103 protein-coding genes, 1 pseudogene and 1 riboswitch (2 of these 105 cut by a window edge) are annotated in these 115,343 nt (G+C 61.5%); of the genes and pseudogenes, 54 read left to right on the forward strand and 50 right to left on the reverse strand.

Annotated elements, in window-relative coordinates; all coding sequences use genetic code 11:
• The 5 genes from BLV41_RS10525 to BLV41_RS10545 all read right to left on the reverse strand — a co-directional run.
• A protein-coding gene (locus tag BLV41_RS10525; RefSeq protein ID WP_074711599.1) for an ABC transporter permease crosses the window boundary here: on the reverse strand, window positions 1–123 show its start. It extends 1,128 nt beyond the left edge of the window; 123 of the gene's 1,251 nt are visible here — the first part of the coding sequence; its start codon is at window positions 121–123; its stop codon lies beyond the left edge, outside the window.
• Window positions 120–1,685 (reverse strand): ABC transporter ATP-binding protein, encoded by a 1,566-nt coding sequence (locus BLV41_RS10530; protein WP_074711600.1) that lies wholly within the window; start codon window positions 1,683–1,685, stop codon window positions 120–122. The genes BLV41_RS10525 and BLV41_RS10530 overlap by 4 nt, the downstream gene beginning before the upstream one ends.
• Window positions 1,686–1,859: 174 nt before the next feature.
• Window positions 1,860–2,975 carry a BMP family lipoprotein gene (locus tag BLV41_RS10535; protein ID WP_074711601.1) on the reverse strand — a complete coding sequence of 372 codons (1,116 nt, stop codon included), beginning with the start codon at window positions 2,973–2,975 and terminating at the stop codon, window positions 1,860–1,862.
• A 294-nt stretch (window positions 2,976–3,269) separates the two neighbouring features.
• Window positions 3,270–4,475, reverse strand: a complete 1,206-nt coding sequence (locus tag BLV41_RS10540; protein ID WP_074711602.1) for an amidohydrolase — start codon at window positions 4,473–4,475, stop codon at window positions 3,270–3,272.
• A gap of 294 nt (window positions 4,476–4,769) precedes the next feature.
• Window positions 4,770–5,915: a mannose-1-phosphate guanylyltransferase gene (locus tag BLV41_RS10545; RefSeq protein ID WP_074713257.1), complete on the reverse strand. Its 1,146-nt coding sequence runs from the start codon at window positions 5,913–5,915 to the stop codon at window positions 4,770–4,772.
• Between the two features lie 301 nt (window positions 5,916–6,216).
• On the opposite strand from BLV41_RS10545, the gene sdhC reads away from it, so the two are divergent.
• The 5 genes from sdhC (at window position 6,217) to BLV41_RS10570 (ending at window position 10,939) form a co-directional block, all read left to right on the forward strand.
• Window positions 6,217–6,609 carry a succinate dehydrogenase, cytochrome b556 subunit gene (gene sdhC, locus BLV41_RS10550; protein ID WP_074711603.1) on the forward strand — a complete coding sequence of 131 codons (393 nt, stop codon included), beginning with the start codon at window positions 6,217–6,219 and terminating at the stop codon, window positions 6,607–6,609.
• A complete protein-coding gene (locus BLV41_RS10555) occupies window positions 6,610–7,077 on the forward strand; it encodes a succinate dehydrogenase hydrophobic membrane anchor subunit (RefSeq protein ID WP_044570604.1) in 468 nt (155 codons plus the stop codon).
• Between the two features lie 90 nt (window positions 7,078–7,167).
• Entirely contained in the window at window positions 7,168–8,967 is a 1,800-nt protein-coding gene (gene sdhA / locus BLV41_RS10560) for a succinate dehydrogenase flavoprotein subunit (protein ID WP_074711604.1), read from the forward strand.
• Window positions 8,967–9,758: a succinate dehydrogenase iron-sulfur subunit gene (locus BLV41_RS10565; protein ID WP_044570600.1), complete on the forward strand. Its 792-nt coding sequence runs from the start codon at window positions 8,967–8,969 to the stop codon at window positions 9,756–9,758. The genes sdhA and BLV41_RS10565 overlap by 1 nt, the downstream gene beginning before the upstream one ends.
• 566 nt (window positions 9,759–10,324) lie before the next feature.
• Entirely contained in the window at window positions 10,325–10,939 is a 615-nt protein-coding gene (locus BLV41_RS10570; RefSeq protein ID WP_244516847.1) for a hypothetical protein, read from the forward strand.
• A gap of 96 nt (window positions 10,940–11,035) precedes the next feature.
• On the opposite strand, the gene BLV41_RS10575 is transcribed toward BLV41_RS10570, so the two are convergent.
• The 6 genes from BLV41_RS10575 to BLV41_RS10600 form a co-directional block, all read right to left on the reverse strand.
• A complete protein-coding gene (locus tag BLV41_RS10575; RefSeq protein WP_139244293.1) occupies window positions 11,036–12,118 on the reverse strand; it encodes a YihY/virulence factor BrkB family protein in 1,083 nt (360 codons plus the stop codon).
• Complete coding sequence (locus BLV41_RS10580) at window positions 12,096–12,596, reverse strand: 2'-5' RNA ligase family protein (RefSeq protein WP_157884010.1); 501 nt, start codon at window positions 12,594–12,596, stop codon at window positions 12,096–12,098. Before BLV41_RS10580 ends, BLV41_RS10575 begins: the two co-directional genes overlap by 23 nt.
• Window positions 12,597–12,655: 59 nt before the next feature.
• Window positions 12,656–13,684 carry a tryptophan--tRNA ligase gene (trpS, locus tag BLV41_RS10585; protein ID WP_074711606.1) on the reverse strand — a complete coding sequence of 343 codons (1,029 nt, stop codon included), beginning with the start codon at window positions 13,682–13,684 and terminating at the stop codon, window positions 12,656–12,658.
• A 15-nt stretch (window positions 13,685–13,699) separates the two neighbouring features.
• Window positions 13,700–14,542: an exodeoxyribonuclease III gene (locus tag BLV41_RS10590; RefSeq protein ID WP_074711607.1), complete on the reverse strand. Its 843-nt coding sequence runs from the start codon at window positions 14,540–14,542 to the stop codon at window positions 13,700–13,702.
• An 89-nt stretch (window positions 14,543–14,631) separates the two neighbouring features.
• Window positions 14,632–15,267 carry a hypothetical protein gene (locus BLV41_RS10595; protein ID WP_211481619.1) on the reverse strand — a complete coding sequence of 212 codons (636 nt, stop codon included), beginning with the start codon at window positions 15,265–15,267 and terminating at the stop codon, window positions 14,632–14,634.
• 157 nt (window positions 15,268–15,424) lie between these two features.
• Entirely contained in the window at window positions 15,425–16,219 is a 795-nt protein-coding gene (locus tag BLV41_RS10600; RefSeq protein WP_170835457.1) for a GAP family protein, read from the reverse strand.
• Between the two features lie 125 nt (window positions 16,220–16,344).
• Between BLV41_RS10600 and BLV41_RS10605 the strand changes: the two genes are divergently transcribed.
• Both BLV41_RS10605 and BLV41_RS10610 read left to right on the forward strand, forming a co-directional pair.
• Window positions 16,345–17,685 carry a sensor histidine kinase gene (locus BLV41_RS10605; RefSeq protein ID WP_074711610.1) on the forward strand — a complete coding sequence of 447 codons (1,341 nt, stop codon included), beginning with the start codon at window positions 16,345–16,347 and terminating at the stop codon, window positions 17,683–17,685.
• On the forward strand, window positions 17,682–18,350 hold the full coding sequence (locus BLV41_RS10610; RefSeq protein WP_239437279.1) for a response regulator: 669 nt from the start codon (window positions 17,682–17,684) through the stop codon (window positions 18,348–18,350). The genes BLV41_RS10605 and BLV41_RS10610 overlap by 4 nt, the downstream gene beginning before the upstream one ends.
• On the opposite strand, the gene BLV41_RS10615 is transcribed toward BLV41_RS10610, so the two are convergent.
• On the reverse strand, window positions 18,347–19,009 hold the full coding sequence (locus BLV41_RS10615) for a TetR/AcrR family transcriptional regulator (RefSeq protein WP_074711611.1): 663 nt from the start codon (window positions 19,007–19,009) through the stop codon (window positions 18,347–18,349). The two genes, BLV41_RS10610 and BLV41_RS10615, sit on opposite strands and share 4 nt — an antisense overlap.
• Window positions 19,010–19,117: 108 nt before the next feature.
• Here BLV41_RS10615 and BLV41_RS10620 point away from each other — a divergent pair, with 108 nt between their 5' ends.
• From BLV41_RS10620 to BLV41_RS10630, 3 genes are all read left to right on the forward strand, one after another.
• Window positions 19,118–21,385: an ABC transporter permease gene (locus BLV41_RS10620; RefSeq protein WP_211481620.1), complete on the forward strand. Its 2,268-nt coding sequence runs from the start codon at window positions 19,118–19,120 to the stop codon at window positions 21,383–21,385.
• Between the two features lie 143 nt (window positions 21,386–21,528).
• Window positions 21,529–22,608: a M4 family metallopeptidase gene (locus BLV41_RS10625; RefSeq protein WP_074711612.1), complete on the forward strand. Its 1,080-nt coding sequence runs from the start codon at window positions 21,529–21,531 to the stop codon at window positions 22,606–22,608.
• On the forward strand, window positions 22,605–22,916 hold the full coding sequence (locus tag BLV41_RS10630) for a protealysin inhibitor emfourin (RefSeq protein ID WP_074711613.1): 312 nt from the start codon (window positions 22,605–22,607) through the stop codon (window positions 22,914–22,916). Before BLV41_RS10625 ends, BLV41_RS10630 begins: the two co-directional genes overlap by 4 nt.
• An 83-nt stretch (window positions 22,917–22,999) precedes the next feature.
• On the opposite strand, the gene BLV41_RS10635 is transcribed toward BLV41_RS10630, so the two are convergent.
• Complete coding sequence (locus tag BLV41_RS10635) at window positions 23,000–23,872, reverse strand: bifunctional methylenetetrahydrofolate dehydrogenase/methenyltetrahydrofolate cyclohydrolase (protein WP_074713261.1); 873 nt, start codon at window positions 23,870–23,872, stop codon at window positions 23,000–23,002.
• A gap of 5 nt (window positions 23,873–23,877) precedes the next feature.
• Window positions 23,878–25,164 (reverse strand): serine hydroxymethyltransferase, encoded by a 1,287-nt coding sequence (gene glyA, locus BLV41_RS10640; protein WP_044570583.1) that lies wholly within the window; start codon window positions 25,162–25,164, stop codon window positions 23,878–23,880.
• A 183-nt stretch (window positions 25,165–25,347) separates the two neighbouring features.
• A riboswitch (ZMP/ZTP riboswitch) is annotated at window positions 25,348–25,436 on the reverse strand.
• Between the two features lie 64 nt (window positions 25,437–25,500).
• On the opposite strand from glyA, the gene purU reads away from it, so the two are divergent.
• From purU to BLV41_RS10665, 5 genes are all read left to right on the forward strand, one after another.
• Window positions 25,501–26,361 (forward strand): formyltetrahydrofolate deformylase, encoded by an 861-nt coding sequence (gene purU / locus BLV41_RS10645; protein WP_074711614.1) that lies wholly within the window; start codon window positions 25,501–25,503, stop codon window positions 26,359–26,361.
• 126 nt (window positions 26,362–26,487) lie between these two features.
• Window positions 26,488–27,246 (forward strand): LamB/YcsF family protein, encoded by a 759-nt coding sequence (locus tag BLV41_RS10650; RefSeq protein WP_074711615.1) that lies wholly within the window; start codon window positions 26,488–26,490, stop codon window positions 27,244–27,246.
• Window positions 27,243–28,940 carry a 5-oxoprolinase subunit B/C family protein gene (locus BLV41_RS10655; RefSeq protein ID WP_074711616.1) on the forward strand — a complete coding sequence of 566 codons (1,698 nt, stop codon included), beginning with the start codon at window positions 27,243–27,245 and terminating at the stop codon, window positions 28,938–28,940. The genes BLV41_RS10650 and BLV41_RS10655 overlap by 4 nt, the downstream gene beginning before the upstream one ends.
• Window positions 28,940–30,697 carry an ATP-binding protein gene (locus BLV41_RS10660; RefSeq protein WP_074711617.1) on the forward strand — a complete coding sequence of 586 codons (1,758 nt, stop codon included), beginning with the start codon at window positions 28,940–28,942 and terminating at the stop codon, window positions 30,695–30,697. The genes BLV41_RS10655 and BLV41_RS10660 overlap by 1 nt, the downstream gene beginning before the upstream one ends.
• A 60-nt stretch (window positions 30,698–30,757) precedes the next feature.
• The gene (locus tag BLV41_RS10665; RefSeq protein WP_074711618.1) at window positions 30,758–31,438 is read left to right on the forward strand and encodes a GntR family transcriptional regulator; all 681 of its coding nucleotides are present in this window, start codon (window positions 30,758–30,760) and stop codon (window positions 31,436–31,438) included.
• 14 nt (window positions 31,439–31,452) lie between these two features.
• On the opposite strand, the gene BLV41_RS10670 is transcribed toward BLV41_RS10665, so the two are convergent.
• Entirely contained in the window at window positions 31,453–32,265 is an 813-nt protein-coding gene (locus tag BLV41_RS10670) for a putative hydro-lyase (RefSeq protein WP_074711619.1), read from the reverse strand.
• Window positions 32,266–32,279: 14 nt separating this feature from the next.
• Window positions 32,280–33,500 (reverse strand): NRAMP family divalent metal transporter, encoded by a 1,221-nt coding sequence (locus BLV41_RS10675; RefSeq protein ID WP_074711620.1) that lies wholly within the window; start codon window positions 33,498–33,500, stop codon window positions 32,280–32,282.
• A 202-nt stretch (window positions 33,501–33,702) separates the two neighbouring features.
• Here BLV41_RS10675 and BLV41_RS10680 point away from each other — a divergent pair, with 202 nt between their 5' ends.
• Complete coding sequence (locus BLV41_RS10680; RefSeq protein WP_074711621.1) at window positions 33,703–34,689, forward strand: aldo/keto reductase; 987 nt, start codon at window positions 33,703–33,705, stop codon at window positions 34,687–34,689.
• Window positions 34,690–34,719: 30 nt separating this feature from the next.
• Here the strand turns inward: BLV41_RS10680 and BLV41_RS10685 are convergent, their stop codons facing one another.
• Together BLV41_RS10685 and BLV41_RS10690 are read right to left on the reverse strand one after the other, a co-directional pair.
• Window positions 34,720–36,369: a flavin monoamine oxidase family protein gene (locus tag BLV41_RS10685; RefSeq protein ID WP_244516853.1), complete on the reverse strand. Its 1,650-nt coding sequence runs from the start codon at window positions 36,367–36,369 to the stop codon at window positions 34,720–34,722.
• 2 nt (window positions 36,370–36,371) lie between these two features.
• Window positions 36,372–37,943 carry an amino acid permease gene (locus tag BLV41_RS10690; protein WP_074711622.1) on the reverse strand — a complete coding sequence of 524 codons (1,572 nt, stop codon included), beginning with the start codon at window positions 37,941–37,943 and terminating at the stop codon, window positions 36,372–36,374.
• A 117-nt stretch (window positions 37,944–38,060) separates the two neighbouring features.
• Here BLV41_RS10690 and alr point away from each other — a divergent pair, with 117 nt between their 5' ends.
• Together alr and BLV41_RS10700 are read left to right on the forward strand one after the other, a co-directional pair.
• Entirely contained in the window at window positions 38,061–39,236 is a 1,176-nt protein-coding gene (gene alr, locus BLV41_RS10695) for an alanine racemase (RefSeq protein ID WP_074711623.1), read from the forward strand.
• Window positions 39,226–40,839, forward strand: coding sequence for a PucR family transcriptional regulator (locus BLV41_RS10700; RefSeq protein WP_139244295.1), 1,614 nt, complete (start codon window positions 39,226–39,228; stop codon window positions 40,837–40,839). The genes alr and BLV41_RS10700 overlap by 11 nt, the downstream gene beginning before the upstream one ends.
• Before the next feature lie 113 nt (window positions 40,840–40,952).
• On the opposite strand, the gene BLV41_RS10705 is transcribed toward BLV41_RS10700, so the two are convergent.
• Window positions 40,953–41,783: a nitrilase-related carbon-nitrogen hydrolase gene (locus BLV41_RS10705; RefSeq protein WP_244516855.1), complete on the reverse strand. Its 831-nt coding sequence runs from the start codon at window positions 41,781–41,783 to the stop codon at window positions 40,953–40,955.
• Window positions 41,784–41,969: 186 nt separating this feature from the next.
• Here BLV41_RS10705 and BLV41_RS10710 point away from each other — a divergent pair, with 186 nt between their 5' ends.
• The 5 genes from BLV41_RS10710 to BLV41_RS10730 all read left to right on the forward strand — a co-directional run bounded on the left by BLV41_RS10710 (window position 41,970) and on the right by BLV41_RS10730 (window position 47,986).
• On the forward strand, window positions 41,970–42,488 hold the full coding sequence (locus BLV41_RS10710; protein WP_074711625.1) for a gamma carbonic anhydrase family protein: 519 nt from the start codon (window positions 41,970–41,972) through the stop codon (window positions 42,486–42,488).
• Between the two features lie 121 nt (window positions 42,489–42,609).
• Window positions 42,610–43,815: an ROK family transcriptional regulator gene (locus BLV41_RS10715; RefSeq protein ID WP_074711626.1), complete on the forward strand. Its 1,206-nt coding sequence runs from the start codon at window positions 42,610–42,612 to the stop codon at window positions 43,813–43,815.
• A gap of 185 nt (window positions 43,816–44,000) precedes the next feature.
• Complete coding sequence (gene mmsA / locus BLV41_RS10720; RefSeq protein ID WP_074713264.1) at window positions 44,001–45,545, forward strand: multiple monosaccharide ABC transporter ATP-binding protein; 1,545 nt, start codon at window positions 44,001–44,003, stop codon at window positions 45,543–45,545.
• 26 nt (window positions 45,546–45,571) lie between these two features.
• A complete protein-coding gene (gene mmsB / locus BLV41_RS10725) occupies window positions 45,572–46,840 on the forward strand; it encodes a multiple monosaccharide ABC transporter permease (protein WP_074711627.1) in 1,269 nt (422 codons plus the stop codon).
• Window positions 46,841–46,888: 48 nt separating this feature from the next.
• A complete protein-coding gene (locus tag BLV41_RS10730; protein ID WP_074711628.1) occupies window positions 46,889–47,986 on the forward strand; it encodes a substrate-binding domain-containing protein in 1,098 nt (365 codons plus the stop codon).
• Window positions 47,987–48,092: 106 nt separating this feature from the next.
• On the opposite strand, the gene BLV41_RS10735 is transcribed toward BLV41_RS10730, so the two are convergent.
• Entirely contained in the window at window positions 48,093–48,779 is a 687-nt protein-coding gene (locus tag BLV41_RS10735) for a DNA alkylation repair protein (RefSeq protein ID WP_074711629.1), read from the reverse strand.
• A 139-nt stretch (window positions 48,780–48,918) separates the two neighbouring features.
• Here BLV41_RS10735 and BLV41_RS10740 point away from each other — a divergent pair, with 139 nt between their 5' ends.
• Window positions 48,919–50,016 (forward strand): Gfo/Idh/MocA family protein, encoded by a 1,098-nt coding sequence (locus BLV41_RS10740; RefSeq protein WP_074711630.1) that lies wholly within the window; start codon window positions 48,919–48,921, stop codon window positions 50,014–50,016.
• 123 nt (window positions 50,017–50,139) lie between these two features.
• Here BLV41_RS10740 and BLV41_RS10745 read toward each other — a convergent pair whose 3' ends face one another.
• The 8 genes from BLV41_RS10745 to BLV41_RS10780 all read right to left on the reverse strand — a co-directional run bounded on the left by BLV41_RS10745 (window position 50,140) and on the right by BLV41_RS10780 (window position 60,139).
• Window positions 50,140–50,685 carry a hypothetical protein gene (locus BLV41_RS10745; RefSeq protein ID WP_074711631.1) on the reverse strand — a complete coding sequence of 182 codons (546 nt, stop codon included), beginning with the start codon at window positions 50,683–50,685 and terminating at the stop codon, window positions 50,140–50,142.
• Window positions 50,686–50,923: 238 nt separating this feature from the next.
• Window positions 50,924–51,637, reverse strand: a complete 714-nt coding sequence (locus BLV41_RS10750) for an ABC transporter ATP-binding protein (protein ID WP_044572971.1) — start codon at window positions 51,635–51,637, stop codon at window positions 50,924–50,926.
• Window positions 51,624–52,481, reverse strand: a complete 858-nt coding sequence (locus BLV41_RS10755; RefSeq protein WP_044573077.1) for an ABC transporter ATP-binding protein — start codon at window positions 52,479–52,481, stop codon at window positions 51,624–51,626. Before BLV41_RS10755 ends, BLV41_RS10750 begins: the two co-directional genes overlap by 14 nt.
• Window positions 52,482–52,558: 77 nt before the next feature.
• Window positions 52,559–53,764: a branched-chain amino acid ABC transporter permease gene (locus BLV41_RS10760; protein ID WP_074711632.1), complete on the reverse strand. Its 1,206-nt coding sequence runs from the start codon at window positions 53,762–53,764 to the stop codon at window positions 52,559–52,561.
• Window positions 53,761–54,768, reverse strand: a complete 1,008-nt coding sequence (locus BLV41_RS10765) for a branched-chain amino acid ABC transporter permease (protein ID WP_044572977.1) — start codon at window positions 54,766–54,768, stop codon at window positions 53,761–53,763. The genes BLV41_RS10760 and BLV41_RS10765 overlap by 4 nt, the downstream gene beginning before the upstream one ends.
• A gap of 129 nt (window positions 54,769–54,897) precedes the next feature.
• Window positions 54,898–56,136: a branched-chain amino acid ABC transporter substrate-binding protein gene (locus BLV41_RS10770; protein ID WP_044572982.1), complete on the reverse strand. Its 1,239-nt coding sequence runs from the start codon at window positions 56,134–56,136 to the stop codon at window positions 54,898–54,900.
• 216 nt (window positions 56,137–56,352) lie between these two features.
• Window positions 56,353–57,759 carry an MFS transporter gene (locus BLV41_RS10775; RefSeq protein ID WP_074711633.1) on the reverse strand — a complete coding sequence of 469 codons (1,407 nt, stop codon included), beginning with the start codon at window positions 57,757–57,759 and terminating at the stop codon, window positions 56,353–56,355.
• 157 nt (window positions 57,760–57,916) lie between these two features.
• Window positions 57,917–60,139 carry an NADP-dependent isocitrate dehydrogenase gene (locus BLV41_RS10780; protein ID WP_074711634.1) on the reverse strand — a complete coding sequence of 741 codons (2,223 nt, stop codon included), beginning with the start codon at window positions 60,137–60,139 and terminating at the stop codon, window positions 57,917–57,919.
• A gap of 193 nt (window positions 60,140–60,332) precedes the next feature.
• On the opposite strand from BLV41_RS10780, the gene BLV41_RS10785 reads away from it, so the two are divergent.
• Window positions 60,333–60,836 (forward strand): ferritin, encoded by a 504-nt coding sequence (locus BLV41_RS10785; protein WP_074711635.1) that lies wholly within the window; start codon window positions 60,333–60,335, stop codon window positions 60,834–60,836.
• A 115-nt stretch (window positions 60,837–60,951) separates the two neighbouring features.
• Here the strand turns inward: BLV41_RS10785 and BLV41_RS22070 are convergent, their stop codons facing one another.
• Together BLV41_RS22070 and purH are read right to left on the reverse strand one after the other, a co-directional pair.
• Complete coding sequence (locus tag BLV41_RS22070; RefSeq protein ID WP_170835458.1) at window positions 60,952–61,128, reverse strand: hypothetical protein; 177 nt, start codon at window positions 61,126–61,128, stop codon at window positions 60,952–60,954.
• Window positions 61,129–61,188: 60 nt separating this feature from the next.
• Window positions 61,189–62,856, reverse strand: a complete 1,668-nt coding sequence (gene purH / locus BLV41_RS10790) for a bifunctional phosphoribosylaminoimidazolecarboxamide formyltransferase/IMP cyclohydrolase (protein ID WP_074711636.1) — start codon at window positions 62,854–62,856, stop codon at window positions 61,189–61,191.
• A 77-nt stretch (window positions 62,857–62,933) separates the two neighbouring features.
• Between purH and BLV41_RS10795 the strand changes: the two genes are divergently transcribed.
• On the forward strand, window positions 62,934–64,463 hold the full coding sequence (locus BLV41_RS10795; protein ID WP_083360724.1) for a glycoside hydrolase family 3 protein: 1,530 nt from the start codon (window positions 62,934–62,936) through the stop codon (window positions 64,461–64,463).
• 38 nt (window positions 64,464–64,501) lie between these two features.
• Here the strand turns inward: BLV41_RS10795 and BLV41_RS10800 are convergent, their stop codons facing one another.
• Window positions 64,502–65,377 (reverse strand): MurR/RpiR family transcriptional regulator, encoded by an 876-nt coding sequence (locus BLV41_RS10800; protein WP_074711637.1) that lies wholly within the window; start codon window positions 65,375–65,377, stop codon window positions 64,502–64,504.
• Window positions 65,378–65,589: 212 nt separating this feature from the next.
• Between BLV41_RS10800 and murQ the strand changes: the two genes are divergently transcribed.
• On the forward strand, window positions 65,590–66,522 hold the full coding sequence (gene murQ / locus BLV41_RS10805; protein ID WP_139244296.1) for an N-acetylmuramic acid 6-phosphate etherase: 933 nt from the start codon (window positions 65,590–65,592) through the stop codon (window positions 66,520–66,522).
• Here the strand turns inward: murQ and BLV41_RS10810 are convergent.
• Window positions 66,506–68,038: a serine hydrolase domain-containing protein gene (locus BLV41_RS10810; protein WP_170835459.1), complete on the reverse strand. Its 1,533-nt coding sequence runs from the start codon at window positions 68,036–68,038 to the stop codon at window positions 66,506–66,508. The two genes, murQ and BLV41_RS10810, sit on opposite strands and share 17 nt — an antisense overlap.
• A 56-nt stretch (window positions 68,039–68,094) precedes the next feature.
• Entirely contained in the window at window positions 68,095–69,501 is a 1,407-nt protein-coding gene (locus BLV41_RS10815; protein WP_083360727.1) for a M20/M25/M40 family metallo-hydrolase, read from the reverse strand.
• Between the two features lie 78 nt (window positions 69,502–69,579).
• Between BLV41_RS10815 and BLV41_RS10820 the strand changes: the two genes are divergently transcribed.
• From BLV41_RS10820 to BLV41_RS10850, 7 genes are read left to right on the forward strand one after another with little or no spacing between them, the layout of a single operon-like run.
• Entirely contained in the window at window positions 69,580–71,439 is a 1,860-nt protein-coding gene (locus tag BLV41_RS10820) for an ABC transporter substrate-binding protein (protein WP_083360728.1), read from the forward strand.
• Between the two features lie 3 nt (window positions 71,440–71,442).
• Entirely contained in the window at window positions 71,443–72,477 is a 1,035-nt protein-coding gene (locus tag BLV41_RS10825; protein ID WP_074711642.1) for an ABC transporter permease, read from the forward strand.
• Entirely contained in the window at window positions 72,474–73,397 is a 924-nt protein-coding gene (locus tag BLV41_RS10830; protein ID WP_074711643.1) for an ABC transporter permease, read from the forward strand. Before BLV41_RS10825 ends, BLV41_RS10830 begins: the two co-directional genes overlap by 4 nt.
• Window positions 73,397–75,115: a dipeptide ABC transporter ATP-binding protein gene (locus BLV41_RS10835; RefSeq protein ID WP_074711644.1), complete on the forward strand. Its 1,719-nt coding sequence runs from the start codon at window positions 73,397–73,399 to the stop codon at window positions 75,113–75,115. The genes BLV41_RS10830 and BLV41_RS10835 overlap by 1 nt, the downstream gene beginning before the upstream one ends.
• Complete coding sequence (locus BLV41_RS10840; RefSeq protein WP_074711645.1) at window positions 75,112–76,029, forward strand: S66 peptidase family protein; 918 nt, start codon at window positions 75,112–75,114, stop codon at window positions 76,027–76,029. The genes BLV41_RS10835 and BLV41_RS10840 overlap by 4 nt, the downstream gene beginning before the upstream one ends.
• Window positions 76,026–77,129, forward strand: a complete 1,104-nt coding sequence (locus BLV41_RS10845) for a serine hydrolase domain-containing protein (protein WP_074711646.1) — start codon at window positions 76,026–76,028, stop codon at window positions 77,127–77,129. The genes BLV41_RS10840 and BLV41_RS10845 overlap by 4 nt, the downstream gene beginning before the upstream one ends.
• 41 nt (window positions 77,130–77,170) lie before the next feature.
• Window positions 77,171–78,010 carry a serine hydrolase gene (locus BLV41_RS10850; RefSeq protein ID WP_074711647.1) on the forward strand — a complete coding sequence of 280 codons (840 nt, stop codon included), beginning with the start codon at window positions 77,171–77,173 and terminating at the stop codon, window positions 78,008–78,010.
• Here the strand turns inward: BLV41_RS10850 and BLV41_RS10855 are convergent.
• Window positions 77,991–79,097, reverse strand: a complete 1,107-nt coding sequence (locus BLV41_RS10855) for a mandelate racemase/muconate lactonizing enzyme family protein (RefSeq protein WP_074711648.1) — start codon at window positions 79,095–79,097, stop codon at window positions 77,991–77,993. The genes BLV41_RS10850 and BLV41_RS10855 overlap by 20 nt on opposite strands.
• A 136-nt stretch (window positions 79,098–79,233) precedes the next feature.
• On the opposite strand from BLV41_RS10855, the gene BLV41_RS10860 reads away from it, so the two are divergent.
• Window positions 79,234–80,586: an MFS transporter gene (locus BLV41_RS10860; protein WP_074711649.1), complete on the forward strand. Its 1,353-nt coding sequence runs from the start codon at window positions 79,234–79,236 to the stop codon at window positions 80,584–80,586.
• A 91-nt stretch (window positions 80,587–80,677) separates the two neighbouring features.
• Window positions 80,678–82,219 carry a WXG100 family type VII secretion target gene (locus BLV41_RS10865; RefSeq protein ID WP_074711650.1) on the forward strand — a complete coding sequence of 514 codons (1,542 nt, stop codon included), beginning with the start codon at window positions 80,678–80,680 and terminating at the stop codon, window positions 82,217–82,219.
• Here BLV41_RS10865 and BLV41_RS22775 read toward each other — a convergent pair.
• Entirely contained in the window at window positions 82,187–82,318 is a 132-nt protein-coding gene (locus BLV41_RS22775; RefSeq protein ID WP_280138606.1) for a hypothetical protein, read from the reverse strand. The two genes, BLV41_RS10865 and BLV41_RS22775, sit on opposite strands and share 33 nt — an antisense overlap.
• Here BLV41_RS22775 and BLV41_RS10870 point away from each other — a divergent pair.
• The 3 genes from BLV41_RS10870 to BLV41_RS10880 all read left to right on the forward strand — a co-directional run bounded on the left by BLV41_RS10870 (window position 82,317) and on the right by BLV41_RS10880 (window position 84,068).
• Window positions 82,317–82,907 carry a hypothetical protein gene (locus tag BLV41_RS10870; protein ID WP_139244297.1) on the forward strand — a complete coding sequence of 197 codons (591 nt, stop codon included), beginning with the start codon at window positions 82,317–82,319 and terminating at the stop codon, window positions 82,905–82,907. The genes BLV41_RS22775 and BLV41_RS10870 overlap by 2 nt on opposite strands.
• 100 nt (window positions 82,908–83,007) lie before the next feature.
• Window positions 83,008–83,310: a hypothetical protein gene (locus BLV41_RS10875; RefSeq protein WP_074711652.1), complete on the forward strand. Its 303-nt coding sequence runs from the start codon at window positions 83,008–83,010 to the stop codon at window positions 83,308–83,310.
• Between the two features lie 134 nt (window positions 83,311–83,444).
• Window positions 83,445–84,068, forward strand: a complete 624-nt coding sequence (locus BLV41_RS10880; RefSeq protein WP_044573030.1) for a DedA family protein — start codon at window positions 83,445–83,447, stop codon at window positions 84,066–84,068.
• On the opposite strand, the gene purN is transcribed toward BLV41_RS10880, so the two are convergent.
• From purN to BLV41_RS10895, 3 genes are all read right to left on the reverse strand, one after another.
• Complete coding sequence (gene purN, locus BLV41_RS10885) at window positions 84,065–84,628, reverse strand: phosphoribosylglycinamide formyltransferase (protein WP_044573094.1); 564 nt, start codon at window positions 84,626–84,628, stop codon at window positions 84,065–84,067. The genes BLV41_RS10880 and purN overlap by 4 nt on opposite strands.
• A gap of 33 nt (window positions 84,629–84,661) precedes the next feature.
• Window positions 84,662–86,002, reverse strand: coding sequence for a cell division protein PerM (locus tag BLV41_RS10890; protein ID WP_425284272.1), 1,341 nt, complete (start codon window positions 86,000–86,002; stop codon window positions 84,662–84,664).
• 151 nt (window positions 86,003–86,153) lie between these two features.
• Complete coding sequence (locus tag BLV41_RS10895; RefSeq protein ID WP_038467205.1) at window positions 86,154–86,357, reverse strand: cold-shock protein; 204 nt, start codon at window positions 86,355–86,357, stop codon at window positions 86,154–86,156.
• A gap of 496 nt (window positions 86,358–86,853) precedes the next feature.
• Here BLV41_RS10895 and BLV41_RS10900 point away from each other — a divergent pair, with 496 nt between their 5' ends.
• The 3 genes from BLV41_RS10900 (at window position 86,854) to BLV41_RS10910 (ending at window position 88,968) form a co-directional block, all read left to right on the forward strand.
• Window positions 86,854–87,237: a hypothetical protein gene (locus BLV41_RS10900; protein ID WP_074711654.1), complete on the forward strand. Its 384-nt coding sequence runs from the start codon at window positions 86,854–86,856 to the stop codon at window positions 87,235–87,237.
• Between the two features lie 154 nt (window positions 87,238–87,391).
• Window positions 87,392–88,105: a DsbA family protein gene (locus BLV41_RS10905; RefSeq protein ID WP_139244298.1), complete on the forward strand. Its 714-nt coding sequence runs from the start codon at window positions 87,392–87,394 to the stop codon at window positions 88,103–88,105.
• Window positions 88,106–88,107: 2 nt separating this feature from the next.
• Window positions 88,108–88,968, forward strand: a complete 861-nt coding sequence (locus BLV41_RS10910; RefSeq protein ID WP_074711655.1) for a cytochrome c biogenesis CcdA family protein — start codon at window positions 88,108–88,110, stop codon at window positions 88,966–88,968.
• Window positions 88,969–89,089: 121 nt separating this feature from the next.
• Here BLV41_RS10910 and BLV41_RS10915 read toward each other — a convergent pair whose 3' ends face one another.
• From BLV41_RS10915 to BLV41_RS10935, 5 genes are read right to left on the reverse strand one after another with little or no spacing between them, the layout of a single operon-like run.
• On the reverse strand, window positions 89,090–89,983 hold the full coding sequence (locus BLV41_RS10915) for an alpha/beta hydrolase family protein (RefSeq protein ID WP_074711656.1): 894 nt from the start codon (window positions 89,981–89,983) through the stop codon (window positions 89,090–89,092).
• Between the two features lie 48 nt (window positions 89,984–90,031).
• Window positions 90,032–91,678: an acyl-CoA dehydrogenase family protein gene (locus BLV41_RS10920; protein WP_074711657.1), complete on the reverse strand. Its 1,647-nt coding sequence runs from the start codon at window positions 91,676–91,678 to the stop codon at window positions 90,032–90,034.
• A gap of 9 nt (window positions 91,679–91,687) precedes the next feature.
• Window positions 91,688–92,131 carry a DUF1810 domain-containing protein gene (locus BLV41_RS21685; protein WP_074711658.1) on the reverse strand — a complete coding sequence of 148 codons (444 nt, stop codon included), beginning with the start codon at window positions 92,129–92,131 and terminating at the stop codon, window positions 91,688–91,690.
• Window positions 92,128–92,835, reverse strand: coding sequence for an alpha/beta fold hydrolase (locus BLV41_RS10930; RefSeq protein ID WP_074711659.1), 708 nt, complete (start codon window positions 92,833–92,835; stop codon window positions 92,128–92,130). The genes BLV41_RS21685 and BLV41_RS10930 overlap by 4 nt, the downstream gene beginning before the upstream one ends.
• Window positions 92,836–92,892: 57 nt before the next feature.
• On the reverse strand, window positions 92,893–93,474 hold the full coding sequence (locus BLV41_RS10935) for a helix-turn-helix domain-containing protein (protein ID WP_083360730.1): 582 nt from the start codon (window positions 93,472–93,474) through the stop codon (window positions 92,893–92,895).
• Window positions 93,475–93,570: 96 nt separating this feature from the next.
• On the opposite strand from BLV41_RS10935, the gene BLV41_RS10940 reads away from it, so the two are divergent.
• Window positions 93,571–94,491 carry an NAD(P)/FAD-dependent oxidoreductase gene (locus tag BLV41_RS10940; protein WP_074711661.1) on the forward strand — a complete coding sequence of 307 codons (921 nt, stop codon included), beginning with the start codon at window positions 93,571–93,573 and terminating at the stop codon, window positions 94,489–94,491.
• Between the two features lie 404 nt (window positions 94,492–94,895).
• Here BLV41_RS10940 and BLV41_RS10945 read toward each other — a convergent pair whose 3' ends face one another.
• Window positions 94,896–95,798, reverse strand: coding sequence for a hypothetical protein (locus BLV41_RS10945; protein ID WP_244516856.1), 903 nt, complete (start codon window positions 95,796–95,798; stop codon window positions 94,896–94,898).
• Between the two features lie 411 nt (window positions 95,799–96,209).
• Window positions 96,210–97,721 (reverse strand): succinyl-CoA:acetate CoA-transferase ScpC, encoded by a 1,512-nt coding sequence (locus BLV41_RS10950; RefSeq protein ID WP_211481621.1) that lies wholly within the window; start codon window positions 97,719–97,721, stop codon window positions 96,210–96,212.
• Between the two features lie 181 nt (window positions 97,722–97,902).
• On the opposite strand from BLV41_RS10950, the gene BLV41_RS10955 reads away from it, so the two are divergent.
• On the forward strand, window positions 97,903–98,268 hold the full coding sequence (locus BLV41_RS10955; protein WP_074711664.1) for a hypothetical protein: 366 nt from the start codon (window positions 97,903–97,905) through the stop codon (window positions 98,266–98,268).
• A 38-nt stretch (window positions 98,269–98,306) separates the two neighbouring features.
• The gene (locus tag BLV41_RS10960; RefSeq protein ID WP_074711665.1) at window positions 98,307–98,699 is read left to right on the forward strand and encodes a hypothetical protein; all 393 of its coding nucleotides are present in this window, start codon (window positions 98,307–98,309) and stop codon (window positions 98,697–98,699) included.
• 42 nt (window positions 98,700–98,741) lie between these two features.
• Here the strand turns inward: BLV41_RS10960 and BLV41_RS10965 are convergent, their stop codons facing one another.
• The 3 genes from BLV41_RS10965 to BLV41_RS10975 form a co-directional block, all read right to left on the reverse strand.
• Complete coding sequence (locus BLV41_RS10965) at window positions 98,742–99,650, reverse strand: DNA-methyltransferase (RefSeq protein WP_074711666.1); 909 nt, start codon at window positions 99,648–99,650, stop codon at window positions 98,742–98,744.
• Between the two features lie 65 nt (window positions 99,651–99,715).
• A complete protein-coding gene (locus BLV41_RS10970) occupies window positions 99,716–100,510 on the reverse strand; it encodes a pullulanase X25 domain-containing protein (RefSeq protein ID WP_244516858.1) in 795 nt (264 codons plus the stop codon).
• Window positions 100,511–100,639: 129 nt separating this feature from the next.
• Entirely contained in the window at window positions 100,640–101,743 is a 1,104-nt protein-coding gene (locus BLV41_RS10975; RefSeq protein WP_083360731.1) for an HNH endonuclease, read from the reverse strand.
• Window positions 101,744–102,703: 960 nt separating this feature from the next.
• Between BLV41_RS10975 and BLV41_RS10980 the strand changes: the two are divergent.
• The 4 genes and pseudogenes from BLV41_RS10980 to BLV41_RS10990 all read left to right on the forward strand — a co-directional run.
• Window positions 102,704–104,746 (forward strand): annotated as a pseudogene (locus BLV41_RS10980) (glycoside hydrolase N-terminal domain-containing protein); the annotation flags it as partial.
• A 95-nt stretch (window positions 104,747–104,841) separates the two neighbouring features.
• Complete coding sequence (locus BLV41_RS22295) at window positions 104,842–105,936, forward strand: glycosyl hydrolase family 95 catalytic domain-containing protein (protein ID WP_425284273.1); 1,095 nt, start codon at window positions 104,842–104,844, stop codon at window positions 105,934–105,936.
• Window positions 105,937–106,138: 202 nt separating this feature from the next.
• Window positions 106,139–108,211: an HNH endonuclease signature motif containing protein gene (locus BLV41_RS10985; RefSeq protein ID WP_083360732.1), complete on the forward strand. Its 2,073-nt coding sequence runs from the start codon at window positions 106,139–106,141 to the stop codon at window positions 108,209–108,211.
• A 127-nt stretch (window positions 108,212–108,338) separates the two neighbouring features.
• On the forward strand, window positions 108,339–108,815 hold the full coding sequence (locus BLV41_RS10990; protein WP_044577147.1) for a DUF6941 family protein: 477 nt from the start codon (window positions 108,339–108,341) through the stop codon (window positions 108,813–108,815).
• Window positions 108,816–108,873: 58 nt separating this feature from the next.
• On the opposite strand, the gene BLV41_RS10995 is transcribed toward BLV41_RS10990, so the two are convergent.
• The gene (locus BLV41_RS10995) at window positions 108,874–109,578 is read right to left on the reverse strand and encodes a FadR/GntR family transcriptional regulator (protein ID WP_044577144.1); all 705 of its coding nucleotides are present in this window, start codon (window positions 109,576–109,578) and stop codon (window positions 108,874–108,876) included.
• Between the two features lie 160 nt (window positions 109,579–109,738).
• Between BLV41_RS10995 and BLV41_RS11000 the strand changes: the two genes are divergently transcribed.
• The 5 genes from BLV41_RS11000 (at window position 109,739) to BLV41_RS11020 (ending at window position 115,210) form a co-directional block, all read left to right on the forward strand.
• Entirely contained in the window at window positions 109,739–111,208 is a 1,470-nt protein-coding gene (locus tag BLV41_RS11000) for a four-carbon acid sugar kinase family protein (RefSeq protein ID WP_074711668.1), read from the forward strand.
• Window positions 111,209–111,233: 25 nt separating this feature from the next.
• On the forward strand, window positions 111,234–112,136 hold the full coding sequence (locus BLV41_RS11005; RefSeq protein ID WP_074711669.1) for an NAD(P)-dependent oxidoreductase: 903 nt from the start codon (window positions 111,234–111,236) through the stop codon (window positions 112,134–112,136).
• A gap of 51 nt (window positions 112,137–112,187) precedes the next feature.
• Complete coding sequence (locus BLV41_RS11010) at window positions 112,188–113,642, forward strand: GntP family transporter (protein ID WP_074711670.1); 1,455 nt, start codon at window positions 112,188–112,190, stop codon at window positions 113,640–113,642.
• Window positions 113,642–114,484, forward strand: coding sequence for a class II fructose-bisphosphate aldolase (locus tag BLV41_RS11015; protein ID WP_074711671.1), 843 nt, complete (start codon window positions 113,642–113,644; stop codon window positions 114,482–114,484). Before BLV41_RS11010 ends, BLV41_RS11015 begins: the two co-directional genes overlap by 1 nt.
• Window positions 114,485–114,715: 231 nt before the next feature.
• On the forward strand, window positions 114,716–115,210 hold the full coding sequence (locus tag BLV41_RS11020) for an RNA polymerase sigma factor (RefSeq protein ID WP_244516859.1): 495 nt from the start codon (window positions 114,716–114,718) through the stop codon (window positions 115,208–115,210).
• Here the strand turns inward: BLV41_RS11020 and BLV41_RS11025 are convergent.
• On the reverse strand, window positions 115,182–115,343 hold the 3' portion of the coding sequence (locus BLV41_RS11025) for a monooxygenase (protein WP_074711673.1). The gene runs 150 nt beyond the window's last position; the window shows 162 of its 312 coding nt (coding positions 151–312); the start codon falls outside the window, past its right edge — the gene reads right to left on this strand; the stop codon is at window positions 115,182–115,184. The two genes, BLV41_RS11020 and BLV41_RS11025, sit on opposite strands and share 29 nt — an antisense overlap.

Raw genomic sequence — 115,343 nt, forward strand, 5'->3', positions numbered from 1 at the left:
CTCGCGCACTAGCTGCGTGCCGTTGCTTTCCTTCGCCGGCACAGGCGGTTTGGCCGGTGTTGCGGTCGCGTTGGGGTTGCCGCCAGATTCCTGGGCCGGCTTGTTTCCCTCTGCCCCGGTCATGGCTGCTCCCCCTCAACCTTGGAGTTCTCTGCATCCTGTGTATTCATCTGTTCCTGTGCTTCTTCTGCGTTCAGCCCGGCCATCATCAAACCGAGCAATGCGCGGCTGGATTTTCCGGGGACAATGCCCATGAGCCGTCCTGCAAAAAGGACGGCAATGCGATCGGCCAATTCAAGTACTTCGTCCAGTTCGGTCGAGACGATGACCACCGGCGTGCCGGCATCGCGCTCGGCAACAATCCGCTTGTGCAGGAACTCGATGGAACCAACATCCACACCACGGGTGGGCTGTGAGGCGATGAAGAGTTTAAGTGGGCGGGCCAGTTCACGGGCCAAAACCACTTTCTGCTGGTTTCCTCCAGAGAGTGTGTCTGCTGCATCCTGGGGCGACTGTGCCCGGACATCAAATTCGGCCACCTTGTCCACGCTGTTCTTGGCGATCACGGCACGGTTCATGGTGCCGCGCCGGGAGTACGGCGCCTTCTTGTACAGGTCAAGGATCAGGTTTTCGGCGATCGACATTTCGCCAACCAAGCCATCGTCCTGACGGTCTTCGGGGACAAAGCCAACGCCGGAGTCAAGAATCTGGCGGACACTGCTGCCCAACAATTCCTTGCCGTGCAGGCTGATGGAACCAACGGCATGCTTACGCAAGCCCAAGATGGCTTCCGTGAGTTCGGTCTGGCCGTTGCCCTGCACACCAGCGATCGCCAGGATTTCACCTTGAGCAACGCTCATGGAGACGTTGTCGAGGAGCCGCACACCGGCGTCGCTCATAACGGTGAGGTTGGAGACCTTGAAGGTGACTTCCCCCGGTTCGGCGTCGGCCTTGTTCAGGTTCAGGTTCACGGCACGGCCAACCATCAACGCTGCCAGCTCGGTGGTGGAGGCGTTGGGATCGGCGGAGCCAACCACCTTGCCACGACGAATCACCGTGATGGTGTCCGAGATGGCCTTGACCTCACGCAGCTTGTGGGAGATGAAGACAATGGAGGTGCCGCCGTCACGCAGCTGGCCCATAATGTCCATCAGCTCGTCGGTTTCCTGAGGTGTGAGCACGGCGGTGGGCTCATCCAGGATCAAAATTTTGGAGTTTCGCACCAGCGCTTTGATGATTTCAACTCGCTGCTGCACGCCTACGGGAAGATCTTCAACGAGCGCGTCCGGGTCCACATCGAATCCGAACTTGTCAGAGATCTCGCGAATCTTCTTGCGTGTCGCCTCAAGGTTGAGAACCCCGCCAAAGGACGTCGATTCGGCGCCGAGGGCAACATTTTCCGCCACGGTAAAGACAGGTACCAGCATGAAGTGCTGGTGCACCATGCCGATTCCTGCTGCCATGGCGTCCGACGGCCCGGAGAATTTCACGGGTTTGTCGTCGACAAGGATCTCGCCGGAGGTGGGTTCATACAACCCGTAGAGGACATTCATGAGGGTGGACTTGCCCGCACCATTTTCGCCAAGGAGGCTATGGATCTGGCCGGATTCCACCACCAGGTCGATGTGGTCGTTCGCCACCAGGGCACCAAAGCTCTTGGTGATGCCCCGAAGTTCTAGTTTCAACGTGTTAACCCGTCCGCGGATTGTTGGATTGTGAGTGTTGCTTGCTGATCTTTGCACGGTCTGTGGCTATGCCGCCCACCGAATTTGAATCGGTGGGCGGCACGGCACGGCCTGCGTCAAACGGGAAATGGGAGCATTGCGATCAGACCGCAATGCTCCCTTCCGGGGTCTTTACTACTTGGGGCTGGACTTCGACTCCACCTTGATGGAACCGTCGATGATGCCCTTCTTGATGTCCTCAAGCTGAGTCTTGGTATCGGCGCTCACCGAGGCATCCAGATCATGGAACGGGGCCAGAGCCACGCCACCATTTTCCAGGGTGCCAATGTACGGAGCGGGATCAAACTTACCGTCCAAGTCATCAGATACGATCGACTCCACGGCCTCGCCCATGGTCTTGATGACCGAGGTCAGCAGGACGGACTTGTAGGCAGGTGCAGTCAGGAAGCCATCGGAGTCAACCCAAACCAGCTTGACGTCCTTGCCACCCTTGTTGGCAGCCAAGACAGCATCTCCGGCACCCTTGCCCAGAGGGCCGGCAACGGGCATAACCACGTCGGCGCCTTCAGAGATCAGGTTGTTGGTGATCTTGGTGCCTTCCTGGACAATCTCGAAGGTGTTGGCGAAGGAACCCTGCTGCGTTGCAGCGTCCCAACCAAGAAGCTTCACGTCCTTGCCCTGCTTCTCGTTGAAGTAGTCAACACCGGCGGCGAAGCCATCCATGAAGATGGTGACGGTGGGGATGTTGATTCCACCGAAGGTGCCAACCTTGCCGGTCTTTGAGGTTGCTGCGGCAGCGTAGCCGGCCATGAAGGCAGCCTGAGACGTGTCGTAGACGATCGGCTTGACGTTGTCAGCCTTGATCGAGTTGTCGTCGACGATCGCGTAGTGCAGATCCGGGTTGTCCTTGGCGGCGGTAGCGGTGGCCTCGGCCAACAGGAAGCCAACAGTGATCGTGAGGTTGCAGCCGGCGCTGGCCATCTGGCTCAAGTTCGGTGCAAAGTCGGCGGTGCTGGCGGACTGTGCTTCCTTCTTCTTGATGCCAAGATCGGCAACAGCCTTCGTCAGGCCTTCGTAGGAGGACTGGTTGAAGGACTGATCGTCGAATCCACCGGAGTCGGAGACGATGCAGCCCAGGTAGTCGGCGGCTGCGGCATTCTTGGTGCCATCACCGGACCCACCGGACGGCGGGGCTTCCCCACAGCCGGTGAGCAGCATCGCCACGGCACTGACCGTAACGGTACCCACAACGGCGCCGCGCTTCACTTTGTTTAAAAGCAGGTTCTTCAAGGTTCCTCCATAAGGTGTGTGGCCGCCATAAAGGAATTGCGCCAACACAAATCCGGGCCAACCCGAACTACCGAAACAGTGAATTTCAATGGCCCAAGACAACCCGCTTGTTGTGACGCACCTCCTGCATGTCGGTGCTACCCATCACACTAGTGCGCTGAAGCTACCGGCTGGTAGTGGAGAAGCGGTTGCACAGACCATTGTTGAAGAACCGTTATAGAACAGTGATTTACCAAAGACGGTACTTTTGAGAAGCCTTATGCCCCATGGCGTTAAGGGCTTGACGTAGATCCTCTATTGCGCTGCTGGCCGAAGGGTCCGCAAGGCCGCGGCGCACAATACCTTGATGCCAACCGAGAGCGCCCGTTCATCCACGATGTAGTCGCCGCGGTGGAGGTCGTACTCTTCGCCACCGGGGACGTGAGTGCCCAGCCGCATGAGCGATCCCGGGATGCCCTGCAAAAACCAGGCGAAATCTTCTCCGCCCATGGATTGGGGAGCCAGCACCACAGATTCCTCCCCCAATTCTGCGCGTGCGGCGGCTTCGATGACGGCGGTTTCATGTTCGGAGTTAACTACGGGCGGCACTCCGCGGGTGTGCTCCAGGTGCACATCCACACCAAAGGGGGCGGCAACCTGCTGCACCACGTCGTCGAGCAGTTCTCCGGCCGCATGCCACGCTTCACGGTCCAAACAACGCATGGTGCCGCTCATGACGCCGTGTCCCGGAATGGCGTTGGGCGCGGACCCTGCATTGATTTGGCCCCACACAACAGAGACACCGCTGCGCACATCTACCCGGCGCGAAAGCACGGACGGGACGTTGATGGCAATTTGCGCCAAGGCAAACACCAGATCTTCCGTCAAATGCGGCCGGGAGGTGTGTCCGCCGCGGCCGGAGAGTTCAATCTTGATGGTGTCTGATGCACTCGTGATGGGTCCGATGCGGGTACCGATCTTGCCTACGTCAATCCGCGGGTCACAGTGCAGGGCCATGATGCGTGGCACGCCATCGAGGGCACCCTGATCGATGCACGCCAGAGCGCCGCCCGGCAGGGTTTCCTCAGCGGGTTGGAAAATGATTCGCACCCGGCCACCCAGGGGTTTGTGCTCGTGCATTTTCGCCAGGACCAACGCGATCCCGAGCATCGAGGCCGTGTGAAAATCATGGCCACACCCGTGGGTCACGCCATGATTGCGTGAAGCAAAAGGCAGGCCGGTTTCTTCGATGATTGGCAGGGCGTCGATGTCGCCGCGCAGGGCCGTAGCGATTGGGCCCTCGCCCACGTCAACAATGACGCCGGTGCCTTCCAAGCGACGGGGTGAGAGGCCAGCCGCAGTCAAGCGGTCGAAGATCTTGCCGGACGTGCGGAACTCCTGAAAGGACAGCTCGGGGTGAGCGTGCAGGTCACGACGGAATTCAATGACTTCATCCAACAATGGTTCAAGCCAGGGGCCTACAGGCTCGGTCGGTTCTGTTTCCAGCGAGTAATTGCGCACAGGTCAAACTCTAACCATCTCGTTGCGAAGGCGCGGCATTGACCTGCGCGCATTACTCCATATGCGAGCAATGACGGGCCGCGTTTGCTCATCACCGCCCAGCCGTATAGGGCGGGGCGGGCGTGGGCCCCCAACTCCGAGGGGCCCCGTTTCAGACGCGCCAGCGGCTGGACCGGGGCGTTGCTGGGCCCACGCGCCAGCGGCTTCACTTCGGGAGGGCGTGGGTGGGCCCCCAACTCCGAGGGGCCCCAGTTTCAGACGCGCCAGCGGCTGGAACTGGGGAGGAGTTGGGGCCTAGAGGACGTCGGTGTTGCCTTGGGCTTTGAGTCCGTCGACGGCTTTCTTGACCAGCTGTGAATGTGCGAGGGTCGTGATAAGAAGGGCGTCGGGGGTATCAACCACCACCACGTCTTGGATCCCAACTAGGGCGATCACGCGTTTGGTGTCCGAGACCACGATCCCGGTGCTGTCCTCGGTGAAGACACGGGCACCGTCCCCTATGACCTTCACATTCTTACTTTCCTTGGCACTGCTGAGCCGGGCGATCGCCGCGAAATCTCCCACATCATCCCAGCTAAAGTCCGCAGGAATCACGGCGACATCCCCCGCATCCGCAGCCGGCTCAGCCACCGCATAATCAATGGCGATCTTGGGCAGGGTGGGCCAGACACGATTCTTCACCTCAACCCGCTCCGGGGTGTCCCAGGCCAAGGCGATTTCCATCAACCCCTCATACAGGGCAGGCTCGTTGGCCTTGAGGTGATGAAGCATCAAATCCACCGGCGCCACGAACATTCCAGCATTCCAACTGTATTCACCACTGGCCAGGTACTCCTCGGCGATTTCCTGACTGGGCTTCTCGACGAACTTCGCCACAGCATGAGCCCGCGGCGCACCCGCCACCGAAAGCGGTGCACCGATGCGGACATACCCGAACCCGGTCGAGGCATGGGTTGGCTTGATACCGATCGTGACGATCTTGCCCGTGGCCGCGGTGTAGATGGCCTCACGCACAGCATCCTGGAACTTCTCCACGGGACTGATGACCTGATCGGCCGCGAACGAGCCCATGATCGCGGAAGGATCACGAACAAACAAGATCGCCGCAGCCAAACCAATGGCCGCACCGGAATCCTTCGGCTCAGTTTCCAACACCAGATTCGCATCAGCGATCTCCGGCAACTGCCGGCACACCGCCTCACGATGCGCATCCCCGGTCACCAACAAAACCCGCTCACCACTAAGGGGTTCCAAACGGTCATAGGTAGCCCGAATCAAGGTACTACCGCTCCCGGTGAGGTCATGGAGAAACTTCGGAGCAGCAGCACGGGACAACGGCCACAACCGAGTACCAACCCCACCAGCCGGGATCACAGCATAAAACCTATTCAAGGGATCCGCAGCTACAAGCCCGGGTTCAACCATTTTTTGCGTATTCATCATCACCACCATAGGCGATGGATATGTGCCAACCCCTTCAAACTCGGGTGATTTACGCCAAAGTTCCACCCAGAGTCGTAGGCCGGGAACCCGGCGTCGTGCCTTATCAAGGCAGTGCCGACGCCACATACACCATGCAATTGGGACACGCCTGTGATTTGTCGCATAGAGCAAGGAGTGCCTAAGTTGAATATGCTGTTAGCGAAGCCTAAATTTAGGCTCAAGTATGAGTGCTCACGCCGTGTGCGTTTCCCCGCGTGGAACCACGCCAGCGCAACGGTGACGCAGGAAGGTTTATTCAGTGCCGACAAAACCAGCTGGCACTCTGTATCGCGGCCGAGAAGGCATGTGGTCCTGGGTGGGACACCGAATTACCGGTGTAGTTATCTTTATTTTCTTGTTGGTGCACGTTCTGGACACCTCTTTGGTGCGAGTTTCCCCAGAGGCGTACACAGCAGTTATTGGGGCGTACAAGAACCCCATTATGGGCTTGGGTGAGGCCGGCCTCGTCGCCGCAATCGTGTTCCACGCCTTCAACGGCCTGCGCATCATTGCCATCGACTTCTGGAAGAAGGGCCCCAAATACCAGCGCCAGCTGCTCTGGGGTGTTCTGGCCCTGTGGGCCGTGACGATGATCCCGTTCCTGATTCGCCACCTCACCATTGTCTTCTCTAATTTCTTCGGGGGGCACTAAATGAGCACCGATTCAATTGCCGCACCGCGCTCCAACAGCGCACAGTCACCCAAGTACAAGCGCAGCAAGGGCTCCAACTCCAGCTTTGAGATGGTTGCCTGGCTGTTCATGCGCCTTTCCGGCGTAGTTCTGATTGTGCTGATCTTCGGCCACCTCTTCGTGAACCTCATGGTTGGCGACGGAATCCACGCCATCGACTTCGGCTTTGTTGCCGGCAAGTGGGCAGATCCGTTCTGGCAGATCTGGGACCTGGCCATGCTCTGGTTGGCCATCCTGCACGGCACCAACGGTGTCCGCACCATCATCAACGACTACGCCGAGCGCGCAGGCACCCGCATGACCCTTAAGACGGTCCTCTACGTTGCCTCCGCCGTGATCATCGTGCTGGGCACCCTGGTCATCTTCACCTTTGACCCGTGCCCTCCCGGCGCAGTCATCGATCTCCCGTCCTTCTGCACCGTTCCTTAATTAGGGAACAGGCCCGGGATTACTTGCCCGGGTGATGTACGAAGTGAACAACAGTATTTTGCGCAGTAAATGAGAGAAAGAGCATCCAGTATGCAGGTCCACAAATACGACGTCGTAATCGTCGGGGCCGGTGGCGCAGGAATGCGTGCCGCCATTGAATCCGGCCAGCGTGCCCACACCGCTGTCCTGACCAAGCTCTACCCCACCCGCTCGCACACAGGTGCAGCGCAGGGCGGCATGTGCGCCGCACTGGCCAACGTGGAAGAAGACAACTGGGAGTGGCACACCTTTGACACCGTCAAGGGTGGCGATTACCTGGTTGACCAGGACGCTGCGGAGGTCATGGCCAAGGAAGCCATTGACGCCGTCATCGACCTGGAAAAGATGGGCCTGCCGTTCAACCGCACGCCCGAGGGCCGCATTGACCAGCGCCGTTTCGGTGGCCACACCCGTGACCACGGCAAGGCTCCGGTTCGCCGTGCATGCTACGCCGCCGACCGTACCGGCCACATGATTCTGCAGACCCTGTACCAAAACTGCGTCAAGCACAACGTTGAGTTCTACAACGAGTACTACGTGTTGGATTTGCTGACGGTTGAAGAGGAAGCCACCCGCGAGGATGGCTCCATCTACCTGCAGAAGAAGACCGCCGGCGTCGTTTCCTACGACCTCGCCACGGGCGAACTGCACATCTTCCAGGCCAAGAGCGTTGTTTTGGCTACCGGTGGTGCAGGCAAGGTCTTCAAGACCACCTCCAACGCACACACCCTGACCGGTGACGGCATGGGCATTGCGTTCCGCAAGGGCATCCCGCTGGAAGACATGGAGTTCTTCCAGTTCCATCCGACAGGTCTTGCCGGTTTGGGCATTCTGCTCTCCGAGGCTGCACGTGGCGAAGGCGCCATCCTGCGAAACTCTGAGGGTGAGCGCTTTATGGAGCGTTACGCTCCCACCATCAAGGACTTGGCTCCTCGCGACATCGTGGCCCGATCCATGGCCAACGAGGTTCGTGAAGGCCGCGGTTGCGGCCCGAACAAGGACTACGTTCTTCTTGACTTGACCCACCTGGAGCCGGCCCACATTGACGCCAAGCTCCCGGATATCACCGAGTTCGCCCGCACCTACCTGGGTGTGGAGCCGTACACGGAGCCGGTCCCGGTTTTCCCCACGGCTCACTACGCCATGGGCGGTGTGCCCACGAACATCACCACCGAGGTTCTGCAGGACAACAACACCATCATCCCGGGCCTCTACGCCGCCGGTGAGGTTGCTTGCGTTTCCGTCCACGGTTCAAACCGCTTGGGCACCAACTCACTGTTGGACATCAACGTCTTCGGTAAGCGCGCCGGTGTGGCCGCTGCTGAATACGCCAAGACTGCCGACTTTGTTGACCTGCCGGAGAACCCGGAAGCCGACACAGTCGCCATGCTGGAGCATGTCCGCACGTCCGACGGCGGCGAGAAGGTTGCGCTGATCCGCAAGGATCTGCAGGACACCATGGATGCCAACATGCAGGTGTTCCGTACTGCCGAGTCCATCGACAAGGTCCTTGCCGATATCGCTTCTTTCGAGGAGCGCTACTCACGCATCACCGTCCAGGACAAGGGCAAGCGTTTCAACCTTGATCTGCTTGAGGCTGTGGAGCTTGGCTTCCTGCTTGAACTGGCCAAGGTCATGACGGTTGCTGCCCTGCACCGTCAGGAATCCCGTGGCGGTCACTACCGCGAAGATTTCCCGGACCGCGATGATGAGAACTTCATGAAGCACTCCATGGCTTACCTGGATGCAGATGTCACGGTGGAAAGCTCCGCCGAGTCAATTGCTGGAATCCGTCTGGAAACCAAGCCTGTTGTTGTTACGCGTTACCAGCCGATGGTGAGGAAGTACTAATGAGCGCCGTAGAAACTGAATTGCCGGAGCCGGCATCAAAGATTGAACTTCCCGCACACCTGGGCGGCGGCGGGGAAATCCCCACGTTCGATGTCACCCTGCGCGTGCGCCGCTACGACCCCGAAACCTCGGAAGAGTCGAAGTGGGAAGACTTCACCATGACCATGTACGGCACCGACCGCGTGCTGGATGCCCTGCACAAGGTCAAGTGGGAGCAGGACGGCTCGCTGACCTTCCGCCGCTCCTGCGCCCACGGTGTTTGCGGTTCCGATGCCATGCGCATCAACGGCCGCAACCGCCTGGCCTGCAAGACCCTGCTGAAGGACCTGGACACGTCCAAGCCCATCACGGTTGAGCCCATCAAGGGCCTGCCCGTGGAGAAGGACCTCATCGTGGACATGGAGCCGTTCTTCCAGTCCTTCCGCGAGGTCATGCCCTTCCTGGTCAACCGTGGCCACGAGCCCGCCAAGGAGCGCCTGCAGTCCGCCGAGGACCGCGAGCGTTTTGACGACACCACCAAGTGCATCCTGTGCGCCGCGTGCACGTCTTCTTGCCCCGTGTTCTGGACCGACGGCCAGTACTTCGGCCCGGCAGCCATTGTGAATGCTCACCGCTTCATCTTTGACTCCCGCGACGATGCCGGCGACATGCGTCTGGAAATCCTCAACGACAAAGAGGGCGTGTGGCGTTGCCGCACCACCTTCAACTGCACCGAGGCATGCCCCCGCGGCATCCAGGTGACGCAGGCAATCGCCGAGGTCAAGCAGGCCATCCTGGCCCGCCAGATCTAGTAGTTCCTGCTCTGCACTAGCGCCGTTCCCTTTATGGGGAGCGGCGCTTTTGCGTTCCCCGCCTTCTCCCCGTCGAGTCAGACGCTCCCCCGTTGAGGAAGACGTTGCGCTGCGGCTACCTCGGCAGGTATCCGTCTGACTCACCTCAGGAGCAGTTATCCAGCTTCCACAGGTACGACGCCGGGCCTTCCGCAGGCACTCATCCTCCTTGGCTAGTGCCCACCGGGAACACGGAAGGAGGCCACAATCCACTCACGGCAAGGTTCCTCGCATCCTTCCCAGCTAGAAGGATTGCTTGGCGGAGAAGCCAGTTACGCGACGCCGGATTCGACGACCGTGCCGTGCAGCGCCTCGTCGCGGGAACCGTACTGATACGCGTCCGTCAAGGCGCCTACATTCGAGGCTCCTATTGGTCACAGCCATCCAATGACGCGCGTGATCGGACAACCATCTTCATGCACGCCTTTGGCACGCCAACCTCATCCCTTGGTGGATTCGTCTACAGCCATACATCCGCAGCCCGGCTCCACAGGCTCAATCTGTGGAAAGCCCATACTTTGGTGCACGTGACGCAGACCAGGACACCTTCCAGCACAGGGTCAGATTCCGGCAAGCTCATCCATATGGCCGTTCTGCCCAGCAGTGACATCACCCAGGTCGACAATATGCGGGCAACATCGCTGGAACGCACTGTCGTGGACTGTTGCCTCACCATGCCCCACAAGCAGGCCTTGATCCTCACTGACCATGTGCTCCAGCTCGGAACCTCCATGGACAAGCTGCTGGAGGCTGCCAGTAAGCTGGGCCGCCATAGAGGTGTTAAGACGCTGAGGAAGGTGCTGGCCTACGCGGATGGACGCTCAGAATCGCCGGGTGAAACTCTGACGCGCGACTTGCTGCGCGAGCTTCTTATCGAGGCGCCAACGCTCCAATATTGGATCACCACACGGCAGGGGCGCCACCGTGTTGACTTCGCTTGGGTCAATAAACGCGCAGTCCTCGAATTCGATGGGAAGGGAAACTACTTCGACAATCGGCCCACAGACAAGGCAGTCTTCCTGGAACCCAAACGTGAGGCTGCAATGCTCGAGGAAGGTTGGACGGTGCTCCGTATTGAGCGGAAGGATCTGTTCAACGAGGTTTCCCTGAAGGCCAGAATTCTGGCCGCCCTCAACCACTGAACTCGAGTCAGACGGAGCACTGCACACGAAGACACTGCCGAACGTCTCAGCAGACAGGGCTCCGTCTGACTCGGCAACGGGTGCACGTGGAAACGGTCAGCGCGGCCCGTGCGGACGCAGCTCGGCGGCTCTGACCGCCGCCACGGCCGCCGAGATGAGATAGACCTGGCTGAGCAGGTAGAACCAGACGAACAGGCCCAGGATCACGGCAAAGGGCGCCAGGAGCGTGTTGTTCGTGATGCCGGCCAGGAGCATGGCGCTGAAGAACCGCAGCACGGTTGCCCCTGCGCCTGAAAATGCCGCGGCCAGCAACAGAACCCGTCGGGGCATGCGGACACGCGAGGCCATGCTGAACATGATCATGGCTACGGCAACATCCAGGATGAACATCAGCGCCACCGAGCCAAGCTTGGTCATGGTGCCGGTCAGGAAACCGTTCCAACCCAAGAAGTCGCTGATAGACCCCATGGCGGCAGTGCTGATGACACCTAAGACGCTGGTCAACACCAAGGCCACGGCAAGCACTAGAAGCGTGCCTCCGTCGCGCACCTTGGAGAGTACTGGATTGGTGCGGTCCCGGGCCAGACCCAACACGGAGCGGATGCCCTCCCGAAGTCCATTGATCCACCCCATCGCGGTGACCAACAACGCGGCCAGCGAGATGAACAGGGTCAACCCGAAGCGCCCGGTGCCAAGGAGATCATCGGGCGTGGCCAGGCCGCCGTCGCCGGTATCGATCAAACCAGGCGTGCTGCTGGCGACGAGATCAACCACGGCATCGCGAAGCACTTGATTGTCGGCGGCGACAATGCCGAAGATGGCGAACCCTGCCACGAGCATGGCACCCACGGAGAAGAACATGAGGTAGGCGTTGCCTGCGGCCAACAGGGGCCCGCGGCGACGCGTATAGAGGTGCCACACCCGAAGGATAAACAGCTGTCCGGTACGCGCGTTGAGCCATTGCATGAGCGTAGTGGCCTGCGCCAAAAAGTTGCCGTCCGCCCTGGCCGTGGTGAATGCAGCATGTTTCTCGGCGGTCCAGTTCGCCAGGGCAACGCGGTCCAGTGGATTCGGCGGAGGCACGGCTGGCCCCGCAAGCGGCTTCTTCGCGCTTACGCCCGGCGCGGCGGGTCCGTGTAGATGGACCGCCGCCGCCTTAAGGTTTTCCGTCTCCCCCAAGATCCAGCTCCTCACGAAGTGCCCAATCGCCAGCTAGATAGTCATAGAGACCAATGCTGGTGACGACAAAATCTGCGGCAAAATCAGCCATCTCCACCTTCGCCTGCGCCATGGCCTCGGCATCGAGATCGTGCGCCACGGTCAGGTGCGGGTGAAAATCATATTCAAGCAGGTGTTCCACGGGTCCGTCCAACAAGGCTTCGTGCAACTCGGCACAATGCTGCGCCCCAGATTCAACGTTAAGGTACACCACCGGCGACACCGGTTCAAAGGTACCTGTCCCCCGCAATGACAAGGTAAACGGCTCCCCCGCGGCGGCCACTTTGCGAACGTGCGTGGCGGCGTCCTCCCATGAGTCCGCAGCCCGTCCGGACACCAGTGTGATGTGCGGAGGTACGACGGCGGCTCCCGGGCCTGCGTAGCGGGCGCGCCTAGCGTCGAGCTTGTCAGCGAGATCGGCTGGCAGGGAGATAATCACGCCCAGACTGTCTGAATGTGGTGCGGGTGAGCTTCCGCTCTGGCCAATGCCGGGCATCGTTATCCGACCATCCGCAGCGGAGGAAGGAAACCCACCTTGGCGTAGACATCTGCCAAGGTCTCGGACGCGATGGCCCTGGCCTTTTCCGCGCCGCGAGCCAAGAGGCTGTCCAGCTCGGCGGGGTCGTCCAGCAACTCCAGCGTGCGCTTGCGGATGGGGTCCAGGCGTTCAACCACTGCCTCGGCAACATCCACCTTGAGGTGTCCGTACATTTTGCCTTCGTACTCGGAAACAAGGGTGTCGACGGACTTTTCGGTCAGCGTGGACAGAATTTCAAGCAGGTTGGTGACGCCTGGCTTGTTTTCCCGGTCGTGGGCAACCACGGTCCCCGCGTCGGTGACGGCCGACCTAATGCGTTTGGCGGTGACCTTTGGCTCGTCCAGGATGTTGATCAGGCCGTTGGGGCCGGAAGCGGACTTGGACATCTTCGCCGTCGGATTTTGCAGGTCATAAATGCGGGCGCCTTCTTTTTGAATGAAGGCCTCCGGCACCACGAAGGTGTCGCCAAAACGATGGTTGAAGCGCTTGGCCAAGTCTCGGGCCAATTCAACGTGTTGGCGCTGATCATCGCCAACCGGAACGCCCTCGGGGCGGTACAACAGGATATCGGCCGCCATCAGCACGGGGTAGGTGAACAAGCCAACGCTGGCCATGTCCGCGCCACCCTTGGCTGACTTGTCCTTGAACTGGGTCATGCGGGAGGCTTCGCCAAATCCCGTGATGCAGTTCAGCACCCAGGCCAGCTGTGCGTGCTCGGGCACGTGGGACTGCACAAACAACGTTGACTTTTCAATGTCAATGCCACCGGCGATGTACTGGGCAGCGGTCTTTCTGGTGCGGTCGCGCAGCTCCTGCGGATCCTGGGTGACAGTGATGGCGTGCATGTCCGGGATGAAGAACAGTGTCTGGTAATCGTCTTGGCTCTTGACCCAGTTGACCAACGCGCCCAGGTAATTGCCTAGATGCAGGGAGTCGCCGGAAGGCTGCATGCCTGAGAGCACGCGCGGGCGGGCAGAGATTTCACTCATTGGTTCAAGGGTCCTTTAGAACTTGTAATCGACGACCAGCGGGGCATGGTCCGAGAAGCGGGATTCGTATGATTCGGCTCGGTCCACCACGCAGCTCAGCGCCTTGGACGCCAATGCCGGGGTGGCCATGTGGTAATCAATACGCCAACCCGTGTCGTTGGTGAAGGCCTGGCCACGGTTGGACCACCAGGTGTACGGGCCGTCCACTTCGCCGGCCAGTTCCCGCGCCACGTCCTTCCAGCCGATTTCCTCGCCAAAGAACCTGTCAAAGTAAGCGCGTTCCTCGGGCAGGAAGCCGGCGCGCTTCACGTTGCCCTTCCAATTCTTGATATCCAGGGTCTTGTGACCCACGTTGAGGTCACCCACCACCAGTGCGTGATCGCTTGCGCCAGCCAAGGCGGGCAGGCGCCCGATCATGGTGTCAAGGAAGCGGAACTTGTCATCCTGCTTGGGAGTACCAACCTCACCCGAGTGCACGTAAGCGCTGACCACGGTAAGGGTGGTGGGGGTTCCGTCCGAGCCGGTGAGGGCGTAATCCGCCTCAACCCAGCGTCCTGTGGTGGCAAAGTAGTCCTCGCCGATGCCCACGCGGGTGGCCACGGGCTCAATTCGATCCTTGCGTGAGGCGATCAGCACGCCGGCTCGGCCCTTGGCCTCGGCCTCGGCGTGGAGCAGGTGCCATTCCTCGCCCAAGAAAGCCTCAACAATGGCGTCAGGTGCGCGCACCTCTTGGAGGCAGAGAATGTCTACATCGCGGTTGGCCAGCCACGGCGCCATTCCGTTCTTGTAGGCGGCACGGATGCCGTTGACGTTGACGCTTGCGATCCTCAATTGACCGTTTTGAATACCGTTGCTCACTTGCTCCACCTTACCTGCATCGGGCCCCCGAAACCTTGTCCCGTGACGCGTGTGCGTGTCATGTCCTTTAGCCGCCGAGATGGGGCAGATTAGTCCAGAATCACGCCGCTTACGGCTTCGTCGCCCCCACCGTCAGCCTTGCCGGAGCCTGGCTTCGGCGTCGCCGAACCTTCTTGTGCGGCGGCTCGCTCGGCGTTCTTCCTGGCCATGGCAGCGTCCATCTTGGCTTCCTGGGCTTCCCAGTCCGGGTTGATCATGCCACGGCCGTTGGCGGCGGTGATGTTGATGGTTTCCAACGCACGCGCAACCATCTGAGGGTCCTTGCCGAGGTATTCGTTGACCACGCCAATCTGGACGTTGATGATCTTGAAGGAGTGATCGAGCTTCAGATCGCGTGCTTTCTCGGCCGAGCGTGAACCGGAGTCCTGCGAGACCAGGCGGGTGCCGCCGTCGGCCGGGGCATTTGCACTGTTCTGCTGAGCCATCTGGGCTTGCGCCAAGGCCACCTGGCGGGCGCCGAACGCCGCAGCCTTGTGGACCCCGATGTACACCACGGTGGAGAGCGCCAGCCAGCCAAACGCGATGATCGCGATGACCCAACCGAGCACTGTGCTGTTGTTGGCGGCGAACACCAGCGCCACCAGGAATACGATCGCCAGCACAATGGTGCCCAGACCAGAGAATTTGCCAGGTTTGGACATTTTGCCGGTTCCAAGAGAAGTCATGGAACCATTCTCTCAAATGCGCACGTGCCCATTGACCGACTTCCACCAGCGGCGAACGTTCACCCTCAGTTTCCGCGCCCGTCCCCCACAAATGCGCCTCTACGACGGGGCGCATTTGTGGGGGACGGTAGCGGAAATACGCGGAGCCCGCTCGGCGCTATTTGAAGGGGTTCCAGCTTGCCATGGGCGCCAGCTCGGACAATCCGGCGCGCAGCATCACGAACCCGACGATACCGACCACCCACAGCAGGCTCTCGCTGGCAAACCTTCCCAGTTTTGTTCCGACGCGTCTAAGCGCCGAATCGAGGCGGGACCCCATGATCATCCGCAGGCTCCACAGGGCCAGCGCCGGAATGAGCATGACGAGGCAATAGACAGCAAGGACCCCGATCTCGGCAGGAATCGCCAAGGTGGAATTGGACAGGAGCCCGATGGCCACCAAATACGGCAGCATGGTGGGCAGCTCCAACATTCCTGCAATCAAAGCTAGCGTCACCAGGCCACCAGGGCTGCGCAGGGCCTTGGCTATCCGGGCCTGCCACCGTTGTTCGGACACCGGCGTCTCGGTGCGGTGGTCAGGATTTTCTTCCGCACCTATGCCCGCCGGCCCTCCGCTGGGCGCACTGGCCTTCTTCCGTTTCTTACGAGAATCCGAAAAGACGGCATAGCTCAGCATGGCGCCTCCACCTATGGTCGCGGCCCACGCAATGGCAGGGACCTGCATGAGTGAATCTGCCCCCAACCCCTTGACGACCCACCCGGCGCCGCTGAGCACCACAATGCCGACCACAAGATAGAAACCCGCCAGGACGCCAAGATAAAGCAGGATTCGGAGAGCGATCCGCCGGGCATCGTGACGCAGCAGCAGCCAGAGAGGAATCAGCAAGGTGCCGATGCTGGTGCTGTCGATGAGAGCAAGAAAAGCCAACTGGGCATAAATTGCGATTGTCATGTTCCCAGCGTGCCAACCCGTCTTGCAACGTGCATCAGCCATCTGGCCCATTGGCGGGTCATACCTTCGTCGGACCCGGGCGCGTCCGCCTTGCCCGGAAAGCGCCTGACAGACAGGATTGACGCATGAGTCATCAGCCGCCCCAACCCACACCAACCGTGACGTTCAGCGCCCGGGTTCCGTCACGGGCGTGGGGCATTCGGCGGGAGGACTTCTGGCTTGCGGCCGGCTATTTCGCGGTTTTTTGGATCTTGGATGCTGTGCAGTTCGGCGCGGGGACAGAGTTCGATCTTCCCCTGCTGGCCAAGAATTGGCCGTTTTTCGCGGCCTTGGGCTGCATCGGCGTGCTGTTACGCCGGACCGCAACGCCCGTCATGGCCGTTTTCTGCGGATCAGCTGCCGTGATGTTGCTGCTGGGGAACCATCCGGCCGCCTTGGTGCTGGTGTTTGAACTGTTCTTCTCACTGGTGTTGTTTGGCTCGATCAGGGTTTCCACGGTTGCCGCAAGCAGTGCGGTGGGCCTCTCCGTGCTCCTGACACTGGTGGTGTTGGCCATGACCGGGCGGGCGGAACCCACCGTTGTGGCAGCCGCCATGGCCGCCTTGACGCTCCTCATGCCCGTCGAGTGGGCCGGAAATCTGCGCAAGGCTCATCGTCTGGCTGAAAGCGAATCCGCGCGGGCCGAAGCTGTCCGGCAATCCGCCGAACACCGACTCCTGGCGGACCGAAGTGCCCATGAATTGGCTCTGGAGCGAGAGCGCCAGCATATGGCGCGGGAGCTCCATGATGTCCTGTCTGCAAGGCTGTCCGCCATTGCCTTGCAGTCCGGCGCGGCCTTGCACACACCATCGCCCCACGGCCGGGTTCTGGCTCAGATTCGGACCGAGAGTGTGGCAGGCCTGGACGAGCTCAATACGATGATCCGACTCCTGCAGACTGGCGCCCTGGACGAGGTTGCTGGCAACTCGGCGGATCTACCTTCCCTCTTGGAGCAGTATCGTCTGGCCGGCTCCGTAATTTCCTTTGACAGTTCCCTGAACGACGTCGGAGACCTCCTGCCGCCGCAGCTTCAGACCACCGTTTATCGGGTTGCCGCCGAATCCTTGCGCAACGCATACCGGCACTCGCCCGGCACACCGGTCACGATTTCCTTGAACATAGCCAGAGAGTTCGGCCCTTCCCCGGAGATTGTCCTGGTGGTCTCCAACCCGCTGCCCCAACGGACACCGGAGGCCCGGCCTCCTGCTTCGACTGAGGGCGAGGCGCCAGCATTACTCCCTCACCCGAACGAGAGCATCGATGGAACCGGGACGGGCATCCCCAGCATGCACTTCCGGGCAGCTCACGCCTCCGGCACCCTCACGGTTGGTGCGCGCTCGGGCTGGTGGGTTGTAGAGCTTCGACTTCCAGCCACTGCGGAACCGCGCCCATCATCAGAGGTTTCTCGGAAAGGCGCCGCAGCGTGACAACTCAAGATGAGATCCGCGCTCACGCCATCACTGTTCTGTTGGCCGATGACCATGCCGCCATTCGGCTGGGCATGCGCATGGTGGTGGAGACCGGGGCGGACATGGAAGTGGTGGGCGAAGCCGGCGACGGCGCACTCGCGGTAAGCATGGCACGCACCCTGCGCCCCGACGTCGTACTCATGGACTTGCGCATGCCGGTGGTGGACGGCATCGCTGCAACCCGGGAAATTTGCGCGGACTCCCTGGCCAAGGTGCTCGTGCTAACCACCTTTGACCACGACACTTACCTGTTCGGTGCCCTGCAGGCCGGTGCCTCAGGATTCCTGCTCAAGACGGCCGAACCTGTAGCGATTACGGAGGCAATCCGTCACGTCCACAATGGAGACCATGTCATTGCCCCGGAGGTGACGGCTCGGATAGTTTCGGCTGCGCTCTCACCCGGCAGCGGCCACACTACTGCGGCAAGTCAACCACCTGAGCTGGACCTGCTCACGGGACGCGAACGCGAAGTCTTTGAGTGCTTGGGCGGTGGATTGACAAACTATTCGATTGGCCGCCAACTGGGCATCTCGGAAGCCACAGTTAAAACGCACGTATCGCGAGTACTTGCGAAACTTGGCTTACAGTCCCGGGTGCAGGCCGCCTTGTTCCGACGGCGCTAGAGCAGGTAGGGCGTGGCAGGGAACGACAGGTAGTCCTGGGGATGCGTCACTGGCGCGGACAACATTCCCGAACACGAATCGATGAAGAAATAACCCACTGCCGTCCAATTGGGATCTTCCTCCCCGCTCTGAACCCGAGCCTCATAGCCGGCACAGATACCCAGCACCATGGGGCTCAAAACCTGAGATCTGCCGCGGACAACCTCCGGAGGAACATGCTCCAGCTCTGACTGCATTCGGTGAATCAGGGCCTCAATCTCAGGACTCGCAGTCAGGGAGCCTCCCAGAATCTCCGCGACGGACGGCACGCTGCGCACCTGGAACAGAAAGCGCGCGTGCCAGCTGGGCATGGGGCGGCTGGCCAGGTATTCGATCCAGGGCAGGATCATGCAGGCAATGAGGTCGCGCACCCCGGCGGCATCGGGCAGCGCATCGATCAGCTCCCTGCGGCGCTGGCTCACTTCCTCGCGGTGTCGATTCAACAAGATCCGCAAAAGCTCATCGCGATCACCAAAGTGGTACGCGATCGCCGAGTGATTTGCCGTTCCTGCATGCTCGGTGATTCGGCGGTTGGACACCGCGTCGATGCCGTGGACGGCAAAGAGCTCCTCTGCCGCGTCCAACAGTGTCTCGCGCGCCTTGTCACTGTGTTGTCCCATGGAATGCTTCCCCTTCTTCAGCCTCCCACGGTACCGTGACAGCGCGGATTTTGCGGTGCCAGCCCAATCAATTCCTATTTTTACGCCACGTGGCGTAAAATCTCATTGTTGGCTCTTCCAACCACCACACCAGGCGTCATTTCATCCACCTCACCAGATGCGAACACCGCCTCATGTTCAAGCTACCCACAGGAGCAAGACGTTGAGCAGAAAATCCTCCACCCACAAAGCAAGTCCCCCGCCGGGGATTCAGCGGAGATCGAAAAGGCCGGGCCCACCGAGGCAGAAATCGCGGCCGCAGCCGCTAAGCGCGCGAAGGCCGAAACCATCGGTCGGTACGTGGCCATGTTTGCCATGCCGCTGATCATGGTCGGCATGATGATCACTGGCTACCTAGGCACCATGCACGCGCCTGCACCGCACAACATGCCCATCGCCGTCGTCGGGGGTTCGGCTCCGGCCAGCCAGTTCGCCGCAGCCCTGGAATCCAGCAACCCGGAGGCCGTTGCCGTCCGCATGGTTGACTCCGCCGAAGAGGCCCGCCAGCTTGTCATAGACCGGAAAGTCTCCGGAGCTGTCTACATCGCCGACGGCGGCGCCACCGTATTCACTGCGAGCGCCGCTGGCTCATCCCAGGCCTCAGTTGTGAAAGGCATGCTGGCCCCACAGGTGCTGGCCGAGGGATTGACGCTGCAGACGGAGGATTTGGTACCACTGCCTTCCACTGACGCTGCCGGACTGGGTGCGATGTTCTTGGCGACGGCGTTGGTCATGGCCGGATACCTGCCTTTCAGCATGGTCCTGTCCAACTCCCCCGAGCTCTTGCGATTCCGCCGAGCCATACCTTTGCTGGCTGGTTGGGCAGCATTGGTTGCAGCCCTGGTCTGGACTGTCACCGGTCCCATCCTCGGGGTGGTGGAAGGACACTCGATGGCGGTCCTGGGCATTGCCTGGCTGGGAGTCTTTGCGATCGGCTCCGTGCAGTTGTTGCTGACGCGCTTCCTTGGTCCAATGGCGACGGTTGCCGCCATGCTGCTGCTGACTGTTCTGGGCATGCCCGCCTCCAACATGAGCATGTCCGTTTACACCATGCCCGGATTCTTCACCTTCCTGCATTCCTTCCTGCCAACGCCGGCCATCGGCGAGGCCATGCGCTCGGTGTTGTACTTCGATGGTGCCGGCGTTTGGCCGCATCTGCTGGTGCTGATTATCGGCGGGCTCCTTGCACTGCTGTTGACGCTGGCGGTTGATGCCCGCAGGAAACGCCGCGATCCGCACGCCACCGGCCCCAAGGCCACCATCCCCTCCTTGCACGGCGGGCCGCGCCCCAAGAGCCGCTTCTGGCGCTATGGCGCGCTGCTGCTGTTCCCGCTGAGCATGGTGACCATGATGATCTCGGTCATGCTCGGTGCCATGTCGGCGCCCATGCCGCAGAACATGCCTATCGCGATCGTGGGATCCACCGTGGCCCAAGCTCAGCAGGCCGCGGACGGGCTTGATCAAAAAATGCCGGGCCTCTTTGATCTGCGTGCAGTTGATTCCATGGACGATGCCCGAGCTCAGGTACAGGACCGCACCGTCACTGCGGCCTTTGTACTTCCTTCGGCGGAAAGTCCTGTCGCCACCTTGGTGACCAATCAGGCCGGCGGATCGAGCGCCCAACAGGTTGTCACCGGAGTGTTCGGACAGGTCACTGCCGCGCAAAAGGTTGAGATGGTGACCGATGAAATAGCCCCGCTGCACTCCAACGACACCATGGGATCCGTGAGCATGTACCTGGCAATGGGGTGGATCCTTGCTGGATTCATGATCATCATCGTCGGGGCGAATGCTGCACCGAAGACCCGGCCCCTGCCAAAACTCATCCCCATCGTTGCGGCGTGGTCGGTCTTCATTTCGGCTGTTCTCTTGCTCATTGCCGGCCCCATCACCGGCAGCATTGACGGCCACTTCTGGCCTCTCTTTGGTGCAGGCGCCATCGCTGTCTTCTGTGTGGCCATGTTCTCGGCCATGGTAGAGCGGCTTATCGGCATGTTTTCCATCATCCCCGTGATCGGGCTCATGATGCTGATCGGTGTTCCCGCATCCGGTGGCGGGCTTTCGATTTACATGGAGCCGGAGATCTTCCGGGTTCTGCACGAGATCCTGCCCATGCCTGCGGCCGTGGAATCAGTGCGTTCCATCCTGTACTTCGGTGGCGACACCGTGGGGCAGCACCTGCTGACCTTCGGCACCTGGGGGGCTGCATCGCTGGTTCTCTTGCTGATCATCGACAAGTTCAAGCCACCGCGCACCGAGATGCACCCCATTGAGGACGACGTCGTCGAACCTGAGATCACCGGCCCGGAGCCCGCCAAGGCGCTCGCGTCGGTCTAACTCCCGCCGGCGGGTGGAAACGGAATCGCTGCGTATGTCCGGACGTGCACGGAAAGCGGGGAACTACGCCGCCACTTTGCATGGTTGCCTGACGCATCGATCAAGGGCATCATGAAGGAACGGCTCCAAGGGGAGGAATTGGCATGGACATTCGTCACGACCGGGTGCATTGCAGCATCGCGCCACCAGATCTGCTGGCCAGGTTGGCCGTTGAAGGAACACCCAAGCAGCGCGAGGCCGCGGTCAGGGCCCTGGCCACGTCCGCGGCCATCCGTTCCCAACGCGCCGTCATCGGCCAGCTGGTCCGGCGGCTCAACGTTGATACGGGTGCGCTATTGGATGCTGCCCGTGTTACCGGCGAGCGGCTGAGCGTCTACGACAACCAGAAACAAGGCCGCCCCTTCCTTCCCGGCGTCTTGGTCCGGGGCTGGGGGAAGCCGCCCGTGGAGGATAAAGCTGTCAACGAGGCCTACGACGGCAGCAACGCCACGTATGAGTTTTATCGGGACCTCTTCGGCCGGAACTCGCTCGACGGCGCGGGGCTGGAACTGGTCTCCACCGTCCACTACGGCGTGGCCTTCGACAACGCCTTCTGGGACGGCTCCCAAATGGTCTATGGGGATGGCAGCGGGCGGATCTTCCGCGTTGGCGGCCTGACCAAGTCCCTGGATGTGATCGCCCACGAACTGACCCACGGCATCACCGAGTACACCGCCGGGCTGGCTTACAGCAAGCAATCCGGAGCGCTCAACGAATCCTTTTCCGACGTCTTCGGTTCCCTCGTCAAGCAATACAGCCTGAAACAATCCGCGGCGGAGGCCAACTGGCTCATTGGCGAGGGGATCCTGGTGCCGGGACTCGGGACGGCCCTGCGCTCCATGCTCAATCCCGGCACGGCCTACTCCGGCGACAGGCAGCCAGGACATATGGACAACTACGTGGACCTGCCTGACGACAACGATCCCCGCAACGACAACGGCGGCGTCCACATCAACTCCGGGATCCCCAACCGCGCCTTCGCCCTCGCCGCGCTTGCCCTGGGCGGCAACGCCTGGGAGAAGGCCGGGCGGATCTGGTATCAGGCCCTCACAACCCGGCTGCGCCCCACCACGCAATTTGACGCAGCCGCACACGCAACGGTTGACGTTGCCGGGACGCTCTTCGGCGCAGCCGAGCAGGAAGCGGTCCACGGCGCGTGGAAAGAGGTTGGAGTCCTCTCATGAGGCTCATCATTTTGCGAGGCGGCGGTCTGGCCGGCATCGTTGCCCGAACAGAACTCGACGCTCAAGCACTGCCCAAATCCGAAGCCAAGACCTTCGCCAGCGAGATTGCCAGGGCCAACTTGGACGAACAACCGCCTCCCCCGCCGGTCAGCCCGGCGCCAGATTCCCAGCTGTATGAAATCAATCTGGAACGGACGCGCTCCTCCATCAGGGTTCGCTACACCGAGCAAAGCTTGCCGGAGGAGGTCCGGCTCCTGGTGGCTTGGGTGGACTCCCGCCCGGAACGAGTGGAATCAATCGAACCGTAGCGAGAACTCCGCACAGCAAAAAGGAGGCCGACGCCGGAACTTTCGTTCCGCCGTCGGCCTCCCCACTCACGCTTGGCTAAGAGCTAGACGCGCTCCGCGGCCTCAACCACGTTGGCGAGCAGCATGGCGCGGGTCATGGGACCAACACCGCCCGGGTTCGGGGAAATCCAGCTGGCAACTTCTGCTGCCGCGGGCTCCACGTCGCCGGTGACAACAGCCTTGCCGTTGCCATCGTCCACGCGGCTCACGCCAACATCCAGGACTACGGCGCCGGGCTTGAGGTCAGCGGCCTTGATCATGTGCGGCACGCCGGCGGCGGCAACCACCACGTCGGCGTCGCGCAGCTCGGCAGCGAGATCCTTCGTGCCGGTGTGCGCCAGAACCACGGTTGCATTGATGTCGCGGCGGGTCAGCAGCAAGCCCATGGGCCGGCCAATCGTGACGCCGCGGCCAACCACCAGAACACGCTTGCCATTGAGCGTGATGCCATGGCGTTCCAACAGCACAATGCAACCCTTGGGTGTGCACGGCAGCGGGGACGTCATGGGACGGTTCACGTTGGCAACCAAACGGCCCAGGTTCATCGGATGCAGGCCGTCAGCGTCCTTGTCCGGGTCGATGGCTTCAAGCACCACATCCTGGTCAATGTGCTTCGGCAAGGGCAGCTGCACAATGTAACCGGTGCAGGCCGGGTCCTCGTTGAGCTGGCGGACAGCAGCCAGGACTTCATCCTGGGTGGCCGTCTCGGGCAGGTCAATGCGAATGGAATTGATGCCAACTTCGGCACAGTCCTTGTGCTTTCCGCCTACGTACCACTGGGAGCCCGGATCCGAGCCAACCAAGATGGTACCCAGGCCCGGGGTGACGCCGCGGGCCGCGAGGGCGGCAACACGTTCGGTCAACTCGGCTTTGATGGCAGCGGCGGTAGCCTTGCCGTCAAGGATTTGAGCAGTCATGCTGTTTACCATTCTTCCTGACCGGGGTAGAGCGGGAAGTTCGCTGTCAGAGCTTTGACGCGGGCGCTGAGGGCGTCAACATCTGCGCCACCCTTCAGTGCTGCGGCGATGATCTCGGCAACTTCGGTGAATTCCGGGGCACCGAAGCCACGGGTGGCCAGTGCCGGGGTACCGATGCGCAGGCCGGAGGTGACCATGGGCGGGCGGGGATCGAACGGAACGGCGTTGCGGTTCACGGTGATGCCAACGCTGTGCAGAAGATCTTCGGCCTGCTGGCCGTCCAATACGGAGTTGCGCAGGTCAACCAGCACCAGGTGAACGTCGGTGCCACCGGTCAGCACGGACACGCCGGCTTCGGCAACGTCAGGAGCGTTGAGGCGCTCGGCGATGATCTTGGCACCTTCCAGGACGCGCTGCTGGCGTTCCTTGAATTCCTCGCCTGCGGCAACCTTGAAGGCAACTGCCTTGGCGGCGATGACGTGCATGAGCGGTCCGCCCTGCTGTCCCGGGAACACGGCAGAGTTGAGCTTCTTGGCCCATTCCTTCTTGGCCAGGATCACGCCGGAGCGCGGGCCCGAAAGGGTCTTGTGCACCGTGGAGGTGACGACGTCGGAGTACGGCACCGGGCTCGGGTGCAGGCCTGCTGCAACCAAACCGGCAAAGTGGGCCATGTCCGTCCAGAGCAAGGCGCCAACTTCATCGGCAATGGCACGGAACGCGGCAAAGTCCAGCTGGCGCGGGTAGGCGGACCAGCCGGCGATGATGACCTGCGGCTTCTCGGCAATCGCCTGCAAACGCAGCTTGTCCATGTCGATGCGGAAGGTGTCTGGTTCAACTTCGTAGGCGGCAACCTCATACAGCTTGCCGGAGAAGTTCAACTTCATGCCGTGGGTCAGGTGTCCACCATGAGCCAAGGACAGGCCCATGATCTTATCGCCGGGCTTAATCATGGCAGCAAGCGCTGCGGCGTTTGCCTGGGCGCCGGAGTGCGGCTGGACGTTGGCGTATTCGGCGCCGAACAGGTCCTTCACGCGTTCGATGGCCAGGTTTTCAGCTACGTCAACTGCTTCACACCCGCCGTAGTAGCGGCGGCCCGGGTAACCCTCGGCGTACTTGTTGGTCAGGACGGAGCCCTGAGCTTCAAGCACTGCGCGGGGTGCGAAGTTTTCGCTGGCGATCATTTCCAGCGTGTCGCGCTGGCGGGCAAGCTCGTCCTTCAGGACGGCAGCAATTTCCGGGTCAAGCTCGGAGAGCGGGGCATTGGTCACGGACTGGGTGGGGGTAAAAGACACTACAGACTCCTGAGTGGACAGCACGAAAAAACTCTTCTTGAAAAGGTTATCGCTAATGCGTTCAGGGCCGTATTCACGGAAAAAAAATGTGGCGGAATGTTGCAGGGAACTTTTTCCTTCGCAACATTTCTGGCTACTGGCATCCGTCAAACACGGCCAATCAACATCATTGGCTTTACGTGTCCTCGCGTCCCAGGCGTACGATCGCGGAGGTCTTCGTTCGTGCTGCTCCCCGGTGGTGTCCCACCTCATCGCCAGTTGCAACTCTTCAAGTGTAGTACAGCCGTGGAATTGGACGGTAACGTTAAACGGGTGACTGACTTGAATACTTCGGCCGTGACCACCCCGGCAACCTCACAGGGATACGTGTTAACGCTTTCCTGCGCCGATCGGCCCGGCATTGTCCACGCCGTCTCCGGTTCCCTGCTCGAGGCTGGCTGCAATATCACCGACTCCCAGCAATTCGGCAACCCGGACACAGGCACGTTTTTCATGCGCGTTGCGGTGGAGACGTCCACCTCGTTCAGCCGCTTGCGCGAGCACCTTGACTCCGTTGCCGAGCAGTTTTCCCTCAAGTGGACGCTGCACCGCGCCGGGGCACCCATTCGCACCTTGATCCTGGCTTCCAAGGCCGCCCACTGCCTCAATGACCTGCTGTTCCTGCAGCGCTCGGGCACCTTGCCGGTTGAAATCCCGGCCATTGTCTCCAACCACCTGGACCTGAAGCCGCTGGCTGACTTCTATGGGATTCCTTTCCACCACATCCCGGTCACCCCCGATACCAAGGCCGACGCCGAGGCGAAGCTGCTTGAGCTGGTAGCCGAGCTCGACGTCGAACTTGTTGTCCTGGCCCGCTACATGCAGGTTCTTTCGGATAATCTCTGCACCCAACTGGCCGGCCGGGCCATCAACATCCACCACTCCTTCCTGCCTTCCTTCAAGGGAGCCAAGCCGTACCACCAGGCCCATGCCCGCGGCGTGAAGATCATTGGCGCCACGGCGCATTACGTCACGGCCGTGTTGGATGAGGGACCCATCATTGAGCAGGAAGTCATCCGCGTTGAACACGGCCACTCGGTGGAGCAATTTGTCTCCATGGGCCGCGCCGTGGAGGCCCGCACCTTGGCGCAAGCCGTCCAATGGCATGCCGAACACCGCGTCCTGCTGGATGGGCACCGCACGGTGGTCTTCAACTAAACCGCGTTTTTAGGTGGTCGGGCGCGGGGCAAAAACGCCCCCGCCTACCCGGCACCGGAAAATTGTTGAACAATCTCGTTAAGTAGGGCATCCTTGTAGGAACACCTAACGAGACGGGGATCACACATGCCTTTCATTGACCTAAATTCTGACGTTGGCGAATCCTTCGGCAACTGGACCATGGGCGACGATGAGGCCATCTTCACCTCCGTCTCCAGCGCCAATGTCGCCTGCGGATTCCACGCCGGGGACCCCAGCACCATCGCCGCGACCTGCCGTGCCGCCGTCGCGGCGGGGGTCACCGTTGGAGCCCACGTTGGCTACCGCGACCTGGCCGGATTCGGCCGCCGTTTCCTGGACTGCTCCCCCACCGAGCTTGCCGACGACGTGCTCTACCAGCTGGGCGCGCTCTCCGCCATGGCCCGGGCGGCCGGGACCACCATCAAGTATGTGAAGCCACACGGCGCCCTCTACAACACGATCGTCCACCATGAGGGTCACGCCCAGGCCGTGGTCGACGCCGTGAAGGCGTTCGGCACGGACCTTCCCCTGCTGCTGCTGCCGGGCTCGCTTGCCCTGGCCCGTGCCGAGGCCGCCGGGCTGCGCGCCGTGGCCGAGGCCTTCGCCGACCGCAACTACACCCCGGAGGGAACCCTCGTCTCCCGTCGGGAGGCCAACGCCGTGCTCCACGATCCGGTACAGGTTGCCGCCAACATGGTCCGGCTGGCGACGGAGGGGACCATCACTGCCATTGACGGGAGCATCATCGCGATGCCGGCCGAAAGCATCTGCGTCCATGGCGACACGGCAGGCGCCGTGGCCATGGCAGCGGCCGTGCGCGCCGGCCTCGAGGCCGCAGGCGTCCAGATCACGAGTTTTGCATGAGCGTCACTGCCACCCATTTCGCCGGCACCCGCGCCATTTTGGTGGAACTCTCAGACCTTCAGGCGGTACTGGCTCTGGCCGCCCGGCTGGACGAAGCACCCCTGCCGGGCCAGCTCGACGTCCTTGCCGCAGCCGGCACCGTCCTGATCAAGTTCGATTCCCGGTCCGCAGCCAAGGCCGCAGCGGCCACCATCCCCTCCTTGTCTTTGGGCAGCGCCCCCGCGGACACCGGCAAGCTCGTTGAGATCGCCGTAAATTACGACGGCGCCGACCTCGCCGACGTCGCCAAGCTCACGGGCCTGAGCGCTGAAGCTGTCATTGCGGCCCACACGGGCCAGCTCTGGCGGGCCGCGTTTGGCGGCTTCGCCCCAGGCTTCGCGTACCTGACCGGGGAGAACCGATCCCTGTCCGTGCCCCGCCGGGGAACCCCGCGCACCAACGTGCCTGCCGGCGCCGTCGCCCTGGCCGGTGACTATTCGGCAATCTATCCGCGCAAGTCGCCCGGCGGCTGGCAGCTGATCGGGCACAGCGACGCACTCCTGTGGTCCCTCGAGCGCGAGAGCCCGGCGCTCATCCGCCCCATGGACCGGGTCCGCTTTGTCCCGGCCCGGCCCAGCCTGAGCTTGAGGCACGGCTCCGCCGCAAGCGCCGCCGTCGACGACTCGCCGATGCCGGCAGTCAGTGCTCAGGCTGCCGCAGGCACCGCCCCTGCCGGCGGACTGGAAATCGTCTCAGCAGGGCTGCAGTCATTGATCCAGGACCTGGGCCGTCCCGGCCTGGGCGGGCTCGGCGTATCCGCGGCAGGCGCGGTCGACCCGTCCGCCGCCCGTGCAGCCAACCGGCTCGTCGGCAACCAGCGCGGTGACGCCGTCATCGAAAACCTCATGGGTTCCCTGATTCTGCGGGCCGCCACAGACCAGGTTCTGGCCGTGACGGGTGCCCGCGTTGACCTGACCGTCAGCTCGCCCGAGCACCCCGCGCGGCACCCCGCCCAGAACGCCCCCTTTGCCCTGCTGGAGGGGGAAACCCTGGAGCTCTCTCCCTCCCTGGCCGGGCTGCGCTGCTATGTGGGCGTGCGCGGCGGCGTCGCTGGACCGCTGGTTCTGGGCAGCCGTTCAAGCGATCTCATGTCCGGCATCGGCCCCCGGCCCCTAACCGCCGGGGACACGATTGAGGTTGGGGCAGCAACCGGTGTGCACGTGGTCGGCGCCCCTGAGCCGAGCACCCTGCCAGAGCTGCCCGGCGACGGCGTCACCAACCTGCGCTTCACGGCCGGCCCCCGGGAGGACTGGTTTGGCCCGGCCGGACTGGCCACGCTGTCATCGCAACCCTGGCTGGTCAGCACCGAGTCGAACCGGATTGGCGTCCGGCTTAGCCTGGACGACGGCGGCACGGCACTGACACGCATCCGCGAGGGCGAGCTGGCCAGTGAAGGGGTGGTCTGGGGCGCGTTGCAGGTCCCCCCGTCGGGCCTGCCCGTGCTGTTCCTGGCCGACCACCCGGTCACCGGCGGCTATCCGGTCATTGGCGTGGTGGTTCCGGAAGACCTGCCGGCCGCCGCGCAGCTGGCACCGGGGTCGCGGGTCCGCTTCGTCCTGGTCGACCCCGACACCCTGGTGCCGCGGCCCACACCCCCGTCCAATCTTGCCCGCCTTGGCGACCGCCTCGCGGGCCACCAGCAAGGAAACCACTGATGAAAAAAGTTTTGATTGCCAACCGCGGCGAGATCGCCGTACGTGTGGCGCGGGCTTGTGCCGATGCCGGTTTGGCCTCCGTGGCTGTATATTCCGAACCCGACGCCGATGCCTTGCATGTGCGCCGGGCCGATGAGGCCTATGCCCTGGGCGGGCGGGCCAGCGCCGACACCTACCTGAACATTGACAAGCTGATCGGCATCGCCGTCCGGTCCGGGGCCGACGCCGTCCACCCGGGCTACGGTTTCCTGTCCGAGAACGCGGACTTTGCCCAGGCCGTCTTGGACGCCGGATTGACCTGGATCGGCCCTCCGCCAGAGGCCATCCGCCAGCTGGGCAACAAGGTCACAGCCCGCGACATCGCCATCAGCGCCGGTGCCCCTCTGGTGCCCGGCAGCGACGGCCCTGTGGGCTCCGGTGCGGAGGTGCGGGCCTTTGCCGAAAAGCATGGCCTGCCGGTGGCCATCAAGGCAGCCTTTGGCGGAGGCGGCCGCGGCCTGAAAATTGCGCACACCTTCGAGGAGATCGACGAAGCCTTCGAATCGGCTGTCCGGGAAGCCACAGCCGCCTTTGGCCGTGGTGAATGCTTTGTGGAGCGCTTCCTGGAGCGGCCCCGCCATGTGGAGGCCCAGGTCTTGGCCGACCGGCACGGCAACGTGGTGGTGGTGGGAACCCGCGACTGCTCGCTGCAGCGCCGGCACCAAAAACTCGTCGAGGAGGCCCCCGCACCGTTCTTGACGGACGAGCAACGCGCCCGCATCCACGCCTCGGCGAAAGCGATCTGCCTGGCCGCCGGATACGAGGGCGCCGGCACCGTGGAATACCTGGTGGCCGGCGACGGCACTGTCTCCTTCCTGGAAGTGAACACCCGCCTGCAGGTCGAGCACACCATCACCGAGGAGACCACGGGCGTGGACCTGGTCCGGGAGCAGTTCCGCATCGCAGCCGGGGAGCCATTGTCCTTCACCGCAGACCCTGAGCCGCGCGGGCATGCCTTTGAGTTCCGGCTCAACGCCGAGGACCCGGCCCGCGGTTTCCTGCCCGGCCCCGGCACCATCACCGCATTCGAAGCACCGACGGGTTCGGGCATCCGCGTCGACTCCGGGGTGCGCAGCGGTTCCGTGGTGCCCGGAGACTATGACTCCCTCTTGGCGAAATTGATTGTGCACGGCGCCGACCGCACCCAGGCCTTGCGCCGTGCCAAGGTGGCGTTGGATGAGATGGTCATTGCCGGCCTCCCCACGGTGCTGCCGTTCCACCGTGCCGTGGTCCGCGATCCCGCATTCATTCAGGAAGGGTCCTTTGGCGTTTACACCACCTGGATCGAATCTGAGTTCGCGGCAACGCTGGCCGCCTCGGCAGAAATCGCACGCGCCGAGCCGGGTGCCGAACGCGAAGACATCACCATCGATGTGGACGGCGTGGCCTTGCGAATCGGCCTGCCTGCACAACTGCTCGCGTCCCTGCGCGGCGGAGGAGGCGTGGCAGCAGCAGGCAGCGGAGCAACGGGCGGCGTCCCGTCTGCCGCCGGGGGCGCCGCTGATGCCGCCACACTGACAGCGCCCATGAACGGCAGCCTGGTCAAGTGGCTGGCCGACGACGGCGCCACCGTCGCGGCCGGCGACCCTGTGGTGGTTCTGGAGGCCATGAAAATGGAAACTACTGTCTCCGCACACCGCGGCGGGACGCTTGAGCAGGGGGCGTTCGCGCCGGGATCCGTGGTTGTCCGAGGCGACGTGGTGGGCCGGATCAACTGACACCTTCACGTGGCCGCGATTCTGGCACGGCCACCCCGGCCAGTTAGGTAGATTGGAGCCATGCCCATGAATGCTGCCCTCGATGACCTGGACCGGCTCGACCCGGCCGCCCACGCACACACCGGCGAATGGGTGGCTGCGGTGTTGCGCGCCCGAATTGCGGACGGGAAGCTGCTGCCGGGCAGCAAGCTCTCCGAACTGACTCTGGCGGCACTGTTGGGTGTCTCGCGCAACACCCTGCGCGAGGCGTTTACGGTGTTGGCCGGTGAAATGATCATCACCCGCATCCCCAACCGCGGCGTCTTTGTCGCCTCACCTGGCCGGGAGGAGATCCGCGAGATTTACCGGGTGCGGCGCATGCTGGAACCCGCGGCTGTCTTGTGGGGGCCAGAGCTCGACGTCGACGCCCTGGCGAACGTTGTTGCCGATGCCCGCGAAGCCCTGTCCCGCGGTTCCGTGCCCGAGATGGCAAGTGCCAACCAGCGCTTTCATGAGGAACTGATCCGAGCCACGGGAAGCCACGGATTGGCGGAGATCATGGCGCGGGTGCTGGCCCAGATGCGCTTGGTGTTCCATGCCATGAGTGGGGCCCCCGACTTTCACAGCCACTACGTTGAACTCAACGCGGACCTCGTGCGGCTCTTGGCCGCCGGGGAGCGGGCCGAAGCTGCCGAAACGTTGCGCCGATACTTGGACCGGGCCGAGGCGGAACTGCTAGGGCACCTGCCCGACTCACCCTAAGCTGCCCAGACCCGCTACGGGACCTGGTACTGGGCGTCTCTGGCGTCGGTGATCAGCATGTGCCCCGGTGCGTGGCCAATGGCCAGGGCTGGCCGGGATTCCATGATGGCCGCCTGTGGTGTGACACCGCACGCCCAAAATACCGGGATGTGGCCCGGCGGGATGACCACCGGGTCCCCGAAGTCCGGACGGCCCAAATCCGTGATGCCCAGTTCGGCCGGATTGCCCACGTGCACGGGGGCTCCGTGAACGGCCGGGTAGCGTGAGGTGATGCGGACGGCGTCGGCAACCTGAGACGCTGGAACGGGCCGCATTGAGACAACCAGCGGCCCGGACATGGAACCGGCTGGCGTGCAACGGATATTTGAGCGGTACATGGGCACATTGACGCCCTGGTCTATGTGGGCAATGTTGATGCCGCCGTCCTGCAGGGCCGCCTCAAAGGTGAAGCTGCAACCCACGATGAACGTCACCAGGTCATCACGCCAGTACTCTGAAATATTCGCCACCTCGGCGGTCATAACGCCGTTTTCGTACACCGTGTACAGGGGCACATCGGTGCGGATGTCGCCCCCGGCCAACAGCGGCCCGGTGGTTTCGCCGGCGTCGAGCACGCCCAGGATGGGGCACGGCTTGGGGTTGCGCTGGGCGAAGAGGAGCACATCGAAGGCCAGCGCCTGGGGCACGATGATCAGGTTGGCCTGGGCAAATCCCCTCGACCAGCCGGCTGTGGGCGTGATGAGCCCGTCGCGAAAGAGCCGGCGGGCGGCGTCCGGGCGGAGCTGCCCGGCATCGGCAGGCAGGACGGCTTGCGTTGTTGTTGTCATGTCAGCCGGATTCCTCAGGAGGTCCACAGGCGGGCCAGGCCCGAGAGCGACTGCCAGCCAAGGAACAATGTCAGCAGCCAGGTCGCGGCACCAACGATCAACAGCCACTTCGGGTACACGTAGCCGTGGAGCAGGTCCCGGCGGCGCCACGCCACCCAGAGCAGCAGCGCAAAGCCCACGGGCAGGATCAGGCCGTTGAACGCACCGGCGAAGATCAGGAGCTTTTGCGGCGCCTGGCCGATCAGCCCATACGCAATGGAGCAGACGACGATGAAGGCGACGGTGAGCAAATTGCGCTTGCGTTCAGAGGTGGTGGACTTGGTAATGAAGGACACCGAGGTGAAGGAGGCGCCCACCACGGAGGTCAGCGATGCTGCCCAGAGCACGACGCCGAACATCCGCATGCCGATCTCGCCGGCCGCGGCGCCGAAGGCTTCCGCCGCCATGTTGCTACTGGTCAGTGTCACTCCACCGGCCACAACACCAAAGATGGCCAGGAACAGCAGGACCCGCATGATGCCGGTGACAATGACACCCAACACGGAGATGCGGGTGATGTCCTTGACGTGGGCCACGCCGGTGGCGCCGGAGTCGAGCATGCGGTGTGCGCCAGCGTAGGTGATGTACCCACCCACGGTGCCGCCGATCAAGGTGGTGATGATCAGGAAGTCAATTTTGTCAGGCAGAACGGTGTTCTTCAGCGCTTCACCAACCGGCGGTGCGGCAACGATGGCCACATAGAGCATGAGCAAAATCATGATGGCGCCCAGCAGGACCACAACCCTGTCAAGGGCCATTCCGGCCCTTTTGGAGAGGAAAATCAGGATCGCAACGGCGGCCGAGAGCAGTCCGCCAATCTTCGGGTCCAGCCCCAGCATGGCGTTGATGCCCAAGCCAGTGCCGGCAATATTGCCGATGTTGAACACCATGCCGCCAGCAAAGACCAGGATGGCCAGGAACCAGCCCGCCCCGGGCAGCACTTTGTTGCCCAATTCCTGGGCCCGCAGACCGGAGACGCCCACCACGCGCCACACGTTGAGTTGAACGGCGATGTCCACCAGGATCGAAACGAGGATTGCAAAAGCAAACGCCGCACCCAGCTGGACGGTGAAGACAGTGGTCTGCGTGATGAACCCAGGCCCGATGGCGCTGGTGGCCATGAGGAACATGGCCCCCAGCAGGGCCGTGCGCTTCGATGGGGTAATGATTTTTGGCTTTGTGCCCGGGGTGGCCATGGTTCCATCCATCCAGATTGGGTGACCGGAGTCACAGGAAGTATCCCAAGAAACACTACATGTTGTTGAACAATCTAGGCAAGGCGTTGTTGAACAATTCTCTGAATTTCGGCCAAGGCCGCCGCCGGGGCGGACTGTGTGCATGTGTTTCGGCAGTGCGCGGCGCCACGCAGGTGGCAGTGGTGGTGGCTAGGCTGGGGCAATGCAAACTCATGTGTTGGGCAAAACAAATCGAACTGTGTCCGCCGTCGGGCTTGGCACCTGGCAGCTGGGTGCCGACTGGGGCGACGTCAGCGAAAGCGACGCCTTGGCCGTCCTGGCCGGGTCAGCAGAAGCGGGTGTGACATTTTTCGACACCGCCGACGTTTATGGCGATGGCCGCAGCGAAGAGGTCATTGGCAAATTCTTGCGCGACCACGGCAGCGGCATTACCGTCGCCACGAAAATGGGCCGCCGCATGGAACAACTGCCGGAAAACTATGTTCTGCAGAATTTTCGTGCCTGGACCGAGCGCTCCCGCAGAAACCTCGGCGTGGAAACGCTGGACCTGGTCCAATTGCACTGCCCACCCACGGCCGTGGTCACCTCGGATGAGGTCTACGATGCCCTCGACACCCTGGTGGCCGAGGGCGTCATCGCCAACTACGGGCTGAGCGTGGAAACCTGCGAGCAGGCCTTGGCCGCGATCGCCCGGCCCAACGTGGCGACAATCCAGATCATCATCAATGCCTTCCGACTCAAGCCTCTCGACGCCGTACTGCCGGCCGCGCTCGAGGCCGGGGTTGGCATTATTGCCCGTGTCCCACTCGCCAGCGGCCTGCTTACAGGCAAATACACCCCCGCCACGACATTCCCGGAAAACGATCACCGAAACTACAACCGCGACGGCAGCCACTTTGACGTTGGCGAGACGTTCTCCGGCGTCGACTACGCCGTGGGACTTCAGGCCGCCGAACGCTTTGCCCAGCTTGCCAAGGACCTTGACGGGCCCACAACGGCGCAGGCCGCCCTTGCCTGGGTGGCCCAACGCGACGGCGTCAGCACCGTCATCCCCGGCGCCCGCTCCACCGCCCAAGCCAAGGCCAATGCGGCCGCCGGCGCCATGGGTGACCTCGGTACGGACTTCAATCAGGGCGTCAGGGACATTTACGACGAGCTCCTCCGGGCGGACATCCACCCCCGGTGGTAGGGGTCCGATTCACGGCCAAGCCCGCAGGGCTCAGTCCAGGGACATCGGCCCGATCTCGGCCAGCAGCTCGCCCGGGCCGGGATTCTCCGGTGCCGAGGTGCCGCCCAGATGCTTCACCACGCCCCACACAGCGTTCAGGGCGGTGGTGACGGCTCCGTCAGCCCAGCCGGCCGTCCAGGAGACGTCATCGCCGGCCAGGAAGATGCCCCGCTGGCTTTCGGGCAGCTCGGCCTGGTCAAAGTGCGTGAACAGCCGCTGCTGGTAGCGGTAGTGGCCGGGCAGGTTGGCCTTGAACGCGCCCATGAAGTTGGGATCGGCCTCCCAGGACACGGTGATGGGCGCCCCCACAATGTGCGAGGCAATGTCCACGTTCGGGTAGATCTGGGCCAGCGAGTGCAGCATCAGCTCCACGCGTTCCTCCGCGGACAGCGACAGCCACTTCAGGGCGTCGTCGTTCCAGGTGTAGGAAAGCAGGATGACGGCGGGCGCATCCGGGCCGTTGTCCAGCAGGTAGGTGGCCCGGTTGAGCCTGTCGGTCAGCGTCATGGACATGACCTCGCGGCCCGTCTCCGGGTCAATGTCCTTCCAGAACGGCCTGTCCACCATGACAAACGTCTTGGAAGACTGCATGTAGTGCGACCGCTCAATGGCCGTCCACATGGGCGCCGCAAACAGCGATTCCTCCGTGTTGATGCGGGTGGAGAGCAGCCACGACTGGCAGGTGCTGATGACCACCGGGAAGCGGTGGGTCTTGCCCCAGCGCTCGGTGATCTCCAGCGAACCGTCCTCGGCGCGGGCAATCTTGGCCACGCCGCCGCGCGGGGATCGTGCGTGCAGTGACTTCAGCGACGTCCCTTCCGGCCAGTGTTCCATGCCCGACGGCGCATCCTCCCACAGTGCCTCGGGGAGCCTTTGCGCTCCGCCGGCGATGCTGCGGTGGCCGTCGTCGGCGTCGGTGTAGACCACACGGAGGATTTCCAGGATGGAGTTGGGGAAGTCAGTGTCCCAGCCGCCAGTGCCAAAACCCACCTGACCGAAGGCCTCACGGTGGCCAAAGCCTGCCTTCTTGAAGGCCTCGCTGGCGGCAATGAATCCGTAAAAGGTTTGCTCATCCAGGGCCGGAACCAGGGCATTCCAGATTTCCTTGATGGTTTTGGTGTCACGCGCCCGGATGGCTTCCTGCATCTGGGCGAACGCGGCGCCGTCGTTCACGGAAGCCCGCCAGGCCCTGGCCACCTCGTGGAAGAACTCCGGGAGGTCCGCTTCGGTGACGGCGTAGTGGGATTCCCCGGTCAGTTCAATGACTGTGCTGGAGGTTGCGCCGGAGAGCGGGTTCGGGAACTCGTCGGTGCCCAGTCCCATCTGGTCCACGTAGTGGTAAAAGGCGCGTCCGGACACAGGGAAGCGCATCCCACCCAGGTCCGCCGTAACCTCCGGCGCCCCCGGGAAACTAGCCGTGCGGAGCCGTCCGCCGATTTGCTCGGGCTCGAATATGACTGGCTTGAGCCCCATCTTCATAAGTTCGTAGGCGGCCACCAGGCCGGAAAGTCCGGCGCCAATGACGGCCACCTCCGTGCCATGGGCCGGCTGCGGGACGCTGCCCAAGCCTGCGGGGTGCGCCAAGTAGTGGTCGTAGCTGAACGGGAAATCCGGGTTTAGCATGGTGATTGCGTCGGTCATGGTTACGGTGCCTTCACGGTGTTGGTGTCATCAGCGGGATCGTTGTCCGGCTCAAAGCTTCGGGTGGAAAGGTCCTGGTATTCGTCCTCGGTCAGGGCGGCCACCCGGGAGTGGCGGCGTCCGTAGCCAAAGTATGCCAGCAACCCCACCATCATCCAGGCCAGGAACACCACCCAGGTGATGCCGCCGAGGTTGACCATCAGGTAGATGCACATGAGCGCACCCAGGATGGGGGTCACGGGGTAGAACGCCACCCTGTAGCTGCGCTTGAGCTCGGGTCGGTTGCGGCGCAGGTAGATCACTGCCACGTTGACCAGGGCAAAGGCAAACAGTGTGCCGATGCTGGTGGCGTCGGCCAGGGCACCGAGCGGGATCAGCCCGGCGGTCAGTGCCACCACGATGCCCACAATCAAGGTTCCGGCCACGGGGGTGCCGCGCTTTTCGGAAATCCGGCCAAAAATCTTCGGCACCAGGCCGTCACGGGACATGGACATCAGGATGCGGGTCTGGCCGTAAAGCACCGTCAGGACAATGCTGGCGATGGCCAGAACGGCACCAACGGAGAAGACCAAGGCAATCCACGGCTGGTGGGCTACTTCCAGCAGGATCTGGACCAGCGCGGCCTGGGTTCCGTCGAACCAGGTCCATTCGCGGGCACCGACGGCGGCCACGGCCACCAGGACGTACAGGGTGGTCACGATGATCATGGACAGCATGATGGCCCGCGGCAGGTCGCGCTGCGGGTTCTTGGCTTCCTCACCGGCTGTGGAGGCGGCGTCGAAACCAATGTAGGAGAAAAACACCCGGGAGGCTGCGGCCGATACCCCGGCGGCGCCCATGGGCATGAGCGGGCTGAAGTTGCCGGCATTGAAGGCGGTAAAGGCGATGGCGCAAAAGAACAGCAGGATCACAATCTTGACCATGACAATAATGGTGTTGACCCAGGCACTTTCCTTTGCCCCGCGGACCAGCAGGACCATGGACAGAAGCACGATGGCCATGGCCGGCAGGTTCAGGAAGCCGCCGGAGCCGGGCGGTTGCGAGATGAAGTCGGGCAGTGCCCAGCCAAATCCGGCCACTGACTCGTTGATGTACTGGCCGGCACCCACTGCGACGGCGGCCACGGAGACCGCATATTCCAGCACCAGGCACCAGCCGCAGATCCAGGCCATGCCCTCGCCGAGGGTGACGTAGGTGTAGGAGTAGCTGGATCCGGAGACGGGCACCATGCCTGCCATTTCGGCGTACGACACAGCGGAGAGCAGCGCCGCGACACCAGCAATCAGGAAGGAGATGAACACGGCAGGCCCGGCCAGCGGCACGGAATCGCCAAGAATCACCAGGATGCCGGTGCCCAGTGTGGCGCCAACGCTGATCATGGTCAGCTGGAGGACGCCAAAACTGCGAACCAGTTTCCGGCCACCGGAGCCATTCTCGGCCTCATGGAGCATCTGCCCCAGGGGCTTGCGGCGCAGCAGTTGCCGCCCCAGGCCAACGGCTGGCCTGCTTCCGTGCGGACCCCCGGCGGTTGCAGTCGACGCTGACTGCGGGCTGAGCTGATCACGTAGTGACATTCTCTAAATCCCATTCTGTGTGGTCCTGCGAGTGCAGGCAATGCTGTGCAAGTTCCTCAACACTATTCTTGTGACGCGCATCTCATTGGAGTGCAAAACGTCCTGTACGCTATGCCCATGAGACTAAATGCACCAACAGCTCCTGGCTCGTCGGAGCTCATCACCGGCACGGTCAGCGTTGACCTCGATGCCATAGAGCACAATGTCCGCATCCTCCGCGGCCACACCAGCGCCCCGCATTTCATGGCAGTCGTCAAGGGAAATGCCTACGGCCACGGCCTGCTGGAAACGGCACGCTCCGCCGTGGCTGCCGGGGCCGACTGGCTGGGGACAGCCCAGTTGTCGGAGGCACTAACCCTGCGCCGCCACGGCATCACCACCCCCATCTTGGCCTGGCTCTACCTGGCCACCTCATCCGGCGGCGCCATCACCGACGCCGTGCAGCATGACATCGATGTGTCCCTGGGCAGCGTGGCCCAGCTGGAGGTTGTGGCCGGGACCGCGCAGGCGTTGGGCCGGACGGCGTTCATCCATCTGGAACTGGACAGTGGGCTGAGCCGTGGCGGCGCCCGCCGCGAAGACTGGCCAGCCCTGGTGGCCGCAGCGCGCACGGCGGAACTCACCGGCGCCGTGTCCGTACGCGGGGTGTGGACCCACCTCGCCTGGGCCGATGTCCCTGCCCACCCTGCCAACACGTCCGCCGTGGCGGACTTTGAGGAGGCGGTCCAGGAGGCGCACGACGCCGGACTCACTCCAACGTTGCGGCACGTTTCCAGTTCTGCGAACATTCTGGCCAGGCCAGAATTTCACTTCGACATGGTGCGTGCCGGACTTGCCATGTATGGCCTGTCCCCCGCCGACCACCTGGACCCGGCCGATTTTGGCCTGCGCCCAGCACTGTCAGTTTCGGCGCCCGTGGTATTGGTCAAGCATGTTCCCGCGGGCACGGGAGTCAGCTACGAACACCGTGCCATCACCCACGAATCCCGCTTCCTGGGGCTTATTCCGCTGGGCTACGCCGACGGCATTCCCAAGGGCATCTCCGGAAGCAGCATCGTCATGGTGGGCGGGCACAAGGTGCCAGTCATCGGCAAGGTCTGCATGGACCAGTTCATGGTGGATCTGGGGCACCAGACAGGCGTCAAGGTCGGTGACACGGCACTCTTGTTCGGCGATCCGGAGCTGGGGGCGGCGAGCGCCGACGACTGGGGCGCAGCCATCAACAGCCACGGCGATGAGATCATCAATCGCATCGCGCCCAGGCTGCAGCGGGTGTACACCCATGGCCGCTGACAGCAAGGGGCAGGGGATCCGGGCACTGCCCCTGTCCAATGAGGAAGTGGAGTCACGGTTCCGCTCGGTCACGTTGGCCCAGTTTCTGGCGGAGCTGCCCGATGAGCTGACCATTTTGCACGACGCCGACCTGCAGGCACGCCTGCGCTGGGTGGAGCCGAGCGAGCTGGCTGACCCCACGCCTTATTTGATGGACGGCGAGTTTGTCTTGACCGCCGGTCTTCCCCTGATGGGTGAGGGCGGGACGGCGGACGCCATTGACGCTTATGTGGAGCGGCTGGCCGGGGCCAAGGTCTGTGCCCTGGGATTTGGCTTGACCCCCTATCACGATGAGGTGCCGCCGGCCTTGGCCGCATCCTGCAGACGCCACGGGCTGACACTGCTGGAGGTGCCGCCAACGGTGCCGTTTGCCGCGATCGGGCTGCAGTTTGCCCAACTGCTGGAGTCCGATTCAGCCAAGGTGTTCCGCCAACTCGCCGAGACCAACCGGCTGCTCATGCGCTCGGTGCTGTCCCCCCGCCCGGACCAGGAGGTCCTGGGGACCCTGGTCCAGCGTGTTCCCTGCTGGGCGGTGCTGGTGGGTGCCGACGGCAAGGTGCGGGCTCGCGCCGGCAGCAACCCGGCCGACCTCGTGACTCTTGGCCCGCTGTTGCAGCGGCTGTTCTCGGGATCCGGCCCCCGCGTGGAATTGGACAGCTATCCATCCCCCGAGTCCGAGTTCGTGGTGGGGCACCCGCTGCGCAGCACCCGGGATGTGAATCTTGGCGCCCTGGTCATTGGTTCGGCCGAACGGTTGTCACCGGCCCACAACAACATAGTCTCCTCCGCCGTCGGGCTTCTGGAGCTGTTGTCCCGGCAGCGGACCAGCGGTTCGCTGGCACCGAGCCAACTCGCCACCGCATTGCTGCTGCACCCGGAGACCCTGGCAACGGGCACTGCCCGCGAGGTGTCGGCCGCGAAGGACCTGCTGGCGCAAAGCCTTGGCTCCACCCGGTCGGCGCCCATGCGCGTTGTTCAGGGGGTCAATGTGGACGCGCCGCAGTGGCGCAGCTCCGACTCCCCCGTGCGCGAGCTGTTGCAGTGGCGGCGTATCTTCGACACCAAGCTCGTGGAGATCACCGAGTATGGCTTTGCCGCCGTGACACGTCTAAAGGTTGACGACGCCGCGGTGGCCGAGGCCGAGCGCCTCGGCTGGCGGCTGGTCATCGGCGACCCCGTGGAACTCAACAGCCTGCCAGCCGCCTACCAGCGGGTGGGTGCCTTGCGCGCCCGGGCGCGCGCCACCGCCGAGACGCTGCGGGTGGATTCAGTCACGTGGTCCGTGACGGGGCTCTTGGGCAGGGAAGCCGGAGCCATGCTGGCCGGCCAGGTACTGGCACCGTTGCTGGAGCCCGAGCGCCAGGACGCCCTCCTTGACGTGCTGCGGGGCTGGCTTGCGCAAAACGGCAACTGGGATGCCACGGCCAAGGCGCTGGGGCTGCACCGCAACAGCGTCCGCCGCCAAATCGGCGTCGTCTCTGAACTGCTTGACCGCGACCTCAACGACGCCCAAACCCGCGCGGATCTCTGGATCGCCCTGCAGTACGCCCCACCCGCACCCTAGTGCAGGGACTGCCGGGCGGCGCACCGGCATTTCCTCAGCGGCCTTCCGGCCGACGGCCGCGGGCGGCCTTTCGCCCTCCCTAACGTCGCCTCCGGAAACACCGGTGCGCCGTCCTACTCGCGGGCCCACCCTGCGTAGAGCTCGGGGCGTCGCTCGGACAGGTATGGCACGTCCTTGCGGGTGGACCGGATGGTTTCGGCGTCGAGCTGGGCATAAAGCAGCGTGGCGTCGGGCCCGGCGGTGGCGAGGAATCCGCCGTCGGCCCCGACAATGACGCTGCCGCCGCCAAAGGCCACGGACGATTCCACGCCGCAATGGTTGGCGTAGGCGAGAACAACATGGTTTTCCAGGGCACGGGCGCGCACCAAAACCTGCGGAACCTCATCAAATCCGTGCGCCAGTGCTGTGGGAACCAAGACCACGTCGGCCCCGCGCACCCCGGCCGCGCGAACTGTCTCGGGAAATTCCACGTCGTAGCAAATGACCATTGAAAGATTCAGCCCCTTGAACTGCACGACGCCGGGAGCTGCCGTTGCGCCAATGAAGGCCGCCCTCTCGGCGTCGCCAAAGAGATGCACTTTTCCGTAGTCCAGCAGCTCGGCGCCGGCGGCGTCCACTAGCGTTGCACTGATATTGAGGCGGTCGCCGTCCGATCGCGGGAGGCTGTAGACCAGGGCAATGCCGTGGTTCCTGGCAATCTGGGCGAGCTGTTCGCGAAGCCGCGGCAATTGGCCGGGCTCAAATTCGGCGTGAATGCGTTCGGGATCGTAGCCGGGCACGAACAGCTCAGGCGTGAGCAGCAGGTCAGCGCCGGCGGCGGCAGCGTCACGGGCGGCTGCCTCAATCATGGCAAGGTTTCCCGCCATGTCCAGCGGCACGGCATTAGCCTGCAACAACGCCAACAACATCTTTGCTCCTTGGTGGTCTGCACGGTTGGTCCCCATGGACTGTTCCCTCAGGCTCCACAGTAACGGCGCCGCCGCCATAAAGTGTGGGTGCAATCTCACCACGCAACGGGGCGCCCAGGACGATTTGCCCGTTGCGGCGAGCCAGCATTGGGTACCATCGGCTAGAAGAGGGCAATTGCGCGTGTTGGCAACTGCCTGCCCGCCTCCTGGAACGGATCCACCATGAAGCAACTAATCACCTTTGACGGCATTACCCCCACAGTGGATGAAAGTGCCTTCGTGGCGCACACAGCAGTTCTGATTGGCCGAGCCACACTGGGCGCCGACTCGAGCGCCTTTTACGGTGTCGTCATGCGCGCAGACACCAACTCCATCAGCGTCGGGGCGGGCAGCAATCTGCAGGACAACGTGGTTCTCCACGCCGACCCGGGCTTCCCCACCTCCGTTGGCAATGGCGTCAGCGTGGGCCACGGCGCCGTCATCCACGGCTGTACGGTTGAGGACGATTGCCTGATTGGCATGAGCGCCACGATCATGAATGGTGCAGTCATTGGCGCCGGGTCATTGGTTGCCGGCGGAGCCGTGGTCCTTGAGGGCGCCATCATACCGCCGGGTTCTCTGGTTGCGGGGGTTCCGGCCAAGGTCCGCCGTGAATTGGGCGCCGAAGAACTTGAACACGTGCGCCAAAATGCCAGCAACTACGTGGCGCTGGCGCGCAAGCACAAACTGGCCCATTCATAAGCGCCAGTCACTGGGCAGCATGGAGGCGGGCCAGCCCGCCTCCAGTTCATAGTTTGTATTTAGTCCTTGAAGTTGCGTTAACTTCTTGACTGCAGGGTGAACTTAAGGCACGCTCTTTTGTATGCTCGACGACGAACAGCCCACCGGACCGGCCCAGAGGCGAGCCCGCAACCCGGGTTCTCAGTCAGCGCTTCGCAGTCGGAATCAACAGCGGCTGACGCAACAGCTGCTCAAGGGCGGCCCGGCAACCCAGGCAGATCTGGCCCGCAGCACGGGCCTGTCAACGGCCACCGTCTCCAACATCGTCAAAAGCATGGCGGCCGCCGATCTCGTCACGCTCACCCCTGTCACCAGTTCCGGCCGGCGGGCCATGTCCGTTCGTTACAACGGAGACAGTGCCATTGCCGCCGGGATCGACTTTGGGCGCAGCCACGTACGGGTAGTCCTCGCGAATACGGGCTATCACGTATTGGCCGAGGAGGAAGCACCCCTACCTCGCGGCCATCAAGCAGTCGAAGGCATTCAAACGGCCTCCCGGCTACTGGACAAGCTCCTGAAAAAAGCGGGTATTTCCCGGTCCCAGCTCATCGGCGCCGGTGCCGGCATTCCGGGCCCCATCGACAGCCGCAGCGGCAAGGTCATCAGGGGCGCCATCTTGCCTGAATGGGTTGGCATCAACCTGCACGATGAACTGGAAAAGGCGCTGAAAATCCCCGTCTTTGTCGACAACGATGCCAATCTCGGCGCATTGGCCCAACTCACCTGGGGTGATCAAGGCAACGTCTCAAATCTCATGTTCGTCAAGATTGGAACGGGCATTGGTGCGGGCTTGATCCTGCAGGGCGCGCTGTTCCATGGCAGCTTTGGCGTCACAGGGGAAATTGGTCATGTGACCATCGATGAACACGGGCTGATTTGCCGGTGCGGCAATCGAGGCTGCCTGGAAACGGTAGCGTCCACGGCCACCATGGTGGAGTTGCTCAGTCGTGGCCAGGACCGGCCCATTTCGACGGCGGATATCCTCAGCCAGGCGATGTCGGGAGACCCCGCAACCCTGCGCGTGCTTGACGACGCCGGCATGGCGATTGGCCGCGCTTTGGCGAATGTGGCGAATCTAATCAGCCCTGATGTCATCGTGATTGGTGGGCCCCTTACCGAGCTGGGTGACCTGTTGCTGGCACCCATTCGCCGAGGGTTGCTTCGTCACGCCGTGCCCGTCATTGGCGACAGCATTGGCCTGAAAATGTCCCACCTGACCTCCCGCGCAGAAGCCCTGGGCGCCGCCGCATTGGTGTTCCAGCATGAACCCGCACCGATAAATTCTTAAACCGTTACCATCCCGTAGCGTTAAAGACTTGACCACAAGCGTGTGACCTAGTTTACTTTTCGAGTACCGGTTAATGCCGGTACTCCGCGAAGTTCTTATTTTCCGCGGGCAAAGATGCCCCGCCGTCCAGTGCAAACTCTGGCGGGACAAAGACAAAGAAGTCAGTTGTGGAAGGCGTAAGCATTATGGTGTCCGCGAACCCCGTCATACTCGAGATGCGATCCATCACCAAGGAATTCCCTGGTGTGAAGGCCCTTTCAGATGTATCCATCACCGTTCGCGCCAGCGAGATCCACTCCATCTGTGGCGAAAATGGTGCAGGCAAGTCAACTCTCATGAAGGTCCTCTCCGGGGTCTACCCCTACGGCAGCTACGACGGCGACATCGTGTTCCAAAACTCGGTCTGCGAGTTCAAGGACATCCGAGCGAGTGAAAACGCCGGGATCGTCATCATCCACCAGGAATTGGCCCTCATCCCGGAGCTTTCCATCACCGAGAACATTTTCTTGGGCAATGAGCCAACCAAGTTCGGCGTCATCAACTGGGCCGAGGCCCGTCTGCGGACCATGGAATTGATGGCCCGTGTTGGCCTGAGCGACGATCCAGACACCCCTGTCAAGGAAATCGGCGTCGGCAAGCAGCAGCTCGTTGAAATTGCCAAGGCCCTGAACAAGTCGGTCAAGCTGCTCATCCTGGATGAGCCAACGGCCGCGCTGAACGAATCCGATTCCCAGCACCTGTTGGATTTGATCCGCGGGCTCAAGGGCAAGGGCATCAGCTGCATCATGATCTCCCACAAGCTCAACGAAATTGAACAGGTCTCGGATTCCATCACCATCATCCGTGACGGCAAGTCCATCGAAACTCTCGATGTGAAGGCCGACGGCGTGGATGAGGACAGGATCATCCGCGGCATGGTGGGGCGAACCTTGGAGTCCCGTTTCCCGGACCACACGCCCAAGATCGGAGAGGTGTTCTTTGAGGTCAAGAACTGGACCGTGGCCCACCCGCAGATTGCCGACCGCCTGGTGTGCAAAAATTCCAGCTTCAATGTCCGGCGCGGCGAAATTGTTGGCATCGCCGGCCTCATGGGTGCCGGCCGCACCGAATTGGCACGCTCCATCTTTGGCCGCTCCTACGGCAACTACCTTTCCGGACAGATCGTCAAGGACGGCAAGGAAATCACCTTGCGCAACGTCCCCCAGGCCATCAAGCATGGGCTTGGCTACGTGACCGAGGACCGCAAGACGCTGGGCCTGAACCTGCTCGATGACATCAAGACCACCACGGTCTCGGCGAATCTTGACTCCATCTCGAAAAACACCGTCGTGGATCGCGACAAGGAATTCTCGGTGGCCGAAGCCTACCGCAAACAACTGCGCACCAAGGCCCCCACCGTCAATGAGGGCGTTGCAAAGCTCTCCGGAGGCAACCAGCAAAAAGTTGTTTTGGCCAAATGGATGTTCACAGACCCCGATTTGCTCATTCTTGATGAGCCCACCCGCGGCATCGATGTGGGAGCCAAGTACGAGATCTACGGCATCATCCAGGCGCTGGCCAACCAGGGCAAGGGCGTGATCGTGATTTCCTCGGAGCTACCCGAGCTGCTGGGTATTTCGGACCGGATTTACACCATTTTTGAGGGCGCCATCACGGGCGTCCTGAACAAGAACGAGGCAAGCCAGGAATCGTTGATGAAACGCATGACCGCTGCCGCCAAGACTGCCTAAATCCAGGGAAGAAAAAGGACACCCCAATGAACATCATCAAACAACTCTTCGGAGGCAACTCACGCCAATTCGGCATGATCTTTGCCCTTGTCGCCCTGGTTATCTTCTTTCAGATCGAGACCGGCGGCTTGATCCTCACCCCTGACAACGTCATCAACCTGATGAACGGCTACTCCTATATCCTGATCCTCGCCATCGGCATGGTGCTGGTCATCATCGCCGGCCACATTGACCTCTCGGTGGGTTCTGTTGCCGCCTTTGTCGGGATCGTGGTGGCCCTGGCCATGCGGGACTGGGGCCTGCCCTGGTACATGGGCATCGTGGCCGGTTTGGCTCTAGGCGCCGTGATCGGTGCCTGGCAAGGCTTCTTCGTGGCCTATGTGGGCATCCCGGCCTTCATCGTGACCTTGGCTGGCATGCTGTTGTTCCGTGGTGCCAACCAGCTCTTCGGCAAGTCACTGACCATCCCGGTTCCCAAGGAATTCCAGTCCATCGGCGCCGGCTACCTCCCTGAGATCGGCCCCAACACCGGCTACAACAACCTGACTCTGCTCATCGGCATCCTGGGTGTCGCAGCCCTGGTCTGGGGCGAACTGCGCAGCCGCCGCCGTGCCGTCGAACTCGGTTCCAACGTCAAGCCGCTGTGGGTCACCGTGGTCAAGGTGGCTGTTTTCGGCGCCGTCATCCTCTACGTCACCTACCTCTTCGCCACGGGGCGCCCCGGCACCTCCTTCCCCATCCCCGGCATCATTTTGGGTGTTCTGGTCCTCGTCTACGGCTTCATCTCCTCACGTACCACCATCGGCCGCCACGTATACGCAGTGGGTGGCAACCGCCACGCTGCAGCCCTTTCCGGTGTCAAGAGCAAGCGCACCGACTTCCTGGTCATGCTGAATATGTCCATGATTGCCGGTCTGGCCGGCATGATCTTCGTAGCCCGCGCCAATGCCTCGGGCCCGTCCGACGGCGTCGGCTGGGAACTCGATGCGATCGCCGCAGTCTTCATTGGTGGCGCAGCCGTCACCGGCGGTGTGGGCACCGTGATGGGGTCCATGATCGGTGGTTTGGTCATGGCCGTGCTCAACAACGGACTGCAGCTGCTCGGTGTTGGTTCCGACTGGACCCAGATCATCAAGGGCCTTGTTCTGTTGGCCGCTGTGGTCTTTGACGTCTACAACAAGAGCCAGGGCAAGGCATCCTTTATCGGCTTGATGATGAAAAAGCTGGGCGGCAGCAACAACCCCGATCTTGAAGTTGCCGAGCCCCTCAAGGGCACCATCAAGACCGAACCTTAAATCTTCCTCTTTTTCAGTTATTACACATCCAACAGAAAGCGAAGCACCATGTTGAAATTCAACAAGACGGTCAAGACAATGGCTGTCATTCTGGCCGCATCATCGCTGGCCCTTACCGGTTGTGGCCGGGCAGAAACGCCCGCGGCTTCAGGCAGTGCCGCCGCAGGCTTCGCCGCCGATTCCCTCATTGGTGTGGCTCTTCCGCAGAAGACCAGTGAAAACTGGGTTCTTGCAGAGAAGCTCTTCAATGATGGTCTGGCCGGAGCTGGTTTCAAGGCTGATGTTCAGTTCGCCAACGGTGGCGTTTCCGAGCAGCAGAACCAGATCAGTGCCATGGTCACCAAGGGCGCCAAAGTTATTATTGTGGGCGCCATCGACGGCGGTCAGCTGGGCACCCAGCTCAAGCAGGCAAAGGATGCCGGCGCAACCGTCATCGCCTATGACCGCTTGCTGCTGAACACGGCCGACGTTGACTACTACGTGGCCTACGACAACTTCAAGGTTGGCGAGCTTCAGGGCCAGGCCCTGCTGGACGGCATGAAGGCCAAGAAGCCCGAAGGCCCGTACAACATTGAGCTCTTTGCCGGATCCCCGGATGATGCCAACGCCAAGGTCTTCTTTGACGGTGCCATGAAGGTTCTCCAGCCCAAGATCGACGACGGAACCCTGAAGATTGTTTCAGGCCAGAAGTCCTTCGAGCAGGCTGTAACCCAGGGCTGGAAGGCAGAAAACGCCCAGAAGCGCATGGACTCCCTCCTGGTTGGTAGCTACAGCAGCGCCACGGTTGACGGCGTGCTGTCCCCCAACGACACCCTGGCCCGCGCCATCTTGACCTCGGTCAAGGCTGCAGGCAAGGCCACCCCCACGGTGACCGGTCAGGACGCTGAAGTTGAGTCCGTCAAGTCGATCATGGCTGGCGAGCAGTACTCAACCATCAACAAGGACACCACCGCATTGGTGGAGCACGCCATCCAGATGGCCAAGGACCTCCAGGGCGGCAAGACCCCCGAGATCAACGACCCCACCTCCTACAACAACGGTGTCAAGGTTGTTCCGGCATTCCTGCTGGTTCCGCAGATCGTCACCAAGGCCAACGCTGCAGAGCAGTTCGCCAATGACAAGGTTCTCGGCCCGCTGACCAAGTAACCCTTTCGCTTCGGCGAATCAATCGCCAAAGGCCCTTATCCGGCGTCGTTCATCGCGACACCGGATAAGGGCCTTTGGCATGTCCGGAAGCAACAGGGGCGGTTGGTTACGCCAGTTCCTTGCGCCGGACCAGCTCCTTGATCCAGATGGGTGCGAACGGGGACGTGCAGTTCGGCGGCGTGGGATAGTTCTTAAGGACCTCAAGACGCTCACCGATCTCGATGGCCCGGTCGCGGAGGCTGGCGTCCTCGATACCGATTTGAGCCAGGGTGTTGTTCATGGCCCACTGCAGGCGTTCGGGCGCCGTCTTCATCCGGGCCTCGATGATGTCCAGCAATCCGGACAGCTCCAGTCCTTCGGGACTCTTGACTACGCGGTCACTGGTCAGGCCCCAACCAGCGCTGGCAACAATGGGGTCCGGATCGCCAAACCACGCAACCCGCAATTCCTCCACATACTTGCTCTTCTTGACCACATAGTTCACAAGCCAGTCCTGGACCTTGGGAATGCAGGCCTGGCGCAGCATCGTGTCCAGTTCATCGCGGCTAAATTCCTTCGGGCGGCAGATCAGAAGGGCAACGAGCCGGGCAGCGGTATCGCCAGTATCCCAGAGCTGGATGGCGAGCGGATGCTGGGTCTTTAACCGTTTGGCCAAGGCACGGAGCTTGCCAAGATTCACACCGTGGTCATCCCCGTGTTTTTCGTTGATGGCCCGAGCTTTGGGGTCCTCGAGGGCGGCCAGCTCGGCCAGCACCTCATCCACCGATGTACTTGTTTGAGCCATTTGAGCCATGCCGTTCTCCTGTTCCAAGGCTTGTGCGATTCATCCTACGGGGCAGGGCCAACATTGTCCGGAGAGGTCAATGCCGGCGAAGTGTCGAAGCGCTTGTCATGTTCGCCCACGGGGGCTGTGATGCTGGCAGAATGTCCCAATGACCATTCCTCGTTTTGTCGGCCGTCCCGACTGGTACACCACGTTCAACCCCGAAACTCTCGCCGCCACCGGCACCGCGTTGCGCTGGGGCGTCATTGCCACAGGCAATATTGCCAACACCGTTACGGCTGACCTGGCACTGCTGGAAGATGCCGTGCTGCAGGCAGTGAGTTCACGCAGCGAGAAGAGCGCCGCGGAGTTTGCGGCCAAGTTTGGCTTTGCCACCCATTATTATGACGGCGGTCCCGAAGGCTCCGGTGCCGCCGGTTACCGCCAGCTTGTGGCCGATCCCGACGTGGACGTGGTCTATGTGGCCACCCCGCATGGACAGCACTACGACATCGTCAAGGCCGCGCTCGAGGCCGGGAAACACGTTCTGTGCGAAAAGGCCCTGACGATCACTGCGGCTGAAACGCGGGCCTTGATCGAACTGGCGCGTGCCAAGGAACTATTTCTTATGGAGGCGGTGTGGGCACGGTTCGTCCCGGGTTTCCAGCGCGCCTTGGAGATCATCGCATCGGGTGAAATTGGTGAGGTGAAGTGGGTGCGTGCGGATCTTGGATTTGCGGCACCGGATGATCCCACTCTGCGCATCTGGGCCCCTGGCGATGGTGGCGGGGCGCTCCTGGACATCACCGTTTACCCTCTGCTCTGGGCCTGGGGCACACTTGGCCAACCGGAGAAGGTTGCGGCCACCGCCCAGCTCACGCCCTTTGGCGTGGATGCGCTCAACACGCTCACGCTCAGCTACGCCAATGGCGGGCAAGCCCAGCTCATCAGTCAGCTAGTCTCACAGGGACCCGGCCGGGCCACGGTTTCGGGCACCCTGGGCTACATCGAAACCGTCAATTCGTTGAACAACCCGAAGGAGCTTTTCATCTCCGGGCCCAACGGCGCCACTCGCACGGAAACTTTTGAGGAGCCGGGCCGCGGTTACACCTACCAGCTGCGCGAGGTGACCCGCTGTATCCAGGCAGGTTTGACCGAGAGCGCCACCATGCCATTGGCCGATTCACTGGCCATCATGGAACTGTTCGACGGCGTCCGCGCCCAGATCGGCCTGAGCTACGCCAACGACACCCGCACCGACCTCTAACTCATCGACAAACGCCGTCGGCGTGCCAAAGTGGCGGGGACCTATGAAATTTCATAGGTCCCCGCCACTTTGGCACGCTGCCGCCTGAATCCCAGCAGCCGTGGCTGGAGCAGGAGCAGGAAGTTAGCGAGGCTCACCGGGCAACGGCCAACGGCCGTACTGGGAGTGGAACCCGATGGCTGTCATGAGGGGCGGCAGGTTGTACTGGGAAATACTGAAGTCGAGCTTTTCACCCTTGGGCCCCCGGATGTTCAAGAACCTCTGAAAACCCTGGTCGCGGAACGTGTAGCTCTTGATCTCGCTGTACGCGAGCCTGTGCTCCTTGCCGAAGATGGTCCTGAATTCCACATCGTCATCCCCGGCGTCAACATACCAATTGCGGTAGATGAACAAGAGGAACCCTCCTGCCAGGGTCACAGCTCCGAAGGCGATCGGCATGGCTACAGCGTCTTCCGGCTGGGCACCGAATGAGGCCAGGAGCCCGATCAGCCCGACGACGAGCACCGGCCAGGCGAGGATCGGAATGACCTTCGGCATGCGTATCCGTCGCTTGTTCCCTTTTGAACGGTTGGGATGCTTCTTGAACCACACGGCAAGCAGGGACACCAGAAATAAGATGACAGCGACAACGCCGAAAATGAGAACATAACGCAGCACGGGGTTTTCCATCGCCGACGTCCTTCCATGGAGGTTTCAGGTCGCGGGGGTGTTCATCATTGGATAAACCACTCCGCCGGCGCCCCCACGCATACTTTTCGCCTACTATTCAACAGCCGTTGTGCTGGAAAGTGGGGATTTCGGGATGAATGTTGCTGCTCCTGCCGCACAGGGGCGTGGCACGCGGGTGTGGCCGAGCTTGTCGAGACAAGATCTCGACAAGCTCGGCCACCGTTACTAGGCGTACGGTTTACCCCACGCCCAGGTAGGCCTCCTTGATGGCCGGGTTGGCCAACAGCTCCTTGCCCGTGCCGCTGTGCGTGATCTCCCCGGTTTCCAGCACGAACGCGCGGTGTGCCCTGGCCAGGGCCTGATTGGCGTTTTGCTCCACCAACAACACAGTGGTGCCTTGGCTGTTGATCTCGGTGATGATCTTGAAGATCTGCCGGATAAACTGCGGGGCCAAGCCCATGGAAGGCTCATCAAGCAGCAACAGCTTGGGCCGTGACATCAAGGCACGGCCAATGGCCAGCATCTGCTGCTCGCCGCCGCTCATGGTGCCACCAAATTGCTTCTCACGTTCCTTCAGCCTAGGGAACAAGGTGAAAACCCGTTCCAGATCGTCCCCCACACCGTTCCTGTCCTTACGGCCAAAGGTGCCCATGTCCAGGTTCTCCAGGACCGTCATGGCCGGGAAAATACCGCGCCCCTCGGGAGCCTGGGAAATGCCCTGGACCACCCGGACGTGGGCCTTCATTTTGGTGATGTCCTCCCCCATGAACTTGATGGACCCGTGCGAGGGATTTAACAAGCCGGAGATGGTGCGCATGGTGGTGGTTTTGCCTGCACCGTTGGCACCGATGAGCGAGACAATCTCGCCTTCCTCCACGGTGAAGGACATCTTGTGAATAGCCTGGATCCGCCCATAATGGACGGAAACATCGTCCAGCTCAAGCAAAGTCATCTTCAGGCTCCCCTAGGTAGGCGGAAATGACCTTTGGGTCTTCCCTAATCACGTGCGGAACATCGTCGGCAATTTTTTTGCCGAACTCCAAAACCACTATTCGATCTGTCACTCCCATGACCAGTTTCATGTCGTGCTCGATCAAGAGCACCGTATAGCCATCATCGCGGATGGTCCGGATGAGGGCCATGAGGTCCTCTTTCTCGGCCGGGTTGAACCCGGCCGCCGGCTCATCGAGACACAGCAGCTTCGGATCCGTGGCCAAGGCACGGGCAATCTCCAGCCTGCGCTGACTGCCGTAGGAGAGGTTGCGAGCCAAGGACCCGGCATCTTTGGAAATGCCCACAAACTCCAGCAACGCCATGCCCCGCTCAATGGAGCTCTTCTCCTCCCGCTGGTGACGCGGAAGGCGCAAGAGTGCTCCGGGCACCGAGGTCCTGTGCCTGGCGTCAAGACCCACCACCACATTCTCCAAGGCAGTCATCTCACCAAAGAGCCGGATGTTCTGGAACGTCCTGGCCATCCCGGCACGGGTGATCTTGTGCTGCTTCATGCCATTGAGCGAGCTTCCTTCCAGCAGGACTTGCCCGCTGGTTGGCTTGTACACGCCCGTCATGGCGTTGAAGCAGGTGGTCTTGCCTGCACCATTGGGACCAATGAGGCCTAGAATTTCACCCCTCTTGATGGTGAAACTGACATTGTCCAAGGCAACCAGACCACCAAACTGGATGGTCAGGTTCTTGACCTCAACCAGATCATCACCCACGGCTACGTCAATGTCGCGCTCCGGAGCCGCGGCCTCTGCCACCGCCTCGGGCACCTCCAGCGCCTCCACGGTCTCGATGGGAGGCTTGACGGATTCGTCGGCCGAGTCTGAGCCAGGAGCCGGAACGGGTACGTTTTCGCTATGTGCGCCCAAGGCTAGCCCTCCTTCTCAGTGACGGTGGCCGGTTTACTCGCTGCTGATTTCCGCACACCTTCATAAGCCTGCTGCCCATAAGCAAGCAGCCTTTGACGCGCAGGAAGCAGGCCCTTGGAGCGGTAGATCATGATCAGCATCAGTGCCAGGCCGAAGATCAGGTACTTGTATTCGGCGATGGCCGTGAAGCGCAGCGGGATGTAAGCAACAAGTGCACCACCAAACACGGCACCCACCTTGTTGCCCACGCCACCCAGAACAACGGCGGCGACGAACAAGATGGAGGTGACGACGTCGAACTTTTGGTTGTTCACGAAGCCCACCTGGCCGGCGAACAAGGCACCTGACATACCGCCAACTCCGGCGCCGAGCGCGAATGCCCACACCTTGTATTTGAAGGTGGGAACACCCATGGTTTCGGCGGCGTCCTCGTCCTCGCGGATGGCAATCCAGGCGCGGCCCACACGGCTGCGTTCCAGGTTGCCGGCGAGGAACAAGACAATGATCAAGATGGTCAGGGTGAGCCAGTACCAGGGCGTGCCGTTGGAGTTGGCGAAAACGGGGATGCCGTCCTCACCAACACCGGGAGGCCTGCCAACGTTCTGGAACCCCACCTGCCCCTGCATGGCCGGGATCAGGGTGGCGAGAATGCGGATGATTTCACCAAAGCCAAGCGTCACGATGGCCAGGTAGTCACCGCGCAGGCGCAGGGTTGGAATACCCAAAATCACGCCAACGCACATGGCCACGACGATCGCCGTCGGGATGGTCCAGAGGTACGGAATCTTCACGAAGGGCGAGTCCGGGCTGGTCAGCATGGCCGCCGTGTAGGATCCCACCGCGAAGAAGGCGATATAGCCCAAATCCAGCAGTCCTGCGTAGCCGATCACGATGTTCAAGCCGACGGCGACCAACGCGTAGACGGCCATGGAGAATAAGGCCAGCGGGAAGTCGTTGCCGGGTTCGGTGGAGAGAATGGGCGGATTGATGACCGGCAGCAGGTACGCCACAATGACAATCACAATGAGGTATAGCCACTGCTTCTGGCGCGGCATGGCCTGCCATTTTTCACTCCAGCGGCCAAACCAGCCATGCTTTCGCGTTGCATCTGCACTGCCGCCAGGAATCTTCTCGCCTGCCTGACGATCAGCCGCGGCTTGGGTGGCCTTGGCCCCGGGCAGGGGTGTTGGCCCGTCTACTGTGCTCATGCCTTGCTCCTTCCCAGAGAAGTACCCAGGATGCCTTGCGGGCGAACCAGCAGAACCAGCACCAGCACCACGAAGGCCACAACGTCGGTCCACTGCGAGCTGCCAAGGAGGATCTGACCGTAGTTGCCGATCAAGCCCAGCAGCAACCCACCCAGCAGGGCGCCGCGGACGTTGCCGATGCCGCCGAGGACAGCTGCGGCAAAGGCCTTGATGCCGAGGATGAAGCCACCGTTGTACTGCACACCGGAGGGAATTTTCATGACGTAGAAGAGTGCCGCGGCACCGGCCAAGATTCCGCCAATGATGAAGGTGGTGATAATAATCTTTTCCTTGTTCACACCCATCAACGTTGCCGTGTCCGGGTCCTGGGCCACGGCACGAATGCCACGTCCGGTACGCGAACGGCGGATGAACTGGTCCACGACCACCATCATGATCACTGCTGCCACAACAATGATGATCTGCTGGGAATCGATGATGGTTCCGAACACCTCAAAGATGGGCGTGGGAATGAACATGGTCAAGGCCGGCTCCGGCAGCGGGCCACGCCAGAGGAAGATCAGGTACTGGATAACGAAAGATGCACCGATGGCCGTGATCAGGTAGACCAGGCGGGGCGCATTGCGTCTGCGCAATGGGCGGTAGGCCAGCCGTTCCACAAGGAACGCGACTACCGCAGAAGCGATGATGGCCGCTATGAGCGCCAACAGGATATTGACCAGGATTTGGCCGAAATTGAGGTTGGGCGCTGACGGGCCAAACCCGAGGAAGCTCAAGGTGAAGAAGACTGCATAGCAGCCCATGATGAACACTTCAGAGTGGGCAAAGTTGATGAGGTTCAAGACGCCGTAAACCAGCGTGTATCCGAGTGCTACGAGTGCGTAGATGGCCCCGAAGGTCAATCCATCAAAAGTGGCGCTCCAGAAATTTTGTGCCAGGGAGGCAACATCGAAGTTAATCCAGTCGCTGTCCGCGGGGACAGCCGTAAGAACTGTCAGGAGCATAGGTAGGTCCAGTTCCAGCCAGTCTTGGAAAGATCTTTCGCCAAGACTGGCTCATTGAGCGGATGGGTGATTCTGCAACTAAAGGGATGCTGCGGAGCACCTGGCTCCACAGCATCCCTTGTAGTGTCCTTACTCGCCGATGGGGCCGATCGGGACGATCTTGCCATCCTTGACGCGGTAGCCGTAGACAGCAGGTGCCTGCAGCTCGCCCTTGTCATCCCACTTGTAGTGCTTGCTCAATCCGGATGCGTCATAGGTGTTGACGAACTCGAGCAGCTTGGCGCGGTCCTGGTTGCCCTTGTCAATGCCGGAAAGCAGAACTGTTGCTGCGTCGTATCCTTCAATGGAGTACGTGCCAGGATCGGCGTTGGTCAGTGTCTTGTAGGCATCCGCAAAAGTGGGGATCAATTCACCGGGAATGCACGGGCAGGTGAAGAACGCATTGTTGGATGCGTCGCCGGCCTGCTTGATGAACTGGTCATCCTTGACGCCATCGGGGCCAACAAAAGCACCCTTGAAGCCCTTCGCGACCAACTGCTGGTTGAACGGAGCGCCTTCTGCGAAGTAGCCCGAGTAGAACACTGCATCAGCCTTGGAGTTGATGATCTTTGAAATGGTGGCCGAGAAGTCCTTCTGGCCGGTGGTTACCTTGTCGGAGCCGACCATTGCATCGCCCAGCGCTTCGGTGGTGGTGCCACCCAAACCAATTCCGTAATCGGAATCATCCTGGACCAGGTAGACCTGCTTGGCGCCGAGCGTGCCGGTCATGAACTTGGCAGCTGCCGGACCCTGAACGGCGTCGTTACCCAAGCCGCGGAAGAACGTTGTCCAGCCGTTGGTGGTCAAGCCCGGGTTGGTTGCAGCCGGGGTGATATGAACCATCTTGACCTGTTCGAAGATGTTGCCGGTGGCCTTGGATTCGCCCGAGAACGGCAAACCAATCACACCAATAATGTCTTCTTCCTTGGTGGCCTGGGTGACCGGACCTGTGGCCTTGGTGGGATCGCCTTCGGTATCGAACTTCTTGAACGCCACCTGGCATCCCGGATTTGCCTCATTGTGCTGGTTGATGGCCAGCTGGATCCCGTTGAAAATGTTAATGCCCAACTGTGCATTTGCACCGGTTTCGGCACCGATATAGGCCAGCGTGGTGGTGGCGGCACAGGTGGCCTTGCCATCGCCAGCCGGGAGGACCGCATCTTTCGGTGTCTCGATGGACGTCAAGACTGGAACGTCCAGATTTAGGCCGGAGCCGCCTGCTGCCGCGCTGGTTGATCCTGGAGTTGCCGCCTGGTTGGCACAGGACGTCATCAAGAGCGTCAAGGTTGCAGCCGTGGCGAGCGCTGTCATTACTTTCTTGCGGTTCATTAATTCGCCTTCCGTAGTCAGCATCCATGGTTCGTCGGACCTCGTTGTCCGCCGAATCAATTGGCCTCACGTCAACTGACCCTACTATCGAGTACGTGATATGGAACACACTTGGCGCGTTAAGATCTGGTAACAGATACGTTTCCCGTCCGACGGCGGCTCAAACGGATGCCCATAACTCCCCTTGTGCGCAGGACTCGCGGGCAAGCGTTGCGGTCACGTGGCGGCGTCGGCCCTGTCCGCCGCAACGGCAGCCGCGTACGCGTGGGAGAGCCGGCGGTAGGACCGCGTACAAAGGGCACCCAGCCCCAGCCCGATGGTTACGAGCCCGGAGACCAAAAAGACGAGTGCAATGCCACGCGCCTCACCGGTGCCAAGCAGCCATTCCCAACGCTGAACGCCCGGCGGCGAAGCCATGTAGGGGATGATCCAAAACTCTGCCAAAGGGGCGATCAGGAATGCTGTCACCGGGGCTGCTGCCGCCTCAAAGGTCAAGGCGAAGCCAAAAACCCGGCCCTGGGTCTTCAACGGCACTACCCGTTGGATGACGGTTTGTTCTGCAGCCTCGGCAGCTGGCATGAGAATCATGAAGATCCAGATGCCCACCACGTAGAGCCAACCCCATTCGCGCAGCGCAAACGTTGCACCCACCGCGCCCGTGCAGGCCACAATAATCAACAAAGTTCGGATCGGGTTCACCCCGAGCCCAAATTTGGCCACCAATCCTCCACCGATCAGGAAGCCAGTAGCCGTGATACCCAGCACCACTCCCCACATCTCAACCGAGAAAAGCGTCAACCCGTAAGGGTCCATGAGGGCCATGAACACTCCACCGGCCAAGTTGTTGAAGGTGGTGAAGATGATCAGGGCAAACAGGCCGGACGTGGCGCGGACGGCCGCAACACCAGCACGCAATTCAGCAAATCCTGCCCTGTCTTCCTCATGGACCACGGAGGGTTCGGGGATGGAAATGGTCAGCAGATGCACCAGCACGGCTACGCTGGCGCCAAGTGCAATGACTATGGTCCCGCCCATGCCCAGCATGCCGATGGACAAACCACTCAAGACACTCGTTACAAGGAAGGCGAGGCCCTGCACGGCGCCCACCAATCCGTTGGCCTTGGCCCTGTCATCAGGTGGAACCAACAGCGTCACGGTGGTTGACAGTGCGATGTTGCGCAGCTGCTCAATGACGGCGCCAACAAGCACCACCAAGGCAAAAATCCAGAACCACGGTCCGGTCAGGCTCAAAAGTTGTGACTCCGGGATCAGCAGGAACATGAGCCCGGCAAGGCCAAAGAAGGTGACTGAGCTCAGGGTGGAACCCAGCATGACGGCGCGTTTGCGATACCTGTCCACCAGGACACCAAAGAAGAGGCCAAAGACGGCAACCAACAGCATGTAGGCGCCACCAATGAGGCCGGTGGCCAAGACGGACCGTGTTTCCAGGTAGACCCAAAAAGTCAGCGCGAACCAGAGGTAGCTGGTGATGATATTCGCCAGCGCCGTGTTGACCAGGACATGCAGGAACGTGCGGTGCCCACGCTGAGCGGCCGCCAAGGTGTCGGCAGCAATCGCCTGTGGCTCGGCGACTTCAACTGTTGGAATGTCCTCGGAAGACATGACACCAGCCTAGAACCAGCGCCCGCCCAGCGGTAGGTCACGACAGCAAAAAGCCCGCCCCAAGTTAATGGGACGAGCTTTTGTCTATTGGGCCCACGCGCCCGAGGGCCCCGAACGTCAGACGCGCCAGCGGCTGAAGTTTGGGAGGGCGTGGGGACTATTTGGCGAGTGCTGCGATGGCCTTGTTCAGCGTGGCCGAGGGGCGCATGATGTCTGCAACCTTGGCGGCGTCGGGCCGGTAGTAACCGCCCAGGTCAACCGGCGAGCCCTGCACAATGGCCAGCTCGTTGATGATGACATCTTCGTTGCTGGTCAAGGCATCAGCGACAGCAGCGAAAGCCGCGGCCAGCTCGGCGTCGACCGTTTGTGCGGCCAATTCCTGGGCCCAGAACTTGGCCAGGTGGAAGTGGCTGCCACGGTTGTCGATCTCGCCGACCTTGCGCTTCGGGGACTTGTCCTCGAGCAGGAACGTTCCCGTTGCGCGGTCCAGGGTGTCGGCCAGGATCTGTGCGCGGGCGTTGCCCTCGGTGACGGCCAAGTGTTCGAAGCTCACGGCGATCGCCAGGAACTCGCCCAGTGAATCCCAGCGGAGGTGGTTTTCCTTGATGAGCTGCTGGACGTGCTTCGGGGCGGAGCCGCCGGCGCCGGTCTCGAAAAGGCCACCGCCAGCGATCAGCGGCACGATGGAGAGCATCTTGGCGCTGGTGCCCAGTTCCAGGATCGGGAACAGGTCCGTGAGGTAGTCGCGGAGCACGTTACCGGTGACGGAGATGGTGTCCTCGCCGCGGCGGATACGGTCCAGGGTGAAGGTTGTGGCCTTCTCCGGGGACATGATCCGGATGTCCAGGCCCTCGGTGTCGTGGTCCTTGAGGTACTCGTTGACCTTGGTGATGAGGTTGGCGTCGTGTGCGCGGGTCTCGTCCAGCCAGAAGATGGCGGGGGTGGCGGAGGCGCGGGCACGGGTGACGGCAAGCTTGACCCAGTCGCGGACCGGGATGTCCTTGACCTGGCAGGCGCGCCAGATGTCGCCGGCTTCGACGTCGTGCTGGATCAGGACAACGCCAGCGCCGTTGACGATCTGCACGGTGCCGGACTCGGCCAGCTCGAAGGTCTTGTCGTGGCTGCCGTATTCCTCGGCTGCCTGTGCCATGAGGCCCACGTTGGGGACTGTGCCCATGGTGGTGGGGTCGAAGGCGCCGTTTGCGCGGCAGTCATCGATCGTGGCCTGGTAGACGCCGGCGTAGCTGCTGTCAGGCAGAACGGCCAGGGTGTCGGCCTCTGTGCCATCTGCGGCCCACATGTGGCCGGAGGTGCGGATCATGGCGGGCATGGAGGCGTCAACGATCACGTCGGAGGGGACGTGCAGGTTGGTGATGCCCTTGTCGGAATCGACCATGGCCAGTGCCGGGCCGTTTTCGTAACCGCTCTTGATGGCGGCTTTGACGCCTGCGCGCACGTCCTCCGGCAGGTTGCCCAAGCCGTTGAGGATGGAAGCCAGGCCGTTGGCCGGGCTCAGGCCCGCTGCGGCAAGTGCCTCGCCGTAGTTGGCGAACAGCTCCGGGAAGTAGGCCTTGACCACGTGGCCGAAGATGATGGGGTCGGAGACCTTCATCATGGTGGCCTTCAGGTGTGCCGAGAGGAGGATGCCCTCTTCCTTGGCGCGGGCAACCTGGGCAGCCAGGAACTCGTCCAGTGCTGCTGCGCGCATGACGGTGCCGTCAACAATTTCGTCGGCCAGGACCGGGAAGGAATCCTTCAATACAGTGACCGTGCCATCTTCGGCGACGAACTGGATCTTGATTTTGTCATCGGCTTCGATGAATACGGACTTCTCGTTGTGGCGGAAGTCGCCGTCGTCCATGGTGGCGACGTTGGTCTTGGAGTCAGCGGACCAGGCGCCCATGCTGTGCGGGTTGGCCTTGGCGTAGTTCTTGACCGACAGGGGTGCGCGGCGGTCGGAGTTGCCTTCGCGCAGGACCGGGTTCACGGCACTGCCCTTGATCTTGTCGTAGCGGGCGCGGATGTCCTTTTCCTCGTCGGTGGAGGGGTCGTCCGGGTAACTCGGGAGGGCGAAGCCCTGGCTCTGGAGTTCGGCGACGGCCGCCTTCAGCTGCGGGATGGAAGCGCTGATGTTGGGGAGCTTGATGATGTTGGCATCCGGGCTCTTGGCCAGGGCGCCCAGCTCAGTCAGGGCGTCCGCGGTGCGCTGCTCTTCGGTGAGGAAGTCGCTAAATGCGGAGATGATGCGGCCGGACAGGGAGATGTCCCTGGTTTCTACGTCCACACCGGCGGTGGAGGCGAAGGCCTCAACAATCGGCAAGAGGGAGTACGTGGCCAGCATGGGCGCTTCGTCTGTCAGGGTGTAAATAATCTTGGCCATAGGTGAGATGTCTCCTGCGAAAATTCAGTGGATTGCAACGAATCTGGCAATATGTCTTTCCCTCCTAACTTACCTGAGAGTGCCGGTTTGCCCGCTATCGGGGGCGGAAGGTGACGGTTTAGGTGACGCTTCCCTAAGTGAACTTAGCCTCACTTAGCGTGCGAAGAATCTCTTTTCGCCATAGCGTGGGGGCATGGAACTCAAAGGAAAACTCGCAGAAGCCTTCAACGATCAAATCACGCTTGAGATTCAAGCCTCCGTGGTCTACCGCCAGCTCGCCATTGAAATGGATGTCCAGGACCTTCCCGGAATTTCCGGCTGGTTCCTGGCCCAGTCAGGGGAGGAACTTGTGCACGCACAAAAGTTCACCGATCATATGACGGACCGCAACGCGGCTCCCAAGATTGGCACCATCACGGCCCCCAATGTCACCATCAACTCGGTGCTTGAAGCGTTCGAGGCCTCCTTGGCCCACGAGCAGAAGGTCTCCGAGTCCATCCGCAACCTTTACCGTTTGGCCCAGCAGGAAGGCGACATCGATTCGATTCCCCTGCTGAACTGGTTCATTGAGGAGCAGTTGGAAGAGGAAGCCTCGGTTGGCGAGATCATTGGCCGTGTGCGCCTGATCGGTGCCGACGGCAACGGCTTGCTGCGTCTGGACGCCGAGCTGGGCTCGCGCAAGGAAGGCGGAGAGTAACCTCCCCGCCTTTCACAACGCCGCATCACACAACGGCCATTTAAACGAATCGCTCCCTCACTTGGTGAGGGAGCGATTCGGGTTTAACCCCGATATGTGATGGAGCGTTGGCTTGTCAGCGGGAGCCGGTTGGCGGGATCGCCTGGCCACCCGGATGGGGCACGCTTTCCGGGGGCAGCGTTTCGTGCTTTGCCGGGCTCACGCGAGCAACCAACAGCACAATCCCCAGCACCACAATGATCAAGACGAAAATCCCGACCACGATAGCCACAATCAGTGAGCCTGACGTCATGCCCGCTCCCCCTCATACTTCGATTTACGAGTGTTGAGGCGAGCCTGCCACAACCCGGGCTTAGTGGAAGAAGTGGCGGGCACCCGTGAAGTACATGGTGATCCCTGCGGCATTGGCTGCCGCGATGACTTCTTCGTCGCGCACGGATCCGCCGGGCTGAACGACGGCGCGGACACCGGCGTCGAGCAGGATCTGCAGGCCGTCGGCAAACGGGAAGAAAGCATCGGAGGAGGCTACGGCACCGCTGGAGCGCTGTGCGGAAGTTCCTACGGCACCTGAGGCGCCGCCAGCTGCGTCAACATCGGATTCAACCACGACGCCGAGCGTGTTGGCGCGCTCCACAGCGAGCTTGCAGGAGTCAACGCGGTTGACCTGGCCCATGCCAATGCCCACTGCTGCACCGTTGTTGGCGAGCAGGATGGCGTTGGACTTGGCCGCGCGGACGGCCGTCCAGGCGAACGCCAGATCCGCCAGGGTGCCAGCATCGGCGGCTTCGCCGGCGGCGAGGGTCCAGTTGGCGGGGTTGTCGCCGTCGGCGTCCACCTTGTCCGACATCTGAACCAGCATGCCGCCGGAGACCTGGCGGACTTCAGCCGGGTATCGGCCGTAGCCTTCCGGCAGGGCCAGCAGGCGGATGTTCTTCTTCTTGGAGAGGATCTCGATGGCTTCGGGCTCGAAGTCCGGCGCTATGACAACTTCGGTGAAGATGCCAGCCACGGTGCGGGCCATGCCTGCGGTGACGGTGCGGTTGGCGGCGATGACGCCACCAAAAGCGGACAGCGGATCGCAGGCGTGGGCCTTGGCGTGGGCGTCGGCAATCGGGTCCAGGGCACCCGGGGACGCCACGGCAACACCACAGGGGTTGGCGTGCTTGATGACGGCCACGGCGGGCTCATCGAAGTCGAAGGCTGCGCGAAGGGCGGCGTCGGCGTCAACAAAGTTGTTGTAGCTCATGGCCTTGCCATGGAGCTGATCGGCCTGGGCAATGCCAGCGGGTGCACCCTTGTCGACGTAGAGAGCTGCCTGCTGGTGCGGGTTTTCCCCGTAACGCAGAACCTCTGAACGCTCCAGGGAGAAGCCGGCGTAGGACGGCCAGTCGATGATGCCGTCGCCGTCCTCATCAAGGAACTGGGCGGAGGTCCAGGCGGCAACAGCGTTGTCGTAGGCGGCCGTGTGAGAGAAAGCAGCCGCGGCAAGGCGCTGGCGGGCAACAAGAGTGAAACCGCCTTCTGCTGCCGCGAGCACAACGTCGGCGTATTTGGCGGGGTCAACCACAACGGCAACCGAGGGGTGGTTCTTCGCCGCGGCGCGGACCATGGACGGACCGCCAATGTCGATCTGTTCCACAACGGCATCCTGGCTGGCACCGGAGTTGACGGTGTCGACGAACGGGTACAGGTTCACCACGACCAGGTCGAAAGGCTGAACGTGCATTTCTTCGAGCTGGTGCACATGGTCGGGCAGACGGCGATCAGCCAAAATGCCGGCGTGGATCAGCGGGTGCAGGGTCTTCACACGGCCGTCGAGGCACTCCTGAAAACCAGTCACCTCTGAAACTTCGGTTACGGGCACGCCCGCGGCGGCGATCTTGGAGGCCGTTGAACCAGTGGATACGATGGCCACACCGGCGGCGTGCAGGCCCTTGGCCAGCTCCTCCAAACCGGTCTTGTCGTAAACCGAAATCAAAGCTCGGCGAATGGGAACACGGTTAAGGGGAACGCTGGTCACAGAAATACTCCAGAGGTGGATCGAAGGTGGCGACTCCGTTAAGTTTATGCCACGTCAGCGCCGGTATGATCTCCCTTATGACATCCAGTGATCTTCACCACGCGCCATCACCGGCTGAGGCCAACTCCCCCACTGCCCAATCAGAACTTCAAACGGAGCTGCCGCGCCTGATCAACTCAGTGATCCTGCCAGGCTTCGTTGGCACAACGGCACCACAATGGTTGGTGACGGCACTCAAGAACGGGCTAGCCGGCGTGGTCTATTTCAGCCACAATATTGACCCGGATGCGCCCGGTCAGGTGGCCGCGCTCTCGGCCGAGATCCGTGCGGCCAACCCGGATGTGGTGATCGGTGTCGACGAAGAAGGCGGCAACGTCACGCGCCTGCAGGCACGCGATGGCTCCAGCATTCCCGGCGCAGCCGCATTGGGCGCCCTCAACCAACTCACGACGACGGAAGCGGCCGGCCGCGCTATTGGCCGCTTGTGCCGCGATGCCGGGATCAACTTGACCATCGCACCAGTTGCAGATGTCAATACGAATCCGCTCAACCCCGTGATCGGCGTCCGCGCATTCGGCTCCGACACGGCTCTGGTGAGCGCTCACACGGCCGCCGCCATCAGCGGCATCCAGGATCTGCGCGTCGCCGCTTGCGCCAAGCACTTCCCGGGGCACGGCGATACTGTGGCGGATTCGCACATGGATGTGGCCCGCGTTGAGCTGACCATGGACCAGATGCGCCAGCACCACCTCCCGCCGTTCAAGGCTGCCGTGGATGCCGGAGTTGCCGCCATGATGAGCGCGCACATCATCATTCCCGAGCTCGGCGAAGCTCCGGCCACGCTGAACCCGGCTGCGAGCGCGTTGCTGCGTGAGATGGGTTTCGAGGGTGTTTTGATCACCGACGCCTTGGACATGGCCGCCGTGCGTGCCACGGTTGGCCCGGGCGAGGGCGCGGTGCTGGCTCTCCTGGCGGGCAACGACTTGCTCTGCGTGGGCAATCCACTCAACGCCTACACCACGGGCCGCGACGACAAGTCCTGCTACACCGAGGTGTATGACGCCCTGTTCGCTGCTGTGGTTTCCGGCCGTCTGCCGGTGGAGTTCCTGCGACGGGCTGCGGCCCGGGTTCAGGGGTTGGCCCGGTGGTCCGCCGAGGCGCCTTCGCAGTTGGTGGACGACGCCGTCGACTGGGTTTCCGTGGCCGCCCGCGCCTGCCGCACGGACTCGCTGGGTGCACGGCCCGTACTCGCGGGCGATGGCTCCGTCACCTTGATCGACGCCCGCACGGGGCACAACATGGCAGCCGGACCCACCGAGAACTTTCTGGCAACGGCCTTGGGCAACTACGCGGTGCGAGTACTCCCGGGCGCGGGTTTCGAAGCAGACCTCACAGCTGGGCCCGCAGGTGCGGTTCTGGTGCTGGTCGATTCGCTCGCCTCACCTGAACAACAGGAATCGTTAGGGAGGGTCCTCGCCGCTGCCCCGCAGGCCGTGTGCGTCAACGCCGGGTTGGCCACTGGCACACCGAGCGCCACGGCAACGATTCACGCCCACGGTTTCAGCCGGGTCATGGCACAAGCCGTGGTCAGTTTGCTAGAGGTCTAAAGCTCCCCCGCCTAGTGAGCTCCGGCAGTACGGCCCGCTTATCCTCGGTCTGTGCTGCCAGGGCCTCGGACTGCCTGGTGCGTGACCTCGAGTGCATTCACCGCGCCGTCGAAACATTGCTGGGCAATGCCAACGAAGAGGCAATCCACCACGGCCAGCTGAGAGATTCTGGACGCCATGGCGCCGGCACGGAACGGCGTTTCGCGGACAACCGTAAGCAGGTGCAAGGCGGCAATCCTTGCGGCCGTCGAATCTGCCACGTTGGTGATGACAAGTGTTGTGGCGCCCCGGGCCTTTGCCATGCGCAGGAAGTCCACCACCGAGGCGGTCTCGCCTCCGTGCGAGAACGCAATGGCAACATCCTCGGGCCCCATGAGGGATGCACCCATGAGCGCGTTGTCAAAGTTAGGGAATGCGTTGACTGTCAGCCCAATGCGAAAGAGCTTGTAGCGCAGGTCTTCGGCCACCACGGTTCCGGAACCCACACCGTAGAGGTTGATGCGCCGGGCTGCCGAGACAGCCGCAACGGCTTGTTCCAATACGGCCAGATCGAGGTTGCGCGTGGTCTCCTCAATGCCCATGGTTTCGGTAAATCTGATGCGGGCAACGGTTTCTGCAAGAGTTGAACCCGGATTAAGGTCGCCACCAAACTGTGGGGCCGGGTGTTCCCCTGCGGCGGCACCTTCCCGGCCAAGCTCGGTGGCGAGAGCCAGTCTGAGACCGGCATATCCGCTAAATCCAATGGCCTGGCAAAAGCGCACCACGGAAGGGTCGGAAGTTTTGCACAGTTGGGCCAGTTCAGAAATGGTGTGGTTGAGCACCCTCGAGGGGTCGGCAATGATCGCCATGCCAACTCTGGCCGAGGCCGGTGGTAGCGATGGCAACTTGGATTGGATCGTGGATTGAATACTCACCGGACGCCTCCTTGCGTTGTGTTTACTCGTGTGGGTTCCCGTTTGAATTCCGCCACCGATCCGCACGTTGGTCAGGGTCAGGGCGCAACGTCTGGATCTTGGCGCTCTCGACGAATATACTCAAAACTACATGTAGTTATTGGCTTACGTAAATACACATTTAATTGTAGGTAAATTACATCCATTGCCTGAGCGCCCTACGAAAGAACGCCGTGAATACTTCAGACACTACTGCTGCACTGCGAACAGAGCTCGCTTCCCTGACCACGGAGGCATCCAACGATCGCTATCCCGATCTTGCCGCGCTCAGCACGGCGGAACTAGCGGCTGGCATGAACAGCGAGGATGCGCTGGTTCCGGAGGCAATCGCGCACCATCTGAGCACCATTGCCGCCATCATCGATGAGATTTCGCAGCGAATGCGCGACGGCGGCCGGCTCATCTATGTTGGCGCTGGCACCCCCGGGCGCATGGGCATTCTGGACGCCAGTGAATGTCCGCCCACCTTCGGAACGGATCCCTCGCTCGTGGTCGGCGTCATTGCCGGTGGCCGAAAGGCCGTCAACCAGGCCGTGGAGAACGCCGAGGACAGCCAGGAGGCAGCAGCGGCAGATATCGCCGAACTCAGGTTGACGGCCATGGACAGCGTCATAGGCCTCGCAGCATCCGGCCGCACACCGTATGTCATTGCAGCCGTCAAGGCCGCGAGGGAACTTGGGGCATTTACCGTAGGTTTTTCCTGCAACAACGGCTCCCCGTTGGGATCGGCAGCACAGACCGCCCTTGACATTGAAGTGGGGCCGGAATTCCTCAGCGGCTCGACCCGGCTTAAATCCGGCACCTGCCAAAAACTGGTTTTAAACATGATCAGCACCATCACCATGGTTCGCCTGGGCAAGACGTACAAGAACGTCATGGTGGATCTACGTGCAACCAACGCCAAATTGCACGCGCGCAGTGAGCGGACGCTCATGGCAGCAACGGGGTGCGACGCCCAGGCGGCCAGCTCAGCCCTCGCCGCAGCCGACGGCCACGTGAAGGCAGCAATTCTGGCCATCCTGACGGGCTTGCCGGCCACCAGTGCCGCAGCCCTGCTGGCCGAGCACGGCGGTTACCTCCAGGAGTCCATTACGTCCGCGGGCTGATCTCCAACAGCTGGACCCGCGGTGGATCTACAGGTGTCATTTTGACGCGGATCCGCACGTCGCCACCGCGGGCTGGCAAGTCCCATTCCACGGATGCCGCAGTCTCCCACCGCGGCGGGGTGCGTTCCTCCGCCGAATCCGCAAGTGGTCCAACCACTGCGAGCGCGGCCTCCATGGCCGCCCGTCGCTCTTCCCATGGCATGTCTTGGACAATATTGGGACTGAAGACCTCGTTGCCGAGCGTTGATCCGGGGCTGCGAACAACTTCTTCCACAGCAGCCATCGCCTGGATAGTCTCCGGCCACGGGACGATCGGCTCCGGAACCACCAGCGCCGAAGCGGAAAGCTCTGGCACTTCCTGCCTCTGCACGGCCCGCTGTGACGCCGCACCGACGCCCACCTTCGTCCTAGCCAGCCGTTCTTCCAGCAGCGCCCTTGCTGCTACTCCGACTTTGGAGTAGGTGGCGTTCTCGAAACCAACAACAATGTTTCCCGTGCCCGGATGCCAGCGCATATGCGCACTGAAGCCCGGGTACCCGCCAGAATGGCCGATCACCGTTCCGTACAGCCCATGATGCTGGACCACCAGACCGTAACCGTAGCCATTGACGGTGCCATCGGCTTCCACAGGCTCGCCCACCTGGTGCATGGACTGCATCTCCCGGCGCGTTTCCCTGCAGAGTGGCCCCTCGCTGGCAACACTTGCGCCGGGTTTGCAGTCACCTTGGAACGCCTCTTGGAGCCAGGCTGACCAACGGCCCATGTCGTCCAAGGTGCTAAAGAGCCCGCCTATTGCCGAGAAGGCGCCAGGACCTGAGGTTGGCAATTCCTCCCAGCTGTACGGTTGCTGGTACGGGAAGGGCTCAGTGTTTCCGCGCTTGCTCTTGCGGTATCCGGTGGCAATATTGGTGGCAGATGAAGCACCGGCCGCGATCCGCGCCAGCATCGTTTCCTTGCTAAACGCTGTTCCGTTGAGGTCCAAGGACTCAAGAAATTCACGCTCAATGAAATGCCTGTAGCCAACCCCGGACACCCTCTCCACGACCTCCCCCAGCATGGCGTAGCCCAAGTTGGAGTACTCATATGCGGAGCCGGGATGGCGAACCAAACGCACGCCCCCGGACATCAAATCCTCAAAGTCCCCGCGGGACATGCTCTCTTGACGGTCAGCCCATGGGTCATCGGTGGGCAAGCCGGAGGACATGCTCAGGAGCATTCGCAGAGTCACCACAGGGCTCGCCGGACCTTTCGCGCACCCCATGATTTTCAGGGTGGGGAGGTATTCCCTTGCGTCGTCATCTAGACTGAGCCGCCCCCTGTCGCGCAGCAATAAGATGGCTGCCGCGGTGAATGACTTGGTGCAGGAAGCAATCCGAAAGGCCGTGGTGGTTCTCGGGACCGAGCCGCGCCCATCCACCACTCCTGCCAAACTCTGACCGACCCGAGCACCTCCGGAGAATGCCGCCAAGGCCGTGGCCGGCGCCCACCCTTCGCTCAGACGGGTCTGTGCACTCATGTGAAAATCCATCATCAGCTCCTTTGCGTCTGCTGGCACTGGTTGCCGGACTGTTCCTAGACCGCGGCTAGAAAGTCTTCGAGAATGAGCTGGCCGGAGATCAGGCTTGCTACCGGAACCCGTTCATCGATGCCATGCACGCCCGCTGCGGATCGCTCTTCGGGATCCGCACCCATGGGCGAGAACCCGTAACACGATATTCCCAGGGGCGCGAAGGCCTTCGCGTCGGTCCCGCCGCCCATGCAGTACGGAACTACGACGGCGGCGGGATCGTGACGCGTCAAGGCCGCGGCCATCTCGGCGAACCAATGCGATTGCGTCGAGGAAGAGGTTGGTGGTTGGTAAGACAAGAACTCCCGGCTGATCCCCTCGCCCAGCAAGACATCGATGGTCGCCAGAGTCTCCTCCACCGTGCCGGGCAATGCCCTGATATCGATATCGGCCTCGGCAACACCAGGGATGACGTTGACCTTGTACCCGGCCCGCAAAACAGTGGGTGTGGACGAGCACCGCACCGTCACCCCGGCAACGGTGCCGGCCGTTCCCATGGCCTCGATAGCTGCCCGGACTCCATCCTCCCCGGTGAGGTCGGCCGCAAAGCCAAGGGCCGCCGTCGTGCGTTCAATGTAGGCGCGAACAATAGGAGTCAAGGTCAATGGCCAGCGGTAATTGCCTACCCGGTCCAGGGCCGAGATCAGTAACTTGACGGCGTTGGGTTCAACCGGCCGCGAGCCATGCCCAGAGGTTCCTGTGGCCCGCACTCGGATGTGCAAGGTACCGCGTTCGCCCACGGCCACCGGGTAGAGGTTTACTGGCGCGCCGTCTTGTCCGGTCAGGATGGTTGCCGCGCCACCGGACTCGCCAATGGCCGCCTCGACGCCGATGAAAAGTTCGGGGTGGTCCTTGACCAGCCAGAGTGCACCGTAGTCGCCCTTGTCTTCTTCGTCAGCCACGAAAGCCACCACAATGTCGCGCCGCGGCTTGGTGCCTGAGGCGGCCCAGTCCAAGAGCGTGGCCAGCGTCATGGCCACCATATCCTTCATGTCCGAGGCGCCGCGACCGTACACGTATCCGTCTTTGATGGTCCCGGCGAACGGGTCAAAGCTCCACTGTTCCGGCTCCGCCGGCACCACGTCCAGGTGGGCGTGCACCAAGAGCCCGGGGAGGTTGCGGTCGGCTCCTGGCACCCTGACAACCACGGAGGACCGCTTGTCATCCGGACCGAGCAAGAGGGGCTCATAGCCTGCACCGCGCAACAATCCGTGGATGAATCTCGCCGCCTCGGCCTCACCCCGGCTGTTGCCTTCACCGAAGTTCGTGGTGTCAAAGCGGATGAGTTGGGCACACAGAGCGGCTACGTCCTGCTTCACGGGGGTCTCCTCATGATGGTTTTTCTGTAAAAAAAGAACTTTCCCTAGTAATCGTAAGTGGTTTGCATTACGTTTGTGGAGTTCGTAACTCATTTACGCAATGTGCTTGAATGTTCCGGGCTGGGGCCCTGTTAACCCGCCCGCGAGTTTCAAAGCTGAGGGGAAAAGAAAATGGTCTTCCACACAACCGCCGACTCACCGACTCGCAGTTCCAGACGGAAGGACGCCTCCCGGAGGCCTCGTTTGGCAGCTTGCACCCTAGCGTTTTCCCTGGCCCTGGCCCCATTGGCCGCGGCGCCGTCGGCCACGGCCGCAACGAGTGATGCAGGCAGCGGCACAACCCTAAAGCTTGCACTCACAGGTGATATCGATTCCCTGAACCCGTTCAAGGCCATCCTGGCCTCGAGCACCAGCATCCTTGCCCTGGAGTACCAGAGCCTGGTCTCTTACGGCCCCAAGGACAACGAGGAAATCCCGGGTATGGCCGATAAGTGGGAGACCTCCCCTGACGGCAAGGTGTGGACTTTCCACATGCCCAAGGACCGCAAGTGGAGCGATGGCGAGCCCATCACTGCCAATGACGCTGCGTGGACCTTCAAGGCCATCCAAGGCAACGATGCACTCAAGCAGGCCAATGGTTCGCTTCTGGAAAGCGTGGCCTCCGCTGAGGCTGCCGATGACGAAACGCTCGTCGTCACGCTCAAGGAACCGCAGGCGCCCAACCCGGGAACGCAGCTGCCCATCATGCCGGCACATATTTGGTCCGCCGTGGATCCAGCCACCTTCGCAAACGAGAAGGACAGTGTTGGCTCCGGCCCGTTCATCGTCAGCAACTACGACAAGTCCTCCGGCGTCACCCTCAAGGCCAACCCAAACTATTGGCAGGGCCAGGCAAAGATTGCCGGAATCACTTACATCCCCTACAAGAACACCGATGCCGCCGTCCAGGCCTTGAAAACCGGCGAACTCGATATTGTCAACGGGCTGACCCCGGCACAGTACAACGCCTTGAAGGACGTTGACGGGATCACCACCAATGCCGGCACCGGACGTCGCTACCAGGCGATCGGCATCAACCCCGGAACACAGACCGCCGACGGAACTCCGATGGGTGACGGCAACGTAGCGCTGCAGGACCTGAAGGTACGCCAGGCAATCGTCATGGCCATCGACAACAAGACCCTGCTGGAAAAGGTCCTGCAGGGTCTTGGCGAGCCCGCCACCGGTGAAGTCCCGGCCGCCTATCCGCAATACAACTGGAAGACGGACAAGCTGCCGCTGCAGTACAACGTCGAGGCCGCCAACAAGCTGCTCGACGAAGCCGGATACGCCAAGGGTGCCGATGGCCTCCGCGTTGGCAAAGACGGCAAGGCACTAAAACTTCGCCTGACCGGGCGCAATTCCGATGCCACCCATCAACAGATGGCCGATTACATCAAGCCGTGGCTGAAGGAGATCGGTATTGATGTCACCACCGCCATGAAGGCTTCAGCTCAAATCAACGATGACTCCACCGTTGGCAACTACGATCTGTACTTCACGGGTTGGGGCATGGGACCGGAACCCGATTACCAGCTGTCCATCAACACCTGCGCATCACGGCCCAACGCAGACGGAACCGGTGCCACGAGCGAGAACAACTACTGCGACCCCGCCTTCGATGCCCTGTACAAGGCACAGCATGTGGAATTGGACCAGACCAAGCGCAGCGCCCTTGTCACGCAGGCACAGGAAATGATTCACAAGGCTGCCGTCAACGATGTCATCTACTACGCAAACTCGCTAGAGGCCTACCGCTCCGACAGGTTTGAACCATTTACCACCCAGCCTGAAGTGGGCGGCGTCATCACCGGCCAGAATGGCCCGTGGAGCTACTACTACGCCACACCAATCTCCACCACGGCCACGGACTCGGCCGACGGCGGATTCAATGCGGCCTACGTTGTTGCTCCGGTGGTCATCGTTTTGCTGGCCGGCGGTGGATTCTTCCTGTACCGCCGCCGTCGAGCCACCTCCGACGAGCGAGAGTAGCCCATGTCCGCGTCACAATTGGTGGGGGCCGAGCCGGCCAAGGACCTTGACGAACCGGTCCGCGGAACATCATGGCTGCGCTATGCGGGCATGAAGGCCGGTGGCGCCCTTTTCTCGATGATCATGGTGGTTCTGCTGGGCTTTTTCGCCTTCCGGATTCTGCCCGGCGATCCCGTACGTTCCCTGGCTGACGGACGCCAGGTCACGGCATCGCAGATGGATATCCTGCGGAAACAGTACGGCTTGGATCAGCCGGTCATCGTTCAGTTCTGGCGCTATCTGACGGACCTGATGCAGGGAAAGCTCGGCGATTCATACACATACAACCGGCCCGTTATGGAACTGATCCTTGACCGTTTGGGCCCCACCCTGTTGCTGACCGGAACTGCTGCGGCGCTGTCCGTTGTGCTTGGACTCTGGCTGGGCCAACGGGCGGCGTGGCGCCGTGGCAGCATGTTTGACAAGGCACACACCGGACTTGCGCTGACTCTGTGGTCGGTGCCCACCTTTTGGTTGGGGCTGCTCCTGCTGCTCGTCTTTGGTGGCATGCTGCATTGGTTCCCCACAGGCGGCATGGAGACTGCTGGCAGCTCTGCTACGGGATTGGCCCACATCTGGGACGTGAGCAGGCACCTGGCGTTACCCATGGTGACCATGGTGGCGGTTGTATACGCCCAGTACCTCATGGTCATGCGCGCCTCACTTCTGGAGGAAATGAGTTCCGACTACCTCGTCACGGCCCGCGCCAAGGGTTTGCGTGAGGATGACGTACGGCGCAAACATGCCGTTCCCAATGCCCTGCTTCCCACGGTGACGCTCATTTTTCTAACCTTGGGCGGCCTCATTGGGGGCGCAGTGACGGTTGAGACGGTGTTTTCCTGGCCAGGCCTTGGCTACCTAACGTTCCAAGCGTTGTCAGCCCCTGATTTCCCTCTGTTGCAGGGAACCTTTGTAGTCTTCTCCTCGATTGTGATCATTATGAACTTCTTCGCAGACATCTTGTACCGCGTTCTAGACCCCCGGCTGCGTACAGCATGAGCGCACCGTCAGAACAGGGAATCCAGCCCCCTGCAGCAAAGATTAACGTTGCAGCAGCCCGACGTCGCCAGCGCGCCGGAGAGGTATGGCGCGAATTTTGCGCCAACCGATCCGGGCTGATTGGCCTAATCATTCTGGTGGTCGTTTTTGGGCTGGCCCTTCTGGCCCCCGTCCTGGCCCCGCAAGACACCCTCGATGTCACGAAAATTACGGCAGGTCAGAACGAGCCACCCTCGTGGGCAAACCCCCTGGGCACCGATCCTGCAGGCCGGTCCGTGTTGGCCATGCTGATCTGGGGAGCCAGGGTTTCATTGCTGGTGGGCTTTAGCGCAACTGCAGTTTCCATGGTGATTGGCACCGTTGTTGGCATGGCAGCTGGCCACTTCACCGGATGGACCCAGGCGTCGCTGATGCGAATCATCGACTTTTTCCTGGTTGTGCCCGGACTGGTACTGGCCATTGTGCTCTCATCCATCATTGGCCCCGGCGTTGCCACCATCATCATCGCCATCGGCATCACGTCGTGGGCAGGAACTGCCCGTGTTGTCAGGTCCCAGACCCTGACAGTTGAATCACGGGCTTACATTGAACGCAGTTGGGCCCTGGGTGCCACCAACGCCCACATCATCAAGAAGCATGTCCTCCCGGCGGTAATGCCGCTGGTGCTGGCCAATACAACCCTGACGGTTGGTTCGGCGGTCATCGCCGAATCGACGCTGTCCTTCCTTGGCTTGGGTGATCCAAGCAGCATTTCGTGGGGCTCCATGCTCAAGATGGCACTGGACACCGGAGCCGCCACGGGCGGTTTCTGGTGGTACGTCCTCTCCCCCGGACTTGCCATCGTCGGGGTGGTGTTGTGCTTTACCTTGGTGGGCCGCGCCCTTGAATCAGTCATCAACCCAACGTTGAGAGGCCGCTAATGCCGCGCTTGGAATTTGTGGATTTGTCAGTCATTTACCGCACCCAAACCACCGTGGGCCCCGGCGAATTACGGGCCGTTGATGGAGTGAGCCTGGTGGTGGAACCGGGCTCCACACTTGGCTTGGCCGGCGAATCCGGTTGCGGCAAATCAACGCTCGCCATGTCCGTACTACGCTTGTTGCCTGCCAACACCACCACTTCAGGGAAGATTCTGCTGGGCGAGGACAATATTCCCGATCTAGGTTGGGGCCGCCTCCGCGCGGTCCGGTGGACGGAAGCCGCCATTGTTTTTCAAGGTGCCATGCACTCCCTGAATCCCGTACGCAAGGTGCGGGAGCAGATCGGTGAGGCACTGCTGGTGCATGCCACCGGCGAACGGGCCAAATACAAGGAAGAAAAAGTCCGCGACGCCCGGGTCGCTGAACTCCTAAATCTCGTGGATCTTTCCCCCGCGAAGGGCGCCAGCTACCCTCATGAACTTTCCGGCGGCCAAAAGCAGCGCATCATGATCGCCATGGCGCTGGCCTGCGAGCCTGAATTGATCATTGCGGACGAACCAACCACGGCATTGGATGTTGTGGTCCAGGCCCAGGTGCTGAACGTGCTGAGCGAGCTCGTCGCCTCTCGCGGCTTGTCCCTGATTATGATCAGCCACGACCTTTCGGTTCTCGCGTCAACCTGTGAGCGGATTGTGGTGATGCAGCGCGGAAAGATCGTCGAAGACGGACCTTCGGAACAGATCATCCGAAATCCCCAGCACCCGCACACCCAGGCCCTGGCGTCGGCCTTCCCACTAATCGGGGATGCCTCCTCACGGCTGCGCCTGCCCACCTATTCCGCTCCCCCGCGGCCGGCGCCCGGGGAGGCGCCATCCTCCGATATCAACGACGTTGTACTTCAAGCCCGGGACCTCACCGTCACCTTTGGTGGGCGAGGCGGCGGCACCACCGCGGTCGACGGTGTGAATCTCACCTGCCGTCGTGGTGAAATCACTGCCCTGGTGGGCCAGTCCGGTTCGGGCAAGACCACTCTGGCCCGCACCATGTTGGGCTTGCAGGCACCTACCTCCGGTGCCGTGCACTACAACGGAACGCCGCTCAAGCACCGCCGCAAGGACCTCAAGGCGTACCGCAAGTCCGTGCAATTTGTCCTGCAGGACCCTTCGGCCGCGCTAAATCCCAAGCACACCGTCTATGAGGCTGTTGCGGAAGGGCCACGGTTGCACAAGATGCCCGGAGATGAGCGTGAAATTGTCTCCAATGCCCTGCGCAGGGCTGAGCTCAATCCACCCGAACGGTATCTAGCCACCATTCCACAGGAGCTTTCCGGGGGGCAGCGGCAGCGGGTGGTCATCGCCGGGGCTTTGGCCCTTGACCCGGAGTTCCTGGTTGCCGATGAACCCGTGGCCAGTCTTGACGCGTCAGTGCGAGCCGACATCTTGGCCCTCTTGTTGAAGCTACGCTGCGAATCCGGGCTCGGTGCACTGGTCATCACGCATGATCTGGGGCTGGCGTGGAATATTGCCGACCGGGTGGTAGTCATGTACCAGGGACAGATTGTCGAAGAAGGACCCGTGGAACAAGTCTTGTTGAATCCGAAGCATGAATACACCAAGAAGCTGCTCAGCGTTGTGCCCACGGCGGTTGTGCCTCCGGATGGTGAGACCGCCCCGCGGATGCCGGGTTTGGCGGCAGCCGACATCAGCGGGGCCAAGTGAGTGCGTCGCGGCTCCCCGGACCGCTGCGGCCCGGGGACCGCGTGGGGCTGGTATCCACCTCGGGCGCGCCAACGCCGGAGAATGTGGACCGGGCCGTGGATCTGCTGGAATCGTGGGATCTGGTGCCGGTCCCGGGCGAACATATTCTAGGAACACATCCCCGGGCGAAGTATCTGGCGGGTACGGATCAGCAGCGTGCCGCGGACCTGCAAACGGCCTGGTGCGACGACTCGCTGGCCGGAGTTTTTGTGGTGCGCGGGGGCTACGGTACGGTCCGGCTCCTCGATCACCTTGACGTTGATGCCTTGCGGTTGGCCCGGCCCAAACCGCTGTATGGCTCCTCTGATGTCACCGGGATCCATGAATTTTGGGCCGATGAACTCCAGGTGCCCACGTGGTTCACGCCCATGATTGCCACAGGGTCGTTGCTCGATGACGCAAACGCCACAGAGAGCCTGCGGAGGGCCGTGTTTGAACCAACGGCCGGGCGCTCGTTTACCGCCGAAACGGCTGTCACCTTGGTGCCTGGACGCGCCAGCGGGGTGACCGTAGGCGGCAATTTGAGCCTGTTGGCCATGACCATGGGCGCCAAGGGCCGAAACAAGACCTCCAACGCCGGCAAGATCGGCCTCCTGGAAGATGTTACCGAGGACATCTACAAGCTCGATGGCTTGTTGCATACGCTGCTCCGTGCCGGCTGGTTTGACGGCATGGCCGGGCTGGCCCTGGGGTCATGGAAGGACTGCGGAGAATCCGCCGACGTACGCGCTTTATGCGAGGAGCTTCTGGTCCCCCTGGATATCCCACTGGTGTGGGAGCTGGGGTTTGGCCATGACGCCAATGCTCATAGCATCCCCTTGGGCGTCCAGTCCACGCTCTTCGCTGATGACTCGCCCCGGCTCGTGCTGCAATGACTGCGCCTGACCCGCGGTCTGCGGCTCTCGAGACTGAGGTGCAGCAATTATTGGGCGACGCCGTGGCCAACGGCATCACGCCGTCGGCCGTGTGTTCGGTGGTCTTGCACGGGCAGCCGCTGCGTACCATCTCGGCCGGCCCGGCTACGGCGGGCACCTACTTCGATTTGGCCTCGGTCACCAAGGTGTTCACGGCCGTGACGGCGCTGTCCCTTGTGGATGGCGGCGCCTTGGCCCTGGACGAACCCATTTGCACTTGGCTTCCTGGTTTTCGGAGCGGTCATGGAAACAGCGGCAAATCCGCTGTCACCCTGCGCCATCTGCTCACCCACACCTCCGGGCTGCCCGCGGTGTGGCCGGGCTGGCGGTCAGCGTTGGCGACGGGCACCGCCTATAACCGCCAAGACCTGCTTGCCGACCTGTTGAGCATGGAACTAACAGCGGTCCCCGGTACGCACTTTGACTATTCCTGCGTTGGCTTCAACACTGTCATGGCGCTGGCCGAACACGTCACCGGCCGGCCGTGGGCCGGGCTGGTAAGCGAACGGGTGCTGGAGAAACTCAGCAACGGCGGCTGTCCCTCAGGCCTGGTGGAGCTGACAGGGCGCCCAGATCCGGCACTCTGCGCCCCCACGGAATTTCAGCCGGAATACGGCCGCGGATTGATTCAGGGCATTGTCCACGACGAATCCGCGTGGTCACTGGGCGGACTCAGCGGCAATGCCGGACTGTTTGGCACTGCACCGTCCTTGGCCGCCTTCGGCGAGGATCTTTTGGCGGGCTTGCCGGGAATCTTGAGCCCAACAATGGCCGCTGAAATGTGGCAGGACCAGCTGCCTCTTGTCCTGGGCGACAATGCAGATAGCGGCGGCCCCGGCTACGGCCATGGCCTGGGTCTGCGGATCGGCCAAGAATCTTGGATGGGTGCTCACCCAGGCGCCCGTGGACACAACGGGTTTACCGGCACCTCGCTACTGGTGGACCGTGAAGCTGGCATTGCCGCAGCCCTGTTGACCAACCGAGTCCATCCCAGCCGCACACTCTCGGACGTCACAGCCATGCGCCACGCCGTTGCCGATGTTGTGTACGCCGCGGCCTAAGTACCGATTTTCCAGCTCCTCTCACTGCCAGGAAGGCCCCCATGTCTCTTACCTCCGATTACAGCGACGGCGTCCCCACAGTTTCCTTCCACCTGACGGATATGTCCGGGGTTGTCCTTGCTGAACGCAACGCCGATGTGACGTTCTATTCAGCCAGCACCATTAAGCTCGGAGTTCTGGTCGCGGCCATGCAAGCCGTGGAGCGCGGAGAGCTGTCCCTGGACCAGCCCGTGATTTCCACGCACACGTTCCCCAGCGGTGTCGGGACTGGCACGCCGTTTAGTTTTGCCCCCGACGATTACGACGAGGGTCTCCCTCCGGAGGGGAGCCCAACCACGCTGCACACAGTTCTGGAACGCATGATCATTGTTTCCTCCAACGAGGCAACCAACCTGGCCATCGAGCTGGTGGGCTTCGCTGCGATCAACGCATCTTTGGCTGCCTGTGGTGCCACCAACTCGTTCATGGACCGGTTGTACGGCGACATGGATGCCCTTGCCGCGGGGCTGACGCACCAGGTCACAGCACGTGACCTGGTCAAGATCATGCACACAGTCCTGAGTGGACGCGCGGCTGGGCCGGAATTGACGGCCGTCATGATGGGCTGGCTGCGGGCCCAGGAATATCCGGTGATCGGTCTCGAGGCCCAGGCCTTGGTGCCGGAGTGCGATTGGGGAAGCAAGTCAGGCTGGGTCACCGGGATTCGTCACGATGTGGCGTTTGTTGCTCCGGCCAGCGACGCTCCCGCAGCGGGGGTGGCCCCGTCCGAGGGCTACATCTTGGCAGTGTGCACGCGTGGCTACGCGGAAGACGACGCAACTGAGGTGGTCCGTTCGCTTGCCGCCATGGCCCACACAATCGTTACTGCCCAATTGAACTAGCTGTCCCGCTGCTCCGGGGCCAGGAAAGTCCTGTGATCCCCAGCCCTGGGGCCGGAGAGAGCCAAATTTCGGATCTCCGGTATTGCGCACCACCGGAGACCGGCGACGCCGCCAGCCACAGTCCGCCGTCCAGGTCCTGAGCCATGACGGGCAGCGTCGAGGCAAAAGCCGCCGCCGCGGCGATGCCCACGCTGCTCTCCAGCATGCAACCCACCACAACTCCCAGACCGGCATCTGCTGCTCGGTCAGCCAGCCTTCTGGCATGCCGAATCCCGCCGGTTTTTGCCAGCTTGATATTGATCATCGAGGCCGCGTTGCGCTCCAGCAAGAGGTCCAGATCCGCACAGGTCCAGACGCTTTCATCCGCCATGATGGGAAGGCCGACGGCGCCGCTCACCTTGGCCAGACCGGCCCAGTCAGCGGCGGCGACGGGTTGCTCAACAAACTCAACGCCAACGTTGGCCTTTTCCAGTCCGCGGATAAACGTGATGGCCTGCTCGGGCGTAAAAGCCTGGTTGGCATCGACCCTCAGGATGGTCTCCTTGCCCACGGCAGCACGCACGGCCACCATGGCCGCCAAGGGATCACCTTCGGCATTGAGTTTGACCTTCAAGCAGTCAAATCCTTCGCTGACGTGGTGGCGAGCCGTCGCCGCGAGTTCCTCAGGGGCGGCAACGGAAAGCGTCATATCAGTTGTGACATGAATGGGTGTACCTGCCGGTTGTCCGCCAAGGAACTCAGACATGGAAATCCCGGCTTGTTGGGCGGCCAGGTCATGGAGGGCACAATCAACGGCCGCTCGAGCAACACTCGGCTCGCGAGATTGTTCGAGCCGTTCCAAGGCGTGTTCCACGCTGTCGGCCGAGGCGAACAGGGACCACAGCGGCCCTTCAACGGAGGCAATCACGGCGTTGGTGGTTGTTTTGGTAACAACACTGATGGGTGCCTCACCCCAACCGCTCAGTCCGGCGTCATCCCGTAGTTCAACAATCACCGTTTCCAGTTCCACTGCGCTGCGCACCGCAGTGGTAAAGGCTCGGAGCAACGGCACGCTTATGCGGTGGGCGGTGATGGACGCAAGTTTCATGGAAACCACCTTTTAGTAAGTTAAATACCAAATTGAACCTAGTTTAGTAAATGATCTTCGTCACGGGGTGCGGCGCGGGTCACTTTGCCGGATAATCTTGAGGCAGGTGCAAGACCGGACGTGAGCAAAGGAAACCATGAGCATCCCCACAGCCATCTTGACCGGCGATCGCGTTGTGCAAGATCTGCCTTGGCGCTGGCGGGTGCAGGGCAGTATTTTCCTCATTGGCGGACTCGGCTTCATGTTCGATGCCTGGGATGTGACGCTCAACGGCTTCCTCATTCCGCTGTTGTCCAAGGAATGGGGGCTTAGCCCGGGGCAGGCAGCGTGGATCGGCACGGCGAACCTGATTGGCATGGCGGTTGGTGCGTTTGCGTGGGGCTCCATCGCCGACATCATCGGGCGCAAGAAGGCGTTCACGCTCACCCTGCTGATCTTCTCCGTGTTCACGGTACTGGGTGCCTTTTCCAATGAAATCGTGCTCTTTTGCGTGTTCCGCTTCATGGCCGGTTTTGGCCTGGGCGGCTGTATTCCGGTGGACTACGCTCTGGTTGGTGAGTTCACACCACGTAAACATCGCGGCCGGGTGCTCACAGCCATGGATGCTTGGTGGCCCATTGGGGCGTCTCTCTGTGGCGTGGTTTCCGCCGTGCTCATGGCATCGTTGGGCAACTGGCGCTACCTGATGCTTGTCATGGTGCTTCCGGCGCTGCTCGTGTTTTGGGTCCGTGTTGGCGTACCTGAATCACCGCTGTATTTGGTGCGAGCGGGCCGCCCGGCTGAAGCGAAGGCCGTCATTGAAAAGCTGATCGAGCGGACCGGAGCCACGGTTGGGCCTTGGAAACTACCCGATCCGGCTGACGCGCCCAAGTTGTCGCTGGGCAAGGTGACGGATCAGCTGGCCGGCCTCTGGCGCTTCAACTGGCGGATTACCGGCGTTGCCTGGTCCCTGTTTCTGACCATCCTTTTGGTCTACTATGGCGCGCTGACGTGGATGCCTTCCATCCTCGTTGCCACCGGCTATGCGCAGAACAAGGCCTTCATGGCCACGGCCTCGATGACAGGAATTGGGCTGCTCGGCGTGGTCGCCGCGGCACTTCTCGTGGAGCGTCTGGGGCGGAAGTGGATTCTGGCTGTGACCGGCCCGCTGGCCGCACTTTCCCTGGTCATTTTCGCTTTGGTCCTGGATGCCCCGGTTGCTGCACAGATCTGGTTGCTGGTGTTTGGCTTTGTCATTCAGGTAGCCATCCCGGTGCTGTACACCTATGTCTCGGAGCTGTACCCCACACACCTGCGGGCCACCGGTTTTGGCTGGGCGTCAACCATGTCACGTGTGGGAGCGGGGCTGGTGCCGCTGATTTTCGGATCCCTGCTGTGGCCGGTTCTTGGCCTGCCGCTCACATTCGCCCTGACCGGTGGACTGGTGCTGTTGGCGGTCATTTGGATGGCATTCTCGGCGCCGGAAACCAAGGGCGCGGCGCTGGAATAGGCGCCACCGGCGTCCCCCGGAGGGGACTTCTCCCCATTGAAGCCATCGGTGACACGGCCCTAAGCTGGGGAACCTAGTCAAGAGGAGTGCCATGACCGATTTTCTCGGTGCCGACACTGCACAACTGCGAGATCTGGCCAAGACGTTTTCCACCTCGGCGCAACGCATCGATGCGCAGGCCAAAATGCTCAGGTCATTGGTGTCACCCCTGACCAGCTGGCGGGGACCTGACGCCGCTCGATTCACGCAAATGGTCAACTCCAAGCACCTGCCCTTGTTGCATAGAACGGCAACCACGCTGACGGAAGTTGCGGCGCAACTGAAGGTGCAGGCGGACGAGCAGGACAAGACGAGCTCTGCCGCCAGCCTCGGTGCACCAAGCGGGAGCCCGGCCAATCCGACGTCGAGCGCTGCAGCGGCGGAGCTCCAGCAGCGCTTGGAGAGCATGACGGCCACCGAGCGGGAGGCGTATCTCAACTCCCAAGAGTTCAAGGATTGGGCCGCACAACACCCCGATGAGGCCAAGTCCGTTTTGGACGCCATGGCCGATTCCGGTCAGATCCAGTTTGCCGATGGGGGCTACGCCAATTTCCTGGAGGATTATTGGCTTCTGGCTGCCATGCAAGAGGCCGGGATCGACCCCGACAAGTGGGATCCCGCCCAAGGATATGCCTACAACCGGGACACCATCGCGGCTGTGTACAAGTACTACGGCGAACTGTATCTGAAGGATCCGCGGATGCAATGGGCCGGATTTGCCCACATGGTGGGTCCCGGGCTCGACGCCGGATTCGCCGATGTGCGGATGATGCGCGATGTTGCACGCACGCTGCTTTCCTCCGGTGCCGTTGGCGATGCCCTCGTACCCGGATTGACTCCCCTTTCTCCCGAGCAGTTGTTGGCCCTGGCCAACATGTCGGACCGCGAGATTGCCTACTTCGAGACGAGCCTGCTGGAGATGCAGCAGCAGATCTTCAACGACATCGGCTACCAGCATCAGGCTTTTGCCGAAGGTGGCATTGATGAGATCAATCGGATGGTCAAGGCCGGTGTCATCGAGGACCCCCGCGTGATCGAAGCCTGGCAGAAGTTCAATTCCGGCACGCCGGAGGACCTGGCCCAGGGCACCTTGAACATGGCAGATTACGAACAGAACGTGGTCATCGCTGAGAGCTACGATGACATGAACGGGCACGGGCTCACGGGCCCAGCCTTCACACTGGCCATGTCCATTGTGGGCACCCCATCAATCCCCGATGCCCAGTCCTACTCACAGGCCAACCCGCTGATATTGCATCCGACACCCGAGTCGGTTCCGGTGGGCCCGCTAGGACCGTTTGGCCCCCATTTTGACGTGCCGAACCCCCTGCATGACAACATTGTGGTGGAAACACCGCTTCCCGACGGCAACATCGCCAATAGGGAACAGCGTTGGGAATTCATCACCGAGGACACATATCCGGCCTATATGGACTTGGCCAATGACCCGGGCCGTTTGGAGTCCATCATTGAACAACAGGTGAGCGATACGGGGTATCAGGATGCCGTGAATTCTAACCGGCTCACCAACCGTTGGGATGAGGTCTTGCGCCAAATAGTTTTAGGAGACGGGAACCCGCTCGATGGAAAATAGCCGCCGCTGGCCACTGATGGTTCTGGCGTTGATCGCAGCACTGACACTGGCCTCATGCTCGTTACCGATGACACCCAATTCCCCAGAGGAGACTTCCATGGGCACCAGCACTTCCATGATGGACGAGGCAGGCATCAAGAAGATCAAGGACGACGGCGTGGGCCGCTTCGACTTGACAGCCGCCTCCGTGCCGAAAGAGTCTGTAGGGCTGCCGCCAAATGTGAACGAAGTGGCTTACTTTGCAACGGATACCGACAAACCGGTAGAGATCACCCTGGAACTTCCGCAAGATACACTCACGGTCTCAACCAGCGACTTCAAGATGGCCACAGCCTCAAGAAACAGTTACGTTGACACTGTCACCTGGTTTGAGCAGGTGGATGGATTGGACGCTCTCGATGGCGCCGTCTCTGCGGCGCATGAGCGGTTTGGCTTCGCTCCAACAAAATTGGCTGCGTGGGAGGCCAAGAACTTCATGGCTGACGAGTCCAAGGGCCAGCAAAGCCTTGGCATGGGCGTCAAGAACGGTACGGCCATGTACCTGACGGTTTATTGGAAGAAGGACTCCCCCGTTCAGGTCTTGCAGTTTTCGGCTTTGATAGCCCCGGGCTACTACGAGCCAGAGGTTCAGGCTGAGATTGCCGAGTCTGGGCGCGCGCCGATCGGTTTCGAACTGGATGAGCAATAACGCCCCTCTTGGTGTGTGGCGTCGCGACAACCCTCAGGGTTTGTCCAACTTCAAGCGATACGCTGGGACTTTCGTTGTGTCGCCGATTCTAAGGACTCCCATGAGCGCGTTGCTTCCCACCGCCATTGCCACCACCGGCCTGCTGGGCGGTTACCAGACTGCCCGGGCCACCAAGAACCGCCAGCTGGGCGGCGCCGTTTTGGCGGCCGCCGGTGCCGCCGCCTTCATGGGTTGGAAGAAGAATGCGGGCACGGGCGCGGCCGTGGCACTGACAGCCACTTACGTTGTGGCGTTTGGGGCATCGCACCCCTTGGCCAAGAAGATGGGCGCCTGGCCGGCCGTCTACACCGTGACCGCCGCAACCGCCGTGGCCTCGCTAGTCTTTGGCCGCGCCAAGAAGTAGCGTCAAGATGTAGCGCCGCTACGTGGGGCTAGGAGTTGGGGCGGGTGTACCGCGGTTGTGCATGCCCGTAAACTGGGTTGACCGGCACCTCGCCGCAACTCCCGCATTGACTCTTCTCCCACCGCAAGGACACCATGGAACTCGCAGCCTACGACCCTAGCTTGTTGCAGGGGCTCTGGGTGTACGTGGCCGGCGGTGGCTTCGTCATGGTTTCGGCTTTTATCCCGCCCGTACCCAGCACCACGGTGTTCGTTGCCTTGGGTGCGCTTGCAGGGCTCGACGGCGGGCCCCAAGCCTTGCCGCTGGTGATCGCGATGATGGCGGGAGCCCTGGCTGGGGACCTGCTGACGTTCTGGTTCACCAAGATGTTCGGACACACGCGCTGGGGCTCAAGCCGGGGCCCCAGGCGCCAACGCGCCGTGGATTCGGCAACCCGCCGCTTACGGCAACGCCCTTACATGTTTATGCTGACGTCGCGGTTCATCCCACTCGGCAGGCTCTCTTCCAACATTGCCGCCACGGTGGCGGGCTACCCGTTGCGGGCCTTCAGCGTGTTTTCGCTGGTTTCCGCCACGGTGTGGGCGCTGTACTCGGTGGGCATTGGGATGCTGACCCGGCAATGGCCGAACGTGTCAACCCAGCTGGCCGTTGTGCTGGCCATTGTTTTCTCGATTGTGCTCGGCTGGCTCGTAGGCAAGGTCTCCACGTGGTTCCTGGACCGGAAAAACTCGAAGCCGGACCCCGCCGTCGTACCTTAGGCCTTGGCCAGGTCTGCCAAAACCTTGATGAGCAGTTCCCGCTCGGCAACCTTGATGCGCTCGTGGAGCGTCTCCTCGGTGTCTTCAGGGAGGATCGCCACGGGCGTCTGGGCGATGATGGGGCCGGTGTCCACGCCGGCGTCGGCGTAATGCACCGTGCAGCCGGTGACCTTGACGCCGTAAGCCATGGCGTCACGGACGCCGTGCGCGCCGGGGAATGCGGGCAACAGCGCCGGGTGGGTGTTGACGTATCGGCCGGCGAAGGCGTCGATGAAGCTCGGTGCCACGATGCGCATGAAGCCGCTGGAAATCACATAGTCGGGCTTGTACGCTGCGACGGCGTCCAGGAGGGCTGCGTCCCAATCGGCACGGGTGGCGAAGTCCTTAAAGTTCACAACGAACGTCTCCACGCCTGCTGCACCGGCACGCTCAATGCCGAAAGTATCCGGCCGGTCGGCACCTACGGCGGCAATCTCCACCGGCAGGCTGCCTGCCGCCACGGCGTCAAGGACGGCCTGAAGATTTGAACCGGAACCGGAGACTAAGACAACTATGCGCATGAAACCAATTTTAGGGGCAAGGCGCTGCATGCCCTATTCGGCGACGTCTTCACGACGGCGCAGCATCGACAAGCCTTGGCGCTCACCTTCGAGCCAGGGGCCCAATAGTGAACCGAGCATGACGCCAACCCCAATTTCGGCGCCAACCCAGAGGGCTGCCGTGAACGGGTCGGGGCCAATCTCGGTGAGGCGGCCAACCCCGGCAGATCCTTGTGAGAGCCAGAACAAAACCCAGGCTAGCCCGGCGGCTGCCACGGCCGTCACGGCGCCAAGGCCGATCGTTGATCCGGTCAGGGAGAGCCAGCGGAAGCGGACTTTAAGTGAGAGCCATTCATCGAAGTGGTTTTCCCCGGCACGGATGAACCACCAACCAGCAAGCAGCCCGGCAATAACAGGGACCGCCAGGGCAGCAAATCCCCAGGTCAGGGTCCCGGTGGGCAGCGCTGCAAGGATCGGGATGGGAGGCACGGGCGCAACCGAGGTTCCCAGCGGGGACACCGTGGAGCCAACCCCCAAGTGGAAACCGTCCCCTCCGGCCCATGCGAGTGTCCATATGGCCAAATTCGGCATGTAAGCCAATTGGGAAACCGTCAGGGCCGCGCCGCCCATACCTCCGGGGCGCAACGCCTGATAGACGGCGATGATGTCCGCCCATCGTGCCATCAGATTGATGGCAAGCATGAGGGCTGACAGGGCCAGCGCTGACATGAGTGCTACAAACCCGGAGCGCAGCACGGTCCAAACATAGGAACCGGCCCAGCGCTGATCTTGACTTGTTTTTTCAATCCAGTCCGCGGCGCTCATGCCGATCAACCGGCTCCACGAACCCGCCTCAAGGCGTGCACCCACAATAAGCCCGGCTCCTGCCGGTATAACGGGGATGAAGGTTGAGGCCAGCAACGGAGCGCTAATCCCTGTGCCGCTGCAGACGAAGGCGGTTGCCATGCCGGCTGCGGCGTAGACAAGGGCGGCGCTCAGAAGTGGTTGCCACAGCTGATCCGTGTAGGACGCCCTGGCCAGACGCCTGCCCGCACGCCATGACAAGAAGAATGGCACCAATAACAGGCCAAGAGGCAACAGGCTGAAGATGCCCGTTTCAACGGATGCCGAGCTGGGGCCGCCACCCACTGTGAGGTGAAGCGGAACGCCGTGGCCCAAGAGCCAGATTTGCCCCGCCAACCGAGCGACAACCGAGCCGTCCTTCTGTGCGAAACCTCCGGTAAACCAGGTAGCTGCAATGGGAATAGCAACAATCAGTGCGGAGATAACAAACATTTGGGCAGATTCAAAGGCCCCTTGCAGCCAAAGCGGCATGGGAATCCCGTCGCGTTGGCGCTTTGCCGCTTTGCTGTTCATCGTCTTCAATGGTGCCACATGGTGAGCGTTTGTCTTGCGAACGGGGCCGGTGAGCTACCCAACAAAACACAACTTAAACACAAATAAGGCCCGGGAAACCCGGACCTTATTTGTTCAAGCCCTAAGGACTAAAGAAGCTGCACGGTTACCCGTACGGTTTTCTTCAGAATTAGATAGCTTGGATGTTTACTGCCTGAGGACCCTTGGGACCCTGCTCAACATCAAAGGAAACCTTCTGGTTTTCTTCGAGGGAGCGGTAGCCCGAGGAGTTGATCGCGGAGTAGTGCGCGAAAACATCCTGTGACTGGTCATCGGGAGAGATGAAGCCGAAGCCCTTTTCAGCGTTGAACCACTTGACGGTACCTGTTGCCATTATTTCTATTTCCTTCTGAAGTTGGAGATTCCGCCCGACCTTCGGGCCTCCGTGTACGGTGTAAGTCCGCTTCTCCAGAAAAGCGACGTCTTCCTCGAAAGGATGGCGTCGCTTCAACTACAAAAAACGCAACACTACAACTACGAACAAGTATACATGTCTGAGGGGGTTGTGCCACTTAAAACTGAGAGGTGCGTCACTAATTCTTCGTGAGGGATCCACAGACTCGAAAAGATCCCCTAGATTCAGGGGATTTTTCTATGGTGTTTGCGACGTGTCACTCATTGTTTGTTGATTGTTCACCGGGCATGTCGGATAAAAGTTGTCTCTTTGAAGAAAGTTCGACGCCGGAACCGACTTCCAGCACCCCTCCCCTCACTCTTCCCCAGAGAAAGACCTCCCCAACAGTGCCGGAGAGCGGCCAGAACCCTGACGTATAGTTGGGGCCACTATGCGGGAAACGACCCGGATCGAAATGGATATGAAAGGACAGCGGATGCGCAGCATGGCATTCTCCCTTCGTTTCCTGCTCCTGACGATCACGGCATTCGCAATGATTGTCACCGGCGGCATTTCTGCACAGGCTGCGGCCCTCGATCCGGTCACGGTTCAGCAATCCATGTTTGGGCAATCCACAGGCCAGGCATCTACTGCTTTGGAGTCCGTCAGCACCGCATTGACCGGGTGTGTACCCGGCCGGGACAAAACACGTGTGGAGTGCAACGCTGTTACTCCATCGCCGGCCCACCTGCGGCACACACCTGCGAATGCCAACACGGGATTTGCTGGCAGGACCCAGACTGACATTTTCGGGGCACTCCTGTTTGGCAGGATCCCGTCAGCATTGACACATCTGGACTTAGGGATCGTCCGGACGTAGACCACGGTGCGCCCGCACCCACCCCAGCTGCTGGAGCCAAGCGTGGGTGACCGGCGTCGAACGTGTCCTTATATATGCATGGCGCACTGCCACCGGTCCGTGATCTTTCGCGCCCGTGGATGTGCTGCGCCTGCGCGATCCCGAAAGTTTGCCCGTGACTGTGAAGAAAACCCGAAATATCATCCTTGCCCTTGCGCTTGGCGCAATCCTTGTCCTGACCATTGTTTTGGTTGGCGCTGCGGCCCAGGAGAACCGTTTGAAATCTGCCGCCCAGCCACCTTTGGCCGGATCGAACGCTGACACCAAGCCACAGGGATTGACCCTTGAACGGCGCATTCCCTCCGATCCCATGGCTGTGGGGGCCGTGGACGCCCCTGTAGTCATGATCGAATATTCGGACTTCCACTGCCCGTACTGCGGCGTTTATGCGCGCAAGACACAGCCGGAAATCATCAAGAAGTACGTTGACTCCGGCCAGCTGCGTATTGAGTGGCGCGACCTGCCGGTCCTGGGTGAGGCCTCGGTGAATGCAGCCGTCGCTGCCCGGGCCGCCGGCGAGCAGGGGTTGTTCTGGCAATTCAATGAGGCTGTTTACGCGGCTGCTCCTGAAAAGGGCAAGGGCGATTTGTCCGATCCGACGCTGTTGGCACTGGCTGAGAAGGCGGGCGTTCCCGACATGGCGAAATTCGCGTCAGATCTAAAGAAGCCTGAGCTGCTGGCCTTGGTCAAGGCCGATCTTGCCGAGGGCACCCAGCTGGGCTTGAACAGCACACCCACCTTTGTCATTAACAACCAGTCCATCCCTGGCGCCCAGCCAATGGAGGTCTTCACCCAGGTCATTGACGAAGCCCTGGCCAAGGTCAAGTAGCCATGGACATTGGATACACAGGTGCGTTGCTGGGCGGAATTCTGACGCTTTTGAGCCCTTGCTCTGTCATGCTGCTTCCGGCGTTCTTTGCCTACGCCTTCGCCAGCCCCACCAAACTCATGGCACGCACGGCTCTCTTTTACGCCGGCTTGCTGACCACGCTGGTGCCCTTGGGCCTGTTGGCCGGGCTGCTTGGCTCCCTCGTCATGCAAAACCGGACGGCGTTGATCACCGTGGCGGCCGTCCTGGTGATGCTCATAGGAATGTTGCAGGTCATCGGGGTGGAGTTGCCCGGCCTGAGTCGGCGGGCCGGCACGGACGGGACGTCGGCGGTGTCTGTCTATGTGCTCGGGACCGTCTATGGCGTGGCCGGGGTGTGCGCCGGACCGATCCTGGGTTCAGTATTGGCAGTGGCCGCGGCCGGTGGGAACCCGCTCTATGGCGGCATCATGCTCGCAATCTTTGCGCTCGGAATGACGCTCCCCCTGGGCATTCTGTCCTTGCTCTGGACCCGCTTTCAGCTAAGCGGGCGCCGCTGGCTCAAACCCCGCCGGTTCAGACTTGGTCTATGGGAAAACACCATCTGGATGGTAATTTCCGGCCTCCTGTCGATCGGCATCGGTGTGTTGCTGCTGGTCACGCAGGGCACCTCGTCACTGGGCGGGGTGTTGAGCATCGACACCCAATACGCCACGGAATCATGGGTAGCCACCACCGCTTCGCAGATCTCCAACGTAGGATTTGGCATTGCCGCCCTGGCTTTGCTGCTCGTGGCGGGTGCCCTGTATGTGTGGCGATCCCGGCGCGCCGACCGGCTGGCTGACAAGGAGCAGGCTGACCGTGAACCCGCCGTGAAGGGCTGAGCTGCTGCCGATTCAAGCCTTCTGATCGACAGCACGATCCCCTCCTCCCTGCGCAGCCGCAATTCTTGCGGCGTCACGGGGAGGAGGGAACAGCCAAGTTGAGCGGATTCCGGACCTCGGCTCAGCGTTCGGATTGCCGATCCCGGAGCCAGGCAACAACTTCGGGCCAGAGTCCTTCGCGCTGACCGCGCCGGAAGAATCCCATATGCCCAATGGAGGCAACACCAAAGTCCACTGGCGAGTACGTGCGGCGTTCAACGTCAGCGGACGTCAAGCGATCAGTGATCGCCTCGATCTGCTGGGGCGTTGCCCAGGGATCGTCGCTGAATCCAATGGACAAGACCGGACCTGTCACCTGCGATGCCCTACATGCGGCATTCATGGTGGGATCGTCAAAGAAGTATCCGGGTTTTCGGGACCAGCCGCCCCATTCGAGCATGGCCGCGGCAGGAATATCTTCTCCCAGCCCCAACTTACGGCCAGGAATGTACCCCAGCACCCTCGCCGCCACGGGTCCTGCAACGCGAAGGATCAGCCAGACCTTGGCCCGCTCAGTGACAGAAGGAATGCTTTCCGTAACCCCCGCATGCGATGCAACGGAAACCATCCCACGAAGCCCCTCAACGCCGGATCCCAACATCAAGGCGTGCCCGCCCACGCTATGCCCTATGGCGAACCGCGACAGGTCCGGAAACGCAGTGGCTGCCCATTCCGCGGTATCCGGAACATCTTGGTCCATCCAATCGCGCATGCGAAGGGAGCGGTGGTCCTTCGGCAACCCGGAGCGCCCCGTACCGCGGTAGTCATAACTCAGCGTCGCGAAGCCTTCCTGCGCCAAGTACTCGGCGAATCCCGCATAGAGCCGTTCCGGAACCGCAGTGGCCGGGTGAATCACCACAACTGCACCAGGATCACCATGGGCAGGTATCCGCAGGGTTCCCCGAATCTCACCACCATGACTCGAAGTGATAGTCACGTCGCTGGAACGGGCTGCAGAATTCGCATTGTTACTCATGGGTAACATGCTAGCGCTAGGAACGTAGAGCGCAATGTCCTGGCGAGACTAAGCCCGTTCCAGAATTCCAGTCAGATCCGAATGAGCCGGCAGGTTTCCATAGTTGAAGGAACGCTCGACTCCCAGCCGGGAAGCCACAAACGCACCGGAGACGGCATCCGGGGCAAAACGAAGCAGCAATGACGCCTGCAACGCCAGCGCCATTTTCTCCACAACGTTCCGCGCTTCGCCGGCGAACTCCATGGGCTCGGCTCGCATGGGCGCCAGCTGTTCCTTGAGCCGGGCGGTGAAATCATCGAACAACGGGTGCTCGCCGGAGGCAATCCGCAATTCGGCAAAGAAGGCATCAACGCATTCAGGCTCGGTGCCCATTGCCCGCAGCACGTCCAAGGCGATCACGTTTCCGGTGCCTTCCCAGATAGCCATGACCGGCTGTTCCCGATAACGCATCGCCAACGGGAAGTCCTCTGTATAACCGTTGCCGCCCAAACACTCCATGGCTTCGTAGGCATGTTGCGGACCACGCTTGCACACCCAGTATTTGGTGACCGCAGTGGCAAGGCGAGCGAATGAGCGTTCGCCGGGTCCGGCGTCGTTGTCAAAGGCGCGGGCCAAGCGCATGCTGACGGCGGTGGCGGCCTCCGATTCCAGTGCCAGATCCGCCAGCACATTGGTCATGGCCGGTTGATCGATCAATCGTGCACCAAAGGCCCGCCGGTGCCGGGCATGCCACACCGCCTCGGCTACAGATTGGCGCATGCCGGCCGCCGTGCCCAATACGCAATCCAGGCGCGTCCGGCCCACCATCCCCATAATGGCGCGCACGCCGCGGCCGGGCTCACCCACGCGCATGCCCAACGTATTGGCGAACTCAACTTCGGAGGAAGCGTTGGAACGGTTGCCTAGCTTGTCCTTGAGCCGCTGAATCAAAAATGGGTTCCGCTCCCCATCCGGTAAAACACGCGGCACCAAGAAGCAGCCGAGTCCGGCGTCGTCTTGCGCCAGAACCAGGAATCCGTCCGACATCGGTGCCGAGCAAAACCACTTGTGCCCCGTCAGCAGGAAGTGATCACCGTGCGATTCGGCGCGCGTGGTGTTGGCCCGGACATCGGAGCCGCCCTGCTTCTCGGTCATCGCCATGCCGAACAGCGCACCCGGCTTCCCGGCGCCCAACTCGGGTGAGTACTTCCGCGAGTACAACCGCGGCAGCCACTCCCCCGCGACATCCGGCGCCAGCTGGAGAGATTCGACGGCGGCGTGGCTCATCGAAATGGGGCACGCATGGCCGGGCTCAACCTGCGCGAACAGCATGAACTGCGCTGCCCGCAGAGCATTTGCACCCCGTCCCGGCTGCTCCCACGCGGAAGTGTGCGCCCCGGCCGCCACCGCCTGCCCAATGATCCGGTGGTAGGCGGGGTGGTATTCCACCTCGTCGATTCGCTGCCCGTATTTGTTGTGCGTGCGGAGAATGGGCGTGTTCTTGTTGGCCAGCCGCGCGTCGTCCTGGAACTGCGCTGAACCCACGACGGCGCCCGTCGCCTCAAGAGGCAAGCTAGCCTCAGCTTCGCCCACGGTCAGCAGATAGTCCTGAAGAGGGATATTGGCCGTGAATTCGTTGATGTCCACTCGTGGCGGCGGCTGGTTCGGCACGCCGTGCGTTGAGTGATTGAGAGGTCCGGCATCGATGGCGGTCATGGCAACAGGCTACGCCTCCCCCGGATCCCCCGCCGAGTTTGCCAAGATTTCTTCCGTGGCAGGATCGGCAACGCCTGCGTAGAACCGCTCCAGCACTTCCCGGAACAGTCCCTCCTCTGGAACAGCCCGGCTGAAAAGTGTCATGGACGATTGAAGTTTCCTGGCATCAACCTTCCCGAAGATCTCCTCAGCGCTAAGGCCGCGCGTGGCCAGTACCAGTGAAACGCATTCGCGAAGCCGAGTCCCAAGAACTGGGTGGGCTGCGTAGTCGACAGCCTCCTGCAGGGAAGCGATGGCATATAACTTGGCCCAGGGACTGGATCCAAGCCCACTAATCTGCGGGAAGACAAACCACATCCAGTGGGTGGTTTTAAGACCGGCGGCCAGTTCGGCAGTGACGTCACTGTATATGGGGTCTTGTGCCTCAAGAAAGTGATCCAGATTGTGACTCATTGGGCTCCTTCATTTGTAATTCCCTGCAGCATTTCCGCGCACGCACTGTCCAGGAATTCTGCCACCTCACGGGGGTGGGACAGCATCGGGGCGTGGCTTGAATCAAGCTCCGTGATCGCGGCACCGATTCGCTCAGCCATCTCGCGTTGCAGCATCGCCGGGACAGCGTGATCCTGGGTTGCCACCAAGTAATAACTCGGCAAGGACAGCCACGCGGGTGGGCCTACCTTGACCCGGTCCAGGCCAATCCGCACCATTCGCTGTGTGGCCGAGGCGATGGCGACGGTTTCCGCGAGCGCATCACCGGCGATGACGTCTCCGAAATGCGCCCTCGCTATATAGCTGTAGTCACCAGCGACCACCACATGCTCCGGAATCAGGCTGCCGGGGTATTTGCGCGACAGCCCACTCACCGATTCGCCCTCGGCCGGGGCGAAGGCTGCAATGTACGCCAATGCCTTGACGGACTCGACGCCGAGTGCGGCCTCCCCTACTACCGCGCCGCCGTAAGACCAGCCCACCAACAACACCGGACCCGGCACGGTGGCGAGCATGCGGCGCACGGAGGCAACGTCGTCGTCCATGGTTTCCAAGGAAAGCTGGGCGGCGACGGGTTCATGGCCCATGGCGCGCAGCTCAGTGATGACCTTGGCCCAGCTGGATCCGTCCGACCACAAACCATGAACCAAAACTATTGTTGCCACCGTGCCACCCTTCGTCGATGTTTGGCCCCAATGTATCAGCGCCGAATTCCTAGCTGCCTACTTCGCCGGGGCCGCGCGGACGTGCATGCGTTCGCCCTGCGGCCCAAAAAGCGTCAGGAACTCCACGCTCTCCGTGGTGGCCCGGCCAAACCAGTGAGGTGTACGGGTGTCGAACTCCGCGGCCTCGCCTTGCTTGAGCTCAAAGTCCCGCTCCCCAAGCACAACTCGCAGCCGACCGCGCAAGACGTACATCCACTCGTATCCCTCATGGACCTGCGGATCGGGTTGAGGCAGGTTCGTGCCGGCCGGCAAGATGAGCTTGAAGGCTTGGACCCCGCCGGTGCCGCTGCCCAATGGCAGGTACGTCTGTCCGTTGCGTTTGAAAGGACGGAGGTGGATCCGCGGATCTCCCGTTGCCGGGGCCCCGACTAGTTCATCCAGCGGAACTGCATGGGCGCGCGCCAGCGGGAGCAGCAATTCGAGATTGGGCCGCCGCTGCCCGGATTCAAGACGTGAGAGTGTGCTGACGGAAATGCCCGTGGCCTCTGCCAACTCCGCCAGGGTCCGGCCCCTCTGCAGCCTCAGTGCCTTCAACCTGGGGCCCACACCGGATAGAACAGACTCCGTCTCATTCGTCATGACCCTAGTTTGCCATTCCAGCAACATTTATTGCCACTTTCGCCGGCCGTGGCGCACGCTGGAATAACCAAGTCATTTCAGCAGAAGGCGGACATCATGCAGGACGTAATCATTATTGGCGGCGGCGCTGCCGGTCTCAGTGCAGCGCTTCAACTAGGCCGCTCGCGCCGGTCCGTGACGGTGGTCGACGCCGGTGAGCCTCGCAATGCGCCATCGCCGGCGGCCCACGGATTTCTCACGCGCGACGGCGTTGCTCCCCTGGAGCTGACCCGGCTTGGCCGCGCTGATCTTGAGCCCTATGACGTACGCGTCGTGGAAGGAACGGTCACTAATGCGGTCAAGGAACACGACAGTTTCCGGGTCACGCTGGCCAGCGGCGAGGTCCTAACAGCCAAGCGGCTCCTCATCACCACGGGCGGGGTTGATGTACTCCCCGAGATTCCCGGACTGGCCGAGCGATGGGGCAAGGATTTGGTGCATTGCCCGTATTGCCACGGGTGGGAAATTCGCGACCAAGCCATCGGCGTCATTGGCAGTAGCTCCATGGCCGTCCACCAAGCCCTGTTGTTCCGCCAGTGGTCGCCCAACATCACGCTATTCCTCAACAGCGCACCCCAGCCATCCGCCGTCGAACTTCAACAATTGGCAGCCCGCGGCATACGTCTTGTTGAAGGAGAGGTAGTGAAGATTCACAGCACTGATAACGCTGTGAGTGGCGTGGAGCTGGCCGACGGATCCGCCCATCCGGTCCAGGCTCTGACCACGCAATCGAGGTTGGTGGCTCGGGGCGCGTTCTTTGAATCCCTGGGGCTGGTTCCGTTGCCCTCGGAGTTCGCTGAGATGATCGAAACCGATGAGACCGGACTGACAGGGATTCCTGGGGTCTGGGCGGCTGGGAATGTCACGGACATGAGAGCCACGGTTGTGGCGTCAGCCTTCGGCGGGGCCATGGCCGGCGTTGCCATCAATATGGACATGATGGCGCAGGAGTTGGCAGAGGCAGTGGCCGCCGCCTAGTGAGGTAGCGCACAAGGCGAAGCGGTCCCGGTGGCCTAACCTTACCGACCAGGCGATGCCGCTCCGTTGAAATTGAAGGAAAAAACAAAGCGAACGGCACAGCAATCGAGCACAGCAAACGCTCAGCCCGCCCCTATCAGACGCCCAATTAGCGACACATCACTTATTCTCCGGAGGAGTGCCGCCCAGCCGAAAACCGTCACCACCCAAACCCCTCCCCACGGCTACCGTAGACCGACAGCCACCCACCTCAACAGGGGGTACTTAAGAGATACAAGCCAAATTGGTTGACCATGAATACTTTGACGCGGCACGACAAAGCCCCCGTTAGCTCACGGGGGCTTTGTCGTTTCCTAAATGGGTTGTGGTTTCGTATCCGCGCTAGTAAGCGTTTCCAGTGAGTTTTACTTGACTGCTACGAATATCTTGTCGCCCAACATCCCTGGCCTGACAGCAAGAACCCCTTGACCAGCCGTGGCAGTCGGTACTTCAATGGCCTTGTTGCCTGTCGCGGTGCCGCCCGCGTAAAGCGCGCTCGTGCTATCCATGGCATCTGCTGCGATGACCATCTTATCGAGGCCATTTACAGTCTTTCCGTCCGCGGTGACGTACTCAACTGAAACAAAAGCCGGCATTTGTCCATTAGGGTCATCGCCAATGTAGGTAGCCGAATAGTTGACGACAATATACTCAGAGCCCACCGCGGGAGGCTCGTTAAAGGAGTTGGCAGCGATGACAGCATCTGTGGCAGCCAGGGTGACAGAATTAATCACTACGCGCCAATCATCAGACTCGATAACCGATCCGATTGGGTGGGGGTTCTCGCGAGTTCCTGCATCAGATGCCGACTTTTCCTGCGCTACTTCACCCTTGACGCCTGCATCAGCAGACGGCTGGACAACAGTGGTGTCTCCGCTGCCGATGGCGTTGTCGACCGAGGTCGCAATAACGGAGAAGAACACCGCGACCCCTACGATTGTTCCCACGATCGAAAGGAGCAGAGCGGTGACGCCCATCCACTTTGCCTTGTCTTTAAGGAACAAAGAGACCAGAGACAGGACGAAAGCGATCGGTAGCAGTATCCAGCCAATGATGAGAGCACCGGGGATACAAGCGAAAATGAACCCAAGCACCGCCACAATGAGGGCGACTAGTCCGACGACGTTGCGCTGTTTTTTCACCTTCGTCGGCTGGGGTGGAAATGCCTGCATTGGCGTCCCAGGGCCCGGCTGTGCGAAGGCTGACTGATTTGGATGATGGGGGGCGGTCTGCTGCGAGCCCACCCCAGGGAGCTCTGGTGTTGTCATAGCCTTACTATGACATTTCATTGACGCTTCACATATTCCGAGACAAGACGTTACGGGCATTCCTCGGCGTCGATTGAATCCCGCGCCTACATTATTGGCCCAGTGCCGATGTCCGCCGCCCGCCTCGGATCAAAACCACCAACCATGCCCAATTATGACGAGCCCACAAACCGCATCGAGTCGTTCAGGTATTGCACTCGAATAGGTGATTCGCCGGAAAAAACCTGCCCCGTGAAATTGCAAGAGCCTAGGAAGCTCAACGGATTGGGCATATTTCGCGGAACGGACCCACAACAGGGCACAGAGAAGCTCCACTCTCGATGCTAAGAGACGGTCAAACCGAGCCGAACCCACGCCTAGTCAGAGCAAGCCGCAGAAACAGAAAATTCCGCAGGCCCACTCAAGAAGAACCTAGAGCCGCATATCCCCGGTCTCGATGTAGCGCTGGTGCCAGGAAAGCGCCTCGCCCATCAGATGCGGGGTGTGCTTGCCGTAGGAATCACGCAGGGCCCGGTCGAAGTAGTCTTCCAGCATGGGCTTGTAGTCCGGGTGGGCCAGCTTCTCCGTGATCAATCGGGCGCGCTGCTTGGGCGACAGTCCACGGAGATCGGCGTAGCCCTGCTCGGTGATCAGCAGCATGGTGTCATGCTCGGTGTGATCAACGTGGCTGGCCATGGGCACAATGCCGGAGATACGGCCACCCTTGGCCACAGATGGCGACATGAAAACGGACAGGAACCCGTTGCGGGCAAAGTCGCCGGAACCGCCAATGCCATTCATAACGTGCGATCCCACAACATGTGTGGAGTTCACATTGCCGTAGATGTCTGCCTCGATCATGCCGTTCAGGGCAACACAGCCTAGGCGGCGGATCAGCTCAGGGTGGTTGGAGATTTCCTGGGTACGCAGCACAATGCGCTCCCGGAAGAAGTCCACGTGCTTGTTGAATTCGGCAATGCCGGCCTCGGACAGCGAGAAGGAGGTAGCTGACGCGAACGCAATGGTGCCGTCCTTGATGAGCTCCAGCATGCCGTCCTGGATGACCTCGGTGTATGCCTTGAGGCCACGGTATCCACCCCGAGAAAGCCCGGCGAGCACAGCGTTGGCAATGTTGCCCACGCCGGACTGCAGCGGCAGCAACTTGTTGGTCATGCGCCCGGTCTTGATTTCCCCGTCGAGGAAATCGAGGAGGTGATCCGCGATTTGGTTGGAGGTGGCATCTGGCTCAGCGAAGGGGGAAAGGCGGTCTGGCGCGTTCGTTTCAACCACGGCTATGATTTTCGAGATGTCGACGTCAAGGTACGGCTGGCCGATCCGGTCTTCCGGCTGTGTCAACATGATCGGCTTGCGGAACGGCGGCAGGGCGGTGCCGTAGTACACGTCATGCATACCCTCCAGCCCTGCAGACTGCTGCTGGTTGACCTCGATGATCACGGCATCGGCCATGTCCAGCCAAGTCTTGTTGTTGCCTACCGAGGAGGACGGAATCAGGCTTCCGTCCTCGCGGATGCCTACAACTTCAATGATGGCGATGTTGATGTCGCCGTAGAACCCGAACCAGGTGTGCTGGGCAACGTGGCTTAGGTGAATATCCATGTATTCAATTTCGCCGTCATTGATCCGCTTGCGCAGCAACGGATCAGACATGTACGGGAGGCGCAATTCCATGCCGCCAGCTTTCGCGAGCACGCCGTCGAGCTCGGGAGCGGTGGACGCACCGGTGAGGATCTTGATCTTGAATTCGGAGCCGGCAGCGTGCGCCGTTTCCATCTGTGCCGCCAGGGCCTGCGGGACCGATTTTGGATAGCCGGCACCGGTGAAGCCGCTCATGGCCACCGTCATCCCGGGCTTGATGAGCGCCGCCGCGGCCTCGGCTGACATACGCTTTTCCAACAGTCCGGCGTGGCGGATACGGTCATGCACAGTGGGCCTCTTTCACAACGTTGTCGAGACATCCTGCAATGCCATCCCAACCACTATAGACCGTGACGCAGGATACACCAGAACCGCGGTCCGGTCTAGAGTTTTTCCCGTTCAAGGCACCTCGCAGGCTCCTCCGCATCGAGGCACCGGCGCCTGCCTCCGTTGCTGGTAGAAATAAGGGATGACCGAGACTCCCAGCCACCCTTCAGTTCACGGCGAAGTGCGCCACAACCAGCGTTCGCAGCTCAGCGGCACGGTAACTTCCTTGATCGGCTGGGTAGTGGTGATTCTGCCACTCATCATGCTGGCCATCCTTATTTTCGCCGCCGTCATGGACCCGAGCGCCAGCATGACCGCGCCGGGCAGAATTGCGATCGCCATCGGGGGCGCAGCGTTGTTGTTCTGCATGATCGCTGCACCCCACCTTCTGGGCCAGGCCGTGATCCACCGCGAACGCGCCATGTGGCGAGCCGCCCTCATCACCGGAATCCCCGCAGCCTGCGCTGTCATCTACTTCGCGTTCCGTTTCTTAGGTAACCTGGGCTGACATAGAAACCGTTCAGTTTCGCGTGCCAGACTGGAACCATGCCCCGTCCCCACAGTGAGATCCCGTCCCAACGCCTTGCCGTCGCACAGGCCCAGAACATTGCCACGTCGAAGTCACAACGTTCGATCTGGTGGACTGTTGGCATCACGATTGTGGGCTGGGCGGTGCTGGCCTACCCCATGATCTTGTTGGCCCTGCTCTCGCTGGTGGTCATGACCGGATCGATGGATGGCACGGTGACGGCGTCGGGCGTGGCATTAGGCATCGTCGGGATGCTTGGCTCCCTGGCCATGCTGGCATTCCCGGTTTTGCTGGGCCTCGCCGTGAAGGTTCGACGCCGGAGGCTCTGGGTCCCAGCGTTGCTCACCGGAGCGCTGACCACCGCCGCGTGCATCTACGTCACGGTGGAGTGGCTCATACCGCTGGGCTAAGCCCGGCGGTCAAGCCTGTTGAGGCCCCTCACTAGACCAAAGCTATTTAGCGCTCTCGTGCTGAATAAATTCAACCTGCTCCGGATCCAAGCGATTCTTCATGACCGCTATGGCTTCCGGGTTTTGGTCCACCATGACAAAGCGGCGGTCTAGTTCCAACGCCGCAGCACCGGTTGTCCCGCTGCCGCCGAAGAAGTCCAGCACCCAGTCGCCCTTTTCGGTGCTTGCCTGAATGATGCGCCGCAGAACGCCGAGAGGTTTCTGCGTGGGATAGCCAGTCTTTTCGTGGCCGTTGGGTGAGACGATCGTGTGCCACCAAGTATCGGTTGGCAGCTTGCCCAGCGCCACCTTTTCGGGTGTGACGAGCCCCGGAGCCATGTACGGCTCGCGGTCCACTTCGGTGCTGTTGAAGTAGTAGGTTTTGGGGTTCTTCACGTATACAAGAATGTTGTCGTGCTTGGCGGGCCACTTCTTTTTGGAACGTGCGCCATAGTCGTAGGCCCAGATGATCTCGTTGAGAAAGCATTCGCGGCCAAAGAGGGCGTCGAGGAGGACCTTGGCGTAGTGGACTTCGCGGTAGTCAAGGTGAAGGTACAGCGTGCCGTCGTCAGCAAGGAGACGCCAGGCTTCTTCCAACCTGGGTTCGAGAAATTCCCAATAATCCCCAAACGAATCGTTGTAGCTGAGAGTCAGGCCCTTGATCGTGTCGTAGCTGCGGCCCTTGAAGCCAACGCGCGACCCCGTTTCACTGCGCACATTAGTCATGTTCTGACGGGCCTGGACCTTGCCGGTATTGAACGGCGGGTCAATGTAAATCAGGCGGAAGCTCTCATCCGGCAGCGTTCCCAGGAAGCTGAGATTGTCCCCCTCGGCCACGAGGTTTTTCCCGTTGGCCTGCCAGGTGGTTGCCGAGGCTGGGCTCAGGGGGGAATCGCTCGCGTCCGTTGTCATGCATCAAGGCTATCGGGGCGGCCGGTGAGCCAGAAACCAGACACTGCCCGGCCGCCCCATTACGCCTAGCTCTGGACGCGCAGAACATCCTTTGTTGCGTGGTTGTAGTGGAACGTGATGGGTCCACCGGCATGTGCGAATTCGTGGTTGGCGCCGTCAAGGATGCCAAAGGCCCCGTAGTTTTCGTCCCACGATCCGTTCAGCACAGCTTTGTAGCTGTACTGGCCTTCCGGCAGGTTAGCTGAAAGGTGCCACGTGCCGGATTCTTCCAGCGTCATTTGCAGGCTCGGGTGGTTGGGATCCCAGTTCTCAGCACCGATGGCCTGGCCGAAGTCTCCTGCCAGGGCAACTGATGCAGGCTGGTTTTCAAAAAAGACGCCGGCTGCTTCCGGTTTCTTGGCAGCGGCTTTCGCCGTGGTTGCCTTGGCAGCCGGTTTCTTTGCTGCAGTCTTCTTGGCGGCTGGCTTCTTTGCTGTGGCTGTCGCCGCAGTGTCGGCGGGCTTTTCAGGCAGCGGAGTGCCAGCCGGGATTAGGGTGCCGTTGCTGAGTGCATCAGCCAACTTGTCGGCGGTATCAAACACAACGGTTGCCCGCAGACCATTCTCTGTGATTTCCCAGCCGCTGCGCCCCTTGGTGATCCAGCCGGCCTTGACTAGGTCAGCCGTAGCCTTCGTGAGGTTCTTATGTCCGCGGGGAATACCGCCGCTGAGAAGTTCTGATTCTTCTTTGGAGAACGGGATACGGGCAGTAGCCTCAGCTAAGACAACTCCACCGTTGGGCTTCTCATCTAGCCACGTTCCGGCGGCCATGATGTCAAGAACTTCTTTGAGTCGGCGGTTGGTATTTTCACGAATGCTCACAGCTAGTCTCCTCTTGACGCGGGGTATACGTGTCTACTTTGACATGCAGCATGGTTACTGCGCAGTAGATGACGCGAACACACAACGCATTGATTCGGATTCATCAGATTCCACAAGAGGAACGGCAATCTATTTCTTCAGAAATTCGTCATAGCTCCGGGCCAAAAAATCCTTGTTTGGCATCTCTGCCCGTTTCTTTGGGATGCTCATCAGTCCCTGCCGGTGGCGCTCCTGAAGCCCGTGCTTAAGCATCGGACCATCCACTTCTTCCAAGATGTCCTCCCGGATATGCACTTGCAGATCAGGGCTAATTCCCAGAATGTTCGCGTCAAAAGCAGCGTGATGGATCTTGCACAATGCCAGTCCGTTTTCAACTGACGCTATTCCTTCTTCATCCCGATCGGGAATAATATGCGCGGCATCCAAGAGAACAGCATGTTTGAGATTGCAAACGGCACAGCGTGATTCGTAAGCACGAAGCACCGATGATCTAAAGACTCGCTGATGCAGTCGTACCCGAGCCACACGATTGGAGTATCCCTTAGGAATGCTTATCGACTCCATGCCTACGCCGGGGGCATTAAAAACCGCCGGATTATTCGCGGCGTCAATGTCCACGACGAACTGGCGCTTCTCTGGCTCTTCGGCTACCAGATAGACCGGGAATATCGCCTGAAACTGTGATTGACCGACGCCGAAGAACCAAATAATCGGAAGTCGCAATTCCATGGCCCTTCTCAGTCCACGATTTGTGTAGAGATCCGGGTCTTCGCCCTCCCATTTGTATCGCAAGAGCCCATCTGGGCCGACTTCGTCACGATAGGGTCGCTCTTTACCTGGTTCTCTATAAACGGTTGTGATTGAGAGCGCAGCATCCAGATTCTTGGGCTTTCGGATCCCTTTCGTGATGTCTTTCAGCCGGAAGGGTTTTCCTTCGAATTGAAAGTCGTCCAAATCGGAAGTGTGAAGTGCCTCGGCGCCATCGCTCGTTCTCTGTTCCAGCCACGTTATGGCCGCTTCACGCACTCTTTCGTCAAGGCTTTTTGACCCACTTTGCTTCAGGTTTTTCAGGTCACTGAAGGGAATCCTATGACGGCGACCGGAGGTGGAGTCCACGTATGCGTTAGGCAAGCGTCCGTCCAAAATGTAATCCGAGATTGTTCTTTCACTGACGTGGAGGAATAATGCCGCATTCCCCACTGAATAGTCATCTTCCAATTCAGGACGTGCCATACGTCAGCCCCCTAGCTGCTTCGCTCACGAAACGGAAGTTGTGTTTTCCATTCGTAAGTCATTTCCTCCAGGAAACCACATGGCGTGGTTTCTCGCGAACGAGAGGTCCCCATGGCCAGAGGATTGGGCTGTGTCCTGCAACATTGGGATTGTTTTCATGCCACTGGTCGGCAGATTACCCGGTGAGGTTACAGTGCGACAGGAAACGTGTTCTTGTCGAGACCATTGGCATTGACTCACGGGGGATTCCACATGATAGCCATCGGGTTGCTCCCCCGTGCGCGGGGCAGATGCGATCCGCGCCCGACAAGGAAGAGGGGCAAGCCATGACAGTTTCACCGTCGGTCGTCTATTAGGTGACACGCAGGACGTCCAAACCATGACGCTTGCATTCCAAGAACAAGAAGCACTCCCGTGCGATTAGATGGCGACTCCGCATTCAAAGCTGCCAGCGGCTGTGGCGTTTTGCCGGGTCATTTTGGATTTAGAAGTTCATGACTATGGAGCGGTCTACGGAAAGGCTCAAAGCCGAGGCCACTTGGCCAAGGAGCCGACTACCTTGTGTTGTTCCGCATACATGCTCGAGGTCGATGGCAACCAGCTGGAAATGTTCTCGCCGGAGAAGAAGTGGAAGCGGTGCTCATGACACGTTGGATACATCACTGACGGCGCGCCATCCACGCTTGCGCCGGACTACCCATAGCTTTGAGCGCGACCCAGCGTTGCTCCCCCGAAGGTGAGAGTTAACCGGTTCGCTGCTGAGTTTCAAGAGACTCTATCGCTGGAGCTAGAGACATAAGTGAACATTTCTCACCACTCCCGATCCACATGGTCAACTCCGCGTCAGCACCTAGACATCCGATGTTATGCGTGCCAAAATTGCTCATTGTCACGCAAATCACAGCTATTTCCCGGAAATGCGTTGATAAACACCAGACCAATGTAGTTCAGGAGTTGTCAATGACCTTCGCACAGCCCACCCGCCGCCAAGCTCTCAAATTGGGCGGGGCACTCGCCCTCACACCCCTTGTCACCCAGCTTTTCCTCCAATCAGCATCCGCCAAGACGGCAACGCTCCCCGCCACAGTTCTGGCGCCCCACCCGGCTCTTTCCAGCCACGCGCTTTGGTACCAGCTTCCCGCCACAGATTGGCAGTCCGGCGCCCTTCCCATCGGCAACGGCCGCTTGGGCGCCATGCTCTTCGGCGATCCCTCGCAAGACAGAATCCAGTTCAACGAGCAGAGCCTTTGGGGCGGCGTCAACAACTACGACAACGCGTTGGCCGGCCAACCCGACGGAGCCTACGACACCAGCGTCACCGGATTCGGCTCCTACAGGAACTTCGGCGACGTCATTGTCAGCTTCGCCGAACGGCCCGTTGTCACCTCACCCGGTGGACCCTACAAGATCTGGGGCGCCGAAGGCGTGGACGCTTCCGTTGACAACAACACCGGCACCAAATGGTGCATCGATGGCCCTCCCTCAACCGTCACCTGGCAAATCAAACTGCCGTCCGGCGCAGTTGTCTCCAGATACACCTTCACCAGCGCCAACGATGTCCCTGCACGCGACCCGCAGAACTGGACCTTCTCAGGTTCCCAGAACGGCGAAAACTGGACCGTCTTGGATTCACGATCACTACCTGCGCCATTCGAAACCCGACTCCAAGCCAAGGAATTCACCGCAGCAAACCAGACTGCCTACTCCTTCTACAAGTTTGATTTCATGCCCAAGCCGGGAGTGAGTCACTTCCAGGTCTCGGAAATCTCCTTGGCCGGCGTCAGCATGGGCGGGCAGTCCGCCCTCTACCTCTCCTCCCCCACAGTCCAGTCCGACGGCGACGGTCAAGGCGCCGACATCATGCGCACCCTCGACGGGTCCCCAACAACGGCTTGGTCGGCACCCAACCCGGGATCCGGCGTCGTATGGCAGGCAGACCTTGGCAAGGCCGTAGCCCTGACCTCGTATTCCCTCACCTCCGCGCCGGAAAGCCCTAGCGACGATCCAACTCAGTGGGTCCTGGAAGGATCAAGCAACCGCCGCGACTGGGTTGTCCTGGATTCGCGCTCACCCGGGGCACCTTTCGCCTCACGTGGCCAAACCGCCTCCTTCCCCCTGCCCGGCGCTGCGACCTTCAGCTCCTACCGATTGACGCTGCGCGGAGCTGCCGGCGCCGCGAACCTGCGCATCGCCGAGGTGAGGTTGCAGGGCAACGACTTCGATTCCCGCGCAACATCTGCCGTGGCCGAGTACAAGCGCGCCTTGGACCCCACCATTGGCGTCCATCTCACTCAATTTGGCACCGCTGGCAACCGCGTCCTGCGAGAAGCATTCGCCAGCCGGACCGCAGATGTGATCGTGATGCGCTACGAAACAGACCGCCCCGGCGGACTCACGGCGTCGTTGGCGCTGTCATCAGGACAGGGCGTCACCACCACGGCCAGCGCCCCCTCGCGCTCCCTCACCTTCTCCGGGACCATGGCCAATCAGCTCAAACACGCGGCCACCCTGCGAATCGTCGACACCGACGGCACAGTAACAGGCGAAGGCGCGAGTCTGCGCGTTCAGGGTGCGTCCACCATGACCCTGATTCTCGATGCCCGCACCAATTACAAGCTCGACGCCGCAGCCGGTTGGCGCGGAGCCGATCCCGAACCCGGCATCACCGCGGCCATCAACGCCGCCTCGCTCAAGAGCTACGACGCCTTGCGCGCCGAGCACCAGAGCGAACTCTCGCCGCTCATGTCCCGCGTCTCAGTTGATTGGGGTACGACGCCGGAGAACGTCGCCAAGGTGCCCACCGACGTCCGGCTCGCGACTTACGGGGCCGGGCAGGATGATCCCAGCTTGGAGCAAACCATGTTTGCCTACGGCCGTTACCTGCTGCTTGGTTCCTCCCGGCCCGGTGGCCTGCCGGCCAACTTGCAGGGCCTGTGGAATGACAGCAACCAGCCGGCTTGGGCCTCGGATTACCACACCAACATCAACGTCCAGATGAACTACTGGGGCGCCGAAACCACCAACCTGGCTGAAAGCCACGAACCACCAACCTGGCTGAAAGCCACGAACCACTCATCGAGTTCATCAAACAAGTTGCGGTGCCCAGCCGGGTCGCCACCCGCAACGCATTTGGAGCGGACACTCGCGGCTGGACGGCCAGGACCAGCCAGAGCATCTTCGGTGGCAACTCGTGGGAGTGGAACACCGTTGCCAGCGCTTGGTATGGCCAACACATTTACGAGCACTGGGCCTTTACACAGGACAAGGCCTACCTGCGCGAGACGGCTGTTCCGCTCCTGAAGGAGATCTGCCAGTTCTGGGAGGACCGGCTGGTGTTGGATGCCAACGGCAAGCTGGTGGCCCCGGATGGATGGTCGCCCGAACATGGGCCCCGCGAAAACGGTGTCATGTATGACCAGCAGATCATCTGGGACCTCTTCCAGAACTACGTTGACTGCGAGGCCGCAGCGGGATTGGACCCGGACTATCAGGCTCGCGTCCAAGAGCTGCAGAACAAGTTGGCCCCCAACAAGATTGGGAAGTGGGGTCAATTGCAGGAATGGCAAGCAGACAGGGATGACCCCGCCGATATCCACCGCCATACTTCCCACTTGTTCGCGGTGTACCCGGGGCGTCAAATCAATCTGGCAGAATCACCGGAACTGGCCGCGGCCGCGTTGGTCTCATTGAAAGCACGCTGCGGCGAGAAGGACGGAACGCCCTTCACGGAAGGCAGCGTCTCCGGCGACAGCCGCCGGTCCTGGACCTGGCCATGGCGTGCTGCACTGTTTGCCCGCTTGGGTGAAGCCGAACGCGCCCGGTTCATGGTGCGCGGATTGCTGAGCTTCAACACCTTGCCCAACCTGTTCTGCAACCACCCGCCGTTCCAGATGGACGGCAACTTCGGCATCACAGGTGCCGTGGCGGAGATGCTGATCCAGAGCCACACCGGCACCATCCACCTACTCCCTGCACTGCCCGCGTCTTGGGCTGACGGAGCCTTCACCGGACTCCGGGCACGCGGAGGCTACCAAATCGATTGCACCTGGAAGTCCGGAAAGGTCACCGAGGTTGTTGTCATTGGCGACAAGTCACCGAACCAGGGCAACATCACCATCCGAATGAACGGGAAGGATTACAAGGTCAAGCCCACGAAGCCGGGCCACAAGACCAAGCCGTTCTCGCCTAGCTAGGCGCATGGTGGGTTGGGCTTGTTGAAAGCAAGGGTTTCGGCAGGCTCAACCCACCGTGCACGCATCCGACGCACTGTGTCGGTACGTTGGTCCGTGACAGAAGAGGCGGTCCACGTGCCGATGAAACCATCCACGAACAATTTATAGAATAAAACTTCTAGCAACTATAGTCCTTCAAGAAAATATAGACTAAAATTGTGGTATGGGTAGTTCAACGGATTTCCCGGAGTCTCGGGGTGATTCATCCACCACAGCCAGTGTGGCGGAACTGATTGCCGCGCTCCCCTTGCCCAGGGTCGAGCCACTCGAGCACTGCCTCCACGCCCTCCGCGAACTGCCGCCACGTCCGGCCCCCCGAGCAACCGGGCCAGCCTCGTATTCGCAGTTGGATGGGGTCCGGTCCCTGATGGATCAGTGCTTGCACGCCGTCGCGGCCCTGCACCGGCATCAAAACCAGTGCGCCGCGTTACTGATCACGCTCGTGGAACAACTCGAATCAACCACCCTGATCGAGGGCCGCCTCCTGAGCCTGGATCCCTGGCAACGCACCCACTCCCTGGATCAAGTCCGCGCCGAACTCGCCATCACCCTCCACATCCCGGAAGGTGCGGCCGGCAGGCTCATGGCACACGCCACGACTCTCGTTCGTGAGTTGCCCGAGTCCCTGGCCGCCATGGAATCCGGGGAGCTGGGCTGGGACTACGCAGTCGTCATCGCCGAGGAATCAGACCTGCTTCGCACCACCGGCATCCCAACAGAAACCGTGGCCGGGTTTGAGCAACAACTCCTGAGCAAGGCTGAGGGCAGTACCTTGCGGAGCTTTCGGGAGAAAGCACGTCGCCTGCGGGAACGCTCCCACCCGGAAACCATCCCCGCCCGGACTCGCCGCGCGTATACGGATCGCCGGATCAATATCAGCCGGAGCCTGGATGGGATGTCCTGGCTCAGCCTCTACGCACCCTCCCCCGCGATCGAGGCGATCTGGGACCAATGCACCCTCACCGCCACCGCAGCCCAAGGCCCCCACGAAACCCGCACCCTGACCCAACTCCGCGCCGACGTGGCCGCAGCCCTGCTCCTGAACCAAACCATGAGCGAGAACCACATCTACCGCCCCGCCCCCGAGACAAATATCGACGACGTCGCTGATCCAGGTGCCAGCGCTCATGCTGGGGATCCGTGGTTTGCACCGACGGAGCCCGATCCTTGCACTGTCGGAGAATTCCCCGACCCGCATCACGGCGCCTTCACCCTAGAACAAGGGGTGACTCCGGTCTTTGACGACCCCGATTATTCCTCTCCCGGGTTCAGGGACCCGGACATCAGGAACAATCCGCAGTGGCATCCAGGACTAGACGTCATCCGCCTCGAACCCCTCCCCACGGCTCTCCCCACCCAGTCTCAAGGACCACTCGGTGAGGAACCCGAAACAGACCCCGGTGCGGAACCCAACAACGGCCAAGACACCCCGTACCCGCCCCTGCCACAGGCACTACCGGTCGTGATGATTCCCGTCTTCTCACTACTGGGGCTTACGAATGAGCCAGCCTGGATGGAAGGCGCCGGACCCATCAGCATGGACATCGCCCGGCGGATGAGTGAATCCGCGCCAAGCATCTACCGGCTCCTGGTCGATCCCATCAGCAACAAACCCCTCGAGGCGGGCATGGATTGCTACCGGATCACCAAAACGATGCGGACCATGCTGCGCATCAGAGATGAATACTGCCAATTCCCCGGCTGCAACGCGAAAGCCTCCACCTCCGAGATCGACCATATCCAAGCCTTCAACGCAGGCGGGAAAACCACCCCAGCAAACCTCGAACATCTCTGCAAACGCCACCACCACATGAAGCACTTCAAAGACGACAAAAACCATGACGGCCAGTATCGATCCATCAACGAACCCGAACGGAACAATCTCCACCTGCGCGGCTGGACACCCCGACGCGAAGAAGGCGGCCGTGTTTCCTGGACCACACCCACGGGCCAATACTGCCCACCAGAGCCCGGCCTCGAGCAACCACCCGCCTACCCCGAATGGATCAAAACGGCCATGGACGCCAAGCTCGCACAAAAGCTCGCAGAGCAATCTGAACACGACTGGGAAAAGGAACTACTCGACACGCCAGAAGACGACGGCAGCTGGGGACCGGCAGGCATGCCCGAACCCCCACCCGGCCTCTTCCCAGCCAACGCCGAGGAAGAAGAAATCCTCAACCTCAACGCCATCCACCGGGCACTCGAAGACCCCGCCTTGGGCCTCGCCCTTTGATCTAGCCGAAATCTAGGTCTCGACAAGCTCGACCAACGGCGGCAGGATCCACCGCAGGGGCGCACTCGACCCGCAGCACAGCCTATGGTTAAGGCAACAGCCCTCTGACAGCCACGGAGACGTCCCCATGACAGATCTATCGAGCGCAAGCGCCACCATTCTGATCGCGGATTTCGTCAACATTGACGCTGCCGGGAAGGTCAATGTGATTGGTGGCGGCATCCAGTTTCTGGGATCGGACTCCGAGGGCGGTCAGACGGCGCCGTTCTCAGTTTTTGTGAGCGTCACGGTCAGCATTCCCACCTTTGACGAGACGCAGGCCGCGGTGGAAATAGTCCTCGTGGATTCGGACGGCCAACCCGTCACGGTGGCCGGCACGGATGGGCCCAACGTGCTCAGGTTCAACCAGTCGGTCGATTTCCGACACTCGGTGACACCAGATGTCCAGTCGCCACCAATGGGATTCCCGGGAAGCTCCAACGTCGTACTGAACTTCCCCGGCGGACTGCCACTGCCCACGGGGGCGACCTACGAATGGATGGTTCTGCTGGATGGGACACGACTGTCGGCAACATCATTCTTTGTGCCGGGGTCGGCAGAATAGCTGGCCCACCCACCCACACAAAGCTAGGCTGGGCGCCGTCGAACCTTAGCCACACAACTTACTGTGAGTGGAGCACGTAGCTCTTGAGATCATTCAGGGTCTGGGTCATGTGATTGTCCATGGCAACCCTGGCCAGCTCGGGCGTGCGGACTGTAAGTGCCTTCAGGATGGCCGCATGCATGACGATTGCATTGGCCTGAATCTCAGGCACCCGAGACGTCTCCGCTCGGCGATTTTCCAGGATGCGATGCAAGGGCTCAAAGAGAACGGCCACAAAGATGTTGCCCGAGGCCTGCAGAATGATGTCGTGAAACGCAAGGTCAGATTCAACGAACGCGGGTACGTCCCCAGCCTCATGGGCTGCCTTCATCCGGCTCACCTGATCCGCCATGCGCGCCAAGTCCTCGTCAGAAATGCGCGTTGCCGCCAACTCGCAGGCGCCCGTCTCCAACATGCGACGCAGCTCGATCAGCTGGACGGCCACGACGGCGTCGTCCTCCCCCTCGGAAACAGCGCGAAGCACGGCATTGAGCGAGCCCCAGCTACCAAGCGGATTGACGAACGTTCCCCGCCCCCGTTCAACACGGAGAATGCGCTGGGCCACCAGAGTCTTCATGGCTTCCCGGACCGTCATACGGCTCACATCATGCTGGGAACTCAGCTCCAACTCACCAGGAACCAGCGAATCGGGTGCGAATTCTCCCGCGACGATTCGGTCCAGCAAATCATCAGCCACCACGTCGGTCAACGACTTGCGCGCCATGTCTCCCTTTCCTCACATCCTCGGATCATCAGTTTAGGGCCTTCCCGCCGGGCCCTGGGCATCCACTTGCGAAGACCCTGTGTCTCGTGCCACAATAACATTCAAATGTTAGATGTCAGACATCTTACAAAAGAGTTTCCCCACAAAGAGGTGTGAAGTAATGATTGTTGAATCCGAGCTGTTGGCAGGCTTCCCGGCCGAGGTCCACGTACCGGCCAGCATGGTGGCGAGCACAGTTGCCGCCTCCAACCGCGTACTCATTGTTCTCGACGACGATCCCACCGGAACCCAGTCCGTCTCCGGCCTGCCCGTCCTCACCCGTTGGGACGTTGCGGACTTCGATTGGGTTTTCGCTCACAGGATCGACGGCGCCGCAGCCAAGGCTGTGTACGTCCTGACCAACACCCGCAGCCTGGACCCCGCCGAAGCCCAGGCCCGCAACCAGGAGATCGTGGTCAACGCCTTGGCTTCGGCCCGTGCGGCTGGCATTTCTGTGGGCTTCGTAAGCCGCAGCGATTCAACTCTCCGCGGACACTTCCCCCTTGAGCCGGACACCATTGCCGCGACGATGGGCACCGAAGGCGCTGGCTCGGTCGACGGCGTGGTCATCGTTCCGGCCTTCCCCGACGCTGGCCGCATCACGATCGGCGGCATTCACTACACCCGCGGTGACCAGGGTGCTCTCATCCCCGTTGCCGAAACTGAATTCGCCAAGGACGCCAGCTTCGGCTTCACTCACTCCTCCCTTGCCGACTACGTCGAAGAAAAGTCCGGCGGCCGCATTCCCGCCACCCGCGTCATCACGATTGACCTTCACCTCATTCGCCGCGATACCCCCGAGACTGGCGCCACAGCGATCGCTGATGCCCTCGACGCTGCCACGGATTCCACCCCGATCGTGGTCGACGCCGTGACGGAAAACGATCTGCGCGTCCTGGCATTGGGGTTGGAAGAATCCGAGCGTCGCGGAAAGTCATTCATCTACCGGGTTGGGCCGCCGTTTGTGCGCGCCCGCATTGGCCAGGAAATCCACGAGCCGCTGGTCGCCGCTGAAATCTTCCACGCTGGCCGGACGGTTCCAGCAGGCTCAGCCCGCGGCGGCTTGATCGTGGTTGGTTCCCACGTGGGCGTGACCACCCGCCAGCTCAAGGCGCTCACCGATGCCCACAGCTCGGCTCGAATCGTCGAGATTGATGTGGAACAACTCCTGTCGGACGACGGCGGCGCTCACGTGTCCGCCGTCGTCGCCGACATTGTGGCCGCGTTGGCAGCGGGTGACGTCATTGTCCACACCAGCCGCCTGCTAATCAAAACCGATGACGCCGCAGCGAGCCTGAAGATCGCCCGAACAGTCTCGGCCGCCGTCGTCGATGTAGTCAACCGGACGCTCAAGACCACTCCACCGCGATTCGTCATTGCCAAGGGCGGCATCACGTCCTCCGATGTGGCCGCGCACGGGCTGGAAATCCGCCACGCCATTGTCCGCGGTCCCATGCTTCCGGGCATCGTTTCGCTGTGGGAACCGGTTGACGGCCCAGCCGCAGGGATTCCCTACATCGTCTTCGCCGGCAACGTGGGCGACGATCAATCCCTCGCCGACGTCACCCGCAAGCTCAGCGACACGTTCTAAACCACAAACTTTCAAGGAGACCATCATGAGCATCAACTACACCGTTACCGTACTGGGCCTGGGCGCCATGGGACTTCCCATGGCCACCCGTTTAGCTTCAGAATTGACCGTGAACGGCTTCGACATCGCCGAGCCGCGCCTGAAGCTGGCCGAAGAAGCCGGCATCCACACCTTTGACTCGGCGCAGGCTGCAGCCCGCGGTGCGGACGCCCTCCTGCTGGCCGTCCGCAACGGCGAACAGCTCAACGAGGTGCTTTTTGGTGCGAACGGCGTAGCCGCCGTACTGGCCAAGGGCTCTGTTGTCATCCTCACCAGCACTGTGGGCACCGAAGCCATCCCTTCCACGGTGGCGCGGTTGGCAGACTTCGGCGTTGAACTCGTGGACGCACCCTTGTCCGGCGGACCCGTCCGCGCCGGCCAGGGCGACCTGCTGATCGTTGTTGGCGCCTCCCCCGAAGCTCAACGCCAGGCTGCCCCGGTCCTTGAATTGCTGGCTTCAACTCTCTCGATCGTTGGTGACAAGCCAGGCGACGGACAGGCCCTCAAAACCGTCAATCAGCTGTTGTGCGGTGTCCACATTGCTGCCGCAGCCGAGGCACTTGCGCTGGCCGATGCACTGGGACTTGACCAGGCGAAGACCTTGGCCGCTCTCGAAGCCGGTGCCGCCGGATCATTCATGCTCTCCAACCGCGGCCCCCGCATCCTCGAGGCGTACACCGAAGACGGCGCCGAGGTCCTTAGCCGTTTGGATATCTTCGTCAAGGACATGGGCATTGTTGGCAAGGCCGCACGTGCCGCCGGTCTGGCAGCTCCCGTTGCCGCAGCCGCCGAGCAGCTTTTCCTGCTGGGTCAGGCCCAGGGTCTGGCCGCAGAGGACGACTCCGCCGTCATCAAGGTTGTTGCCCCCACCCAGCGTCACGCCGGCTAGGCACCCAGCACCTAACCCCTGATACTTCGTGTCAAAGGAGACATCTGAACCATGAACACCCTCATCACCCCCTTGATGCTTGCTGCGGCTGACGCTCCGGTCATCAAGCCTGAAGTAGAGCTTGGAACGCCACTATTGTTGGCGATCGCCGCCGCTGGCGTGGCCCTGCTTCTTGTCATGATCATCCGCTTCAAGATCCACGCCTTCGTGGCGCTGCTGACCGTCAGTATTCTGGTGGCCGTGGCGGCCCGGATTCCGCTGGGCAGCATTTTCACAGTTGTCTCCACGGGAGTGGGCGGAACCATGGGCAAAGTGGCGTTGCTTATTGCTCTTGGCGCCATTCTGGGACGCATGATTGAAGTTTCCGGCGGCGTGCAATCGTTGGCCGACCACTTCACGGCCAAGCTGGGGCCCAAGCGTGTGGCCGTTGCCTTGACCATTGTTGGCTTCCTGGTTGCCATCCCGGTGTTCTTTGAAGTTGGCGTGATTGTCCTTGTGCCGATCGTCTATGCGTTCGCCAAAATCGCCAAGGTCCACCCCATCAAGTTTGGTTTGCCCATGGCCGGCATCATGCTTGCCATCCACGTGGCCGTTCCGCCGCACCCGGGCATTGTGGCCGGTGCAGGCGTTCTGGGAGCCGATGTTGGACTCATCATGATCATTTCACTGATCATCTGTGTGCCACTGGGCTTCCTGTCCTACTGGGTTGCCAGCATCATGAACCGCAAGGAATTTGCCCTGTTGCCCAGCGTGCGTGCGCAGATTGAGGAGTTCGGTAACCCGGAAACCCTCGTGGCATCACACAAGGGCACCACGGCGCCGCCTCGCCCCCGCTTGATCATTGGGCTTATTGCCGCTCCGATTGTCTTGATCCTTGCCGGCACCATCGGCACCATGACGCTCCCCAAAGACTCGTTCTGGTACAGCTTCAGCTCGTTTGTGGGCAACCCCTTCTTCGCCTTGCTCGTGGCCGTGGGGCTTTCCTTCTTCACGTTGGCGGTCCGCCGCGGCTGGTCCCTCCAGGAAACCAGCGACATCTTTGAGGGTGCGCTGCCGCCCATCGCCTCCATCTTGATGATCGTGGCTGGTGGTGGCATCTTTGGCACCGTCCTGCAGGTCAGCGGAATTGGCGGGGCACTGTCCCACACGCTCGACGGCTGGGGCGTTCCCGTTCTGCTGCTCGGCTTCATCATTTCCCTGGCCTTGCGTGCGGCCCAGGGTTCGGCAACTGTGGCCATCGTGACCACCACGGGACTGCTTTCCAGCGCGATCTTGGCTGGCGGTTACTCGCCGCTCCAGATCGCCGTCATTACAGTCGCGATCGGTTTTGGAGCGCTGGGCCTCTCCCACGTCACCGACGCCGGATTCTGGGTGGTGGTCCGCTACTACGGCTTGACTGTCGCCGACGGCTTGCGGACCTGGACGGTGCTCACCACCATCCTTGGACTGGCCGGATTTGCACTGACCTTTGTAGTTTGGATCTTTGTAGGAGGCTTGAACACCTGATGCGTACATCATTGAACACCTTGGTTTCTGAATCCCTGGCCCGCGGCAACGCCGTCCCAGCATTCACCTGCTACGACTTCACCACAGCCCTTGCCGTGGTGGCCGAAGCCGAATCGGCCGGCCGCGGAGTGATTCTCTTGGTTGCCCCGAAGACCGCCGCATCAACGCAGGGTCTGCGGCTTGTGACGGCCCTGCGAGCGTTGGCGGATGCCGCTTCTGTTCCAGTGTCTGTACAACTGGATCATGCAAGCGACATCCCCACGATTTTGGCTGGCATCGAGGCCGGAGCTGACTCCGTCCTGGCCGACGGATCTTCCCTGGATATCAACGCCAACATCGCTTTGGTTCGCGCGGTGCGGGAAGCCATTGCCGATCCTTCCGTGGTCATCGAGGCCGAGCTGGGCGGGCTGGCTGGCGACGAGGACCGCGCTTTCGCAGCTGTGGCTACAGGGTTGACAGCGGCAGATCAGGTTGCTGGATTTGTCCGCGACAGCGGAGCGCAGCTGCTTGCCGTCGCCGTCGGAAATGTCCACGGCAAGTACGCCGGCGAGCCCAACCTTCGGTGGGATCTGCTGGAGCAAATCTCAGCTTTCTCCGGTGTTCCGCTGGTACTCCACGGAGCGTCCGGTATTCCCGCCGACGATCTCGCCCGAACTCCGGCGTTTGGCGTGGGCAAGGTCAACTTCAACACTGAGCTGCGCACCAGCGTGTTGCACATGCTCGAAAATGAAACCGGCGCGCACCGGGCCGACGGCGAAAACCTCTTGGGGCTTGTCAACGTTTGGCAGAACACTGTACGAGGATTCACGGGCAGCACATTGCGGACCCTTGGCGCCGGATAGCTTAATGGTGCACCTAACGTTGCGCTTATGTAGGCGTCGAGAACTGTTGGCTTCACGGTCGGGACGTTGACTGGATCGGGCTGAACCCACCCACGCAGTGCCATCACACGACTGTATTAACATTGGATGGGGCCCTCCAATCTGGCAGCCCCTCACTTCAGATGGTTGGTGTCCATGATCGTCCACGAAACTGCGAAGCGCAGCCGGGATGCTCGGTCGTCGTTTCTTGCCATGATTTCTGGCCAACCGGACAGGCTTAGACGGCGAAGCATCTCCCTGGGTGTCGCTCCAGACGACGCCCAAGATGTGGCCCAAACGGCTTTGCTGCGGGCTTGGCGCTCCATCGAAACATTGCAGTCCCTGGAACCCGGACAGATGTGCTCGTGGCTGGACAGAATTGCACGAAACACTGCGATCGACCTCGCCCGCAAGCAAGCGCGGGCCTCGCTGGTACCGCTCGAGGAAAGCATCGAAGATCCCAAGAGCTTCCCTCGAGAAAGTGAAGTCCGGGAGATCCTTAACAGCGCATTGCACGCCATCGCGAATCTCCCGCTAACGCTCCGAGAACCGCTGATCCTCAGCGTGGCAGAAGAGCTGACCGCACCCGAGATCGCCGATCGACTGCAGATATCCGCTGCCGCCGTGCGGCAGCGGATATCCCGGGCCCGCAAGCGGCTCATCGAGAGCCGGGACGGTGCTACTCCCGGCTCAGCGAAGCATTCGTGATCGCGGACAGCGGCTCGTTGACTTCATGACGGTTGATGATCACTCCTGTGACGCCCAAGGATTCCAACCGGCCTGAGTGCAGCTCTATGAAATCATCGGCGGCCGCAGCGTCGGCGAAGAGGTAAACCCCACC

Origin of the sequence: Arthrobacter alpinus (genome assembly GCF_900105965.1) — a bacterium.
Classification (GTDB): Bacteria; Actinomycetota; Actinomycetes; order Actinomycetales; family Micrococcaceae; genus Specibacter; species Specibacter alpinus.

Coding starts and splice junctions, on each gene's coding strand:
- BLV41_RS10945 (WP_244516856.1), bottom strand. CDS start 95,798: ATGACAACACCAGAGCTCCCTGGGGTGGGCTCGCAGCAGACCGCCCCC.
- BLV41_RS10850 (WP_074711647.1), top strand. CDS start 77,171: ATGTCTCTTACCTCCGATTACAGCGACGGCGTCCCCACAGTTTCCTTC.
- BLV41_RS10635 (WP_074713261.1), bottom strand. CDS start 23,872: ATGACTGCTCAAATCCTTGACGGCAAGGCTACCGCCGCTGCCATCAAA.
- sdhA (WP_074711604.1), top strand. CDS start 7,168: ATGCAGGTCCACAAATACGACGTCGTAATCGTCGGGGCCGGTGGCGCA.
- BLV41_RS10965 (WP_074711666.1), bottom strand. CDS start 99,650: ATGACAACGGACGCGAGCGATTCCCCCCTGAGCCCAGCCTCGGCAACC.
- mmsA (WP_074713264.1), top strand. CDS start 44,001: ATGGTGTCCGCGAACCCCGTCATACTCGAGATGCGATCCATCACCAAG.
- BLV41_RS10825 (WP_074711642.1), top strand. CDS start 71,443: ATGTCCGCGTCACAATTGGTGGGGGCCGAGCCGGCCAAGGACCTTGAC.
- BLV41_RS10760 (WP_074711632.1), bottom strand. CDS start 53,764: ATGAGCACAGTAGACGGGCCAACACCCCTGCCCGGGGCCAAGGCCACC.
- BLV41_RS10765 (WP_044572977.1), bottom strand. CDS start 54,768: ATGCTCCTGACAGTTCTTACGGCTGTCCCCGCGGACAGCGACTGGATT.
- BLV41_RS22070 (WP_170835458.1), bottom strand. CDS start 61,128: ATGACGTCAGGCTCACTGATTGTGGCTATCGTGGTCGGGATTTTCGTC.
- BLV41_RS10735 (WP_074711629.1), bottom strand. CDS start 48,779: ATGGCTCAAATGGCTCAAACAAGTACATCGGTGGATGAGGTGCTGGCC.
- BLV41_RS10830 (WP_074711643.1), top strand. CDS start 72,474: ATGAGCGCACCGTCAGAACAGGGAATCCAGCCCCCTGCAGCAAAGATT.
- BLV41_RS10745 (WP_074711631.1), bottom strand. CDS start 50,685: ATGGAAAACCCCGTGCTGCGTTATGTTCTCATTTTCGGCGTTGTCGCT.
- BLV41_RS10910 (WP_074711655.1), top strand. CDS start 88,108: ATGGACATTGGATACACAGGTGCGTTGCTGGGCGGAATTCTGACGCTT.
- BLV41_RS10740 (WP_074711630.1), top strand. CDS start 48,919: ATGACCATTCCTCGTTTTGTCGGCCGTCCCGACTGGTACACCACGTTC.
- BLV41_RS11000 (WP_074711668.1), top strand. CDS start 109,739: ATGATTGTTGAATCCGAGCTGTTGGCAGGCTTCCCGGCCGAGGTCCAC.
- BLV41_RS10655 (WP_074711616.1), top strand. CDS start 27,243: ATGAGCGTCACTGCCACCCATTTCGCCGGCACCCGCGCCATTTTGGTG.
- BLV41_RS10815 (WP_083360727.1), bottom strand. CDS start 69,501: ATGAGTTACGAACTCCACAAACGTAATGCAAACCACTTACGATTACTA.
- BLV41_RS10605 (WP_074711610.1), top strand. CDS start 16,345: ATGAGTCATCAGCCGCCCCAACCCACACCAACCGTGACGTTCAGCGCC.
- BLV41_RS10895 (WP_038467205.1), bottom strand. CDS start 86,357: ATGGCAACAGGTACCGTCAAGTGGTTCAACGCTGAAAAGGGCTTCGGC.
- BLV41_RS22775 (WP_280138606.1), bottom strand. CDS start 82,318: ATGGAAGTCTCCTCTGGGGAATTGGGTGTCATCGGTAACGAGCATGAG.
- BLV41_RS10770 (WP_044572982.1), bottom strand. CDS start 56,136: ATGAACCGCAAGAAAGTAATGACAGCGCTCGCCACGGCTGCAACCTTG.
- BLV41_RS11010 (WP_074711670.1), top strand. CDS start 112,188: ATGAACACCCTCATCACCCCCTTGATGCTTGCTGCGGCTGACGCTCCG.
- BLV41_RS10715 (WP_074711626.1), top strand. CDS start 42,610: ATGCTCGACGACGAACAGCCCACCGGACCGGCCCAGAGGCGAGCCCGC.
- BLV41_RS10650 (WP_074711615.1), top strand. CDS start 26,488: ATGCCTTTCATTGACCTAAATTCTGACGTTGGCGAATCCTTCGGCAAC.
- BLV41_RS10955 (WP_074711664.1), top strand. CDS start 97,903: ATGACCGAGACTCCCAGCCACCCTTCAGTTCACGGCGAAGTGCGCCAC.
- BLV41_RS10615 (WP_074711611.1), bottom strand. CDS start 19,009: ATGGGACAACACAGTGACAAGGCGCGCGAGACACTGTTGGACGCGGCA.
- BLV41_RS10545 (WP_074713257.1), bottom strand. CDS start 5,915: ATGAATACGCAAAAAATGGTTGAACCCGGGCTTGTAGCTGCGGATCCC.
- BLV41_RS10785 (WP_074711635.1), top strand. CDS start 60,333: ATGGAACTCAAAGGAAAACTCGCAGAAGCCTTCAACGATCAAATCACG.
- BLV41_RS10680 (WP_074711621.1), top strand. CDS start 33,703: ATGCAAACTCATGTGTTGGGCAAAACAAATCGAACTGTGTCCGCCGTC.
- BLV41_RS10935 (WP_083360730.1), bottom strand. CDS start 93,474: ATGACGAATGAGACGGAGTCTGTTCTATCCGGTGTGGGCCCCAGGTTG.
- BLV41_RS10975 (WP_083360731.1), bottom strand. CDS start 101,743: ATGGCACGTCCTGAATTGGAAGATGACTATTCAGTGGGGAATGCGGCA.
- BLV41_RS10595 (WP_211481619.1), bottom strand. CDS start 15,267: ATGACTTCTCTTGGAACCGGCAAAATGTCCAAACCTGGCAAATTCTCT.
- BLV41_RS10860 (WP_074711649.1), top strand. CDS start 79,234: ATGAGCATCCCCACAGCCATCTTGACCGGCGATCGCGTTGTGCAAGAT.
- BLV41_RS10810 (WP_170835459.1), bottom strand. CDS start 68,038: ATGAGTGCACAGACCCGTCTGAGCGAAGGGTGGGCGCCGGCCACGGCC.
- BLV41_RS10775 (WP_074711633.1), bottom strand. CDS start 57,759: ATGTCTTCCGAGGACATTCCAACAGTTGAAGTCGCCGAGCCACAGGCG.
- BLV41_RS10875 (WP_074711652.1), top strand. CDS start 83,008: ATGAGCGCGTTGCTTCCCACCGCCATTGCCACCACCGGCCTGCTGGGC.
- BLV41_RS10960 (WP_074711665.1), top strand. CDS start 98,307: ATGCCCCGTCCCCACAGTGAGATCCCGTCCCAACGCCTTGCCGTCGCA.
- BLV41_RS10630 (WP_074711613.1), top strand. CDS start 22,605: ATGAGGCTCATCATTTTGCGAGGCGGCGGTCTGGCCGGCATCGTTGCC.
- BLV41_RS10705 (WP_244516855.1), bottom strand. CDS start 41,783: ATGGGGACCAACCGTGCAGACCACCAAGGAGCAAAGATGTTGTTGGCG.
- BLV41_RS10565 (WP_044570600.1), top strand. CDS start 8,967: ATGAGCGCCGTAGAAACTGAATTGCCGGAGCCGGCATCAAAGATTGAA.
- BLV41_RS10625 (WP_074711612.1), top strand. CDS start 21,529: ATGGACATTCGTCACGACCGGGTGCATTGCAGCATCGCGCCACCAGAT.
- BLV41_RS10880 (WP_044573030.1), top strand. CDS start 83,445: ATGGAACTCGCAGCCTACGACCCTAGCTTGTTGCAGGGGCTCTGGGTG.
- BLV41_RS10700 (WP_139244295.1), top strand. CDS start 39,226: ATGGCCGCTGACAGCAAGGGGCAGGGGATCCGGGCACTGCCCCTGTCC.
- BLV41_RS10555 (WP_044570604.1), top strand. CDS start 6,610: ATGAGCACCGATTCAATTGCCGCACCGCGCTCCAACAGCGCACAGTCA.
- BLV41_RS11020 (WP_244516859.1), top strand. CDS start 114,716: ATGATTTCTGGCCAACCGGACAGGCTTAGACGGCGAAGCATCTCCCTG.
- BLV41_RS10835 (WP_074711644.1), top strand. CDS start 73,397: ATGCCGCGCTTGGAATTTGTGGATTTGTCAGTCATTTACCGCACCCAA.
- BLV41_RS10675 (WP_074711620.1), bottom strand. CDS start 33,500: ATGGCCACCCCGGGCACAAAGCCAAAAATCATTACCCCATCGAAGCGC.
- BLV41_RS10710 (WP_074711625.1), top strand. CDS start 41,970: ATGAAGCAACTAATCACCTTTGACGGCATTACCCCCACAGTGGATGAA.
- BLV41_RS10780 (WP_074711634.1), bottom strand. CDS start 60,139: ATGGCCAAGATTATTTACACCCTGACAGACGAAGCGCCCATGCTGGCC.
- BLV41_RS10865 (WP_074711650.1), top strand. CDS start 80,678: ATGACCGATTTTCTCGGTGCCGACACTGCACAACTGCGAGATCTGGCC.
- trpS (WP_074711606.1), bottom strand. CDS start 13,684: ATGAGTGAAATCTCTGCCCGCCCGCGCGTGCTCTCAGGCATGCAGCCT.
- BLV41_RS10920 (WP_074711657.1), bottom strand. CDS start 91,678: ATGACCGCCATCGATGCCGGACCTCTCAATCACTCAACGCACGGCGTG.
- BLV41_RS10855 (WP_074711648.1), bottom strand. CDS start 79,097: ATGAAACTTGCGTCCATCACCGCCCACCGCATAAGCGTGCCGTTGCTC.
- BLV41_RS21685 (WP_074711658.1), bottom strand. CDS start 92,131: ATGAGTCACAATCTGGATCACTTTCTTGAGGCACAAGACCCCATATAC.
- BLV41_RS10665 (WP_074711618.1), top strand. CDS start 30,758: ATGCCCATGAATGCTGCCCTCGATGACCTGGACCGGCTCGACCCGGCC.
- BLV41_RS10690 (WP_074711622.1), bottom strand. CDS start 37,943: ATGTCACTACGTGATCAGCTCAGCCCGCAGTCAGCGTCGACTGCAACC.
- BLV41_RS11005 (WP_074711669.1), top strand. CDS start 111,234: ATGAGCATCAACTACACCGTTACCGTACTGGGCCTGGGCGCCATGGGA.
- BLV41_RS10685 (WP_244516853.1), bottom strand. CDS start 36,369: ATGACCGACGCAATCACCATGCTAAACCCGGATTTCCCGTTCAGCTAC.
- BLV41_RS10900 (WP_074711654.1), top strand. CDS start 86,854: ATGCGCAGCATGGCATTCTCCCTTCGTTTCCTGCTCCTGACGATCACG.
- BLV41_RS10660 (WP_074711617.1), top strand. CDS start 28,940: ATGAAAAAAGTTTTGATTGCCAACCGCGGCGAGATCGCCGTACGTGTG.
- BLV41_RS10985 (WP_083360732.1), top strand. CDS start 106,139: ATGGGTAGTTCAACGGATTTCCCGGAGTCTCGGGGTGATTCATCCACC.
- BLV41_RS10870 (WP_139244297.1), top strand. CDS start 82,317: ATGGGCACCAGCACTTCCATGATGGACGAGGCAGGCATCAAGAAGATC.
- BLV41_RS10730 (WP_074711628.1), top strand. CDS start 46,889: ATGTTGAAATTCAACAAGACGGTCAAGACAATGGCTGTCATTCTGGCC.
- BLV41_RS10990 (WP_044577147.1), top strand. CDS start 108,339: ATGACAGATCTATCGAGCGCAAGCGCCACCATTCTGATCGCGGATTTC.
- alr (WP_074711623.1), top strand. CDS start 38,061: ATGAGACTAAATGCACCAACAGCTCCTGGCTCGTCGGAGCTCATCACC.
- BLV41_RS10600 (WP_170835457.1), bottom strand. CDS start 16,219: ATGACAATCGCAATTTATGCCCAGTTGGCTTTTCTTGCTCTCATCGAC.
- BLV41_RS10750 (WP_044572971.1), bottom strand. CDS start 51,637: ATGACTTTGCTTGAGCTGGACGATGTTTCCGTCCATTATGGGCGGATC.
- BLV41_RS10670 (WP_074711619.1), bottom strand. CDS start 32,265: ATGACAACAACAACGCAAGCCGTCCTGCCTGCCGATGCCGGGCAGCTC.
- BLV41_RS10915 (WP_074711656.1), bottom strand. CDS start 89,983: ATGAGTAACAATGCGAATTCTGCAGCCCGTTCCAGCGACGTGACTATC.
- purN (WP_044573094.1), bottom strand. CDS start 84,628: ATGCGCATAGTTGTCTTAGTCTCCGGTTCCGGTTCAAATCTTCAGGCC.
- BLV41_RS10820 (WP_083360728.1), top strand. CDS start 69,580: ATGGTCTTCCACACAACCGCCGACTCACCGACTCGCAGTTCCAGACGG.
- BLV41_RS10795 (WP_083360724.1), top strand. CDS start 62,934: ATGACATCCAGTGATCTTCACCACGCGCCATCACCGGCTGAGGCCAAC.
- mmsB (WP_074711627.1), top strand. CDS start 45,572: ATGAACATCATCAAACAACTCTTCGGAGGCAACTCACGCCAATTCGGC.
- BLV41_RS10845 (WP_074711646.1), top strand. CDS start 76,026: ATGACTGCGCCTGACCCGCGGTCTGCGGCTCTCGAGACTGAGGTGCAG.
- BLV41_RS11015 (WP_074711671.1), top strand. CDS start 113,642: ATGCGTACATCATTGAACACCTTGGTTTCTGAATCCCTGGCCCGCGGC.
- BLV41_RS10940 (WP_074711661.1), top strand. CDS start 93,571: ATGCAGGACGTAATCATTATTGGCGGCGGCGCTGCCGGTCTCAGTGCA.
- BLV41_RS10995 (WP_044577144.1), bottom strand. CDS start 109,578: ATGGCGCGCAAGTCGTTGACCGACGTGGTGGCTGATGATTTGCTGGAC.